The 114,043-nt window shown below is 64.8% G+C and carries 101 protein-coding genes and 1 tRNA gene (2 of these 102 running past the window's edge); 37 read left to right on the plus strand and 65 right to left on the minus strand.

What is annotated here, in order from left to right:
• Positions 1 to 2,696 carry the 3' portion of a glycoside hydrolase family 2 protein gene (locus AB4097_RS00520; protein WP_442036170.1) on the plus strand. 55 nt of this gene lie to the left of the window's left edge, so 2,696 of the gene's 2,751 nt are visible here — the last part of the coding sequence; its start codon lies beyond the left edge, outside the window; the stop codon is at positions 2,694 to 2,696.
• Between the two features lie 78 nt (positions 2,697 to 2,774).
• Here AB4097_RS00520 and AB4097_RS00525 read toward each other — a convergent pair whose 3' ends face one another.
• The 7 genes from AB4097_RS00525 to AB4097_RS00555 form a co-directional block, all read right to left on the minus strand.
• The gene (locus AB4097_RS00525) at positions 2,775 to 4,946 is read right to left on the minus strand and encodes a family 1 glycosylhydrolase (protein ID WP_442036172.1); all 2,172 of its coding nucleotides are present in this window, start codon (positions 4,944 to 4,946) and stop codon (positions 2,775 to 2,777) included.
• A gap of 72 nt (positions 4,947 to 5,018) precedes the next feature.
• Positions 5,019 to 6,173: a UDP-galactopyranose mutase gene (gene glf, locus AB4097_RS00530; protein ID WP_442036174.1), complete on the minus strand. Its 1,155-nt coding sequence runs from the start codon at positions 6,171 to 6,173 to the stop codon at positions 5,019 to 5,021.
• Between the two features lie 6 nt (positions 6,174 to 6,179).
• Positions 6,180 to 7,382, minus strand: coding sequence for a glycosyltransferase (locus AB4097_RS00535; protein WP_442036176.1), 1,203 nt, complete (start codon positions 7,380 to 7,382; stop codon positions 6,180 to 6,182).
• A gap of 209 nt (positions 7,383 to 7,591) precedes the next feature.
• Entirely contained in the window at positions 7,592 to 7,903 is a 312-nt protein-coding gene (locus tag AB4097_RS00540; protein ID WP_442036178.1) for a polyhydroxyalkanoic acid system family protein, read from the minus strand.
• Positions 7,904 to 7,957: 54 nt separating this feature from the next.
• A complete protein-coding gene (locus AB4097_RS00545) occupies positions 7,958 to 8,263 on the minus strand; it encodes a hypothetical protein (RefSeq protein ID WP_442036180.1) in 306 nt (101 codons plus the stop codon).
• Between the two features lie 68 nt (positions 8,264 to 8,331).
• Complete coding sequence (locus AB4097_RS00550; RefSeq protein WP_442036182.1) at positions 8,332 to 8,688, minus strand: hypothetical protein; 357 nt, start codon at positions 8,686 to 8,688, stop codon at positions 8,332 to 8,334.
• A 58-nt stretch (positions 8,689 to 8,746) separates the two neighbouring features.
• A complete protein-coding gene (locus tag AB4097_RS00555; protein ID WP_442036184.1) occupies positions 8,747 to 9,166 on the minus strand; it encodes a septal ring lytic transglycosylase RlpA family protein in 420 nt (139 codons plus the stop codon).
• A gap of 289 nt (positions 9,167 to 9,455) precedes the next feature.
• Here AB4097_RS00555 and crtI point away from each other — a divergent pair, with 289 nt between their 5' ends.
• From crtI to ispH, 9 genes are all read left to right on the plus strand, one after another.
• A complete protein-coding gene (gene crtI, locus AB4097_RS00560; protein WP_442036186.1) occupies positions 9,456 to 11,006 on the plus strand; it encodes a phytoene desaturase family protein in 1,551 nt (516 codons plus the stop codon).
• A gap of 26 nt (positions 11,007 to 11,032) precedes the next feature.
• Positions 11,033 to 11,422, plus strand: a complete 390-nt coding sequence (locus AB4097_RS00565; protein WP_442036188.1) for a DUF2141 domain-containing protein — start codon at positions 11,033 to 11,035, stop codon at positions 11,420 to 11,422.
• A gap of 10 nt (positions 11,423 to 11,432) precedes the next feature.
• A complete protein-coding gene (locus AB4097_RS00570) occupies positions 11,433 to 12,527 on the plus strand; it encodes an SAM-dependent methyltransferase (RefSeq protein WP_442036190.1) in 1,095 nt (364 codons plus the stop codon).
• 81 nt (positions 12,528 to 12,608) lie between these two features.
• Positions 12,609 to 14,144 carry a phytoene desaturase family protein gene (locus AB4097_RS00575; protein ID WP_442036192.1) on the plus strand — a complete coding sequence of 512 codons (1,536 nt, stop codon included), beginning with the start codon at positions 12,609 to 12,611 and terminating at the stop codon, positions 14,142 to 14,144.
• A 95-nt stretch (positions 14,145 to 14,239) separates the two neighbouring features.
• Positions 14,240 to 14,980: a lysophospholipid acyltransferase family protein gene (locus AB4097_RS00580; protein WP_442036386.1), complete on the plus strand. Its 741-nt coding sequence runs from the start codon at positions 14,240 to 14,242 to the stop codon at positions 14,978 to 14,980.
• Entirely contained in the window at positions 14,977 to 16,089 is a 1,113-nt protein-coding gene (locus tag AB4097_RS00585; protein ID WP_442036194.1) for a glycosyltransferase, read from the plus strand. Before AB4097_RS00580 ends, AB4097_RS00585 begins: the two co-directional genes overlap by 4 nt.
• Positions 16,086 to 17,744 carry a squalene/phytoene synthase family protein gene (locus AB4097_RS00590; RefSeq protein WP_442036196.1) on the plus strand — a complete coding sequence of 553 codons (1,659 nt, stop codon included), beginning with the start codon at positions 16,086 to 16,088 and terminating at the stop codon, positions 17,742 to 17,744. The genes AB4097_RS00585 and AB4097_RS00590 overlap by 4 nt, the downstream gene beginning before the upstream one ends.
• Positions 17,741 to 19,027 (plus strand): hydroxysqualene dehydroxylase, encoded by a 1,287-nt coding sequence (locus AB4097_RS00595; RefSeq protein WP_442036198.1) that lies wholly within the window; start codon positions 17,741 to 17,743, stop codon positions 19,025 to 19,027. The genes AB4097_RS00590 and AB4097_RS00595 overlap by 4 nt, the downstream gene beginning before the upstream one ends.
• Positions 19,024 to 19,992: a 4-hydroxy-3-methylbut-2-enyl diphosphate reductase gene (gene ispH, locus AB4097_RS00600; protein WP_442036200.1), complete on the plus strand. Its 969-nt coding sequence runs from the start codon at positions 19,024 to 19,026 to the stop codon at positions 19,990 to 19,992. Before AB4097_RS00595 ends, ispH begins: the two co-directional genes overlap by 4 nt.
• Here ispH and AB4097_RS00605 read toward each other — a convergent pair.
• Positions 19,971 to 21,392, minus strand: a complete 1,422-nt coding sequence (locus AB4097_RS00605; protein ID WP_442036202.1) for an MATE family efflux transporter — start codon at positions 21,390 to 21,392, stop codon at positions 19,971 to 19,973. The two genes, ispH and AB4097_RS00605, sit on opposite strands and share 22 nt — an antisense overlap.
• Before the next feature lie 154 nt (positions 21,393 to 21,546).
• On the opposite strand from AB4097_RS00605, the gene AB4097_RS00610 reads away from it, so the two are divergent.
• A complete protein-coding gene (locus tag AB4097_RS00610; protein WP_442036204.1) occupies positions 21,547 to 22,524 on the plus strand; it encodes an amidoligase family protein in 978 nt (325 codons plus the stop codon).
• Positions 22,521 to 23,222, plus strand: a complete 702-nt coding sequence (locus tag AB4097_RS00615) for a gamma-glutamyl-gamma-aminobutyrate hydrolase family protein (protein WP_442036206.1) — start codon at positions 22,521 to 22,523, stop codon at positions 23,220 to 23,222. The genes AB4097_RS00610 and AB4097_RS00615 overlap by 4 nt, the downstream gene beginning before the upstream one ends.
• Before the next feature lies 1 nt (position 23,223).
• Here AB4097_RS00615 and AB4097_RS00620 read toward each other — a convergent pair whose 3' ends face one another.
• Positions 23,224 to 24,741 carry a response regulator gene (locus AB4097_RS00620; protein WP_442036208.1) on the minus strand — a complete coding sequence of 506 codons (1,518 nt, stop codon included), beginning with the start codon at positions 24,739 to 24,741 and terminating at the stop codon, positions 23,224 to 23,226.
• Positions 24,742 to 24,875: 134 nt separating this feature from the next.
• Here AB4097_RS00620 and AB4097_RS00625 point away from each other — a divergent pair, with 134 nt between their 5' ends.
• From AB4097_RS00625 to AB4097_RS00655, 7 genes are all read left to right on the plus strand, one after another.
• Positions 24,876 to 27,131, plus strand: a complete 2,256-nt coding sequence (locus tag AB4097_RS00625) for a glycoside hydrolase family 3 N-terminal domain-containing protein (RefSeq protein ID WP_442036210.1) — start codon at positions 24,876 to 24,878, stop codon at positions 27,129 to 27,131.
• 89 nt (positions 27,132 to 27,220) lie between these two features.
• Entirely contained in the window at positions 27,221 to 28,012 is a 792-nt protein-coding gene (locus AB4097_RS00630) for a YoaK family protein (RefSeq protein ID WP_442036212.1), read from the plus strand.
• 41 nt (positions 28,013 to 28,053) lie between these two features.
• On the plus strand, positions 28,054 to 29,157 hold the full coding sequence (locus AB4097_RS00635) for an AI-2E family transporter (protein ID WP_442036214.1): 1,104 nt from the start codon (positions 28,054 to 28,056) through the stop codon (positions 29,155 to 29,157).
• 54 nt (positions 29,158 to 29,211) lie between these two features.
• Positions 29,212 to 30,051, plus strand: coding sequence for a DUF1206 domain-containing protein (locus tag AB4097_RS00640; protein ID WP_442036216.1), 840 nt, complete (start codon positions 29,212 to 29,214; stop codon positions 30,049 to 30,051).
• 147 nt (positions 30,052 to 30,198) lie between these two features.
• Positions 30,199 to 31,038 carry an MASE4 domain-containing protein gene (locus AB4097_RS00645; RefSeq protein ID WP_442036218.1) on the plus strand — a complete coding sequence of 280 codons (840 nt, stop codon included), beginning with the start codon at positions 30,199 to 30,201 and terminating at the stop codon, positions 31,036 to 31,038.
• Positions 31,035 to 32,669: an MFS transporter gene (locus AB4097_RS00650; RefSeq protein ID WP_442036220.1), complete on the plus strand. Its 1,635-nt coding sequence runs from the start codon at positions 31,035 to 31,037 to the stop codon at positions 32,667 to 32,669. The genes AB4097_RS00645 and AB4097_RS00650 overlap by 4 nt, the downstream gene beginning before the upstream one ends.
• A gap of 111 nt (positions 32,670 to 32,780) precedes the next feature.
• Positions 32,781 to 33,617 carry an alpha/beta fold hydrolase gene (locus AB4097_RS00655; RefSeq protein WP_442036222.1) on the plus strand — a complete coding sequence of 279 codons (837 nt, stop codon included), beginning with the start codon at positions 32,781 to 32,783 and terminating at the stop codon, positions 33,615 to 33,617.
• Between the two features lie 374 nt (positions 33,618 to 33,991).
• On the opposite strand, the gene AB4097_RS00660 is transcribed toward AB4097_RS00655, so the two are convergent.
• The 3 genes from AB4097_RS00660 to AB4097_RS00670 all read right to left on the minus strand — a co-directional run bounded on the left by AB4097_RS00660 (position 33,992) and on the right by AB4097_RS00670 (position 36,838).
• Positions 33,992 to 34,468, minus strand: coding sequence for a cyclophilin-like fold protein (locus AB4097_RS00660; RefSeq protein WP_442036224.1), 477 nt, complete (start codon positions 34,466 to 34,468; stop codon positions 33,992 to 33,994).
• Positions 34,465 to 35,694, minus strand: a complete 1,230-nt coding sequence (locus tag AB4097_RS00665; protein ID WP_442036226.1) for an MFS transporter — start codon at positions 35,692 to 35,694, stop codon at positions 34,465 to 34,467. Before AB4097_RS00665 ends, AB4097_RS00660 begins: the two co-directional genes overlap by 4 nt.
• Positions 35,695 to 35,782: 88 nt before the next feature.
• Positions 35,783 to 36,838, minus strand: coding sequence for an alpha/beta hydrolase (locus AB4097_RS00670; protein ID WP_442036228.1), 1,056 nt, complete (start codon positions 36,836 to 36,838; stop codon positions 35,783 to 35,785).
• Positions 36,839 to 37,015: 177 nt separating this feature from the next.
• On the opposite strand from AB4097_RS00670, the gene AB4097_RS00675 reads away from it, so the two are divergent.
• Positions 37,016 to 37,909, plus strand: a complete 894-nt coding sequence (locus AB4097_RS00675) for a LysR family transcriptional regulator (RefSeq protein WP_442036230.1) — start codon at positions 37,016 to 37,018, stop codon at positions 37,907 to 37,909.
• A gap of 186 nt (positions 37,910 to 38,095) precedes the next feature.
• Positions 38,096 to 38,491: a (R)-mandelonitrile lyase gene (locus AB4097_RS00680; RefSeq protein WP_442036232.1), complete on the plus strand. Its 396-nt coding sequence runs from the start codon at positions 38,096 to 38,098 to the stop codon at positions 38,489 to 38,491.
• Between the two features lie 19 nt (positions 38,492 to 38,510).
• Here AB4097_RS00680 and AB4097_RS00685 read toward each other — a convergent pair.
• A tRNA-Arg gene (locus tag AB4097_RS00685) sits at positions 38,511 to 38,587 on the minus strand.
• Positions 38,588 to 38,729: 142 nt separating this feature from the next.
• Positions 38,730 to 39,326, minus strand: coding sequence for a hypothetical protein (locus AB4097_RS00690; RefSeq protein WP_442036234.1), 597 nt, complete (start codon positions 39,324 to 39,326; stop codon positions 38,730 to 38,732).
• A gap of 146 nt (positions 39,327 to 39,472) precedes the next feature.
• On the opposite strand from AB4097_RS00690, the gene AB4097_RS00695 reads away from it, so the two are divergent.
• From AB4097_RS00695 to AB4097_RS00705, 3 genes are read left to right on the plus strand one after another with little or no spacing between them, the layout of a single operon-like run.
• On the plus strand, positions 39,473 to 39,685 hold the full coding sequence (locus AB4097_RS00695; RefSeq protein ID WP_442036236.1) for a sugar phosphorylase: 213 nt from the start codon (positions 39,473 to 39,475) through the stop codon (positions 39,683 to 39,685).
• 44 nt (positions 39,686 to 39,729) lie between these two features.
• A complete protein-coding gene (locus tag AB4097_RS00700; protein ID WP_442036238.1) occupies positions 39,730 to 40,554 on the plus strand; it encodes a thermonuclease family protein in 825 nt (274 codons plus the stop codon).
• A 6-nt stretch (positions 40,555 to 40,560) separates the two neighbouring features.
• Positions 40,561 to 41,985, plus strand: coding sequence for a M48 family metalloprotease (locus AB4097_RS00705; RefSeq protein ID WP_442036240.1), 1,425 nt, complete (start codon positions 40,561 to 40,563; stop codon positions 41,983 to 41,985).
• 127 nt (positions 41,986 to 42,112) lie between these two features.
• Here the strand turns inward: AB4097_RS00705 and AB4097_RS00710 are convergent, their stop codons facing one another.
• From AB4097_RS00710 to AB4097_RS00735, 6 genes are all read right to left on the minus strand, one after another.
• Positions 42,113 to 42,985: an RNA polymerase factor sigma-32 gene (locus AB4097_RS00710; RefSeq protein WP_442036241.1), complete on the minus strand. Its 873-nt coding sequence runs from the start codon at positions 42,983 to 42,985 to the stop codon at positions 42,113 to 42,115.
• Positions 42,986 to 43,151: 166 nt separating this feature from the next.
• The gene (locus AB4097_RS00715) at positions 43,152 to 43,730 is read right to left on the minus strand and encodes a CarD family transcriptional regulator (RefSeq protein WP_442036243.1); all 579 of its coding nucleotides are present in this window, start codon (positions 43,728 to 43,730) and stop codon (positions 43,152 to 43,154) included.
• Positions 43,731 to 44,197: 467 nt separating this feature from the next.
• On the minus strand, positions 44,198 to 44,536 hold the full coding sequence (gene fdxA, locus AB4097_RS00720; RefSeq protein ID WP_442036245.1) for a ferredoxin FdxA: 339 nt from the start codon (positions 44,534 to 44,536) through the stop codon (positions 44,198 to 44,200).
• 56 nt (positions 44,537 to 44,592) lie between these two features.
• Positions 44,593 to 44,895 carry an RNA-binding S4 domain-containing protein gene (locus tag AB4097_RS00725; protein ID WP_442036247.1) on the minus strand — a complete coding sequence of 101 codons (303 nt, stop codon included), beginning with the start codon at positions 44,893 to 44,895 and terminating at the stop codon, positions 44,593 to 44,595.
• Positions 44,896 to 44,908: 13 nt separating this feature from the next.
• Complete coding sequence (locus tag AB4097_RS00730; RefSeq protein ID WP_442036249.1) at positions 44,909 to 48,064, minus strand: helicase-related protein; 3,156 nt, start codon at positions 48,062 to 48,064, stop codon at positions 44,909 to 44,911.
• 192 nt (positions 48,065 to 48,256) lie between these two features.
• A complete protein-coding gene (locus AB4097_RS00735) occupies positions 48,257 to 49,132 on the minus strand; it encodes a DUF3108 domain-containing protein (protein WP_442036251.1) in 876 nt (291 codons plus the stop codon).
• Positions 49,133 to 49,368: 236 nt separating this feature from the next.
• On the opposite strand from AB4097_RS00735, the gene rpmB reads away from it, so the two are divergent.
• Both rpmB and AB4097_RS00745 read left to right on the plus strand, forming a co-directional pair.
• Positions 49,369 to 49,659, plus strand: a complete 291-nt coding sequence (gene rpmB, locus AB4097_RS00740) for a 50S ribosomal protein L28 (RefSeq protein WP_009493402.1) — start codon at positions 49,369 to 49,371, stop codon at positions 49,657 to 49,659.
• 93 nt (positions 49,660 to 49,752) lie between these two features.
• Entirely contained in the window at positions 49,753 to 50,388 is a 636-nt protein-coding gene (locus AB4097_RS00745; RefSeq protein WP_442036254.1) for a queuosine precursor transporter, read from the plus strand.
• A gap of 47 nt (positions 50,389 to 50,435) precedes the next feature.
• On the opposite strand, the gene AB4097_RS00750 is transcribed toward AB4097_RS00745, so the two are convergent.
• The 8 genes from AB4097_RS00750 to AB4097_RS00785 form a co-directional block, all read right to left on the minus strand.
• A complete protein-coding gene (locus AB4097_RS00750; protein WP_442036256.1) occupies positions 50,436 to 51,185 on the minus strand; it encodes a peptidase in 750 nt (249 codons plus the stop codon).
• A gap of 53 nt (positions 51,186 to 51,238) precedes the next feature.
• Positions 51,239 to 52,057, minus strand: a complete 819-nt coding sequence (locus AB4097_RS00755) for a transglutaminase family protein (protein WP_442036258.1) — start codon at positions 52,055 to 52,057, stop codon at positions 51,239 to 51,241.
• A 3-nt stretch (positions 52,058 to 52,060) separates the two neighbouring features.
• Positions 52,061 to 53,005: an alpha-E domain-containing protein gene (locus AB4097_RS00760; RefSeq protein ID WP_442036260.1), complete on the minus strand. Its 945-nt coding sequence runs from the start codon at positions 53,003 to 53,005 to the stop codon at positions 52,061 to 52,063.
• 15 nt (positions 53,006 to 53,020) lie between these two features.
• The gene (locus AB4097_RS00765) at positions 53,021 to 54,418 is read right to left on the minus strand and encodes a circularly permuted type 2 ATP-grasp protein (protein WP_442036388.1); all 1,398 of its coding nucleotides are present in this window, start codon (positions 54,416 to 54,418) and stop codon (positions 53,021 to 53,023) included.
• Positions 54,419 to 54,610: 192 nt separating this feature from the next.
• Complete coding sequence (locus AB4097_RS00770; protein ID WP_442036262.1) at positions 54,611 to 55,615, minus strand: esterase-like activity of phytase family protein; 1,005 nt, start codon at positions 55,613 to 55,615, stop codon at positions 54,611 to 54,613.
• Positions 55,612 to 57,510, minus strand: coding sequence for a cobaltochelatase subunit CobT (cobT, locus tag AB4097_RS00775; protein WP_442036264.1), 1,899 nt, complete (start codon positions 57,508 to 57,510; stop codon positions 55,612 to 55,614). The genes AB4097_RS00770 and cobT overlap by 4 nt, the downstream gene beginning before the upstream one ends.
• Positions 57,511 to 57,656: 146 nt before the next feature.
• Positions 57,657 to 58,646, minus strand: a complete 990-nt coding sequence (cobS, locus tag AB4097_RS00780; protein WP_262272503.1) for a cobaltochelatase subunit CobS — start codon at positions 58,644 to 58,646, stop codon at positions 57,657 to 57,659.
• A gap of 117 nt (positions 58,647 to 58,763) precedes the next feature.
• The gene (locus AB4097_RS00785; RefSeq protein ID WP_442036267.1) at positions 58,764 to 59,387 is read right to left on the minus strand and encodes a J domain-containing protein; all 624 of its coding nucleotides are present in this window, start codon (positions 59,385 to 59,387) and stop codon (positions 58,764 to 58,766) included.
• A 90-nt stretch (positions 59,388 to 59,477) separates the two neighbouring features.
• On the opposite strand from AB4097_RS00785, the gene AB4097_RS00790 reads away from it, so the two are divergent.
• On the plus strand, positions 59,478 to 59,744 hold the full coding sequence (locus AB4097_RS00790; RefSeq protein WP_442036269.1) for a BolA family protein: 267 nt from the start codon (positions 59,478 to 59,480) through the stop codon (positions 59,742 to 59,744).
• Between the two features lie 158 nt (positions 59,745 to 59,902).
• Here the strand turns inward: AB4097_RS00790 and AB4097_RS00795 are convergent, their stop codons facing one another.
• A complete protein-coding gene (locus tag AB4097_RS00795) occupies positions 59,903 to 61,069 on the minus strand; it encodes an acetyl-CoA acetyltransferase (RefSeq protein ID WP_442036271.1) in 1,167 nt (388 codons plus the stop codon).
• Between the two features lie 159 nt (positions 61,070 to 61,228).
• Here AB4097_RS00795 and AB4097_RS00800 point away from each other — a divergent pair, with 159 nt between their 5' ends.
• Complete coding sequence (locus tag AB4097_RS00800; protein WP_442036273.1) at positions 61,229 to 61,807, plus strand: TIGR00730 family Rossman fold protein; 579 nt, start codon at positions 61,229 to 61,231, stop codon at positions 61,805 to 61,807.
• A gap of 7 nt (positions 61,808 to 61,814) precedes the next feature.
• Here AB4097_RS00800 and AB4097_RS00805 read toward each other — a convergent pair whose 3' ends face one another.
• Together AB4097_RS00805 and AB4097_RS00810 are read right to left on the minus strand one after the other, a co-directional pair.
• A complete protein-coding gene (locus AB4097_RS00805; RefSeq protein ID WP_442036275.1) occupies positions 61,815 to 62,969 on the minus strand; it encodes a redoxin domain-containing protein in 1,155 nt (384 codons plus the stop codon).
• Between the two features lie 186 nt (positions 62,970 to 63,155).
• On the minus strand, positions 63,156 to 64,058 hold the full coding sequence (locus tag AB4097_RS00810) for an EamA family transporter (RefSeq protein WP_442036277.1): 903 nt from the start codon (positions 64,056 to 64,058) through the stop codon (positions 63,156 to 63,158).
• A 191-nt stretch (positions 64,059 to 64,249) separates the two neighbouring features.
• On the opposite strand from AB4097_RS00810, the gene AB4097_RS00815 reads away from it, so the two are divergent.
• The 4 genes from AB4097_RS00815 (at position 64,250) to AB4097_RS00830 (ending at position 68,955) form a co-directional block, all read left to right on the plus strand.
• Positions 64,250 to 65,617 carry a D-alanyl-D-alanine carboxypeptidase family protein gene (locus tag AB4097_RS00815; protein WP_442036279.1) on the plus strand — a complete coding sequence of 456 codons (1,368 nt, stop codon included), beginning with the start codon at positions 64,250 to 64,252 and terminating at the stop codon, positions 65,615 to 65,617.
• A gap of 119 nt (positions 65,618 to 65,736) precedes the next feature.
• A complete protein-coding gene (locus AB4097_RS00820; RefSeq protein WP_442036281.1) occupies positions 65,737 to 66,687 on the plus strand; it encodes a DMT family transporter in 951 nt (316 codons plus the stop codon).
• Positions 66,688 to 66,748: 61 nt separating this feature from the next.
• Positions 66,749 to 67,885, plus strand: coding sequence for a CobW family GTP-binding protein (locus AB4097_RS00825; RefSeq protein WP_442036283.1), 1,137 nt, complete (start codon positions 66,749 to 66,751; stop codon positions 67,883 to 67,885).
• Between the two features lie 74 nt (positions 67,886 to 67,959).
• A complete protein-coding gene (locus AB4097_RS00830; protein ID WP_442036285.1) occupies positions 67,960 to 68,955 on the plus strand; it encodes a hypothetical protein in 996 nt (331 codons plus the stop codon).
• 20 nt (positions 68,956 to 68,975) lie between these two features.
• On the opposite strand, the gene AB4097_RS00835 is transcribed toward AB4097_RS00830, so the two are convergent.
• The 3 genes from AB4097_RS00835 to AB4097_RS00845 are packed head-to-tail and all read right to left on the minus strand — an operon-like array spanning position 68,976 to position 71,629.
• Positions 68,976 to 69,743, minus strand: coding sequence for an ABC transporter permease (locus AB4097_RS00835; RefSeq protein ID WP_442036287.1), 768 nt, complete (start codon positions 69,741 to 69,743; stop codon positions 68,976 to 68,978).
• A gap of 5 nt (positions 69,744 to 69,748) precedes the next feature.
• Positions 69,749 to 70,540: an ABC transporter ATP-binding protein gene (locus AB4097_RS00840; protein WP_442036289.1), complete on the minus strand. Its 792-nt coding sequence runs from the start codon at positions 70,538 to 70,540 to the stop codon at positions 69,749 to 69,751.
• A 51-nt stretch (positions 70,541 to 70,591) separates the two neighbouring features.
• Positions 70,592 to 71,629 carry an ABC transporter substrate-binding protein gene (locus AB4097_RS00845; protein ID WP_442036291.1) on the minus strand — a complete coding sequence of 346 codons (1,038 nt, stop codon included), beginning with the start codon at positions 71,627 to 71,629 and terminating at the stop codon, positions 70,592 to 70,594.
• A 303-nt stretch (positions 71,630 to 71,932) separates the two neighbouring features.
• On the opposite strand from AB4097_RS00845, the gene AB4097_RS00850 reads away from it, so the two are divergent.
• Positions 71,933 to 72,940 (plus strand): TerC family protein, encoded by a 1,008-nt coding sequence (locus tag AB4097_RS00850; protein ID WP_442036293.1) that lies wholly within the window; start codon positions 71,933 to 71,935, stop codon positions 72,938 to 72,940.
• A 160-nt stretch (positions 72,941 to 73,100) separates the two neighbouring features.
• Here AB4097_RS00850 and AB4097_RS00855 read toward each other — a convergent pair whose 3' ends face one another.
• Positions 73,101 to 73,562: an Lrp/AsnC ligand binding domain-containing protein gene (locus AB4097_RS00855; protein ID WP_442036295.1), complete on the minus strand. Its 462-nt coding sequence runs from the start codon at positions 73,560 to 73,562 to the stop codon at positions 73,101 to 73,103.
• A 113-nt stretch (positions 73,563 to 73,675) separates the two neighbouring features.
• Between AB4097_RS00855 and putA the strand changes: the two genes are divergently transcribed.
• Positions 73,676 to 76,774 carry a bifunctional proline dehydrogenase/L-glutamate gamma-semialdehyde dehydrogenase PutA gene (putA, locus tag AB4097_RS00860; RefSeq protein WP_442036297.1) on the plus strand — a complete coding sequence of 1,033 codons (3,099 nt, stop codon included), beginning with the start codon at positions 73,676 to 73,678 and terminating at the stop codon, positions 76,772 to 76,774.
• Positions 76,775 to 77,068: 294 nt separating this feature from the next.
• Here the strand turns inward: putA and AB4097_RS00865 are convergent, their stop codons facing one another.
• From AB4097_RS00865 to AB4097_RS00905, 9 genes are all read right to left on the minus strand, one after another.
• A complete protein-coding gene (locus tag AB4097_RS00865) occupies positions 77,069 to 77,581 on the minus strand; it encodes a 2'-5' RNA ligase family protein (protein ID WP_442036299.1) in 513 nt (170 codons plus the stop codon).
• Positions 77,582 to 77,619: 38 nt separating this feature from the next.
• Positions 77,620 to 78,021: a F0F1 ATP synthase subunit epsilon gene (locus AB4097_RS00870; protein WP_442036301.1), complete on the minus strand. Its 402-nt coding sequence runs from the start codon at positions 78,019 to 78,021 to the stop codon at positions 77,620 to 77,622.
• A gap of 116 nt (positions 78,022 to 78,137) precedes the next feature.
• Positions 78,138 to 79,592: a F0F1 ATP synthase subunit beta gene (gene atpD / locus AB4097_RS00875; RefSeq protein WP_442036303.1), complete on the minus strand. Its 1,455-nt coding sequence runs from the start codon at positions 79,590 to 79,592 to the stop codon at positions 78,138 to 78,140.
• A 21-nt stretch (positions 79,593 to 79,613) separates the two neighbouring features.
• The gene (locus AB4097_RS00880) at positions 79,614 to 80,489 is read right to left on the minus strand and encodes a F0F1 ATP synthase subunit gamma (protein ID WP_442036305.1); all 876 of its coding nucleotides are present in this window, start codon (positions 80,487 to 80,489) and stop codon (positions 79,614 to 79,616) included.
• Between the two features lie 55 nt (positions 80,490 to 80,544).
• Positions 80,545 to 82,074: a F0F1 ATP synthase subunit alpha gene (atpA, locus tag AB4097_RS00885; RefSeq protein WP_442036307.1), complete on the minus strand. Its 1,530-nt coding sequence runs from the start codon at positions 82,072 to 82,074 to the stop codon at positions 80,545 to 80,547.
• The gene (locus AB4097_RS00890; RefSeq protein WP_442036309.1) at positions 82,074 to 82,646 is read right to left on the minus strand and encodes a F0F1 ATP synthase subunit delta; all 573 of its coding nucleotides are present in this window, start codon (positions 82,644 to 82,646) and stop codon (positions 82,074 to 82,076) included. Before AB4097_RS00890 ends, atpA begins: the two co-directional genes overlap by 1 nt.
• 301 nt (positions 82,647 to 82,947) lie before the next feature.
• Positions 82,948 to 83,508 carry a histidine phosphatase family protein gene (locus AB4097_RS00895; RefSeq protein ID WP_442036311.1) on the minus strand — a complete coding sequence of 187 codons (561 nt, stop codon included), beginning with the start codon at positions 83,506 to 83,508 and terminating at the stop codon, positions 82,948 to 82,950.
• Positions 83,509 to 83,566: 58 nt separating this feature from the next.
• Complete coding sequence (locus AB4097_RS00900; protein ID WP_442036313.1) at positions 83,567 to 84,109, minus strand: hypothetical protein; 543 nt, start codon at positions 84,107 to 84,109, stop codon at positions 83,567 to 83,569.
• A gap of 11 nt (positions 84,110 to 84,120) precedes the next feature.
• Positions 84,121 to 86,283, minus strand: coding sequence for a primosomal protein N' (locus AB4097_RS00905; protein WP_442036315.1), 2,163 nt, complete (start codon positions 86,281 to 86,283; stop codon positions 84,121 to 84,123).
• Between the two features lie 46 nt (positions 86,284 to 86,329).
• Here AB4097_RS00905 and AB4097_RS00910 point away from each other — a divergent pair, with 46 nt between their 5' ends.
• On the plus strand, positions 86,330 to 87,316 hold the full coding sequence (locus AB4097_RS00910) for a tyrosine recombinase XerC (RefSeq protein WP_442036317.1): 987 nt from the start codon (positions 86,330 to 86,332) through the stop codon (positions 87,314 to 87,316).
• A 231-nt stretch (positions 87,317 to 87,547) separates the two neighbouring features.
• Here the strand turns inward: AB4097_RS00910 and AB4097_RS00915 are convergent, their stop codons facing one another.
• The 15 genes from AB4097_RS00915 to sdhC all read right to left on the minus strand — a co-directional run bounded on the left by AB4097_RS00915 (position 87,548) and on the right by sdhC (position 104,787).
• Complete coding sequence (locus AB4097_RS00915; protein ID WP_114943432.1) at positions 87,548 to 88,171, minus strand: thymidine kinase; 624 nt, start codon at positions 88,169 to 88,171, stop codon at positions 87,548 to 87,550.
• A gap of 9 nt (positions 88,172 to 88,180) precedes the next feature.
• Entirely contained in the window at positions 88,181 to 89,581 is a 1,401-nt protein-coding gene (gene lpdA / locus AB4097_RS00920) for a dihydrolipoyl dehydrogenase (RefSeq protein WP_442036320.1), read from the minus strand.
• A 183-nt stretch (positions 89,582 to 89,764) separates the two neighbouring features.
• Positions 89,765 to 91,006 (minus strand): 2-oxoglutarate dehydrogenase complex dihydrolipoyllysine-residue succinyltransferase, encoded by a 1,242-nt coding sequence (gene odhB, locus AB4097_RS00925; protein ID WP_442036322.1) that lies wholly within the window; start codon positions 91,004 to 91,006, stop codon positions 89,765 to 89,767.
• Between the two features lie 68 nt (positions 91,007 to 91,074).
• Entirely contained in the window at positions 91,075 to 94,035 is a 2,961-nt protein-coding gene (locus AB4097_RS00930; RefSeq protein WP_442036324.1) for a 2-oxoglutarate dehydrogenase E1 component, read from the minus strand.
• 57 nt (positions 94,036 to 94,092) lie between these two features.
• A complete protein-coding gene (sucD, locus tag AB4097_RS00935; protein WP_442036326.1) occupies positions 94,093 to 94,980 on the minus strand; it encodes a succinate--CoA ligase subunit alpha in 888 nt (295 codons plus the stop codon).
• 4 nt (positions 94,981 to 94,984) lie between these two features.
• Positions 94,985 to 95,566 (minus strand): hypothetical protein, encoded by a 582-nt coding sequence (locus AB4097_RS00940; RefSeq protein ID WP_442036328.1) that lies wholly within the window; start codon positions 95,564 to 95,566, stop codon positions 94,985 to 94,987.
• A 2-nt stretch (positions 95,567 to 95,568) separates the two neighbouring features.
• A complete protein-coding gene (sucC, locus tag AB4097_RS00945) occupies positions 95,569 to 96,765 on the minus strand; it encodes an ADP-forming succinate--CoA ligase subunit beta (protein ID WP_442036330.1) in 1,197 nt (398 codons plus the stop codon).
• A gap of 69 nt (positions 96,766 to 96,834) precedes the next feature.
• Entirely contained in the window at positions 96,835 to 97,797 is a 963-nt protein-coding gene (gene mdh, locus AB4097_RS00950) for a malate dehydrogenase (RefSeq protein WP_442036332.1), read from the minus strand.
• A gap of 222 nt (positions 97,798 to 98,019) precedes the next feature.
• Complete coding sequence (locus tag AB4097_RS00955) at positions 98,020 to 98,649, minus strand: TetR/AcrR family transcriptional regulator (RefSeq protein ID WP_442036334.1); 630 nt, start codon at positions 98,647 to 98,649, stop codon at positions 98,020 to 98,022.
• Positions 98,646 to 99,839, minus strand: a complete 1,194-nt coding sequence (zapE, locus tag AB4097_RS00960) for a cell division protein ZapE (RefSeq protein ID WP_442036335.1) — start codon at positions 99,837 to 99,839, stop codon at positions 98,646 to 98,648. The genes AB4097_RS00955 and zapE overlap by 4 nt, the downstream gene beginning before the upstream one ends.
• Before the next feature lie 238 nt (positions 99,840 to 100,077).
• On the minus strand, positions 100,078 to 100,671 hold the full coding sequence (locus AB4097_RS00965) for an AprI/Inh family metalloprotease inhibitor (protein WP_442036336.1): 594 nt from the start codon (positions 100,669 to 100,671) through the stop codon (positions 100,078 to 100,080).
• Between the two features lie 183 nt (positions 100,672 to 100,854).
• Entirely contained in the window at positions 100,855 to 101,637 is a 783-nt protein-coding gene (locus AB4097_RS00970) for a succinate dehydrogenase iron-sulfur subunit (protein ID WP_442036338.1), read from the minus strand.
• Between the two features lie 487 nt (positions 101,638 to 102,124).
• Positions 102,125 to 103,948: a succinate dehydrogenase flavoprotein subunit gene (gene sdhA / locus AB4097_RS00975; RefSeq protein WP_442036340.1), complete on the minus strand. Its 1,824-nt coding sequence runs from the start codon at positions 103,946 to 103,948 to the stop codon at positions 102,125 to 102,127.
• An 11-nt stretch (positions 103,949 to 103,959) separates the two neighbouring features.
• Positions 103,960 to 104,379, minus strand: a complete 420-nt coding sequence (gene sdhD, locus AB4097_RS00980; RefSeq protein ID WP_442036342.1) for a succinate dehydrogenase, hydrophobic membrane anchor protein — start codon at positions 104,377 to 104,379, stop codon at positions 103,960 to 103,962.
• Between the two features lie 12 nt (positions 104,380 to 104,391).
• Positions 104,392 to 104,787, minus strand: a complete 396-nt coding sequence (sdhC, locus tag AB4097_RS00985) for a succinate dehydrogenase, cytochrome b556 subunit (protein ID WP_442036344.1) — start codon at positions 104,785 to 104,787, stop codon at positions 104,392 to 104,394.
• A gap of 200 nt (positions 104,788 to 104,987) precedes the next feature.
• Between sdhC and AB4097_RS00990 the strand changes: the two genes are divergently transcribed.
• A complete protein-coding gene (locus AB4097_RS00990) occupies positions 104,988 to 105,875 on the plus strand; it encodes a LysR substrate-binding domain-containing protein (RefSeq protein WP_442036346.1) in 888 nt (295 codons plus the stop codon).
• A 140-nt stretch (positions 105,876 to 106,015) separates the two neighbouring features.
• Entirely contained in the window at positions 106,016 to 106,690 is a 675-nt protein-coding gene (locus AB4097_RS00995) for a hypothetical protein (RefSeq protein ID WP_442036348.1), read from the plus strand.
• A 108-nt stretch (positions 106,691 to 106,798) separates the two neighbouring features.
• Here the strand turns inward: AB4097_RS00995 and purH are convergent, their stop codons facing one another.
• The 6 genes from purH to htpX form a co-directional block, all read right to left on the minus strand.
• Positions 106,799 to 108,391 carry a bifunctional phosphoribosylaminoimidazolecarboxamide formyltransferase/IMP cyclohydrolase gene (purH, locus tag AB4097_RS01000; RefSeq protein ID WP_442036350.1) on the minus strand — a complete coding sequence of 531 codons (1,593 nt, stop codon included), beginning with the start codon at positions 108,389 to 108,391 and terminating at the stop codon, positions 106,799 to 106,801.
• Between the two features lie 86 nt (positions 108,392 to 108,477).
• Complete coding sequence (locus AB4097_RS01005) at positions 108,478 to 109,296, minus strand: class I SAM-dependent methyltransferase (RefSeq protein ID WP_442036352.1); 819 nt, start codon at positions 109,294 to 109,296, stop codon at positions 108,478 to 108,480.
• 116 nt (positions 109,297 to 109,412) lie between these two features.
• Positions 109,413 to 109,880, minus strand: coding sequence for a GNAT family N-acetyltransferase (locus AB4097_RS01010; RefSeq protein WP_442036354.1), 468 nt, complete (start codon positions 109,878 to 109,880; stop codon positions 109,413 to 109,415).
• Between the two features lie 256 nt (positions 109,881 to 110,136).
• On the minus strand, positions 110,137 to 111,894 hold the full coding sequence (locus AB4097_RS01015) for a heparinase II/III family protein (protein WP_442036356.1): 1,758 nt from the start codon (positions 111,892 to 111,894) through the stop codon (positions 110,137 to 110,139).
• 86 nt (positions 111,895 to 111,980) lie between these two features.
• Positions 111,981 to 113,294, minus strand: a complete 1,314-nt coding sequence (gene rsmB, locus AB4097_RS01020) for a 16S rRNA (cytosine(967)-C(5))-methyltransferase RsmB (protein ID WP_442036358.1) — start codon at positions 113,292 to 113,294, stop codon at positions 111,981 to 111,983.
• Positions 113,295 to 113,307: 13 nt separating this feature from the next.
• Positions 113,308 to 114,043, minus strand: partial view of a zinc metalloprotease HtpX gene (htpX, locus tag AB4097_RS01025; protein WP_442036360.1) — the 3' portion only. It continues 215 nt past the right edge of the window; only the last 736 of its 951 coding nucleotides appear in the window; its start codon lies beyond the right edge, outside the window; it ends in the stop codon at positions 113,308 to 113,310.

Below are 114,043 nucleotides of genomic sequence, written 5' to 3' on the forward strand. Positions count from 1 at the left end.
ACGACCGTCTGTCGGGCCCGGCCGAGGTTCGCCAGATCACCGTGCCCAGTCCGTGGCAGGCGCAGTTCTCAGACCTGCGCATGCGTGCCGGCATCGGCATCTATCGCAGGACGATCGAGATCGACGAAGCTTGGCTGCACGACAGCGTCTGGATTCGCTTCGGCGCCGTCTTCCACAACACCAAGGTCTTCATCAACGGCGAGGTGGTCGGCCATAACGAGGGTGGATTCCTGCCCTTCTCGTTCGATGTGACGGCTTATCTCAAGCCCGGCGCAAACGAGATCAAGGTCCGCGTCGACAGCCCGACCGACAACCCGGCCGAGTTCCCGGATTCGCCCTTCGCCGAAATCCCGTTCGGCAAGCAGAGCTGGTACGGGCCTCTCTCGGGCATCTGGCAATCGGTTTATTTCGAGCGCCGCATTCCCGACCATATGAACCGCGTCCGCCTCGTTCCCAACCTGACAACGGGACGGGTGAGCTCCGGCGTGTTCTTCGCGCGCCCCCTCACGGACGCAACCCAGATCCGCATCGAAGTCACGGACCCCTCGGGCGATGTCGTGCTCAACGAGATGCACGAGACGCAGGTGGGCGTCACCTCCATGCCGTTCGAGTTCACCCTCGATGACGTGCGCGCCTGGTCGCCCGACCATCCCAACCTCTACCGCATCCGCCTCGCATTCATCCGCAACGGCGAGGTGAAGGACGAGATCGCGGACAATTTCGGCTTCCGTTCCATCGAGACGCGCAACGGCAAATTCTATCTCAACGGCGAGCCGCTCTACCTGCGCTCCGCCCTCGACCAGGACTACTATCCGGACACGATCTGCACCGTGCCGTCGGTGGAGTTCCTGGAAGATCAGTTCCGCAAGGCCAAGGAACTCGGCCTCAACTGCCTGCGCTGCCACATCAAGGCGGCCGACCCGCGCTACTATGAAGTGGCGGACCGGATGGGAATGCTCATCTGGACCGAGCTGCCGAACGGCGGCATGGCCACGGACCGCTCCCGCGGCCGCAAGGAGAAGCTCCTGAAGGGCATCGTCGATCGCGACGGCAACCATCCTTCCATCGTGATCTGGACGATCATCAACGAGAACTGGGGCGTCGACCTCGTCAACGACGCGGATCACCGCGACTGGCTCAAGCGCACCTTCGCCTGGCTGAAGGCCTACGATCCGACGCGCCTCGTGGTCGACAACTCGCCGCTCGCCCCGAGCTTCCACGTGGAATCCGACATCGCGGATTATCACTTCTACGCCGCCTATCCCGATCATCGCGGGGCATGGGACCAGTTCGTCGACGAACTCTCGAGCCGCGCCTCATGGCTCTACTCGCCTCACGGCGACGCGGTCATCACCGGACGCGAGCCGCTGATGTGCTCCGAGTTCGGCAATTGGGGCCTGCCCTATCCGAAGGACCTGCGCGACACCAAGGGCGAAGAGCCCTGGTGGTTCGAGACCGGGCACGACTGGGGCGAGGGCGTGATGTATGCCCACGGCGTCGAGAACCGGTTCTCGGACTGGAGCCTCGACCGTGTCTTCGGCGATCTGCGCCGATTCGTCATCGCGGCCCAATGGCAGCAGTTCCGAGCCTTGAAATACGAGATCGAGGCCATGCGCCGGAAGCCGAACCTCGCCGGCTACGTCATCACCGAATTGCACGACTGCCATTGGGAATCCAACGGTCTGCTCGACATGCGCCGGAACCCGCGCGTGTTCCACGAGCTGTTTCACATCGTCAATTCGGACACGGTGATCGTGCCAAAATGGGAGCGCGCATCCTACTGGGCGGGCGAGACGGTTGCCCTGGGCCTCGCCATCGCTCACGGGGCCGGCCCGGTTCTAGAGGATTGCAAGCTGGAGATCTCCCTCTGCGGCGAGACCCAGGTGATCGACCTGCCGCGCCTTGAGGCGCCGGACGTGCTCGATCTCGGCAACATCGAGATCCGCTTGCCGGAAATGGACGAACCGTCCCTGCGGCGCATCAGCCTCGACCTGCGCACGTCCGATGGACGCGTCGTCGCGCATAACCACCACGACATCGCCATCCATCCCAAGCGGACGCGGCCGGTTCATGCCCGCGAGCTGGTGTGGTCGCCGGACGAGGATATCCGCGAGCGCTTCCGAGCCCTTGGCTACAGCATCGCCCGCGCCTTCGAGGAATCGACATTGATCGTGTCGCGCACCCACAACAAGGCGATTGCCGATCACGTACGGGCGGGTGCCAAGCTCCTGCTCCTGCCGGAAGAGGACATGACCCTCTATCCGTTCTTCCCGCACTGGCAGGCCGTGAAGGTGCAGGCCCGCGCCGGCACCCTCTGGTCCGGCGACTGGGCGTCGTCGTTCGGCTGGCTGCGGCGCGCGGGCCATTTCGCCCGCTTCCCGTCGGGCCCGCTGCTCGATGAAACGATGGATCGGGTGCTGCCGGACTTCGTGATCGCGAACTGCAACCTGCTCGACTTCCAGGCTCGTGTGTTCTCAGGCCTCGTGGTCGGCTGGATCCACAAGCCGGTCGCTCTCGGCGTCGAACGCTCCTACGGCCGCGGCCGCCTGGTGGCATCGACCCTGCGGCTGCTCCGGGACGAGCCGCTGGCCGATCCGACCGCGACGGTGCTGACGGATGCTCTCGTGGAGCTGGCCGTGGAGTCCCGGGCCGCGCGCCTGGAGGAAGCCGTCCGGGCAGCGGAGGCTGCGGCGTAGCGTGTCTCATATCAGGACACATGAAAAAGGCGGCCAGATCGCTCTGGCCGCCTTTCGCTTGTTGCCTGTGCGGAGAGCCTATTCGGCAGCCACCTTCATCGCATCGTCGGACCATTCCACTTCACTGTCGAAGAAGAACCGGTCGAGGGCACTGTCGAGGCGCGGCATGAGGACGCCACGTTCCGTGTACAGGGCCGTGTTGAGGGCCGGGAGATCGCCCGCATCCGTCACGAGTTCCGGATCGAAGCCCGCGCGCTCCGCCGCCATGGCGGCGAGATCACGCCAGGAGGTCTCGCCGATATTGGCCATGTGCCAGATGCCCGTGCCGCCATCGATCAGCAGATCGAGCGATGTGTTCACGAGGTCGGGGACATAAGTAGGTGACACCATGTCGACGCTTGCCTTCACGCCCTCGCCCTTGCTGAGAGCATTCAGGATCGACCAGACGAAGTTGTAGCGATCCCATGGGCCGAAGAAGGCACTGGTGCGCAGGACGAGCGCTTTGTCGTGCGCCACCAGAACCCGGCGTTCCGCCTCGGCTTTGCTCTCGCCATAGACGGTCGTGGGATTGACCTCGTCGCTCTCCACGTGAGGTCGATCCAACGCCCCGTCGAACACGAGGTCGGACGAGAAGGTGACGAGGGGAATGTCGAGATCGGCACAGGCCTTGGCCAGCACCTCCGCTCCGGTGGCGTTCTCCCGGAAGCAGGCCTGCCTGTCGTTTTCCGCCTCCACCACGCGCACGTAGCCGGCCGTGTTGATCACCGCCCAGGGACGATGGCACGCGAGAGCCTCGGCGACGCTCTTCGGATCGGCGATGTCCATGTCCTGGCGCGAGAGCAGCACGTGATTGAGCCCGCGGAAATCGCACAGGCGGGAATAGGCGCGACCAAGCGTTCCCGTGGCGCCCGTGATCAGGAGCTGCCTTGGAGCATCGGCGAGCCAGCAGGATCTCGATTGCCTCGCCGGACGCTTGTAGAAACGGATGTCGCGCTTCCACCAGCCGGCACGGTCGAGCACCGGATGATCGAAGGTGCCGGTCTTGGCAAGCGCCTCCGCCGCGTGTGCAAGCGCCGTCCGGCGCGGCTCGGGAGCGCGCACGTCGAAGGGGCCCGGCTCGTAGAAGTCGTTGCGACGGGTCAGCAGGCTGTTCCAATCGACGGCGCCGTAAAGAGACCAGACGGTCACGGCCCGTATATCCGCGCCTTCATCGCGCAACGCATTGACGTCATTCCAGACTTCCATGAGCCAGCGCAGCTGATCGTCACGGGAGCTGCCGTGATGCGCTTCTGTCACGGCGATGGGGCGCTTGTAGCGTTCCCACACCTCCCGCAGGCGGGCAGCCGGCCCAAGATCAACGGACGGGAGAGGCATGCGGACAGCCTCCGCATCCGCATATCGATGCCGTCCGTTGCCGCCCCAATGATGCTCGGGATAGCGGGCCATGCGCTCGTCGAGGTAGCGCTCGCTGGTCAGGTAATGATTGATGCCGATGATGTCGGGCGCGGCATCCGCCTCGAGAAGGAGTTCAAGATCGGCCTGAGCGACGCCGTGATCCAGGAGGATGTTCCACCAGGGATGATCCCGATCGACCATGCCGCAAAGAAGGTCGAAGCTCAGGAAGCGACGCTGGTTCTCGTGCTCAGCCTGATAGGCGAGCGCCGGCGTCGAGAAGGTCTTGCCCATGTCGTCCGTCTGCACGAGCTGCGCATCGGGCCGAACCCTGCGGATGGCTCGCATGGACAGGACGGTCGCCTTGCACTCGTTGACGAGGATCTTGAGAAAGGACTCGTAGGTCGTGCCGTGCGGATACCAATGCCCGTAAAGGCCCGAGAACCGCGCCGTCGTGAGCGGCTCGTTGACGGGGGTGTAGAGATCGAGATGCGGATAGCGCTCCGCCACGTTGGCGGCATGGCGCGCCAGAAGCTCCGGCCAGGCCGGATCGAGCATGTGGGTGTAGTGCGGGCCGCTGCCATGATGGCACAGGCCGGCAATGGCACGGATGCCGAGCTTCCGAAGATGCCTCAGACGCTCATCGTGCCAGGAGAAGTCCGCACGGTCCGGGCTCTCGGGAGAAATCTTCTCCCAGAGCACCGGGTAGCGCAGCGTGCGGATCCCGAGTTCGGCAATGCGGTCGAGATCCGCGATTCGATCGTGATGACCGGTCTCCAGGCTTTGGTCGCGATAATCGTCACCAACTCTCGCGATGGTGCATTCCATGCCTCCCCAGAGTTCCAGCGGTCGTTTCATCATACGCTCCGAGCTATTACTATAGGCAGTCAACAACTATGCTTAGCGCGGATTGTTCGACGCATTTTCCGACTATGAGACCATGGCGGCTGAATTCGGCACGACTTTCACTGAACTGGTATCGGCACCGACCGGCAGGGACTCGTTGATGCGCCGGAAGGTGGCAAGCGCCTGACCGACGATCTGATCCATGTTGTAGTAGCGGTATGTCGCCAACCGGCCGACGAACCAGACGTCAGGCGTCGACAGGGCGAGGCGCTCGTATTTCTTGAAGAGCTCCTGGTTCTCCGCCTTCGGGATCGGGTAGTAGGGGTCGCCTTCGGCGGACGGATACTCGTATGTGAGCGCTGTCTTGGCATGGTCCTGACCGGTGAGGTGCTTGTACTCCGTGACGCGGGTGTAATCGTGCGTCTGCGGGAAGTTCACCACGCCCACGGGCTGATGCCAGGTCTTCTCAAGAGTGACATGCTCGAAGCGCAGCGAGCGATAAGGCAGCTTGCCGAACTGGAAATTGAAGTACTCGTCGATCGGGCCCGTATAAATGACGCGGCGGTGGGGAACGACATGCTTGACGTCGTCGTAATCGGTCTGCGTCATCACATGGATGTTGGGATGGCTCACCATCTTCTCGAACATCCGGGTGTAGCCGTGCTTGGGCATGAACTGGAATTCGTCCGAGAAGTAGCGATCGTCACGGTTTGTGCGCGTCGGCACCCGCGAGGTCACCGACTTGTCGAGTTCCGACGGGTCGAGGCCCCATTGCTTGCGCGTATAGCCGCGGAAGAACTTCTCGTAGAGCTCGCGGCCGACGGCGGAGACCACCACGTCTTCCGAGGTCTTGATCTCGCCGATCTTCTCCGCCCGCTCGGCGAACCAGTCCTGCAGCTGCTCGGACGTGAGATTCAGCCCGTAAAGCTTATTGACCGTATCGAGGTTGATCGGAATCGGCACCAGCATCCCGTCGACTTCCGCCAGCACCCGATGCTCGTAGAAACGCCATTCGGTGAAGCGGGAAAGGTGGTCGAAGATCTGCTTTGAGTTGGTGTGGAAGATATGAGGCCCATACTGGTGGATGAGCAGGCCGTCATCGTCGTATCGATCATAGGCGTTGCCACCGATGTGACTGCGACGATCGATCAGAAGGACGCGCTCGTTGCGCTCTGTGGCAAGACGTTCCGCCAGAACGCTGCCCGCAAAGCCGGCGCCGACAATCAACCAATCATACATTCCAAATCACTCCGCAGGCGTGGTGGCATAAACGGGAAGGGACGAGGCGGGCCGGTCGCTCGCGGTGTCGCCGGTGACATCCAGCATCAGCTTGTGCATGGAAGACCAGGTCTTGTCCCAGGATCCGGCCGCCAGGTGACGATCGACCTTCGCGAGCCACGCGTCCTTGGGACGCGCGAGAATCGTCTCGACCTTGGCGACCACGTCCTTGGCGTCCCTGGCGATCTCGACAAGACCCTTCTCGCCATAAGGCCGCACCACATCGGTGATCGGCGTCGAGACGACCGGCACGCCGGCCGCCAGGAATTCCGGCGTTTTCGTCGGGCTGATGAATTTGGTCGCCTCGTTCAAGGCGAAGTTCATGAAGCCCACATCCCAGCCTGACAGGTAATGCGGCAGCTCATTGTAGGATTTTCCGCCGAGCCAGTGGATATTGGACCGCTGCGGCAGCGTCGATGGATCGATCTTCACGACCGGACCGATCATCACGAACTGCCAGTCGGGACGCAGATCCGCAACCTCGGCCAGGAGATCGATGTCCATGCGCTCGTCGACGACGCCGAAGAAGCCGAGACGGACATGCGGAATCTGCGCCTGGTCGTCGGGATCCTTGTCGATGGAACGCGCCTGGGAGAAGTGGTTGAAATCGATGGATGATGGGAAGCCGTGAATGCTGCGATGGCGATGGCGCTTGGCCTCGTAGAGGCTCATGCCGCCTGTGAAGACCAGATCGCAGCGGGCGAAGAGAGCATTCTCCAGATCGAGCAGTTCCTGCGAAGCGCCCCGGAAGAGCGAAAGCTCGTCCATATTGTCGTAGACGCACAGGTCGCATTCGAGATCGCTGGTAAAGGCCATGGCCATCGGCGTGTAGTACCAGAATACCCTTGGGCTCGTGGCCTCGCGGCCGATCAGTTCCTCGATCAGGTCGTGCTGCTCGGCAAGAATATCTTCATGAGACAGACCTTCAGGAAGGATCGGCACGGCAATGGTGACGCCCTGTGGCCGATCGCTCACATCCATGTGAGGCGTCGCGCCCGCCTTGAAGATGGGCTCCTCGATGATCAGCACGTCATAATGCTTGACGGCCCGGCTGAGGAGGTGCTGCGGCCGTTGCCAGACGAAATCCCAGCGAAGATGGGAGAAACAGACGAGGAGAGGTTTTTCTGAAGCGGACTTGGCAGGCGAACGAAGGGCATAGGAGTGCGTCATCAAACGCTCATGCATAGCGCCATCCTCAAATACAGGTGTGTTGTCGCGATCGGACGGAAGAACACGGCCCGTGGTGAATAAATGCGATGTCTTAAGTGAAGCGCACCAGCGTTGGGTCGTGGTCGCAATCGATTGTAGAACGCGGAAGGAGCCTTTTGGTTCCCTCTGTGTTCATCTTTGTGAACGGCTATTCATGGATATAGCCAGAATCATTTCTTCTCGAGCAGCAAAGTGCCTTGCTTTTGGATGAAGGTCTTCGCCTTCTCTGCAATCATGGCAAGGATCCACGGCAACTGCACTTCGACACGCACTTGGTCCTGCATCACCTCCAGATGGCCGCTGACGTTCTGGCCCATGGCTCCGACGCGAAAATCCATGCGGTTGCCATTCCAGCTCTCGTCGATGGACGCGACCTTGTCGCCGAACTGGGATTTCAGTCCCGACATGCCGCCGTGAAGGCGCCGCATCGCTTCGGCTTGGCCGAGATTGTGGGGAATCGAAACAATGAGGGGCTTGGCCATGCGAGTGCTCCACTTTTCAACGACAAGCGAAGCAGTGCGGGTCGGGTTCCCTCGTTACAGCATTTCCACCTTGATCGCCCGCATCACGATGGTCTCCTGCTCGAATCGCCGTTCCAGGTCGGCGCGGTAGCGCTCCCACCAGGCATGATCGAGTTCGCGGGCCATGACTTCGAACACGACGATGTCGTCGTGAGACGTATGGCCGCCCTCCTTCCAGACACCCTCAGCCGGCGCGCGCGTGAAGCTCGTGATCCCGCCGAACCGCTCGGCCAATTCCTTGCGGACCCGCGCATAAACCGCCCCGTCGAGACGGCGGCCCTTGTTGTCGGCGAGCGGCAGCAGAATCTGAACCAGATGCATCGGCATCCCCTGAGAAGCGCCATCGGTGGCGCAGGAAAATAGTTCAGGGGATGGAAAAGGCGAGACCTTCAGGCTTGCAGGGCAGCGAACAATTCCTGATCCGCTTCGGGCCAATCCTCGGCGAGCCGGTAACGGCCCGACGGTTTCGACACGCGCCACGGGCACGCCGTGGACGCATGAAACGCCTCGGAAGGGCGCAGGCGACGCACGCTGCCGTCCGCCTGGATTTCATCGATCACGACGAAGCCGAAGATGGTGAGTCGCGTCGCCATGACCTTCGTGGCGCGATCGCCTGCTGCAATCGGCAGCGATCCTGCGGAATAAACCGCATCCATCAGGCTTCGCTGGTCCCGATGGGGATTGGCCGACGAGCGCGCGCCCGGAAAGCGTATGACATTCGTCGGCTGAGACGATCTCGATTCCATGTAAGCAACCCTTGGTCCCGAATCGGGGCCAGAATCGCCGGAAGGAATTAAGAAGCGCCTAATCGAGGCGATGGAGCGATACGTAAGCCGTGCCCTCGGAGGTCAGGCCGAGCGCCTGAGCGGGACCTTTCGCGAGATCGATGATCCGCCGATGAGCGAAGGGCCCGCGATCGTTCACCCGGACGACGACCGAGCGGCCATTGGTTTCATTCACGACCTTGAGCCTCGTGCCGAACGGCAGGGAGCGGTGGGCGGCCGTCATGTCGGAAGAATTGAACCGCTCACCGCTGGCGGTTTTGCGGCCATGGAATCCCGGGCCGTACCAGGAGGCAGTGCCGCGCTGAATGGCCGGGCCTGCATCGATATTGGCTTGTGAGATGGACCCTGTGGTGAGCGGGTCGTTCGAGGCGGTTGTATTGCAGGCTGCTACGAGAAGAATAGGCACAATTGCAGATGCCCGGGTGAGGATGTTCTTCAACGACAGTCTCCCCTTCCGTTTCGGTTGGAAGTGAAACTGAGCCTTAAAAAGGCGAGAATAAGGCGCTTCGATTTTTTATACGTTCATTCACTCTTCAGAGATGCAAAACTATACCAAGAAATAGCCTAGACAAACTCATTAGAAGCCCTAGATAGCCTACGACAACGTTACTGTATTTCAAGTCATATTTTCACCTTCTCGTGAATTTTGGATCATTGCCTCTGGTCGAGGGCTGTGCCCGGTCTAGTTCAGATGACCGATGTTCCACGCCAGTCAGGGCTAAGGGCTCATGCGCGAACCCGCTCGATCACCGCAGGTCGCCATCGTTGGCGCGGGCCCCGGAGGCTTGGCCTCGGCCATGCTGCTGGCGCGCGAGGGGGTGCCCGTCACCGTGTTCGAACGGGAACCCGCCGTCGGCGGCCGCACCCGGACCATCCATGCGCCCGGCGGCTACAAGTTCGACATCGGCCCGACCTTCTTCCTGTATCCTCGCGTCTTGAAGGACATCTTCGAGGCCTGCGGCGAACGGCTGGAAGACCATGTCGAACTCAAGCGCCTCGACCCGCAATATCACGTCGTCTTCGAGGGTGGCGGCTCCATTCGCGCCACTTACGATCTTGATCGACTCGAACAGGAAATTGCTCGTCTCGCCCCCGCCGATGCGCGCAATGTGCGCCGGTTTCTCGACGACAACCGCGACAAGCTCGAAGCCTTCCGGCCGGTGCTGGAGCAGGCTTTTTCGAGCCCCGCCGATCTCTTCTCGCCGGCGATGCTGGCCGCCTTGCCGAAGCTGCGTCCCTTCTCCAGCGTCGACAGCGATCTCAAGCGCTACTTCGCCGATCCGCGCGTGCGTCTCGCCTTTTCGTTCCAGACGAAATATCTCGGGATGTCGCCGTTCCAGTGCCCGAGCCTGTTCACCATTCTGTCGTTTCTAGAATACGAGCACGGCGTCTTTCATCCCATGGGCGGTTGCGGAGCGGTCTCGGAAGCGATGGCGAAGGTCGCGCGCAAGATGGGCGTCGACATTCGCCTCAACACCCCGGTCGAGCGCGTCGTTTACGAGAATGGCGAAGCCGTCGGTCTCGAGGCGGGCGGCCAGCGCTTCGCGGCGGGCTCCGTGGTGATCAACGGCGATTTCGGCCATGCCATGCGCCACCTCGTGCCGGAATCCATGCGCCCGCGCTGGAAGAACAAGAAGCTCGATCGCGCGAAGATTTCCTGCTCCACCTTCATGCTTTATCTCGGCATCGAAGGCGATGTCGGCGATCTCGCCCATCACACGATCCTGCTGTCGCGGGACTACGAGCGCAACATTCACGAGATCACCAACGGCATCCTGCCCGAAGAACCATCCGTTTACGTGCAACACGCGGGCGCGACCGATGAGTCGCTGGCGCCGAAGGGCCACACGAGCCTTTACGTGCTCGTGCCCGTGCCGAACCTGCGCTGCGGGATCGACTGGGCGCGCGAGGCACCGCGTTATCGCAAGCTCGCGCTCGAGCGGCTGAAGGTGCTCGGATTGGACGACATCGAGAGCCGCATCCGCTTCGAGCGCGTGGTGACGCCGCGAGGCTGGCAGGATGAGTTCTCCGTGTTCGAGGGCGCCACATTCAACCTCGCGCACAACCTGACGCAGATGCTCTATTTCCGTCCGCACAACCGCTTTGGCCGCAACGTCTATCTGGTCGGCGGCGGCACGCATCCGGGCAGCGGGCTTCCGGTGATCTATGAAGGAGCGCGCATCACGACGCGGCTGCTGCTGGAGGATCGAGAGCGTCAAAAGGCAGGCGACTTTGAGGCGAAGCCCGCCGTCGCGCCGCTCGGCGAAGCGGCTCTGTAGAGGGGTGCCGGATGAGACGCATTGGATTGACCGCCTTTGTTGTACTCTCCGTCTCCTCCGCTCACGCGGCAACCCTGACGATCCGCGCCCAAGGCGTTCAGCCGGACAGCAACATGGTTTATGCCGGAATCTGCGACACCAGCTTCGAGGAGGCCACCTGCCCGTACAAGGATCGCGGTCCTGCCACGACGGGAACCGTGGAGTTGCGCATCAGGAACGTGAAGCCGGGGACATACGCCATCGCGGTCTTTCACGACGTGAACGGCAACGGCAAGCTCGACCGCAGCTTCATCGGCCTGCCGAGCGAGCCCTACGGCTTCTCGAACGACGTGGGCCGCCGCGGGCCTCCGAATTTCGATGCCGCCCGGATCGTCGTCAGAGAGCCTGCGACGACGGTCGTGATCCCGATCAGATAAGGATCTCTCCATGCTGTGGCGCGCCTATGCTCTTCTGTCCCACGGGGGAGACCGCATAGGCCTCGGTTCCATCGGACTGCCGTCCTGGCACGGTCCAGCGGCCCCATCGTTCCAGCGAACGGGCGACGTGCTGAAGGTGCTCGAGGAAGCCGACACGGCCATCTGGTCGGCCAGCGCCCTCTCGGCCTGCGCCGAGACCGGCCTTCTCGCCCATCTCGGCAAGCCGGCGACGACCGGCGAACTGGCGCAAGCCCTCTCGCTGTCGCCGGCCCTCGTCCGGACGCTGATCGACGTGCTGGCAAGCCACCGATTCGTGGCGTGGGACCAGGACCGGGTTCAGGCCGGCCCCGCCCTCATGCCCTTCACGACGCCCGAGGGCGTGGCAACCTTCCGTGCCTCCCTTCGGGCCCCTCTCCTTCAGGCCGACAGCTTCCGGCACAGGCTTGCCGACGGCACCCTGACCCTCGATGGCTGGACCCATACGGATGAGGCCATCATCGAGTCCCAAGGCACCCTGACCCGGCTCTGGACCACCCGGGCCCTGCCGAAACTGAAATTCCTGCCGGGCCTCGTCCCGCGCCTCGAGGCCCCCGGCGCGGCCCTCCTCGATGTCGGCGCAGGCGCCGCGGGCCTTTCGATGGTGCTCTGCAGGCATTTCCCACATCTGACGGCCGTAGCCCTGGAGCCCGCACCTCATCCGGCCTCGATCGGCGAGCGGCATGTGCGGGAGGCCGGACTGGACAGCCGCATCGTCATTCGCCGGCAACGCGCCGAGGATCTGGAAGACGAGCGGGCCTTCGACCTCGCCTTCCTGCCGCAGATGTTCCTGCCGGATGCGATCATCCAGGAAGCGATCGAGCGGATCTTTCATTCGCTGCGCCCTGGAGGATGGCTTCTCGTGGCCGTCCTGTCCCAGGAAGGAAGCGGAACGGTCTCCGCCGTCAACCGGCTGAAGAACCTGCTCTGGGGTGGCAACACGCGCGCCGTGAACCATCTGATGTCCCTCCTGGCCGCCGCCGGATTCGGTCCGGTGATCCGCGCGCCGGGCCGTCACTCGCTTCGCATGATCTGCGCCCGCCGCCCAAACCTTCGTGATCCGTCTTGAACTGGACCAGGCGCTTCCTAGAACCATCACGATTGGACATGGGCGAATGACGGACAGGCTCGTGCCTCGCGGGAGGAATGCGTGAACGCTCAAGGGACTTCGGTTGCGGTCATCGGCGGAGGACTGGGCGGATTGGCGGCGGCCTGCGTCTCAGCGGCCCGCGGGCACAAGGTCACCCTCTACGACAAGAATCCCTGGATCGGCGGCAAGGCGGCGGTTCTGCACGAGGACGGCTTCCGCTTCGACATGGGACCGACGATCCTGACCGTGCCGCGTGTTCTGGAACGCATCTTCGCGGAAGCCGGCCGCAACCTCTCCGATTATCTCGACCTCGTGCGGCTCGACCCGCAATGGCGCTGTTTTTTCGACGACGGCACCCGGATCGACCTGCAGGAGAACATCGACGCCATGGCCGAGACCATGGATCGCTTCGCGCCCGGAAAGAACGCCGGCGACGGCTACAAGCGCTTCCAGGAAATCTCCGCGCATCTTCACGACATCTCGAACCGGTTCTTCTTCTGGAAGCCGGTGGAGGATCTCTTCGACACCATCAACATCCGCGCCAACATGAATCCCGCGACCTTGCGGGATGTTTTGTCTCTGCGCATGGGCTCGTCGGTGGCCGGCACCATCCGGGCGAAGGTGAAGGACGAACGCCTGGCGCAGATGCTCGATCATTTCACGCAGTATGTCGGCTCATCGCCCTACGGCTCGCCCGCCGTGCTCTGCGCCATCGCCCACATGCAGGCGGCGGACGGGGTGTGGTATCCCATGGGCGGCACCCGCGCGGTCGCCGAGGCCCTGGCGAAACTGGCCACCGAACTCGGCGCCACGTTCAGGACCGACAGCGACGTGTCTTCGCTCAGGATCGAGAACGGCGCGGTTACGGGGTTGATTCTCGCGAGCGGCGAAGTCGTGCCTTACGACAACGTCATCTCCAACATGGATTCGATCCGCACCTATCGCGAACTCGTCGGCGGCGAGGTCGGCGAACACTACGCGCGCAAGGACTTCGAGCCCGCCTGCTCCGGCGTGGTGCTCTATCTCGGCCTGAACAAGCGCTACGATCACATTCTCCATCACGACTTCGTGTTCTCCCGCGATCCGGAAGAGGAGTTCGACTTCATCTACCGGCGCGGTGAGCCGGCACCCGACCCCACCTGCTATCTCGCAGCGCCATCCGCGACCGATCCGAGCGTCGCGCCGGAGGGCGGAGAGGCGCTCTATGTGCTCGTCCATACGCCCTATCTTCGCCCGCACCACGACTGGTCGCAGATGTTTCCGGCCTATCGGCAGGTGATCATCGACAAGCTGAAACGCACGGCCGGCATGGGCGATATCGAGGAGCGCATCGTCGTCGAACGCCACCTGACGCCGCAGGATATTCACGACCGCTACAAGGTGCTCAACGGCGCCATCTACGGTCTGGCGAGCCATGGCAAGTTCATGGGCGCGTTCAAGCCGGGTAACCGCAGCCGGCAGGTGCGCGGCCTTTATCTGGCCGGTGGCGCAGCCCATCCGGGTCCGGGCATGCCGATGGTCATGATGTCGGGCTGGATCGCCGCCGATGCACTCGATGCGGACGGCAAGGTCGAGAATTTACGGAACGTGTCTTGAGGCAGGAAACGGGCAAGGCAGGAACGGAGCACTCTTCATCCGGTCGCCCGGGAGATTCTCCCGTCGCGCGCCGCTCCGCCCTGCTGCACCGCTTCATGGTCTCGACCTTCCGGCGCTACTTCACGCGGCACATGAATGCCCTGCGGATCGCCCCCTGGGGCCTGCCGAGTGTGCCGCAGCAGGGCCCGGTCATCGTCTATTCCAATCACCCAGCCTGGTGGGACGCGGCAATCTACATCCTGGCGGCGGACCGGTTCTTTCCATCCTACGAAAGCTATGCGCCCATCGACGCCGCGATGCTGAAGCAGTACGGTATCTTCGGTCGCATCGGCGCCTTCGGCGTCGATCTCGAAAGCCCGCGCGGCGCGGCTGACTTTCTCAAGGCCGGCGCGGAGATCCTCTCCGTTCCCGATCGTGCGCTCTGGATCACCGCACAGGGACGCTTCGGCGACGTGCGCGAGCGGCCTCTCGGCCTCAAGCCAGGCGTGGCGCACCTCGTCGAGCGTGCGCCCGGCTGTATCGTCCTTCCACTCGCCATCGAGTACGGCTTCTGGCTGGAACGCGGAGCGGAAGCCTTCATCGCCTTCGGCCAGCCGATGCCCGGACAGGACCTTCTGAACCTTTCGCGTTCCAACCGCCTGAAGCGGCTTGAAAGTGAACTGACCACGACACTCACGCATCTGAGCGCCGATGTGCAGAGCCGCGACCCAGCCCGCTTCCGGACGGTGCTCGAAGGTCGCGCCGGTATCGGCGGGCTCTATGACGGGTGGCGGCGGATGGCGGCGGCCCTGCGCGGGCGCGCCTTCGATCCGTCGCACGAGGGGCGGCCCTCATGACGGTGCTTGCACTCGTCCTGCTCGCATTGGCCGCAATCCCGTTCGTGCTCGCGCTTATGAACCTGAGTGTATTGCGCACGACGCCTCGCCTATCTCCACAAGGAGACGTTCTCGTCTCGATCCTCATCCCGGCCCGCAACGAAGCGAAGAACATCGGACCCGCCCTCGATGCGGCCCTCGGCAGCATGGGTGTTCCGGTCGAGGTCCTGGTCATGGACGATGGCTCGACGGATGCGACCGCCGACATCGTCCGCGCCTATGCGACCCGCGACGCCCGCGTCCACCTCCTCACCGCCCCACCTCTGGACGACGGCTGGACCGGCAAGGTCCATGCCTGCCACCATCTCTCCGAGGCCGCACGGGGCACGCATTTTCTGTTCGTGGATGCGGACGTCCGTCTTGGCCCTCACGCGGCGGCTTGGCTCGCAGGCCATGCGCAGGCCAGCGATGCGGGCCTCGTCAGTGCCGTGCCGCGCCAGGTCATGATCATGCTCGGCGAGCTGCTGACGGTGCCGACGATCAATCTGCTCCTGCTCGGCTATCTTCCCATGGGGTTCATGCGCCTCTCCCGCGATCCGGGACTGGGCGCGGCCTGCGGCCAGCTCATGCTCGTCGAGCGCGAAGCCTATCGGGCGAGCGGCGGACACGCGGCGATCCGCACGCGCATCCACGACGGCATCCAGCTGGCACGGCTGTTCCGCCGCAAGGGCCATATGACGGATCTCGTGCCGGGCGAGCGTCTCGCCACCTGCCGCATGTATGCGCGTTTCGACGAGGCCTGGGCCGGCTTTGCCAAGAACGCTCACGAGGGCATGGCGACGCCCGTGGCGCTGCCGATCTGGACCGTTCTCCTGCTCGGCGGCCATGTTCTGCCGTTCCTGCTCCTGCCGTTTGCACCGAGTGTCCTGCTCGCATGCGCGGCGCTCCTCTCCCTTAGTGCACGCACCCTCGTGACCCTCGCGACGCGGGAGAATCCCTGGTCCATCCTTCTCCATCCCATTACCATCCTGGTCGGGCTGGCGATTCAGTGGAGCGTGCTCCTGCGGATCGGGCAGGCACGCCGCGCGGGATGGAAGGGCAGGCTTTATCCTCTGGAGGAAAAGCCATGAGCGCGGACCTTCCAAGAGCGGCCAAGCGACCGCGCGACGAGAACTTCCCGGTTGCGTCCCTCGTGCTTTCACGTGAGCACCGGGATGCCGTTCTCGCCTTCTATGCTTTCGCCCGCACGGCCGATGACATCGCCGATGCGCCCGATCTCGGAGCCGCCGAGAAACTGGCGCGCCTCGACGCGCTCGAACAGGCGCTCATATCCGGCGATGCGGCCATCCCGCAGGCCGCGCGCCTTCATGCCGTCGACGGAAAGCACAAGGCTGGGCTGGTCCAGGCCCGCGAGCTGCTGCGTGCCTTCCGTCAGGACGTGGTCAAGGCGCGCTACAACGATTGGGCGGAACTGATCGATTATTGCCGCTCTTCCGCCAACCCTGTCGGCCGTTTCCTGCTGATCGTTCACGGCGAGCGCAGTTCGGCCCATGGGCCGACCGATGCTCTTTGCACGGCGTTGCAGATCCTCAATCACCTGCAGGATTGCGGCCGGGATCGTGAGCGGATGGGCCGCATCTACATCCCGATCCGGTGGCTGCTGACGGCGGGCTCCGAGGCGGCATTCTTCGATCCGTCGCGTATGGCGCTCCGCCGCGAGGTCCTCGACGCCATGCTCGACCGGGTCGACGCGCTGATCGATCAGGCGCAATCCCTGCCGGAGCATCTGCAGAATGCCCGCCTGCGGGCGCAGAGCATCGCGACCATCGCTCTCGCCCGGCGCCTGAGCCGGCGCCTGCGACAGGCCGATCCGGTTCTGGAGCGCGTTCAGGTGAGCCGGATCGATGCGTGTATCGCGTTCCTGCGCGGCCTTCGCGGCACCGTCCATAAACCTTCTTCCGGCGACCACCGAGTGACGGCGGCGGCGGTGCGGCGTTCAGGCTCATCCTTCCGCCTCGGCATGCAGAGCCTTTCACCCGAGCGCCGCCGCGCCATTCATGCGGTCTATGCCTTCTGCCGCACGGTGGACGATATCGCGGACAGTGCAGCGCCTGCTTCCGAGAAACGAGCGTTCCTGCGCGAGTGGCGGCGCGAGATCGACCGGCTGCATCGCGCACCGGAAACGCCGATAGGCCGGGAACTCGCCCGTGCCTCGAGCCTCTTCAAGCTGCCTTTGGAAGAATGCCATGCCCTGCTCGACGGCATGGAAACCGACGGTGCCGAACGGGTGCGGTTGGCCAACGACTATGAGCTCGGCCTCTACGGTCGCCGCGTCGCGGGCTCCGTCGGGGCGCTCTCGATCCGCATTTTCGGAGTTCCTTCCGCTCACGATTTCGCTCTCGATCTCGGACGCACCCTGCAGCTCGTGAACATCCTGCGCGATGTGGACGAGGACGCTGCCCGCGAGCGGGTCTATGTTCCGCTCGCGCGGCTTGCGCAGCTCGGATTGGGCGATGCTCCCGCAGCCATGCTCGTGGCCGATCCGCGCTTCGCGCGCGTCTGCGAAACCCTTGCGGAAGAGGCCCGCGCCGGATTTGCGGCGGCGGATGCCGCCCTCATGCGTCTCGATCGCCGGGCTCTGAAACCGGCGATCCTGATGATGGAGAATTATCGCCGCGTGCTCGACCGACTGCAGGCACGCGGCTGGGGCCTGCGCCAGGGCAGGCTGCGCCTGAGCACCGCCGACCGGCTGCATCTCATCACCCGCGCCATGAGGCCCGCATGACGTCACGGCGCACACATATCGTCGGAGCAGGCATCGCAGGATTGAGCGCCGCGCTCGCTGTCACGGCCGATGGCGGCGAAGCCGTCGTCTACGAGGCCGCACCGCAGCCGGGCGGGCGCTGCCGGACTCTTCAGCCCGCCGACGGCTTCATCCATGACAACGGCACCCATGTGCTCTTCACGGCCAATGGACGTGTGCTCGATCTCCTCAAGACCGTCGGCGCCCGCGACCGCTGGATCGAGCCCGAACCGAAGGGGCTCCCGCTCTATGACGGGCGAACGGGAGAGATGCGGCGGGTGGGTCTCTCGCCCTGGTCGTGGCTGTTCCCCTCGCGCCGGCCGCACGGCCTGACCATGCCCGACCTCGGGCGGATCCTGCGCCTCGTCTTCACGGCGAAGGATTGTCCGGTCGCGTCCATCATCGGCGATCGTCCGATCATGGGCAGCCTGATCGAGCCTCTGACGGTGGCTGTGCTCAATACGCCGCCCGCGCAAGCCTCCTCGCAGCGTCTCGCGTGCGCGCTGCGGCAGCTCATCCGGCCCGGTGCCGGGCGCCTCCTGGTGGCGCGAAACGGCTTGAGCGAAGACCTGATCGAGCCCGCCATAGCCACGCTCGCGGCAAGAGGCGCAGTTATTCGCACCGGGCAGCGCCTCCGCATGCTTCTGACGAGCCAGGAGCGTGTCATCGGATTGGCATTGCCGGACCGCACCGTGATGCTCGGTCCCGACGACCGCGTGATCCTCGCGCTCCCGCCCTACGAGGTAGGGCGGCTTCTTCCCGCGCTCCCCGTGCCGACGTCCTTCGAACCCATCCTCAACGTCCATTACCGGATGAAGGGTTTGGCGCGCCCGCGCTTCATCGGCTTCACTGGCACGCTGGCACAATGGGCGCTGATCCGCCCCTCCCATGTAAGCGTCACGGTCTCGGCCGCCGATGCGGTGGTGGATCTCGATGCCAACGACGTGGCGGCGAGGATCTGGCGCGACATCGCGCCGGCCCTGTGCGGCCTGGGGCTCGATGCGGCAAGCGACCGTCAACCCGAGAGCCGAGTGGTGAAGGAGAAGCGCGCGACCATCCGCCAAGCCGCTGAGGAACTCCCGCAGCCTCCCCTGCGGCCTCTTGCAAACCTCGCTCTGGCGGGCGACTGGATCGGGTCCCTTCCCGCCACCATCGAGAGCGCGGTCATGGCCGGCGAGCACGCTGCCTCCCTGTTGCGGCATGCCCGATGCACGCGCCCCACCGCTCCACGCGACCGCCCCTTGAAGACGGAGGATGCGGCATGATTCAGGACCATTCGCCCTTGACCGTGCTGCTTGCGTCGCCGCGCAGTTTCTGTGCCGGGGTCGAGCGCGCCATCCGGGCCGTCGAGGACGCCATTGAGCGGACGGGCAGGCCCGTCTATGTGCGCCACGAGATCGTGCATAACGGCCGCGTGGTCGAAGACTTGAAGCGCAAGGGCGCGATCTTCGTCGAGGATCTGGCCGAGATCCCGGACGGCGCCGTCGCCATCTTCAGCGCCCACGGCGTTTCGCGCGCGGTGGAGCGGGAGGCGGCAGGGCGAGGCCTCTCGGTGCTCGATGCCACCTGCCCGCTCGTGCGTCGCGTCCATCTCGAAGGACAGCGCCATTCGAAGGCCGGACGCGAGGTCATCGTCATCGGCCATCGTGGCCATGTGGAGATCGAGGGGACAACCGGACAGATCGACGGCACGGTCCATGTGATCGAGAGCGTCGCGGACGCGCTGACCGTTCCGGTCCTGAACCCGGAGCGCATCGCCTACATCACCCAGACGACGCTCTCGGTCGACGATACCCGCGAAATCATCGCAGCCCTGAAGAAGCGCTTTCCCGCGATCCAGGGGCCGGACATCAAGACGATCTGCTATGCCACGCAGAACCGGCAGATGGCCGTGCGCGTGATCGCCAGGCGCGCGGAGCGGATCATCGTATGCGGCGCGCGCAATTCGTCGAACACGAACCGCCTGTGCGAGGTGGCCGTCAACGAGGGGCGCCAGGCCCTACTCATGCAGGATCCGAAGGACCTGACGCTCTCCTTCATCGACGGTGCGGCCGTGATCGGCCTGACGGCAGGCGCCTCCGCTCCCCAGGACCTGGTGCAGGAGGCCCTGGCCCAGCTCGCGCAATGGCGTCGGCTCACGGTGGAGGAGGTGCGCGTCACCCGTGAGGACGCGCAGTTCGCCCCCGTGGATCTCTCGCACCTCGTCTCTCAGCTCGCGAACGCCTCCTGAACGTCTCGCGGCGTCGCCGTGACCAGGCCCAGCCGGTCGCGGCGCAGCCAGCGCCACAGCATCAGGCAGGCCACCACAGCGAGCCCGCTGGCAAGCCCGATCCAGATGCCGACGCCCCGCAGGGACGTGCCGAAGGCCAGGGTGGCGCCGAGCGGCAGGCCCACGCCCCAATAGCCGAGCGCCGCATAGATCATCGGCACGCGGGTGTCCTGCAGCCCGCGCAGCATTCCGGCACCGACGGCCTGTGCGCCGTCCACCAGCTGGAAGATGGCGGCCACCACCAGGAAGGTGCGTGCCAGATCGATGACGAGCGCGTTCTTGGGATCGCTCACGTCGAGGAAGACGCCGAGCAACAGGTGCGGGGCGAACAGCATGAGCGATGCGGTGACAGTCATGAAGCCGGTGCCCAGCACGAAGGACGTCCAGCCGGCCCGGGTGACGCCTGCCGCGTCCTGGGCACCGTAGGCCCGGCCCACGCGCACCGTCACGGCCTGTCCAATGCCGAGCGGGACGGAGAAGCAGAAGGACGCGATCTGCAGGGCGATCGCATGAGCCGCCAGCTCGCTCTCGCCGATCCGGCCCATCAGCATGGCGGCCGCATTGAAGATCGTCACCTCGAACATCAGCGTCAGGCCGATGGGCAGGCCGATCTGCCAGAGGGTGCGATATCGTGGCCAATCGGCCCGCCAGAAGCGCCCGAAGACGTGATAGCGCTTGAGCCTGGGATGCAGGATGATCACCACGGCGAGCGCCGCGAACATGAAGGTGCTCGAGATCACCGTGCCGAGCCCTGCCCCGACCAGGCCAAAGGCCGGCAGGCCGAGGGCGCCGAACATGAGGGCATAGGCCGCGCCGAAATTCACCGGAATGGCGAGCAGTCCAATGAACAGGGCCCAGCCGGGGCGCTCCAGGGCCGCCAGGAACGAGCGCAGCACCAGGAAGAGCAGGAACGGCAGAAGGCTCCATTGCAGGGCGCGGATATACTGGCCGGCATTGTGCGCGAGGACGGGCGCCTGCCCGATGGCGAGCAGGATCGTCTCTCCGTTCCAGGCCACGATCCAGATCGGGACGGCGACGGTGACCGAGGCCCAGAGGCCCTGGCGCACCGTGCGGCGCACCTCGCGCACGGAATGGCGCTTTCGGCCGAGCTCCTCGGCGATCATGGGCGAGGTCGCGTTGACGAGGCCGATCCCGAAGATCAGGAAGGCGAAGTAGAGGTTGGTGCCTAGCGCACCCGCCGCCAGCGCGTCCGATCCCATCCAGCCCATCAGGATGACGTCGGACGTGATCAGGGCGTTCTGCGCGATGGTCGCAAGAACCAGGGGCCAGCCCAGGGACAAGGTCGCACGCAGCTCCGTCACCCAGGCCGCGCGCTCGAAGGTCGATTCTCTCGAAAGCATGATGGCGCGCTTGTAGCCAACGCGAAGCCGGAAAGCCACACCTCCGGTGGGAGGAAGTGCGATGTGAGGAAGTGCTCATGGATCAAGGAACCTGAGCCGAAGCGCGCCCGTTCATCCCATTGCTCACGTTTCCGTGTTTTTTTCGGAGTCCTCGATGGCGCAGCCGGCGCTTACAACCGAGATCGATTTCGCCCTGCCGCCGATCCTGCGCAACGAGCAGGGGCAGATGCGCACGGTCGGGGTCGAGATCGAGTTCGTGGGTCCCTCCGCCGAAAGGACCGTGCAGGCCCTGCAGGAAGCGCTCGGCGGCCGGCTCATCGAGGTTGATCCGCATGCCTTCGCCCTGAAGGAATCGTCCATCGGCGACCTGTCGGTGGAACTCGACAGCCGAATCCTGCATCCGGGCAAGCAGGCAGGAACGCAGAAGGGCGTCCTGCCCAAGATTGCTGCCCTGTTCGGCTTCGCGGCCCGTTATCTCGTTCCCTGCGAACTCGTCACGGCACCGATCCCGGTCGACCGGCTGCAGGAACTCAACCGGATCCTGGCAATCCTGCGCCGGGTCGGCGCAAGAGGCACGCAGGATGCGCCCTTTTACGCCTTCGGGCTGCACTTCAACCCGGAGATCCCGCGCCGGGATGCGGCGACCCTCACGGCCTTCATGAAGAGCTTCGCCCTGCTCAATCCATGGCTCCGGCGCGAGGCTTCGCCGGACGCCACGCGCAACCTACTGGGCTTTGCCGATCCGTTTCCGGCCGAGTATGTCCGCAGGATCGCCGCTCCGGATTACTGGCCGGACATTCCCGCCTTCATCGACGATTATCTCGGTTACAACGCGACCCGGAACCGGGACCTCGATCTCCTGCCGCTCCTGCATCATTTCGATGCTGGGCGGGTGCGTGCCGTCCTGCCGAACGAGAAGATCAACGGGCGTCCTACCTTCCATTACCGCCTGCCCGACGCCCGGGTGAGCGACCCCGGCTGGAGCATCGCGCCGGACTGGAACCGGTGGGTCTGCGTCGAGCGGCTGGCCGCGGACCGCGAGAAACTCGATGCGGTCGGCGCGGCGTACCTGTCGTTCGAGGGGGAGGACAAGAGCTGGGCCAACGTGGTGGAGCAGATCGTACGGTCATGACGAGCCCCCTGATCGGCGTCACCACGTCAAGACATGGCGGGTGGCGCAGCTACCTCATGCATCGGCTAGCGCTTTATCGTGCGGGGGCCCGCTCCGTCCGCCTGATGCCCGGCCATCTATTGCCGGCGGAGCCCCTGCAGGGGCTCGTGATCGGCGGCGGCGACGACATCGGCGCCGAGATCTACGGCGGGCAGGTTCTGCCCGACGTGCGCATCGACCCCGAACGCGACAAGCTGGAACTCGGCCTGCTCAAGGCGGCGCTGCCGGCGGGGCTGCCGATCCTCGGCATTTGCCGCGGATCGCAGATGATCAACGTGGCGCTCGGCGGCACCCTGCACACGGACATCTATGAGGTCTATGTCCAGGCGCCGAAGATGCGCACGATCCTGCCGCGCAAGACCGTGACCATCGAGCGCGGCTCCCAGCTGGACCGGATCCTGAGCTGCAATCCCTGTCAGGTGAACGCACTGCACCACCAATCGGTCGACCGCCTCGGGCAGGGGTTGAAGATCGCCGCTCGGGACGAGAGCGGCATCGTACAGGCCATCGAGAGCGAAAGCGCGCCGTTCCTGCTCGGCGTTCAATGGCATCCGGAACTTCTGGTCTGGAAAAAGCCGCAGCAGCGATTGTTCGCGGCTCTGGCCGAAGCCGCGCGGGAGGCTTCGGCTTCACTCTCCGCAACGGCGCTTGCCGAATGATTCAGCGCGCCCGCCTCGAGGTGCGCGGGAACAACGGAATGACCTTGTTGTCGCTGTGCACGTTCAGGTGCCGTTGGATCGCCCCATGAAGGTCGCGGCTGACGATCGGCTTCTGGAGCAGCGGAAATTCGCTGTCCCCGCCCGCAACGTCGGGATTGCCGGTGATCAGCAGCACGGGCAGGCTCGGGAAGACCTGCCGCACTTCACGCGCCAGCATGACGCCGTTCATCGTTCCGGGCATGGCCACATCGGCGAGCACGAGGGCGGGCCTGCGCACGCTCAAGGATTTCACGGCCTGCGCCGCATCGGTGGCGATGCTGGTGACGTAGCCGAATTCCTCCAGGGTCGATTGCAGCGCGAGCGCGACTTCGAGCTCGTCATCCACGACCAGGATTTCCGTGTGGGTCTGCACGCTCTCGTCCGGCCCGTCATCCTCGCTCAAGGAGCCTGACGGCAGCAGGGTCGCCGCATCGGTCCGAGGGATGTAGAGGATGATCGAGGTTTCGCCCTCGTCCCGCCGCACTTCCGATGTGCCGCCAAGATCCTGCAGGAAGTGCAGGCTCTGGCGCAGGGACAGCCAGGAGGACAGGTCGAGATCCCGCACGGAGAAGGATTGTTCCAGATCGGTTTCCGGAGCATGGCGCACCTCCTCAGGGCCAGTGCTGCGGATCGCGAGCTGCACGAAGTCGCCCTCGCGCGTCAGGTCCGGCAACGAGCCTCTGTCAACCTGCACGTTCCGGGCTTCGAGCGTGATGGTGCCTCCCTGAGGCAGGGCATCCCGGACATGGGCGCTCAAGGTCACGATGGCGGTCTGGATGTCGTCCGGGTTGGCTTCGATGGACCAGAGATCGTCCTCAAGGGAGACCCGCAGCTCGACCGTGTCGCGCAGCAGGGAATGGCTCATGAGATTGGCCACCGAGCTCACCTGCTCGGCAATGTTCACGTATTGCACCTTGGCCTCGCCCTGCCTGGCGAAGGCCGTCGATTGGGCGATGAGCTTGGCGGCCTGGTCGGAGGCCACGAGGGCGGAGAGCAGCTTGCGCTGCAGGATCGGCTGATCCTTCAGCTGGCGGGCCGCCGCATCGATGTTGGCGCTGATCACCATGAGCCGGTTGTTGAGGTCGTGAGCGATGCCGTCCCGCAGCCGGTCGACGGCCTCTGCCTTCTGCATGCGGCGCAAGGCGTCGTCCTCGTCGGCGGCAGGCGTCTCCTCAAAGGCGGAGAACTCGGCGAAGGACAGGAGAGGCTCGGCGGGCGGCTCGAAGGGAGCGGCCGTCACGTCCTCGAACACGGTGAGTTCGTCGGATGCACCGTCATCTCTGTGGCGGAGGGCCTGCTTGATCTGCCGTCCGATCAGCAGGGGAGCCCCGGCGGCAAGCAGCAGGAAAAGCCCGGCCGCCGCGGCAACGAGGGCCGAACTCTTGACATAGGCCGCAGCCGCCAGCGCGAAGCCCGACATGATCAGGGCACCGGACAGGCTCAGCAGAGACAGCTTCAATGAGACTGGCAGCAGATGCATAAGGCTTTTCTAAAATATGATTTGACCTGACGGCCCTCAGACGCCACTTGCAGACCTATCTTATGTAGCACGAACAGGCGGCAAGCGAGGGCGACCTCGCGATTAAGTGTTATCGTTCCAAAAAGGAGATAATTGTGCGGCTTTCTGATGTCCCCGGCTTGACGCAACTGGCGCTTGCATTGGTCCTCACGGTCTCGTTTCTCCCGATGGCAGGCGCCCAGGAACTCCAAGATCAGGCCATCGAGCGCCGCGTGAACGAGCTTCTCGGCCAGATGACCCTGGAGGAGAAGGTCGGCCAGCTGAATCTTGTCTCCCATGGCCCGCCGCTGCGCTGGGAGGACATCTCCGAGGGGAAGGCCGGCGCCGTCCTGAACTTCAACAGCGCCCAGGATGTGGCGCGCGCTCAGGCGCTGGTCCGTCAGAGCCGCCTCAAGATCCCGCTGCTTTTCGGGCTCGATGTCCTGCACGGATTCCGCACCCAGTTTCCCTTGCCATTGGGTGAGGCCGCAGCCTTCAGCCCGCGCGTCTCCCGGTTCGCCTCCGAACGGGCCGCCAGGGAAGCGTCCTATGTCGGCGTGAACTGGACCTTCGCGCCCATGGCCGACCTGTCGCGCGACAGCCGCTGGGGCCGCATCGTCGAAGGCTTCGGCGAGGATCCCACCCTCGGCGCCGCCCTCACGGCGGCCCGCGTGGAGGGCTTCCGCAAGGGCGGTCTCGCCGCGGCGGCCAAGCATTTCGCGGGCTACGGTGCTCCACAGGGCGGGCGTGACTACGACACGACCTACATCCCGCGCGCGGAGATGTACGACACTTATCTGCCGCCGTTCCGCGCGGCGGTGGAAGCGGGCACGGCGAGCTTCATGGCCGCCTTCAACGCCCTGAACGGCGAGCCCTCGACGGCGAATCCGTGGCTGCTGACGGACGTGTTGCGCACCCAGTGGGGCTTCGACGGCTTCGTGACCTCCGACTGGGTCGGAATCGGCGAGCTTATCAATCACGGCATCGCGGCCGATGGCGCGGAGGCCGCCCGCAAGGCGATCCTCGCCGGCGTCGACATGGACATGATGGGACAGCTCTACATCAAGCATCTTCCCGACGAGGTGCGCGCCGGCCGGGTGCCGGAGAGCGTGATCGACGAATCCGTGCGGCGCGTGCTGCGCACCAAGTTCCGCCTGGGCCTGTTCGATCGTCCCGATATTGATTCCTCCCGTGTGGATTCGGAATTCCCATCGCGGGAAGCGCGTCAGGCCGCCCGCGAGGTTGCCCGCGAAACCTTCGTGCTGCTGCAGAACCGGGACGATGTGCTTCCGATCCCGTCGAAGGTCCGCTCCATCGCGGTCGTCGGGCCGCTCGCCGATGCGGCGCAGGACCAGATGGGCCCTCACGCAGCACGTGGCCACAAGGAGGACAGCGTCACGATCCTCGAAGGTATCCGCCATCACGCGCAGAACGCGGGAATTGCCGTACGGCATGCGCCGGCCTGCGACCTGTTCTGCCGCAATACGGACGCGCTGCCCGCCGCGCTCGAGGCCGCAAGGCAGTCGGATTTCGTGATCGCCGTCTTCGGCGAGCCGCAGGAACTGTCCGGCGAAGCGGCCTCCCGGGCTCATCTGGAGCTCAACGGCAAGCAGATCGAGGTGCTGGAGGAACTCGCCAAGACCGGCAAGCCTGTCGCCCTCGTCATCATGGGCGGACGTCCGCAGGTGCTGGGCCCGGTGGCGGACCGCATTCCGTCGATCCTGATGGTCTGGTATCCGGGCACGGAAGCGGGCCCCGCCGTGGCCGACGTGCTGTTCGGCGACGTGAACCCGAGCGGCAAGTTGCCGCTCACTTGGCCGCGCGCCACGGGGCAGCTTCCGTTCTATTACAATCGTCTCCCCAGTAGCCGCCCTACTCTGCCGAACAACCGCTTCACCCTGAATTATATCGACGAGGCGATCACGCCGCTCTACCCCTTCGGCTGGGGCCTGAGCTACACGCACTTCGCCTATTCCGATGCAAAGATTGCAACGCAACAGCTCGACGAGGGCCAAGCTCTGGAGGTCTCCGTCACCGTGAAGAACACGGGCGCGCGCGACGGCCAGGAAGTCGTGCAGCTCTACACGCGCGATCCGGTGGCAAGCCGCAGCCGACCCTTGCGCGAGCTGAAGGCCTTCGAGAAGATCGCCCTCAAGGCCGGCGAGACGAAGCAGGTAACCCTGCGCGTCCCCGTCGAATCCCTCGGCTTTCATCTCGATGACGGCACCTATACCGTCGAGGCCGGCACCATTCAGGTCTTCGTGGGCGGCTCGTCGCTCGCGGAGTCCGTGGGCGAGGCGGAAATCACCAAAACCTTCCGTATCCCGCCCATGGAGCGGCGCGCTTCCGTTTCGACCGGCGTTGCACAGTAACGCACGCAGGCCATCCATACGCAGCCCGCTCAGCGCGTCGCGACGAAAGCCGGATCCCTTTTTTCGCGCGATGCACTAAGCTGGCTGCGATGAGCGCCCAATCGACAAAGCCGGAAACGCGCGACTTCACCATCCGGGCGGTGAAGACCATCGCGGCATTCGAGCGCACGACCGTGACGGATACGCTGTTGGGGATGTCCCTCACCTTCGTGGCCGGCGCGATCAATGCCGGCGGGTTCCTCGCCGTCGGCCAGTATACGTCGCACATGTCCGGCATCTTCTCCTCCATGGCCGACAATCTCGCCCTGGGCTCGCTCGGGCTGGCGAGCCTGGGCCTCCTTGGCTTCGTGCCCTTCGTCATGGGAGCGGCCTGTTCGGCCATGCTGATCAACTGGGGGCGGCGTCATCACCTGGGCAGCCGCTACGCCATGCCACTAATGGTCGAGTCCGTCCTGCTTCTCGGCTTCGGGATCCTGGGCTGGCTCGCCCCTCCGTCGCCGGGTTTCGTCGCCGTCTCGATCCCCCTGCTCTGCTTCATCATGGGCCTGCAGAACGCCACCGTCACGAAGATCTCGGGCGCGCGCATGCGCACCACCCACGTGACGGGCATCGTCACCGATATCGGCATCGAACTCGGCAAGCTTCTCTACTGGAACCGGAACGCTCACAATCCGGATCGAATCGAGGCGGACCGCGATAAGCTGCGCCTGCTCGTCCTGCTGCTCGCCTCGTTCTTCATCGGAGGCGTCGTCGGCGCCATCGGATTCAGCCATATCGGCTTCCTGTTCGCGCTTCCCTTCGCTCTCCTGCTGCTCCTGCTGGCCGGTCCGCCCCTCGCAGAGGATGCCGTAACCCTGGCCCGCCGGATGGCAAAGCGCTGACGCGCCATTGGCCTGCGGCCGAGGAAGCCTAGATTCCCTTTATGCAAGAGAAAGCCGCGGCTCCTTTTTCCCAGCCGTTCGACGGCGATGCTCCCGATGCCCGCGCCCGGCGGGTCACGCGCCTTGTCGGTGCGGTGGCGCTCGTCGGGCTCGCTCTCTGGATGATCGGCTCCTATCTCACCACCATCGGCTGGGCGGCGATCATCGCCATCAGCGTCTGGCCGCTCTATCGCCGGTTCCAAGCCCGCCTGGGAGGCTCGCACCTCGCCGCCCCTCTGCTGATCACCATCGCGCTGGCCGTTCTCCTCCTCGTGCCGGTCGCCCTCGTGCTGACCGAAATCGGACGGGAAAGCCAGTTCGTCATGGAATGGCTCGCGCGGCTGCAGCAGAACGGCATGCCGGTGCCGGACTGGGTCCATCGCCTTCCGCTCTTCGGGCAGCATCTGGACACGTGGTGGCAGGCGCATCTGGGACGGCCGGAATCCGCCGGGCAGCTCCTGAGCGGCCTCGACAGCCAAACCCTGACCGAGTGGTCGAGAACTCTCGGCGGGGCGCTGGTGACGCGCCTTCTGCACACCTTCCTGACATTCCTGGTCCTGTTCATGCTTCTGCGCCATGGCCGTGAGATCGGCCAGCACGTGCTGGCCGCCATCGACCGCTGGTTCGGCGCACCGGGCGAGCGCCTGGCGGAAACCATGGCGTCCGCCGTGCGCGGGACAGTGAACGGGACGATCCTCGTCGCCGTGGGCGAAGCCGTCCTGATCGGCATCGGCTTCGTGGTTGCGGGCGTGCCGCATGCCGTCCTGTTCGCATTTCTGACCGCCGCCTTCGCGATGTTGCCGATGGGGGCCTGGTTTGCGTTCGTGACCGCCGCGATCGTGCTGGTTCTCGGTGGCGGATCCATTCTCGCGGCCGCGGGCGTCGTCGCATGGGGCGCTGCCGTCATGCTGATCGGCGACAATCTCGTCCAGCCGGCCCTGATCGGCGGAACAGCGCATATTCCCTTTTTATGGACCCTCTTCGGTATTCTCGGCGGCCTCGAAACCTTCGGCCTGATCGGCCTCTTCCTCGGCCCGGTCCTCATGGCCGCTGTCCTGACGATCTGGCGCCGGCAGAGCAGCCCGGTTCCGGATCATCCACGTTGAGGAACATTGACGAAGGCTGGACGGTTCACCCCTGACACAAAGGAGCCGCCCGCCATGCCCCGGATCAGTCCCAACCCCGTCGAGGCCCTGGCCCGTTTCGGCTATGGAGCACGGGGAGTGGTCTATGGGCTTGTCGGCGGTCTCGCGCTTCTCGCCGCCATCGGCTCGGGCGGACAGACGGGTGGCAGCCGTAGCGCCCTGCAGACATTGCTCTCGCAACCCTTCGGCAAATTCTGGCTGATCCTGATCGCACTCGGCCTCTTCGGCTTCTGCGCCTGGCGGGTGCTGGAGGCGCTGACCGATGCCGATCGCCGTGGTTCCGACGCGAAGGGCTGGGGCACCAGGGGAGCCCATCTGATCAGCGGCATCATCTATGCGGGACTTGCCGTGTCGGCCCTCAATCTCGCCCTCGGACGCAGTTCGGGGGGCGGCGAAGACAAGGCGGCCCAGGATTGGACGGCCTGGCTCATGAGCCAGCCCTTCGGCCAATGGCTGGTCGGCTTCGTGGGCCTCGCGGTGGCGGGAACGGGCCTCGCCTTCCTCTGGAAAGCCTGGCGGGGGAAAGTCGCAGAGCGCCTCTCGCTGCCCAGCGACAAGCGTGACTGGTTCGTCACGCTCGGCCGCATGGGATTCGCCGCCCGCGGCGTCGTGTTCCTGATGATCGGCGGCTTCCTGATCCTGGCGGCCCTCCACGCCTCGTCCTCGGACGTGCATGGTCTCGGCGGCGCGCTGCAGGCCCTGCAACGGCAGCCCTACGGCTGGGTGCTCCTGGGCCTCACGGCCCTGGGCCTCTTCGCCTTCGGCCTGTTCGGCCTCATCCAGGCCTGCTACCGCCACATCGACGCCCCCGATCTCGACGACGCCAAAGCGGCCGTTGCGCGGGTGGCGCGATGAGAGACGACAGGCGCTGAAAAACTGGCGCCCCGGCTTCCGCATCTCCCTTGGACGTCGAGTTCCTGCTTCGTGGTATGTCCCGCGTATCCTTCCATCTGATCAGCAAATCCCGTATCACCTCGCGACGATGACAGTCGCGATGCATCCATGGCAGAAGCGCAGAGCAGACACCCGTTCCTGCTGTCGACCGCAATCCCCAACCGCCGGCAGCGGCGATTGGCCGTGGGGATCCTGGCCGCTCTGATTGCCGCGATGCTTCTCGTTGCTCCCTTTGCCCATGTCGGCTTCCCCGGAACCGAGATCCTGATCCCGGCCTATGCAGCCGCGGCTTTTCTCATCGAGCTGCTCACGGCGGCTTTTCTCTTCGCGTTGTTCTCGGTCGACCGCTCGCGAGCCGTGCTTCTCCTGGGCACCGGCTACCTGTTCTCCGGCCTTTTGGTCATCCCATGGTCCCTCACCTTTCCCGGCGTCTTCACCGCGCTCGGGTTGGACCCGGATATCCAGGTCACGGCCGTGATCGCCGCCAGCAGGCGCCTCGGCTTTGCCGTCTTCATCCTCGCCTATGCTCTCACGAAGGACCGGAAGCCTCGGGACCGTATCAGCGGCTCACTCGGCAGGGCCATCATGGGTCGGGCGGCCGGCGTTGCCGGCGTGGTGTTGCTCCTGGTCCTCGCTGCGGTCCTCCGAGCGGACGACCTTCCGGCCTTCATGCGCGATGCGAGAGAGGTCACCCCGCTCTGGCACTATGTCCCGGTCGCATCGGTGCTTCTCTATCTGGCCAGCCTCGTGACACTCGGGACCCGGCTTCGCTCAACGCTCGATCTCTGGCTGATGGTGGTGCTCGCCACGCTCCTGGCGCATCCGTTCTGGACCTTCGACGGACCGGATCGCGGACACCAGACCGCCACCTTCTTCGAGCATGTTGCCATCGTCGGCGGGCTGGCTGCTTCAGCCCTGTTCGTCAATAGCGCGAGGCAGCGCCGATGATCGAAGCCCAAACCAGCATGGCAAAGGGTGCCGCCCCGTCGCCCAGCACCTTCGCGCCCCTGCATCACCGGCTGTTCGCGGTCATCTGGGCCGCCACCGTGCTCGGCAACATCGGCACCTTCATGCGCGATGTGTCTTCATCCTGGCTCGTCACGGACCTCTCGGCCTCGCCGGCGGCGGTTGCGATGATCCAGGCCGCCGGAACCCTGCCCGTCTTTCTGTTCGCAATCCCGGCCGGCGTCCTGTCCGACATCCTCGACCGCCGCCGTTTCCTGATCATGGTCCAGATCGGCCTCGGTCTCGTCAGCTCCTCCCTCGCCTTCCTGGCCTGGACAGGCAACGCCACGGTGGAGGGTCTGATCCTGCTGACGTTCCTGGGAGGCACAGGGGCCGCGCTGGCAACCCCGGCCTGGCAGGCGATCACACCGGAGCTCGTGCCCAGGGCCGATATCAAAGGCGCGGTGGCGCTCAACTCTCTCGGCATCAACATTGCCCGCTCCATCGGTCCGGCTCTCGGCGGCTTCATTCTGGCGGGCCTCGGCGCAGCCGCCGTCTATGGAATCGACGTCCTGACCTACGTGGTCGTGAGCGCCGCCCTCCTGTGGTGGAAGCGTGATGCCGGCGCCGAGGATGGCTTGCGGGAGCATTTCAGCGGAGCCCTGCGGGCTGGCGTCCGCTACGCCCGTGCCAGCCGCAGCCTTCATCGAATCCTCTGGCGCGCAATCCTGTTCTTCGGCTCTGCCAGCGCGGTCTGGGCCCTCCTGCCTCTCGTGGCTCGCCAGGAGATCGGCGGTGGTCCGGGCTTCTACGGTCTTATGCTCGGCAGCGTCGGTGCCGGTGCGATCTGCGGCGCCCTGATGATGCCTCAGGCCCGTGCCCGCCTGGGTCAGGATGGTCTGGTGCTCGCCGCGACCCTGATCACCGCTGCAGCGACCATCCTCCTCGCGCTGACGGATTTCGAAGCCGTGGGCCTGATCGCGACCTTCGTGCTCGGGATCGCGTGGATCACGATTCTGACCACCCTCAACGGGACGATGCAGGCCATCCTGCCGAACTGGATCCGGGGCCGGGGACTGGCGATCTATCTCACGGCCTTCAACGGCGCCATGGCGGCTGGAAGCCTGGGATGGGGCCTCGTGGCCCAGGAGATCGGCACCGATACCACTCTTCTCGTCGCCGGAGCCGTTCTGGCCTTGAGCGGGATCCTGGCCCATCGGGCGCCGCTGCCCTCGGGGGAAGGCGACCTCACGCCCTCCCTGCATTGGCCAGAGCCTGCCATGGCCGAGCCCGTGGCGCACGACCGGGGGCCGGTGCTGATCATGATCACCTATCGGATCCTGCAAGACGACCGTCTCGCCTTCCTGACGGCCTTGTATCGGCTCTCGGAGGAACGGCGCCGGGACGGAGCCTATGCCTGGGGCATCTCCGAGAGCGCAGCCGATCCGGAACACATCGTCGAGTGGTTCTTCGTCGAGTCCTGGGCAGAGCACATGCGCCAGCACAGGCGCATCTCCAAGACCGACGCGGACATTCAGACAGAGGCTCGCCGCTTCCACCAGGGACCGGGCGCACCGCTGGTTCAGCACTTCCTCGGCATCGACAGGCCGGACGGAAAACCCACCGCAACCTGATCAAGGAGAGATCCCGACGTCCGCATCACTCCGTTCTCCAATCCCCTGACCCGCCGCGACACCCTGGCGGCAGCGGCGGCACTTCCCACCCAAGCGAAAGGAACGACTCCCATGGCGACGATCACCACCAAGGACGGCACGGAAATCTTCTACAAGGACTGGGGCCCGAAGGATGCCCAGCCGATCATGTTCCACCACGGCTGGCCCCTCTCCGCCGATGACTGGGACACGCAGATGCTGTTCTTCCTGCAGCACGGCTACCGCGTCGTCGCCCATGACCGGCGTGGACACGGCCGCTCGGCCCAGGTCAGCGAAGGCCACGACATGGACCACTACGCCGCCGACGCCTTCGCGGTGGTGGAAGCTCTCGATCTGAGGAACGCCGTCCATATCGGCCACTCGACGGGCGGCGGCGAGGTTGCCCGCTATGTGGCAAAGCACGGCGAGCCCGCAGGCCGCGTCGCCAAGGCGGTTCTGGTGAGCGCGGTTCCGCCGCTCATGCTCAAGACCGAGAGCAACCCGGAAGGCCTGCCGATCGAGGTGTTCGACGGCTTCCGCAAAGGCGTCTCCGACAATCGGGCCCAGCTCTATCTGGACGTGGCATCAGGTCCTTTCTACGGCTTCAACCGCGAAGGCGCGAAGGTCTATCAGGGCGTGATCCAGAACTGGTGGCGCCAGGGCATGATCGGCTCGGCCAAGGCGCATTACGAAGGCATCAAGGCCTTTTCGGAAACCGACCAGACGGCGGACTTACAGGCGATCTCGGTGCCGACGCTCGTGATGCACGGCGACGACGATCAGATCGTCCCGATAGCGGACGCCGCGTTGAAGTCGATCAAGCTGCTGAAGAACGGCACGCTCAAGGTCTACGAGGGCTACCCGCACGGAATGCTCACGACCCATGCCGACGTCATCAATCCGGATCTGCTCGCTTTCGTGAAAGGCTGAGGGAGCCTGGAGCATCGGACCCACTTTTGGGTCCGATGCTCCACTCCTGGAAGAGCGCATCGTTGTGAGCGGAAAACCGGATCCACTTTTCCGCACGATGCGCTAGAGCTGTTTCCAATGGCGTGGAATCAGCTCTCCTTTTCTGTGCCGCATTTTTCGACGGTGAAGCGGATCCCCTCCACCGAGAAATGTTTTAGCGCGTCATGCGGGCCCTGAGGGGCATGCCGCACGATGCGCCGGCGCCGATGACGGCTTTGTCCTTGATCATGGCGCCTCTCCTATTGCCGGTCTGCCTTCCGGTCTCGGAGTTCAGTCGGGCGTTGGATGAGTCGGAGACGCCCACACGCGGATTTTGAGGCGCCGCCAACCTTCATTCAGGGAATGCGTTGGATCCTGAGCGGAAACTTCCCGCGGGTGAGCAAGGGCTCGAAACTGCCCTTGAAGCGGCCGAGGCGGATCACCCCTTCCGAATAGCGGTAGCTCCCATGATACATCGCGAGATTGCCCCATGGAGCGAAATATCCGAAGTCACCGGGCGCCGCGTCGTCAAATGCCCGGCTGCCCTGCTCCGTTAGCTTGCGCGGCAGATAGGCGATCTTTTCGTTGTTGCCGTAGTCATCGATCGTCAAATCGAGCGGCAGCAGGGATAGAAAATCTCGCGCTGACGGATTGTCGTGGAGGATGACGATCAGAGCCTGATCGTTAAAGGTCAATCTGATCTTCATGTGAGTTGATTCCTGACGTGTTGGATCGTTCCTTTGCTGCGAGAAGGATCGCCTCGGCAGGGCAACGCTCGCAGCCATCGCACCGAGGAGAGCACGGCGTAGCGGCGAGAACGACTGAGCTGTCATGGCAAGCACTCCTCCAATGATTGGTTCCGTCCGGAGATATCCGATCGGACCCGGTGGGCACAAAGCCCCGCAACGGCTGCCCCCATCACGAGAACGAGCGCACTGAACGCAAAGGTCGCTTGATATCCCTCATGGTCGAACAGCAGGCCACCGGACGATGCGCCAAGCGCGATCGCAAGCTGGACCACGGCAACCATGAGCCCACCGCCGGCTTCCGCATCATCGGGAAGCGCTTTGCTGAGCCACGTCCACCAGCCGACCGGCGCTGCCGTACCGACGAAACCCCACATGGCGAGCAGCGAGGTCGTCGCGAAGGGCGAATGGCCGAGCAGCATCAACGCGCCAGCGATCGCGGCCATGACCAGCGGCAGGATGACGAGCAGGCTGTAGAGCCGCGCCTTGAGCAAGAACCCGATCAGAGAGGTGCCGACGATGCCGGCGGCGCCGATGACGAGGAGAATCAACGAGAGCACGGACGTGTTCACGCCGGTGACCGTCTCGAGAAATGGGCGCAGATAAGTCTGAAGGACGAACTGGCCCATGAAGAACAGCGACACGGCGGCCATGCCGAGCGGCACGTTCTGGCGGCGCAGGACGCGGAAGACGGTTCCGGTTCGCACTTTCGTCACCGGCATCGACGGCAGGCTGACGAACAGCCAGACGAGTGTAACGGCCGCGAGAGGCACGACGGCGAAAAAAGCGCCGCGCCAGCCGATATACTGGCCGAGGAAGCTCCCCAACGGCGCCGCGACCGTGACGGCGAGCGCATTGCCGCCATTGAGGAGGCCGAGAGCCCGCGGCACCTGAGCCTCAGGTACTAGGCGCATGACGGTCGCCGCCGACATCGACCAGAACCCGCCGATGACGATTCCGACGAGCGCCCTGCCCGCCATGAAGATGGCGGGGTTCGGCGCGAAGCCGACCATGGCGCCGGAGATCATCATCAGCAGCGTGAGGCCCAGCAGCACCGAGCGGCGGTCGATGCCACGCGTGAGCCACGAAATCGACAGGCTGGTGAGAACGGCGAACAACCCGGAGATGGCAATCGCCTGTCCGGCACCTCCCTCGCTCACCCCGAGGTCGGACGCGATGGGGGTCAGGAGGCTGACCGGCATGAACTCGGAGGCGATCAAGGTCGCGACACAGAGCGTCAGCGCGAAGACGGCGCTCCAAGCGGCTCTATCCGGGGCAGATAGGCTCGTTGCCATGGTGTCTGTGTGCGTCATGATGGATCCTTGCTGGGAAGCACGTCCGGAGATCCTCGCCGGCTTCCGGACGTGCTGGGTTGGAAGTGGTCGTCAGGCCCTGAGCGGCTTACGAGTTCAGGTTGCCGCGGAAGAAGTCGGTCAGCTTGCCGAACGGGATCAGGTCGACGCGATCGTAAAGGTCCACATGGCCGGCGTTCGGGACGATGAAGAGCTCCTTCGGCTCTCCGGCCCGCTTGTAGGCGTCCTCGCTGAATTCCTTCGAGTGCGCCTTGTCGCCGGTGATGAAGAGCATCGGCCGCGGGGAAATCGCCTCGATGTCGTTGAACGGGTAGAAGTTCATGAACCTGACGGCGCTGCTCAGGGTCGGCTTCGTCGTCAGCTCGGCCTTCTCGCCCTTGGGCGTATAGGCACCGCGCGAGGTGCGATAGAAGTCGAAGAACTCGCGCTGGACGGGGTCGGTATCCGCCGTCAGCTCGTTGACGGTGCCGGGAATGTAAACGGTCTCGCCGCCGGCGAACTCGACCAAGCGCTGAGCCGTCGCTTTCCGGATGAACTCCTTGCGCTGTTCGAGCGTGATCGAATGCTTCAGCCCGTTCCGGAAGGCCGCACCCATGTCATACATGCTGACCGTCGCGATCGCCTTGAGACGTGGGTCGATCTTGGCCGCGCTGATGACGAAGCTGCCACTCCCGCAAATGCCGAGTGCGCCGATGCGCCCCTGATCGACAAAGGACTGCGTGCTCAGAAAATCCACCGCGGCGCTGAAGTCGTCCGTATAGATGTCCGGCGCCACCAGGTGACCCGGTGAACCCTCGCTCTCACCCCAGAACGAGAGGTCGATCGAGAGGGTCGCGAAGCCCTGCTCAGCCATCTTCGTGGCGTAGAGATCTGCGCTCTGCTCCTTCACCGCGCCCATGGGATGCCCGACGACGATCGCGGCCAGCTTCGCGTTCGGCTGCATGCCTTTGGGCGTGAAGAGATGGCCCGCAACATTCATGTCGTACTGGTTCTGGAAAGTGACGCTCTTCACGTCGACCCTGTCGCTTCTGTAGAAGTTGTCGGCGCTGTTCGACAGATCCTGAGCGCGCACCGGAGAGGCGCCGACGGCAAAGCCGGAAACCGAACCCAGCATGATTGCGAGGCTTAAGGCGACTTCCTTCATCTCATTGTCCTTTCCTGATGTGCCTGGCCGCTTCCCCGCGCCGTGACCGTGACCGACGAACACCTGCACGGCGGCTTTTCGAGCCAAGCCTCTCTGTTCTCGTAAATCAATTTAGCGGGTGCCAACTCATAGGATTAGGTGCTATATTGAACATGCGCCTATAAGTAGGATTTATGAATGTTGCGCGAGACCGTGGGCGATCTGGTTGCCTTCACCGCTGTTGCACAGGAAGGCAATTTCACACGCGCCGCCGTGCGACTGGGTGTGTCCCAGCCGGCCCTGAGCCAGGCCATGAGAGTGCTTGAGGAGCGGCTGGGCGTGCGGCTCCTGAACCGCACCACCCGTAGCGTTGCGCTCACAGAAGCCGGCGAGCGCCTTCTGCGCAGCATCGCGCCGCAATTCGACCAGATCGAGGGAAGCCTGCTGGCGCTGACGGAGCTGAGGGACAAACCGTCAGGCATCGTCCGCATCACCTCGACCCAGCATGCGGCGGAGACGCTGCTCTGGCCGAAGCTGTCGAAGCTGATGCGCCAATATCCCGACATCGCGGTCGAGCTCGTGACCGACGAAGGCCTGACCAACATCGTGAGCGAGCGTTTCGATGCCGGCGTTCGGGTGGGTGAGTTCGTCGAGAAGGATATGATCGCGGTGCGCATCGGGCCGGAAATGCGGCAGGCGATCGTCGGCACCCCGGGCTACTTCAAGTCGCGACCGGTGCCGAAACGGCCCGAAGATCTCACCGGCCACCGCTGCATCAATCTGCGGCGCGTCACGCGGGGCGGATTTTTTCCATGGGAATTCGAGAGGCGAGGCCGCGAAATCAACGTTCGGGTCGAGGGCCAGCTTGCGGTCAACAGCCTGGAGCTTGCACGCAGTGCGGCGCTGGAGGGGCTCGGGCTTGCCTACCTGCCGGAGGACCTGGTCGAAGAGCCTGTCAGGAAGAAACAGCTCGTGCGGGTATTGGAAGACTGGTGCGAACCCTACCCCGGCTACCACCTCTATTACCCAAGCAGCCGGCAGCATGCCCCAGCCTTTGCCGTCGTGCTGGAAGCGCTTCGCTTTCGCGGCTGACGGACGCGGTGACGCTTCGCTCTCTGGCGACCACAAGGAATGCGAAGAGATCGTTCAGGTTCTCGGTCGGCATTCATAAGCGCACCTGATAAGCCCATGCAGATCCTGACGTCTTATCGTCTGGACCTGCTGCACCTAAATTCATGATCGACAGCAGCCATTCCGAGCACGACGAGGATTGAAACCATGGATATCAAGAGAGCTGGCTCTCAAGCTTCCGGCAAAGGACCGGCGGAGTATTTCACGGGGACCGTTCGCATCGATCCCCTGTTCAGCCCGCCGGACCCGGCTCGCGTCGCCGGAGCCCTCGTGACCTTCGAACCCGGCGCCCGAACGGCCTGGCACACGCACCCTCTCGGCCAGACTCTCATCGTCATGACGGGCCTCGGCCTCGTTCAGCGCGAGGGCGGTCCGATCGAGGAAATCCATCCCGGCGACGTGGTCTGGTTCCCGCCGGGCGAGAAGCACTGGCATGGCGCATCGCCGAATACGGCCATGAGCCACATCGCCATCCAGGAGAAGCTCAACGGCTCGCCCGTCGACTGGCTGGAGCATGTCACCGACGAGCAGTACCGAGGCTGATCTGGTGCTTCGAAAAGACTGGCGATCCCGGGAAGACTCGAACTTCCGACCTTCGGTTTAGGAAACCGCTGCTCTGTCCTGCTGAGCTACGGGACCGCGTAAGGACAGGGGATTTAGCACGGTCGGCAGGGTCATTCCAGGGGGATGTGGCCGTTCATTCGCAACGAGCATCGGCCAAAGCACAGTGGACCGGGGCCGTCGTGTCGCCGGTCAGGGGCACGGCGGCCCGGGCGAAGGGCTACCGGGTCATGGGCTCCGGCGCCCGAACCGGGAGCATCAGGTGCTCGTAGGGCGTATCCGGCCACATCACGTAGGGCTGGGTGGTGTCGGGCTTCGGGGCGCGGGGATAGCCCTCCATCATGCCCTTGGCCCCGACCACCATCACGTGAGGCCCGGTCTCGATCCAGTTGTTGTTGGGATCGGGCTTCTGGGCATAGGGATCGGTGTTGCTGGCATCCGTGCCACCGGAGAGCATGTACAAGAAACCGACCTTGTTGTGCGGCGGCTCCTTCTTCTCAAGCCAGGCCTGAGCCCATTCCATGGCGTTCTGATCGCCGCACATGGGATCCGGCCCGGGCGTGTTCGGATTGTCCGCCAGACAGGTGAAGCCGTTCGTCCCCTTGCGGACGACACGGGTTTTTCCGTCCGGCGAGACATCCACGATGGTCGCGTCCTTGGCGACGGCGGGCGGTGCCGCCGCCATGGCGCTCTTGATGATGTCCTCATCGCTCATGGAGCCCGCCATGCCCTGATGCTGGGCGGATGCCGGGACGATGAAGCCGAATGTCGAGATGACGCTGCACGCGAACCAGGCGAGAGTGCGATGCCCATTCATGGCTCACCTCCTGTTGCTGCGCGACCGGCGCCCCCCATTCTACGCCTGCAAGCCCCTTCAGGGGAGAGTTCATCGCGTCCACGCCTGCGAGGCTGCAAGGAACCCAGCTTGGCCTGACCCGGTTGAGAAGGAACCGGAGGCATATCATGGCGCAGACGCTTCGCGATTTCCTGAAACAGGTCGAGAATCTTCCCCCCGACACCCTTCTCTGTGTCGCCGAGGTGGATGAGGCCTTTGCGGCCCACGTGGCCGAAATCGAAATCATCGAGGACGCGAAGGCGCAGAACCGCAAGGCGGAGGGCACGGAAGCGGTGGAACTGGGCAACGGACGCCAGAGGGTCGTGGTCATCCGGTGGTAGAACAAGCGTAGCCGTTTCGCTCCGAATGGGTATGATCCCGTCTCATGACGGGATCGGCCCTGCGGACATCGCTGACCATCGGCCTCGGGGCCGGACTCGCGCTCGCCTGTCTTGTCGGATCGGCCCGGTCCGCCCCCGGCGAGCGGCCGGGAGCCGTCTGCTCCGCCGAGGCTCGGCCGGACCACCTGCAGGGTCTCTCTCCGGAAGGCGATCTCGTTCTGGTCTCCCTCGGTCCAGCCCGGCTCGCCGGGATCCGGATTCCGGATGCGCCGCCCTATCGCGATCAGGCCCTCGGCTGGCTCCGGGAGCGCGCAGGCGAGCCCACCCTTGTTCAAGCGACAGGGCATTCCGACCGCTGGGGCAGGAAATCCGTCCGAATCCGATCAGGCGGCACGGTCCCTCCCCTCGATTGGAGTCACGGACTAGTCGAAGCGGGCCTTGCGATCACGGATGCCAGCCTGGACGATACCTTCTGCCAGCCCGAATTGCTCGCCCTGGAGGCGACCGCCCGCGAACGACGCCTTGGTCTTTGGGCCGATGACCGCTATAAGCCCATGGACGTCGGCCAACCCGAGCGTCTGCGGGACCGAATCGGCACCTTCATCCTGGTCGAGGGTCGCGTCAGAAGCATCGGCGAGCGCAAGCAGCGGACCTATTTGAATTTCGGGGGGCAATGGGCAGAAGACTTCACGATCATCATTCCTAGGAAGACCTGGAGGCAGATGTCCGACCGCGGCATGGGCGCCGAAGCGCTCAAGGGCCAACGGATCAGGGCCCGGGGCGTTTTGCAGCCTTGGCAGGGGACAGCCTTCTCCATCGTCATCCCGGACATGATCGAACGCCTTGAAGGCGAGCGCCTGCCACGATGAACGAGCATGAGCAGAACAGGTCGAAAAGGTAGTCTCCCGATCCTCGGCAGCGTGATGCTTGCAGTCTTTCTTGCAGGCTGCTCGGGATTCGGCGGCGATGTCTCGCTGCCGGCCAACGCGCCGCGGGTGATCGGCCCGGACCGCGACCGGGACCATCTCCGGCTCGTGCGGGCATTCGGTGGCGAAGGCAGGGCTCCGCAGCTCCAACAGATGCTGACCGACGTCACGAACCGCCTCGTCATGGCCACCGACAGGCCCGACGAAGCCTTCCAGGTGACGATCCTCAACTCGCCCGTGGTCAATGCCTTCGCCTTGCCGAACGGGCGCCTTTACGTGACACGCGGGCTCCTGGCCCTCGCCAATGACACCTCCGAGGTCGCCGCCGTGCTCTCGCACGAGATCGCGCACGTCACACTGCGCCACGCGTCCCAGCGCAGCGAGCTGCAGGCCCGCTCAGACCTGATCGAACGCGTGGCCGAGAACGTGCTGAACGATGCCGAGGAAGCCGCCATGGCGCAGAACCAGGCTCGCTCGGCCCTGGCCAGCTTCTCGCGCGCGCAGGAGCTCGAGGCGGACCAGACAGGGGTCAAGGTCCTGGCCCGGGCCGGCTTCGATCCTTACGGGGCTTCGCGTTTCCTGACGGCCCTCGGACGCTCGAGCGCCAGTTCGGATTCCTCCACCGCCGAGCGGAACGCCTCCCACCCGCGCACCGACGACCGGGTGGCGCGCTCGCTCCAGGCGGCGCGCCGCACGGGCATGCAGGGAACGGGCGAAACCGGGCGCCTCGCCTACCTGACGGCACTCGACGGCCTCTCCTATGGGGACGATCCAGCCGACGGTGTCGTGAAGGGCCGCCGGTTCATCCATTCGAGGCTCGGCGTCGCCTTCGAGGCACCAGAGGGCTTCACTCTCGAGAATACCTCCCAGGCGGTGCTGGGCTCTTCGGGCGACGGAGAACGCCGCCTCCTGTTCGATGCCGCCGATACGCCGATCGGACAGAGCCTCGAGGATGTGCTGCGCTCCACCTGGACGGATACGATCGAGCCCGGCACCCTGACCACGGGCATGGTGAACGGCCTGCCTGTCGTCACCGCCCTGTCCAACGGCAAGGAATGGACCTTCCGTCTTTCGGCCGTCCGGATCGGCAATACCACCTTCCGGCTCATCATGGCGACCCGCGGGAACAGGGGAGACCTGGAGGGGATCTTCCAGCAGACCCTCAACAGCGTCCGGCAAGTGCAGCCCGACGAAGCCCGTCGGATCAGGCCGCTGAAGCTGCAGGTCGTCACCGCCCAGCGGGGCGACACGGTGCAGACCCTGGCGGCCCGGATGCCCGTCGACCGGGCGCTCGACAAGTTCCTGCTGCTCAACGGCCTCAACAGGAACGATACGCTCAAGGTGGGCGAGCGCTACAAGATCGTCGTCGAGTAAGTCTTCTCGTTTCTAAAGCATCTTTTCAGGCAAAAACCGGCACCCGCTTTTGCGTTCGATGCTCCAAAATGAAATCGGCGAAGCGGTTGCCCGCTTCGCCGATGGGAATGCTCGCCTTGCCGGGTGGTTAAACGAAGGCCCCTGAAGCCTGGGGATACCTTTCGACCAAGGCGCGCTTGAGCTTTTCAAGCGCCCGATTCTCGATCTGGCGCACACGCTCCTTCGAGATCCCGAGCCGGTCGCCCAGGAATTCCAGGGTCACCTGCTCATCGTCGAGGCGGCGAGCGCGCAGGATCCGCAATTCACGCTCGTTGAGCACTTCCAGCGCCTGCTGGAGCCAGCGCACGCGACGCTCGGTGTCGATCACGTCGGTGACGCTCTCGTCCGGCAACGGGCTGTTGTCGACCAGGAACTCCACGCGCTCTGCGGAATTGCCCGCATCGGCATCGAGAACCGGCGCATTGAGGGATGTGTCGGGGGCCGAGAGGCGGGCGTCCATGAGAGCCACGTCGGCTTTGGACACGCCGATTGCCTCGGCGATCTTCGCATGCACGTCGGAAGAAATGCGCTCCTCGCCGCCACGGGTCAGGCGGGCACGCAGACGGCGCAGGTTGAAGAAAAGTGCTTTCTGGGCGGAACTCGTTCCGCCGCGAACGATTGACCAATTGCGAAGGATGTAATCTTGCACGGAGGCACGGATCCACCAGGTCGCATAGGTCGAAAAACGAACTTCGCGTTCAGGCTCGAATCGGGCAGCGGCTTCGAGAAGCCCCACATGGCCTTCCTGAACGAGATCGGCCATCGGCAGGCCATAGTGACGAAAACGGGCTGCCAGTGCGATCACGAGGCGCATGTGAGCAGCAGTCAGTTGATGAAGTGCCGCTTCATCGCGGTTCTCTTTCCAGCGCACGGCAAGAAGGTGCTCCTCTTCCCTTTCGAGAAAAGGTGCATTCATGGCAGCGCGGACGAACCGGCGGCGAACCCCTGAGATTTCTCCCATTGTGTGCTCTCCCTTGGCAGAGACACAACGAGCGAGGCCGCAAAAAGTTCACTTCTAACAGCCGAGTTCTGCAAAATAGATTCCGTCCCTTGGAAAACAAGGGGTTCAGACACGAAAAAGCCCGGCTTCAAGCCGGGCTTTTTAAGTGACGGAAGGCGCCTTCGGATCAGGCGGCTTCTTCCTGAAGGTCGTCGCCCTCGGCATCCGCCTCAGCGCCCTTCACCCGGCGCGGAGACTTGGCGAGGCTCTGCTCGATGAGCTTGAGGGCTTCCGTATCGGTGATCTTGTTGACGGCGGAGATTTCGCGAACCACGCGGTCGAGGGCGGATTCGTAGAGCTGACGCTCGCTGTAGGATTGCTCGGGCTGAGCCTCGGAGCGGTAAAGGTCGCGCACGACTTCCGTAACGGCAATCAGGTCGCCGGAATTGATCTTGGCCTCGTATTCCTGCGCGCGGCGCGACCACATGGTGCGCTTCACGCGGGCACGACCCGTCAGCACGTCCAGAGCCTTCTGCACCAGGGCCGGCTCGGCAAGCTTGCGCATGCCCACGCTGGAAGCCTTACCGGTCGGAACGCGAAGGACCATCTTGTCCTTGTCGAAGGAGACCACGTAGAGCTCCAGCTTGAAGCCTGCGATTTCCTGCTCTTCGATGGCCGTGATGCGGCCGACACCGTGAGCGGGATACACGATCGCTTCACCGGACTTGAACCCAAGGCGCTGGGCGGACTTCTTGGCGGTTGTCATGCGAGAGAGGCCTCCTTGCATGGCCCTCGCTTGCAGCGAGGGAGCTTTGGCTCCACTGGGCAGGGACCCAGGGGAACGAGGATCGAGATTGAGCGTCACGGAACTTGACTATTCCGCTCGTCTCCCTGATGTAAGCCAGCGGCTAAATACGCTCATACCCTTGACCAGGGCAGCAACGCTCCCTTAAGTCAAAGGACGCGAATCTTTGCTTCAATGATGTGAACCGCCGGTCTGCAGGGACGGTGCACGGCTTGAGCGCAAGCGACGGCATTTGCGGACCCTATCACAGTCCGGCCGAAAAAGCAAAAATATTTCAAAGGACAGCGTTAAGCAGGTCCGTTTATGGCCGCGCTTTCAAAGCTAACGCATCGTGAGGAAACTGGTTCCCGTTTCCGATCCAGGCAAGGCCATGAACGTGAAAGACGATGGACAGCGGCCCGATAGGCGGACCTCTCTCCTGTCCGGCGTCAGTCGCCCTCGCCCGGATTAGCCGAGAAATAGGTCTCGAACTTGGCCGCAACGCCGTCGAACTCCTTGGCGTCGGCGGGCGCATCTTTCTTGATGGTGATGTTGGGCCAGCTCTTCGCCATGTCGGCATTCAGCTTCAGCCATTGCTCAAGGCCCGGCTCCGCATCGGGCTTGATCGCCTCGGCGGGGCATTCCGGTTCGCAGACGCCGCAATCGATGCACTCGTCGGGGTGGATGACGAGCATGTTCTCGCCCTCGTAGAAACAATCGACCGGGCACACTTCGACGCAGTCCATGTATTTGCACTTGATGCAATTTTCAGTGACGACGTAGGTCATGAACGGTCCTTCGAGGGTCTGTTCGTAAGTCAACAAAACGGCGTTATGCCGCCGCTCTAGCCCTTGTCGCCGTCGCTGACAAGCGCCGCGTTGTCATGGCTGAGATCTATGTAGAGCTGCCTTGCTTCCGGCGCAGGGCCGCGCCGCTCGCCGAGGCTCTCGACCCGGACCACCAGGGTAGTCCGAGCGAGCGCGAGGGTGATCACGTCGCCGACCGCCACCGCCTTGGCGGCATTGTCGGTGCGCAGGCCGTTGAGCCGGACGAAGCCGCCGGTGACCAGCTTGGCCGCCAGCGTCCTGGTCTTCGCGAAGCGTGCGAACCACAGCCACTTGTCGAGCCGCTGCCGGTCCTCACGCATGCGCGTCACATCCTCACTTCTTGTTGTCCTCGAGCTGCGCCTTGAGGGCCATCAGCTTGGCGAAGGGCGAGTTCGGGTCCGGCTGCTTCTCGCGGCGCTCATGGCCACCTTCGCGCCGGTTGTCGGGGCGCTTGTCGGGACGGGGCCCCCGGCGGTCCTCGCCGCGACGATCCTCTCCACGGCCGGGCCCGCGCGGCGGACGGTTCTGCGGGCGCCCGCCCTCCCCTTGCGCCTCGCGGCGCTCGGGACGCGGACGCCGCTCACCGGCCTCGCCCTGGGCCTCGCCGCCCTGACGCTGGCGACGCTCGCCGCGTTCCTGGTTGCGTCCACCACGGGCCTCGCGGCCATGCCGGGCCTGCCCGCCCTCGTGATGGCGGCGGCCCTGGCGCCACACCTCGATCATCTCGGGCTCAGTGGGGGCTTCAGCCGCTGCAGCCTCGGCCAAAGCGTCGGCGGGAGCTAAAAGCTGGCCTTCCGGCGAAGCCACGGCCTCGGCGGCGCTCGCTTCCACCTCCGGCTGGGACACGGTCGCCTCGGGAGCCTCGACGGCGAAGAAGCCGACCTCCTCCGAGCCGACAGCGGCTTCGGATGTCTCGGTCGCAGTCTGCTCCACCGGAGCGGGAGCTTCTGCTTCAGTGGCAGCGGCCGGGGGCGTGATGGCCTGGGGCTCGACAGCCTTCGGAGCCTCGACCAGCGGCACGGTGATGGCCGGGCCGGGACGACGCTCCATCACATAGCCGAGGGACTTGAGGATCGTGGCGAAGTCCTCACCCGCGCAGCCCACGAGCGAGGTCATGGACACGGTCGGGACGAAACTCTCCCCATCGGCTGCACCGGCCGGCGGCTCGCCCGGGGTAATGCCGGGACGGTAGGCGATGGCGGGGCGGATCAGGTCGGCCAAGCGCTCCAGGATGTCGACGCGCACGGCACGGCCGCCGAGCACACGGAAGCCCGCCGCCCGATAGAGACCATGGCCGATCTCGGGATCGACCGGGATCGACGTCCGGCCGGACTGGGCGAGATGGGCGATCTCGTCGATGCCCTTCTGCTCGAGGCCGCCGTTCTGCAGGGCCCAGAGCTGGGTCGCCAGAACGCGGGGCGCCGGCTTCAGGAGAGCCGGCAGATAGAGGTGATAGGCGCCGAACCGGACGCCGGCCTTGCGCAGGGCGCCGCGGGCATCCTGGTCGAGGCTGCGTACGTCGTTGAGAACCTTCGCGCGCTCCAGGACACCCAGGGCCTCGCCGATCTGGAACCCGATGCCGCGGGCAAGGCCCGTCAGCTCGGCGCTGTCCTCGAGCTGCAGCAGGGGCCCGAGCAGACGCACGACATAGGCTTTCAGCCACGCGCGAAGGCGGGTGTCCACCTTCTCGCGGGCCGGGCCCGTGAGATGCTCGTCCGAGAGGATGCGCACACGGGGCTCGAACAGCTTGTCGCCGGCCTCCAGCTTGGCGACCGGGTCGCCCATCCAGCGGATCGTGCCGTCGTTCGACAGCACGAGCATGGCATCGGGAGCCTCGGCGAACCGGTCCGCCCGCGCGTCGATCTCCCCGGCGAGCGCCTTGCTGGCCGCGTTGCGCAGGGTCTTGGCCTCCGTGGTGTCGGCCTGGGGATCGGGCACGAAATGAAAGCCGTGCAGGTGACCGATATGCTGACCCTCGACGGTGACGTCGCCGGTGGTCGTAATTTCCGCTTCGAGCATCGTTTTCTCTCTCAAGCGCCGCATGAGAACGCTCGTCCGCCGGTCGATGAACCGTTGGGCGAGGCGTTCATGGAGCGCATCCGATAGCTTGTCCTCTACCTGACGCGCAACATCCTGCCAATGCTCTGGATCCTTCAACCAATCGGGACGGTTAGCGACGAAGGACCAGGTGCGGACCTGGGCGATGCGGTTGGAGAGGGTGTCGATATCCCCATCGGTCCGGTCCATGGCGGACAGATGGCGGGCGAACCAGTCGGCCGGGATGGCCCCATCCTTCATGAGGAAACGATAGAGCTGGCCGACGAGATCCGCATGGGTCTGTGGGGAAACCTTCCGATAATCCGGCACCTGGCAGATCTGCCAGAGCCGTTCCACGGCATATTGGGAGCGGGTCATCCCCCGGATGTCGTCCTCCCGCGCCAGGACCTCGAGGGCCGTCACGTCCTCGCCCGTGGGCGCCCGCACGAGGCCGTGCTCCCGCGGCTGCGCCCCAAGGGAATCGCGCAGACGGGCCAACGAGGAGAAATCCAGGTCGGGATTGCGCCATTGCAGGATGCGCACCGGGTCGAAGGTGTGATTCTCGAGCGCCTCGACGGTTTCCGCATCGAAAGGCGGGCAGCGGCCCGTGGTGCCGAAGGTGCCGTCGCGCATGTAGCGGCCGGCCCGGCCGGCGATCTGGGCGAGTTCGGGATTGTTGAGCTTGCGGAATTGGAACCCGTCGAACTTCTTGTCGGACGCGAACGCCACATGGTCCACGTCGAGATTGAGCCCCATGCCGATGGCATCGGTGGCAATGAGGTAATCCACGTCCCCGTTCTGGTAGAGCTCGACCTGGGCGTTGCGGGTCCGGGGCGAGAGGGCGCCCAGCACCACCGCGGCGCCGCCGCTCTGGCGGCGGATCAGCTCGGCGATGCCGTAGACCTCCTCGGCCGAGAAGGCCACGATGGCCGAGCGCCGGGGCAGGCGCGACACCTTCTTCTCACCTGCGAAGGAGAGCTTCGACAGGCGCGGCCGCGTGACCACGTGCACGCCCGGGATCAGCGCCTCGATCAGGGGCCGCATGGTGGCCGAGCCGATGAGAAGCGTCTCCTCGCGCCCGCGCTGGTTCAACAGGCGGTCGGTGAACACGTGGCCCCGGTCCAGGTCGCTGGCGAGCTGAATCTCGTCCACGGCCACGAAGGCGAGATCGAGATCGCGCGGCATGGCCTCCACGGTAGAGATCCAGTAGCGCGGCCGGTCCGGCTTGATCTTCTCCTCGCCCGTGACCAGGGCGACGTTGTGATGTCCTGCCTTCTCCACCACGCGGTTGTAGACCTCGCGCGCCAACAGGCGCAGGGGCAGGCCGATCATGCCGCTGTCGTGGCCGAGCATGCGCTCGATGGCCAGGTGGGTCTTGCCGGTATTGGTGGGGCCGAGCACGGCGGTCACGCCGCGCGCGCGCACTTGCGGAGGAAGGGAACGACGGGACATGCCTGGATGACGGGTAATGCTGAAACGGTCCCGGAGTGAGAGCCGAGAGGCTTTAGAGCCGGAGACCGGCGCCAGGAGCCTTCCCTACGGAGCAGCCTCGCGCGCATGGGCAGACTGCGGTTGCCCCTTATATGGTGCCGCAGCGCGCTTTCGCTACCAGGAACAGTACGAATCGCGAGGGATTTTCAAGACTTACTGAATGGCCTCGGCCTTCACGGTCTCGTCGGCCTTCATGGCCTTGCGGGCCGGGGCAGGCGATTTGCCGTCCTCCAGGGACCAGAGGGAGGCCTGCATCTCGCCCATGCCGATCATGGTGCGCACGGAGACCTTGACCGGAAACAGCACGCGCGGCCCCTCGACGGGCGCCAGCCAGACGGACATGTCCTTGTTGTCCTGCATGAACTTGGTGCCCGGACGCTCGCTCCTGTGGCCGGAGATCGGCACGTAGCGGGCGTTGCAGACGAGGACAGGGCCGGAATAGCCCGGCACCTCCACCTTCTTCGTCTCTGCATAGGAGAGGACCACGTTCATGCGGGAGGCGCCGTCGAAAACCGGAAGGGTCCGGTCGCAATTGGCCGGGTCGGTGAGGCTCTTCGACGCCATGGCCGGCATGAGCAGGGCGCTCATGGGGTCGACCACGCCGTTCTTGTCGGCCGCCTTGACGGGAACCCGGTCGGGCTTCGGCTCCAGGGGTGGATCGATCTCGACCTGGGCCACCCGGCCGCTCTTGATTCCCATGCGGACGACGCGCTGGCTGTCGGAGGTCTTCGACACCACGGAAAAGTTGTTCGAGCGGGGCGGGGCGTCGCCGTCCAGGGTGCCGGACGCATTGGCCTCGCCCCGGCCCCCGGTCAGGATCATGGCGAGCCCGGTCAGCTTCGCCCGGCCTTCCAGTTCGTACTTCGTTCCCTTGAAGGACGACGACAGGTCCGCCTTACCCAGGGGCAGGCCGGCCAGAGTGATGTCGTAGCTCACTTTCAGGGTCTGGCCCGGCGCGGTCTGGGCTTGCGCGAGCGAGCCCGATCCGGCAAAGGCCACGGTCACGAGAGCTGAGGCGATGAGGCGCATGAAGGCTATCCTGATAGTCTATTCCGTTGCATCGCACGTGATTCGGAATAAATCATGACCACGTCGCTTCAAAAAAACGAGATGCGATGTCTCACCTTTCTTGACGTCCTCCCCTTTTTTGGCCTATAGGCTCGCACCTTCCAAGGACTTCTGGTGTCCGGCCGCGTGGGATCTGCGATCAGGCAAACCCGCGAATTCGAGGTCGCGACCCTTCATAGACGAATAGGATTGAACCCATGTCGCGCCGTTGCGAACTGACCGGCAAGGCCGTGCTGAGTGGCCACCTGGTGAGCCACTCGAACCGCAAGACGAAGCGGAAGTTCCTGCCGAACCTCTGCAACGTCACGCTCCAGTCTGACACCCTGCAGCGCTCCGTGCGCCTGCGCGTCTCCGCCAATGCGCTCCGCTCGGTCGAGCATCGCGGCGGCCTCGACGCCTTCCTGGCCAAGGCCAAGGCTGGAGAGCTCTCCACCACCGCCCTCGCTGTGAAGCGCGAGATCGAGAAGAAGCTCGCCGCTGCGAGCTGATCTCCGATCGCCAGTGAATCGGCTTTGCGGGCGGCCTCGGTGCCGCCCGTTTTGCATTGGATCAAGCCTTAGCTGTTGGCTCAAGAGAGGCCGATGATGACAAAGCTCGACCGCCGCGACTTTCTCATTGCCCTTGCGGCGATGACCCTCGTCGTCCTCTCGTCGAACATCCTGGTCCAATATCCCTTCCAGCACCTCGGCCTGGACAACTACCTGACCTGGGGTGCCTTCAGCTATCCGTTCTCGTTCCTGGTCACCGACCTGTCGAACCGGCGCTTCGGCCCCAAAGGCGCCCGCCGGGTGGTCTATGCCGGCTTCGCGCTGGCGGTGGTTCTGTCGGTCATTCTCGCGTCGCCCCGCATCGCGATCGCCTCGGGCGCGGCCTTCCTGGTAGCCCAGCTTCTCGACATCCAGATCTTCTTCCGCCTGCGCGGCCATGCCTGGTGGATGCCGCCCTTCGTGTCCTCCGTCATCTCGTCGGGCCTCGACACGGCGATCTTCTTCTCCTTCGCCTTCTATTGCGGCGTGGTCCCGGGCCTCGGCCTCACCATCAGCGACGCGCTCGGACATGCCGGCATCGCGGATCAGTGCATCGCCCTGCCCTGGACCAATCTGGCGGTGGCCGACTATCTGGTGAAGCTCGCGCTCGCGGCGATCGCGATTGCCCCCTATGGGGCGGTCCTGAAGCTCATGCGCTCCGAGGCGAAGCATCATCACCGGACCGCTTGAGCCGTCGTCGTTCGAATTGGGGCGGCTGTCTTGCCGATGATCTTCGGTCAGAGAACCTCTTCCGCATAAGGCGGATGAGGAATGGCCTGATGGGCCGCGCGCAAAGCGGCGGACCAGCGCTCGCGCAGATCCCGAAAATACGGCTCGTCCTCTTGAATCCGATAGATGACCTGCGCCTTCAGGGCATCGCGCTTGGCGACCACAATATCGATCGGCAGGCCGACCCCGAGATTGGACTTGAGAGTCGAATCCATGGAGATGAGGCCGAGCTTCAGGGCCTCGACGAGGCTGGTGCCGTGGGAGATCGCCCGGTCGAGGATCGGCTTGCCGTATTTCGGCTCGCCGATCTGGAGGAAGGGCGTATCGACGGTGGCTTCAATGGCATTGCCGGCGGAATAGATCTGATAGAGCCGCATGGGGCTCGATCCGATCTGCCCGCCGAGCAGCATGGTCACGTCGAAGGTCATCTGGCGCTTTTCGATCTCGACCCCGTCCACCTCGTAAACCTGGCGGATGGCGCGGCCGACGAGTTGGGCCGCCTTGAACATGCTGGGCACCGTCAGGAGCGTCTCGACCACGCCTGTCTCAGGATTCTCCAGGCCTTCGGTCAGCAGCGACATGACGGATTGGCTGGCCGACAGGTTGCCGGCTGTCGCCAGCGTGATGACGCGCTCGCCGGGCTTTTCGAACAGGTGCAGCTTGCGGAAGGTCGCGATGTTGTCGACGCCCGCATTGGTGCGCGTGTCAGCGATCATGACGAAGCCATCCCGCACCAGGATGCCGACACAATACGTCATGGGGGTTCCTCCTGGGGCCTTCTGGTCGAGTTGCTCTGTTGTCGAGGCCATTCTTACGCCTGTGACTGACGGGCGCTTTCGATCCTCAAACGAACGTCGAGCGCTTCACGGGTCATACCGTAATAGCTTCCTCGAACCGGGGCCGCATCAAGATAATCGAGTCCGATGGCCAATCGGATGTAGTGTTCCGTTGCGGAAACAGCATTGGCCGGGTCGAAACTCACCCAGCCGAGATCCGGGATATAGGCTTCGACCCAGGCATGGCCCGCCTCCTGTTCGACCTCTCCGGGCTTGTGCAGATAGCCCGAGACGTAGCGGGCCGGGATCTTCAAGATCCGCGCCGCGCTCAGGAAAACATGGGTGAAATCCTGGCAGACCCCATGACCGGCCGCGAAAGCGTCCGCGCCCGTGGTCGTGGCGCTGGTGGCCTGCGTGTCGAAGCGCAGGCGCTCGGGGATGGCGCTCAGGAGCGCGTGGGCCTGGTCGAGCGGATTGGTGAAGCGGCCTGCCGTGAGCTCCGCGAATTCGCGAATGGCGGCATCGGCCCGGGAAAGGGCGGTCTCCCGCAGGTAGAAGACCTCCGGAAAGCGCTCGACCCCTCCCCTGATGATCCCAGCCGTATCCGTGGTCTCGATTTCCCCGGACACATGCAGGGTGATCTGGCTCACCGGACCTGACACGGACAGGCTGTGGATGATGTTGCCGTACCAGTCCTCCCGGCGCATCAGCCTGGCATCGCCGTCCATGTCGATGTTCCAGGACAGGACCGTCTGGCTGTCGCAGCCGCGCGGCGTCAGACGCAGGAGCTGGATCGCCGACTTGGCTGGCTCGCTGTAGTGGTAGACCGTCTCGTGGGTGATGCGGATGCGCATGGGTCAGCCGAGATACTGGTTCGTGATGGCCTGCCCGAGCCGGTTGTTCTCGGCAAGAAAGTCCTGCAGGAACTCGTGCAGCCCGTGCTGGAAGATATCCTCGATGTTCTGGTTCGCAAGGCGGGCATGGGTCGCCCGCGCCTGCCGTTGCGCTGCGCCTGACGTTCCGTAACGATGAGAGATGTCGTCGAGGTGGCGGGACAGGAACGCGTAGCAGGCGGCGAGCGAGCGCGGCATCTCCTCGCGCAGGATCAGGAGATCCGCCACGAGCCAGGGCCGCAGGTTCTGGTGATAGACCCATTGATAGCTCACCAGCGCCGAGACCGAGCGCAGGATGGCGGCCCATTGATAGTAATCGATGCCGCCGCCCACCGCCGCGTCCTGCGGCAGGAGCACGTGATATTTCACGTCCAGCACCCGCGCGGTGTTGTCGGCGCGCTCGATATAGACGCCGAGCCGCGAGAACCAATAGGCGTCGTTGCGCAGCATGGTGCGCATGGCGGATCCATCGTAACGAAGCGAGGCTTCCTTCACGAGGTTCAGGAAACGGGGAAGATCCTCGACATTAATCTTCTTCGAGCGGAAACGGCGCAGGTCCAGCCAAGCGGAGTTGATCGCCTCCCACATCTCGGAGGTCAGCGCGGACCGGACGGAGCGGGCATTCTGCCGCGCCGTGTCGAAGCTGCTCTGGATGCTCGACGGATTGGCCTCGGAGAAGGCCAGGAACTCGATCACGTTCTCCGGAGTCGCATCCCCATAAACGGCGCGAAACTGATCGATCCCGCCGGCCGTGATGAGGGCGGATTCCCATTCATTGGTCTCGACGCCGTTATAGGAGATCGGCATCGACGCCATGCGATAGGCGACATCGAGGATGCGCGCCGTGTTCTCGGCCCGCTCCACGTAGCGGGAGAGCCAATAGAGGCTGTCGGCATCACGACTCAGCACGCGAAACGCTCCCGCTCATTCACTCAGCACCCAGGTATCCTTGGTTCCGCCGCCCTGGCTCGAATTGACTACCAGCGACCCCTCCGTCAGCGCCACCCGGGTCAGACCGCCGGGCACGAGCCTGACCCCGTCGCGGCCCGTCAGCACGAAGGGGCGCAGATCCACGTGGCGCGGCGCCAGCCCCTTCTCGGTGAAGATCGGGCTCGTCGAGAGGGCGAGTGTCGGCTGGGCGATGTAATTGTCCGGATTGGCGAGGATCCGGGCCTTGAAATGCTCACGCGCCTGCGCGCTCGCATGCGGCCCCACCAGCATGCCGTAGCCGCCCGAGCCGTTGACTTCCTTCACGACGAGTTCGTGCAGGTTGTCGAGCACGTAGGACAAAGCCTCCTGCTCGCGGCAGCGCCAGGTCGGCACGTTCTTCAGGATCGGCTCCTCGCCCATGTAGAAGCGCACGATGTCGGGCACGTAGGAGTACATGGCCTTGTCGTCGGCAACGCCCGTTCCGGGCGCATTCGCGATGGCGACGTTGCCCGCCCGGTAAGCGGCGATCAGACCCGGCACGCCGAGAGCGGAATCGGGACGGAAGACGAGCGGGTCGAGGAAGTCATCGTCGATGCGGCTGTAGATCACGTCGACGCGCTTCGGCCCCTCGGTCGTACGCATGTAGACCATCTCGTCGCGCACGAAGAGATCGCGCCCTTCGACCAGCTCGACGCCCATGCGGTCGGCCAGGAAGCTGTGCTCGTAATAGGCGGAATTCAGCGAACCGGGCGTGAGGAGAACCACGGTCGGTTCCCACGGGCTCGACGCCGGCGCGACGGATTTGAGGGTGCCAAGAAGCTCGTCCACATAGTTCTCGATGGGCCGGATGCGCTGCATGCCCACGAGTTCGGGGAAGAGGCGCATCATCACCTCCCGGTTCTCCAGCATGTAGGAGACGCCGGACGGCGTGCGCAGGTTATCCTCGAGTACGTAGAAATCCTGGTCGTCGACCCGGACGATGTCGATCCCCGCCACCTGCACGTAGATGTCGCTGTTCAGGGACAGCCCGTGCATCTGCGGGCGGTAATAGGGATTGAGATAGACGAGTTCCGGCGGAATGATTCCGGCGCGCAGGATCTCCCGCGGTCCGTAGATGTCCTTAAGGAACAGGTTGAGCGCCTTCACGCGCTGTTCGAGGCCCTGAGAGAGCCGCTTCCATTCCTTGCCCGACAGGATGCGCGGGATGATGTCGAAGGGAATCAGCCGCTCTTCGGCTTCCGTGTTGCCGTAGACCGCGAAGGTGATGCCGACCCTGCGGAAGAAGAGTTCCGCTTCCTCGCGGCGATGTTCCAGCAGTTGTGGCGGGGCGGATTTCAGCCAGTCCTGGAGAACCCGGTAGGCATCCCTGCTCTGGCCGTCATGGCCGCTCATCTCGTCGAAGACCGCCCGTGCCGCCACCGGATCTCCTCAAGCCTCGAAGGCGGACACCCGGCGCAAAGATTGGCAGCGGGCCCGCATGAAGGGAGCTTAGTAGCGCGAAACCTGAGGCTTCAAGCACGACGAAGGGATAGAAGCGGCAAAGAACGATGAGAAAAAAGGCGAATGCCCATTCGTAAGGCAGGCTCAGCCGAGAAGGGAGAATTCGAGCAGTACGGTTTTCTGCAGCGAGCTGAAATTGTCGTCCGAGATCAGGGAAAGAACGGTATCGCGACCTTCCTTATGGATCGCCAACCCCTCCATGTTGTCGACCTGATGCGAGGCTTCGCTCTCGTAGAGAACAGCACCGTCTACGCTGGCCCCAGCCTTCAGCGCCGCCGCCTCGATGCGGCGAAGGCGGCAGCCGAAAAAGCCGAAAAGCGAGAACCGGCGCTCCAGGAGCACGGCGTCGCCTTCGGGCAGGAAGGCAAGATCGGTCACCGCATAGCCGCCGGAGAGAACGATCTCGAAGGTGCCCTGGCGCGGACCCGTCAGGATGAAGCCGCTGCCGCCTTCCGCGATCCCCACGAGCGCCCCGTTCAAGGGCGAGCGCCGGGGCGCGACGCCGAGAGCCTCCAGGCCGCCGTTGCTCGGCAGATCCTTCACCGCCTCCGGCACGGGAATGGGGACGCCGCGGATGATGCTGCCGGAATCCGTGCGCTCGAACTTGATCACCGCATGGTTGCGCTCGACGCCGACATAGGCGGCATTGCCTGCAAGCGCGAAGCTCTCCGTGTCGTAATAACGCGAACGCCGCAACGGCACCCCGTTGCTCAGGATCAGGGGAGACAGCACCGGGTTCGACAGGCCCGAGAGCCGACCGTCGGATGTCTCGACCCGGGCTTTCAGCACCTGGGCGTTGTCGGCCAGCGCGATGAGGTCCTGCCCGTCGGGCGAGCGCCACAGACCGGAGAAGCCTCCGAAGGCCGAGACCCGCGAGCGCAGATCGACCCCGGAGCGGAACATCAGGGCGCCGAAGCGGGAGCGATCGGGATCGGTGGTGGAGAGGCGGCTGATCGGTCGCGCCTCCACGTCGATGGAGGTTGCGCCCCTGAAGGCTTGCGGTCGCTGCGCCAGAGCAACGCCCGTGCAGGCCATGGTCGCGGCGGCCGCACCGCCGCCGATCAGGAAGTTGCGCCGGGTCAGCCTCAAGCGACGGCCCTGCGGCGGGGTGCACCGCGGGACGGGGGCGCGGCATTCTCCTCGAACAGCTCCGCGAGCTTTTCGGTCATGACGCCACCGAGTTCCTCCGCATCGACGATGGTCACCGCGCGGCGGTAATAGCGCGTCACGTCGTGGCCGATGCCGATGGCGATGAGCTCCACGGGAGAGCGGGTCTCAATCTCCTCAATGATGAAGCGCAGATGCCGCTCGAGATAGTTGCCGGGATTGACCGACAGGGTCGAGTCGTCCACCGGCGCACCATCCGAGATCACCATCAGGATGCGGCGCTGCTCGGGGCGGCCGAGAAGTCGCTTATGCGCCCAATCGAGCGCTTCGCCGTCGATGTTCTCCTTCAGCAGGCCCTCGCGCATCATCAGGCCGAGGTTCTTGCGCGCGCGGCGCCAGGGCGCATCCGCCGACTTGTAGATGATATGGCGCAGGTCGTTCAGGCGGCCGGGATTGGCCGGCTTGCCGTTCTGCAGCCACATCTCGCGGGACTGTCCGCCCTTCCAGGCGCGGGTGGTGAAGCCGAGAATCTCGACCTTCACGCCGCAGCGCTCCAGCGTGCGCGCGAGAATGTCCGCGCAGGTAGCCGCGACGGTGATCGGGCGCCCGCGCATGGAGCCGGAATTGTCGAGAAGCAGCGTCACCACCGTGTCGCGGAAGTTCGTGTCCTGCTCCTGCTTGAAGCTCAGGGGCTGGAACGGGTCCATAACGATGCGCGGCAGGCGTGCGGGATCGAGGGTGCCCTCCTCGAGGTCGAACTCCCAGGACCGGTTCTGCTGCGCCATCAGGCGGCGCTGCAGACGGTTCGCCAGACGCCCGACCACGCCCTGCAGATGGGCGAGCTGCTTGTCGAGATAGGCGCGAAGGCGCGTGAGTTCGTCCGCGTCGCAGAGATCCTCCGCGTGGATGATCTCGTCGAACTTGCTGGTATAAGCCTTGTAGTCGGGCCCGCGGGCCTCGTTGGAGCGCGAGGGTGGACGCCAGGATTCGCCGGCATCCTCCGAATCCGCTTCCTCGGATTCCTCGGGCATCTCGCCGGAAGGACCATCGGACTCTTCCGTCGCGCCGTCCTCCATCTCGTCGCTCGAATCCTCGCTGGTTTCCACCTCGGCCCGGTCGCCTTGGCTCTCCTGCTCGGACTCGCCCTCGCCCTGCTGCTCCTGCTCCTCGGATTCGTTCTCGTCCTCGTCCTCCTCGTCCTCGGAATCGAGAGCCGCCTCGTCGGCCATGTCGAGGGAGGAGAGCATGTCGCGGATGTTGCGGGCGAAGCTGCGCTGGTTCTCGATGTTCTTGAGCAGGCCGTCGAGATCGTGCCCGGCGCGGTCCTCGATGAAATCACGCCAGAGATCGACGATCTTGGCGGCCGATGCGGGCGGCTTCTCACCGGTCAGGCGCTCGCGTACCATGAGGGCGAGAGCATCCTCGAGCGGCGCATCGGCCCGGTCGGTGATCTCCTCGTACTTGCCGCCGCGGTGGTAGCGATCCTCCAGCATGGCCGAGATGTTGGACGAGATGCCGGCCATGCGCCGCGAGCCGAGGGATTCCACGCGCGCCTGCTCGACCGCGTCGAACACCGCGCGGGCGGCCTGGCCCTCGGGGGCGAGCTTCCGGTGAAGGGTGGTATCGTGGCAGGCCAGCCGCAGCGCCATGGCATCGGCATTGCCGCGCAGGATCGCCACGTCCTGCGAGGTCAGCCGCCGGGGCGGCTCCGGCAGGCGCGCCTTGTCCTGCCCCATGAGCACCGGACGGTCGGACGCGTAGGCGACCTCGAGGTCGGGCTTGCGGGCGATCGCCTTCATGGTGCCGGCGATCGAGCGCTTCAGCGGCTCCGCCGGCGCTTCCTTCTTCTCACCCGGCTTGCGGTTCGAGATGGACATTTTTGCCTGTCGCTTCCGATAAGCCCTCATCCTGAGGAGGCCATAGGCCGTCTCGAAGGATGAGGGTGTTTCCAGAGAACTCTGGACCCGGCATCCTCGTCCTTCGAGACGCTACGCTCCTCAGGATGAGGATGCCTGATCGTTGATTAGCTCAGCACCATATTCACGGCGCTCTCCGGCAGTTCCTTGCCGAAGGAGCGCTGATAGAACTCGGCCACGAGGGCGCGCTCGAGCTCGTCGCACTTGTTGAGGAACGTCACGCGGAAGGCGAAGCCCGTATCGCCGAAGATCTCGGCGTTCTCGGCCCAGGTGATCACCGTACGCGGGCTCATGACGGTCGAGAGATCGCCGTTCATGAAGGCCGAGCGGGTGAGGTCGGCCACGCGCACCATCTTGTTGACGATGTCCCGGCCGGACGCATCCTCCTGGTAGTGCTTCGCCTTGGAGAGGACGATGTCCACCTCCTTGTCGTGCGGCAGGTAGTTGAGCGTCGTGACGATGGACCAGCGGTCCATCTGGCCCTGGTTGATCTGCTGCGTGCCGTGATAGAGGCCAGAGGTGTCGCCGAGGCCCACCGTGTTGGCGGTAGCGAAGAGGCGGAAGGCCGGGTGAGGCCGGATCACGCGCTTCTGATCCAGCAGAGTGAGCTTGCCCGACTGCTCCAGCACGCGCTGGATCACGAACATTACGTCAGGGCGGCCCGCGTCGTATTCGTCGAACACGAGCGCCACGTTGTTCTGGAGGGCCCAGGGCAGGATGCCGTCCTGGAAGGCGGTGACCTGCTTGCCTTCCTGCAGCACGATGGCGTCCTTGCCGACGAGATCGATACGCGACACGTGACTGTCCAGGTTCACGCGCACGCAGGGCCAGTTGAGGCGGGCCGCCACCTGCTCGATATGGGTCGACTTGCCGGTGCCGTGATAGCCCGTGATCATGACGCGGCGGTTGCGCGCGAAGCCTGCCAGGATCGCGAGCGTCGTATCCCGGTCGAAGAGATAGTCCGGGTCGAGATCGGGCACATGCCCCTCGGCCTGCGAGAAGGCTGGAACCTCCAGATCCGAGTCGATCCCGAAGACCTGTCGCACGGACACCTTCATATCAGGCAGAAGGGTCGCTGTCTCGGTTTGTGCCGTCATAGGGGCCTCTCGGTCTTTGAAGTGTGTCTCGAAAACGTCACGGGCTTCTTAACCCCCATGACGGAATGGCGCAATTTCCTAATGCGCTTGGCTGCCTTGCCTAAAAGGATACCGTTCTCAGCAAAGGCCGGCGCTCTTGAGGGCATCGTGCGCCTTGATGATGTCGCGCAGACGCTCCTCGAAGGATCGGTCGCCCCCGTTGGCATCCGGATGGAAGCGCTTCACCAGCGACTTGTACTGGGCCTTGATCGCGGGTCCGTCGGCGGTCTCGTCGAGCCCGAGGATGTCGAGCGCGCGGCGCACCGCCCCGCTGTAGCGCGGACGCTTCGGCTCGGGCCGGGCCCGACTGGTCCGGGCCTGGGTGAAATCCTCGCCCTTGAGGATCCCGAGGGGATCGACATAGCCCCAGTCCCGCGGTTCGGCTTTCGCCTCGCGCTCCTCGCCGGACGCGTTCATGCCCATGGTCCAGGTCGGGCGGTGGCCGATGATGGAATCCTTCTGGAAGGCCGCAACGGCCGAATCCGACATGCCGGCGAAATAATTGTACGAGGCGTTGTATTCGCGCACATGCTGGAGGCAGAAGCGCCAGTACTGGCCTTCCCGGTCCCGCCCCTTGGGCGCGCGGAATTCTCCCGCCGCCTTGCAGGTTGGATGTTCGCAGACGGGTCCCTTGGTCTCCTGCGGCTCTTCGCAGGAAGGCTTGATCCGGATACGGTCGAAAAGAGGCGAGTTGAGATCCATGATTCAGTGATTATGAGTGGCTTGGGGCCTTGAGCCAAGGCCTGAACGCTTTTCGCCGCAGACCCGTTCAAAAAGGTTTTACAAATCAGCATGACCCTTCAGCATTGGATCACACAAACTTTGCAGGAGAGCCTGCAGCCGACCGACCTGAACGTCATCGACGAATCAGAAAAGCATCACGGCCATGCCGGGTGGCGGGAAGGCGGGGCAACTCATTTCCAGGTTTATATCGTGTCGGAATCCTTCTCCGGCAAGAGCCGGGTGGAGCGCCACAGGCTCGTGAACGAGGTCTTGAAAGGTGCCTTCGACAGGGGGCTGCACGCCTTGGCGATTCAGGCCAAGGCGCCGGGGGAGTGACACTCTCCCCGGCGCCTTGGCCGGCCTTGTGCCGGCCATCCCGATACTGAAGGGCTCGATGCCTAATAGAATCGAGATCACCGGCACAAGGCCGGTGATGACGTAGAGGGTATTACTACCGGTCGACGACTCCGAAGCGACGCAGCCCTACGGCTTCGCTACTTGATCCGCTCAAGCACGCTCACGTAATTGGCCACGGCCGCGCCGCCCATGTTGAAGATACCGCCGAGTGTCGGATTCTTCACCTGGATGCCGCCGGCTTCCTCGCAGAGCTGCATGGCCGAGAGCGCATGCATGGACACGCCCGTGGCGCCGATGGGATGGCCCTTCGCTTTCAGGCCGCCGGAGGGGTTCACAGGCAGCCTGCCGTCGCGGTTCGTCCAGCCTTCCTTGACGGCGATCGCGCCCTGCCCAGGCGCCGTCAGGCCCATGGCCTCGTACTCGATGAGTTCCGCGATGGTGAAGCAGTCGTGGGTCTCGACGAAGGAGAGATCCGTCAGCTGAATCCCCGCCTGATCCAAGGCCCGCCGCCAGGCTTCCGCGCAGCCCTCGAACTGGACGATGTCGCGCTTCGACATGGGCAGGAAATCCTGCGCATGGGCCGTGGCCCGGAAGGCCACCGCGCGCTTCATCCGAAGCGCCGTCTCGGTATCGGCCAGGACCAGGGCGGCAGCACCGTCGGAGACGAGCGAGCAATCGGTGCGCTTAAGGGGACCGGCGACGTAAGGGTTCTTCTCGCTCTCCGCTCGGCAGAAATCGAAGCCCAGATCCTTGCGCATCTGCGCATAAGGATTGTCGACGCCGTTCTTGTGGTTCTTGGCCGCGATCAGGGCAAGCGCATCGGACTGGTCGCCATGGCGCTGGAAATAGGCCCCGGCGATCTTGCCGAACACGCCGGCGAACCCACCGGGCGTGCCGCCGTCCTCCGGCAGGTAGGAGGCCTTGAGCAGGATATTGCCGATCTCCGGCCCCGGCGTCTTCGTCATCTGCTCCACGCCGACTACCAGTACGGTCTTGGCCCGCCTTGCCTCGATGGTCTTGATCGCCTGGTGCACGGCGGCCGAACCGGTCGCGCAGGCATTCTCGACCCGGGTCGCCGGCTTGAACCGGAATCTGTCGCTGGCCTGGAACACCAGGGAGGCGGTGAAGTCCTGGGCCGAGAAGCCGCCATTGAAATGGCCGAGCACCACCTCGTCCACATCCTCGGGGCCGAGGCCCGCATGATCCAGCGCCTCGTTGGCGACGCGGACGATCAGGCTTTCGACCGACTCGGTGTCGAGCTTGCCGAAGGGGGTATGGGCCCAGCCGACGATGCAGGCAGTCATGGATGTCTCCTCGGGGATCGTGTTGTTGGACAACAAGGTGGCCCTCTTTGCGGCCTTCAGCAAGTCGGACTTCGGATGCTCAGTTCTGCTTGAAGGTCTTGAGCCCGGCCCATTCCTGTCGTTCATCGGTGGCTTAAGCGAATCACGAAGGAAAGTCCCATGCGCCTGTGTGTCTTCTGTGGCTCCAGCAGCGGCCAGGATCCGATTTATTTCGCGGTGGCCCGGTCGCTCGGCGAGACCTTGGCAGTCCAGGGAATCGAGTTGGTCTATGGCGGCGCCTCGGTCGGCCTTATGGGCGCGGTCGCCGATGCGGCCCTTGAAAAGGGCGGCCACGTGATCGGCGTAATGCCGCAGGCGCTGGTGGACAAGGAGATCGCCCATCGGTCCCTGGGCGACCTGCGGGTGGTGGGCTCGATGCACGAGCGCAAAGCCCTGATGGCGGAGCTCTCCGACGGCTTCATCGCCCTGCCGGGCGGTCTCGGCACCTTCGAGGAATTGTTCGAGGTCTGGACCTGGGCGCAGCTCGGCTACCACCGCAAGCCCTGCGCGCTACTGAATGCCGGCGGCTTCTACGACAAGCTGACCGATTTCCTGGACGACGTGGTCGAGCGCGGCTTCGTGAAGCCGATCCACCGGGCGATGCTGATCGTCGAGGAGGAGCCTGCCGCGCTGATCGCGGCGGTCCGCGCCTACGAGCCGCCGAAGGTCGACAAGTGGATCAAGGCGGGCGAGCGATAATCCGAGATCAAGCCTTGTAGGCGCTCACGCCCTCGCCGAGACGGGCGTTGTTGGCCTCCCGAATCTTGGCGGCTTCCTCGTCATAGAGGAAGGGCAGGAAGGCGAAGCGGCGCCCTTCGGTCACACGCGATACCGCATGGAGAAGCGGGCACGAGAACACCACGGCGCCGCCCGGGGGAGCCTTGTAGCTGCGCGACCCGTATTCCGGGAAGCTGACCTCGCCGCCCTCGAAGTCGCCATTGAGGTTGATGGAGACCGCGAAGCGACGGTGGGCGGTGCCGCTCGTCGTGTTATCGCGATGCGCGCGGAAATGGCCGCCATCCTCCGCCGCGTAGCAGGAGACGATGTAGCGCTCCATCCTGGTCGGCTTGAAGAAGTGCACCCGCTCGATCTCCGGATTGATGCGGCGGACGATGCGGTGCTGCACCTGCCGCATCAGGTTCTCGTCCTCGATGGTGTAGTCCCTGCGCTTTTTGTGGCTCGCATCATGGATAGCGACGGTCTTGCCGTTGACCTCGCGCATGAAGCCCGATTCCTCACCGCCATGCCGTTCGTAGAGGCCGATCAGGTGCCTGCAGAACTCGGGCTCGAACACATCCGGAATGACGAGCACGGGAGCGGGGATCTCGAACCCGGCGAATTGGTCCACCGGCGGAAGCGCCCGCAGGTAAGCCATGACTGTCTCCCGGTCGCTGCCATCCTGTTCGAACGGGAAGACGGCACGCACGCGCAAGGTCGGATTGAGCACCATCCAGAAGCGGCGGATCGGAATTCCCGACTGGCCCGGCGTCGTATTGCGCGGAAGCGCTCCATAGAGGCGCCCGACGGCGCCGTCGTAGTCCCAGAAATGACGAATGCCGGGGACGATCTGCCTGGCCCGGGCCTCCGTGTCGTCCAACGGATCGACGCTCACGCCGAAGATCGCCACCTTGTCGTCGTCGAACAGGTCGCGGTGCTCGTCCTGGAACGAAGCCAGGGTCGCCCGGCCGACGTCGTCCGAGCCCGTCCCATAGAAACACAGGACGATGTAGCGCCCGGCGATCGTATCGAAGCTGAACTGCGGATTGCTGGACGAGTTCTGCTTGAACCAGGGAGCCGGATCGCCGACCTGGAGAATGCGATAGGCTGGCTGGACGGTCTCGGATACGGCGGCATTGGTCATGGAAAGCGGGTCCGAACGGGATTGAACATCATGTAATGTTGTTCGTTAACATGCTGTTGCCGCAGCGACAAGCTAGAGCATCGGACCCAAAAGTGGATTTGCACTTTTGGGATCCATCCGATGCTCCACTCCTTGAAGAGCGCATCGTTGATGCGGAAAACCGGGTCCACTTTTCCACACGATGCGCTAACGTTGCGCAAGGAGCAGCAAACCCACGCCCACGAGGATCAGCGCCATTCCCCCCAGCTCCCGCCGGGTCGTCGCCTGCGCCAGGAAGCGATGGGACACAGCCTGCGCCATCAGGACTTCGACGAGGGCGAGCGTCCGCACGTTGGCTGCGGTCGTGAGCGCGAAGCCGATGAACCAGAACTGGGACGCCAGCGCCCCCAGGAACCCCGCTCCCAGGGAGGGCCGCCAGGCGGCAAAGCTCGCCATCAGGGCCTTGCGGTCGAAAATCCCGAGCCAGATCAGGAGAATGGCCGTCTGCAGGCCCAGGCCCCAGACCAGGGTCGTGGAGGCCCGGATCAGCGGGGAGCCGTGGTCGAGCGACAGGATGGCGCCGCGAAAGCCGATGGCCGCCAGGGCGAAGAAGGCGCCCGAGGCGAGGCCGAAGAGAACCGGCTTCGCGCCCGAGGAGGTGAGGCTCGTGCCCGGCTTCACGGACATGAGCACAACCCCCGAGGTCGCGACCGCGATGGCGAGCCCCATGGCCGGCGTCAGATGATCTCCCAGGAGCACCAGCCCGAACAGGGCCACCTGGACCGGCTCGGTCTTGGTATAGGCCGTGACCACCGAGAAAGCACGCTCCCGCATGGCCGCCAGCATGAGGGCCGTGGCGAGGATCTGGGTGACCGCCCCGGTCAGGGCGTAAACCAGGAAGGTCGCATTGGGGCCTGGAACAACCTCTCCGGTCCCGAGGTTCACCACCGCCAGCGCCAGGAGGGCGAAAGGGAAGCCGTAGAGGAAGCGGACCTGGGTCGCGCCCACGGTTCCGATGGTTTCGGTCAGGCGCCGCTGCGTGGCGTTGCGGCCGGTCTGGGCCGCTGCCGCCGCCAGGGTTACCGGGATCCAGAGGAGGGATGTTGTCATATCGATCTTCAAACCGCGCCGCTCTTGCCACTGTCTTGACACGAATTTCGTTAAGAAGGGCGGTATAAACTGTCAAAAATCCGGCCAGCCTAGCCAAGGCTCGGGATTGGCCCTACAAATGGCCCAGCCGACAGGCGGGGCTTGATCGAGATCCTCCCCTTTCGTTGGACGAAGCCAAGGAGTCGTTCCGCATGAACGTTAGCCGAGCCCTCCGCGCGACAGCCTTTGCCCTTGCCGCCCTGTTCGGCGGTTCGGCGCTGGCGGCCGGCGGCCCTGCTCTTGTCGTTGAACTCGAATCCGGCCGCGTCCTGCACGCGGAACGGGCGACCGACCCCTGGTTTCCGGCTTCGATCACCAAGCTGATGACGGCCTATGTGGCCCTCGACAAGGTGCGCTCCGGCCAGATGAGCATGGAGACGCTGCTCACCGTCACCGACGGCGCGGCCGCCCTGCCCCCGTCCAAGATGGGCTTCAAGCCCGGCACGCAGATCCGCCTCGACAACGCCCTCAAGATCCTGATGGTGAAGTCCGCGAACGACATCGCCGCGACCATCGCGGAGAATATCGGCGGCTCGATCGACGGCTTCGCGGATCTGATGAACGCCCATGCCCAGCGCCTCGGCATGGTCAGCAGTCATTTCGTCAATCCCCACGGCCTGCCCGACGAGCGCAACCAGACCTCGGCCCGCGACATGGCGATCCTGGCCCGCGCGCTGCTGCTCGAGTTCCCGGAGGACAGGGATCTGTTCGACATCGGGGCGGTTCAGTTCGGCCGGCGCATCATGCGCAACACGAATGGTCTCATCGGCCGCTATGCCGGCGCCGACGGCATGAAGACCGGCTTCATCTGCTCGGCCGGCTTCAACGTGGTGGCGAGCGCCACGCGCAACGGCCGTCATCTCATCACCGTCGTGCTCGGCGCCCAATCGGCCAACGAGCGCACGATCAAGGCGGCCGAACTGTTCGACCGCGGCTTCAGCAGCAAGGTGAACTTCACCAATCCGGAGCTCGCGGCCCTCCCGGTTTCCAGCAACACCACGCCGCCGGACATGCGCCCGGTCATCTGCGACCGTCGCGGGCCGATGCCGCAGGAAGAAGACGCCCCGGCCGTCGCCGAGACGGACAGCAACATTCCGAACCTGTTCTCTTCCGAGGTCATGGCCTTCGCCGGAGACACGGCCGAGAAGCCGGTGCGCACCGTGCTCGGCCCGCGTGCGGCGGTTCAGCCGGAGCGCGTCTGGATCGGGCTCAATCCTCCGTCCGAGGCCGAGCTCGCCGCTCAGGCCGCCGCGGAAGACGCCGCCGAGCAGGCCCGCAAGGCGAAGAAGGCCACCGCGTCCAAGAAGGCGCCGGCCAAGAAGATCGATGCCAAGGCATCGGACGATAAGGAAGCGGACGACAAGGAGCCCGTGAAGGCCACGGCGAAGGGCAAGGACCATGCGCGGGCCAGTGTCGCCGTCAAGCCGGTGTCCGGCAGCGCCAAGCCCGCTTCCAAGCCTGCCGCGAAGGCTCCGCAAAAGGCCGATGCCAATGGGAAGCCCAAATCCGTCGCGAATTGATCCGTGAGACGGCACTCTCTTTGAAACGCCCGGCCATCGACCGGGCGTTTTTCTTGCGCCCTTGCTTTCGCGATCGATCCGCGCGAACGGTGCGGTGTCCTGAATAGTCCGCGTGCCCGATGACCCGCTCCTCCTCCCCCGCCGCCGGCCTCCTCTTCGCCCTCGCCTCGGCCAGCCTCTACGGCTTCAACATCGTCTATGCCCGTATGGCATCCTTTGCCGGCGCCAGCGGCTCGGCGATCGTGGTCTATCGGGTCTTCCTGATGCTCGTGCTGGTGGGCATCGTAGCGGCTGCCGCGAGAAGCTCGCTCGCCATGGCGCGGGAAGAGAGAGGCAAGCTGCTCCTCCTCGGGATTTCCAGCGCCCTGCAGGGCATCTGCTATCTGTCGTCCGTCGCCTTCATTCCGGTGACGGTCGCAGCGGTCGTCTTCTACACCTATCCCATCATCATCGTCCTCGCGAGCCCGTTCGTGGAGAAGACGCCGCTGACGCCGGCCCTGGTCGGGATCGTCGCCGTCGCGACCCTCGGCGTCTGCCTGGTGGTGGGACCTGCCTTTTCGGATCTCGACTGGCGCGGCCTCGCCCTCGCCTTCGGGGCCAGCGTCATCACGGCCATCCAGTTCTTCACCGCGGCGCGCTGCCCTAAGACGGGCGTGGTGGCGAAGGTGTTCTGGGTTCAGCTGATCATCCTGCCGACCGCGATCGTCATCAGCCTGGCCGCGGGACAATTGGCGCCGCCATCGATCCTGGCCCTGGCGCCCTTCGCGGTCGCGATGACGATCGCCGGCTACATCGGTGGGTTCGTCCTGCAGTTCCTGGCGCTCGGGCGCATCACGGCGGTGGCGGCCGGAATCATCTTCTGCGCCGAGCCGGTGGTGGCGGCCCTGTCCTCGGCCATCATCCTGAACGAAACCCTGGCGCCGCTGCAAATCGCCGGCGGGGCTCTTGTGCTGGCCGCCATCATGGCCAACGTTCTCTTGGAGCAACGACGTCCGAAGGGCGCACTGGCGCATCGAACGCAAAAGCGGGCACCGGTTTTGCGTGAAAAGATGCGGGAAACAGAAACTTGAAGCATCGGACGTGAATCCGAATCCATGCCCGATGCTTCAGTGCCGATTGTGGATTGATAGAATGACGACCATGCCCCCTCCCGCGCCGATCCCGCTCACCATCCTCACTGGGTTCCTGGGGTCCGGGAAAACGACGCTGCTCAACCGGCTCCTGAAGGATCCGGCTCTGCAGGACACGGTGGTCATCATGAACGAGTTCGGCGAGATCGGACTCGATCACCTGCTGGTGGAGACCGTCGACGAAGGCATGGTGCTGCTCTCTGCCGGATGCCTCTGCTGCACCGTGCGCGGCGATCTCATCGCGACGCTCGAGGATCTCCTGCGCAAGCGCGACAACAACCGCATCCTGCCGTTCAAGCGCGTGATCATCGAGACCACGGGCCTCGCCGACCCGGCGCCGATCCTCCATGCGGTGCTCTACCATCCCTATCTGTCCATGCGCTACGCGGTGGACGGCGTGGTGACGGTGGTCGATGCCGTTAACGCAGACACCACTCTGGACATGCATCGGGAGGCCGTGAAGCAGGCCGCCGTTGCCGAGCGGATCGTCATCGCCAAGACCGATCTCGTCGAGGATCGGCGGAGCCTCGAGCGGCTGCGCGAGCGGCTGCACCAGCTCAATCCGGGTGCCGCTCTCCTGGAGGCGGATGCGCCGGCCGAAGCGGTCATCTCAGGCGGCCTCTTCGGCCTCGACGGCAAGATCGCCGATGTGGCCCAATGGCTGAAGACGGAGGCCGTGGAGGAGGCGGAGCGCGAGAGCCACGCCCATCAGCACAGCCATCACCATCACGGCCACGATCATCACCATCATCATCACGACGTGAATCGGCACGACGAAAAGATCCGCGCCTTCTGCCTCACCAGCAACGAGCCGATCCGGCAGGGCACGCTCGACATGTTCCTTGATCTCCTGCGCTCGTCCCAGGGCGCGAAACTGCTGCGTGTGAAAGGACTCGTGGCCCTGGCCGAGGATCCCGAGCACCCGGTGGTCATTCACGGCGTGCAGCACGTGATCCACGTTCCCGCCGTGTTGCCGCGCTGGCCGAGCGATGATCGTCGCAGCCGCATCGTCTTCATCGTGGACGATCTGGAACGCGAGATAGTGGAGAAGCTCTGGAACGCCTTTCTCGGGCGCCCGGCTGTTGACGCCCCCGACGCGGCGGCGCTCTCGGACAATCCCTTGTCTCTCAGGCGCTGATCAAGCTTCCGTAACGGCCATTGATCGGATAGGTTATAGCGATGCTATGACGTGATTCTGTAAGGTCGGTTGCGATGCAGGTTTCAAGATTCGTCCAAGCCGCTTTCCTATGCGGCGCCGCTCTCGCCATGCCGGCTCAGGCAAAGCAGCCCCCGGGACCGCGCATCCTGAAGATCGACCTGCGCGTGGAAGGCTCGGAAAGCTGGCAGACCAAGGTCAGTTCCGAGAAGGGAACGATCGCGGAGCGCTTCTTCCTGGCAACCGTCCTGGAACCGAGCGACAGCCTGGATGCCATGAATCCGCTCGATCCGGATTCCATGCGCAAGGCGCAGGACACCAGCGCCCGGCAGATCGCCGACATGCAAAAGATCCAAGAGCGCAACAAGGCCCTGGCGCCCGCAGCAGCTCCGAATGCCGCCATGCAGCAGCAGGTCAACCAGGCGATCATGCAGGCTTATGCCAAGTGCAAGGGCGACGAGGCCTGCATCAAGGCCGCCGTGATGCAGGCGAATCCCGGCCTGATGACCCCGCCTCCCGGCGCCACTATGAGGCCCGGCGTGCCTGATGCCTCAATGGCCTCTCAGGAGGAGAAAGAGATTTACCGGCAATGGTTCGGCCTCGAAGGCTGTCCCGGCAAGTTCAGGGCCACCCGCAACGACGTCAGCCAGGGCTCAGTATCCGACGTGGGCGCGTCCAAGCCGTGGAACCATGAGGCCAGGTTCGACATCGCGCAGGCCAAGCCGTCCCTGTGCCTGTCCTACCCGATGTCCGTCGTGAACGAGGATGCCAATACGCTCTTCCTCCCGGGCTTCCTGTTTCCGGAAATTCCCGCCGTGCAGAAAAACATCGGAAATGTCACCACAGCCGTTCCCGAGGAGATCGCCGCATGGGCGGCCAAAACTCTTAAAGGGGCGCCGCTGTCCGGCACGAAGAGCGAGACGATCAATCTGACCAGGCCCATCCTGGTTCTCCCGCTGGGCAACGCCTCCTACAAGGGCAGCGTCAAGGTCACCATGACGTGGAGCCTGACAGACGGCTACAAGGCGGGCGCAGCCTTGCCGGATCAGTGAGAGCGGAAACCAATCCGATCTCACGCGGCCATCTGCGAGCGCTGCGCCCAGCCGGTCATGGAGCGTTCCACGTAAGCGGTGATCGCATACATGACGACGCCGAGGACCGCGAGCACCACGAGGGCGGCCCAGACCAGCGGCACCTCGAAGGCTGCGGACGCGCGGGTGAGCAGGTTGCCGATGCCCACATTCGACGCGTTCTGCTCGCCGATGACGGAGCCCACATAGGCGAGCGTGATCGCCACTTTGAGCGAGCCGAAGAAATACGGCATGGCGCGGGGCACGCCGACCTTGAGCACGATGTCCCGCTTCGAGGCGCCGAGCGCCCGCAGCACATCCTCCATTTCCGGCTCCACCGTGGCGATGCCGGTGGCGACGTTCACCACGATGGGAAAGAACGAGATCAGGAAGGCGGTCAGCACTGGCGGCACCCAGCCGACCCCGAACCAGAACACGAGGATCGGCACCACGGCCACCTTCGGGATCGAGTTGAAGCCCACGAGCAGCGGATAGGATCCCGCATTGATGAGCCGCGAGGAGCCGAGCACCATGCCGAGGAGCAGGCCGAACCCTACCGCGAGACCAAAGCCGGCCAGCGTCATCCAGAGGGTATGCATGGCGTGGTAGGCGAGCTGCGTCCGGTATTCCCACACGGCGAGAAGGATCGTAGAGGGTGCCGGAAGGATGAAGCTCGACACCTTCAGGACACGGCAGACGATCTCCCACAGCACGAAGAAGCCGATGGTGAAGATCCAGGGAGCAAGCGCGAGCTGGTTCTTGGTTTTCATGAGACTCAAGCCGCCTTGCGCGCCTGCGCGATATGCCCGCGCAGTTCATGGACGAGCGCGGAGAATTCCGGCGTGTAGGTAATTTCGAGATCGCGCGGTCGCGGGAACTCCACCTCCCGCTCGGCAACGATCCGGCCCGGCCGCGCGCTCATGCAGAAGATCCGGTCCGACAGGAACGCGGCCTCGCGCAGATCGTGGGTGACGAGAATGATCGTGACCTTCTGGGCCGCATGAAGATCGCGCATCACGCACCACAATTCCTCGCGGGTGAAGCTGTCGAGCGCACCGAAGGGCTCATCGAGCATCAGGAGCTTCGGCTCATGGATCAGCGCCCGGCAGAGGGAGGCGCGCTGCTGCATGCCTCCGGAGAGCTGCCAGGGGAACTTATGTCCCTGCCCCTTGAGGCCGACCTGCTCCAGGAGGCTCTCGGCTTTCGCCACATACTCGGCCTTGTGGCGGCGCAGCCGCGCGCGGTGCGGTTCCACGATCTCGAGCGGCAGGAGGATGTTGTCGAGAGTGGTGCGCCAGGGCAGCATGGTCGGGTTCTGGAAGGCCATGCCGGCGAGCTTGACAGGAGCTCCCACCTGCTTGCCATCGACGATGACGGTCCCCTCGCGGGGGAACTGCAAACCGGTGGCGAGCTTCATGAGGGTGGACTTGCCGCAACCCGAAGGACCGACGATGGCGGCGAACTCGCCCTCATTCACCTTGAGATTGAGGTTCCTGACCGCAGGCAGGCCGTCCTCGGTTCGCGCATAGACGTGAGTGACGTCGTGGATATCGACGAAAGTCGGCACAGGGCGCTCCGCTTGTTCACCCTCCCCTTGAGGGGGAGGGTAAGAGAAGACTCAGTTCACCTTGCGCTGGTCGGCCGCGGGGAGGAACTCCTCCGTGAACACGGCACCGACCTCAGGTTTGGTCTTGTAAGTGAAGGTCAGGCCGATCTCGTCGAGGGCCTTGGCGAAACGCTCCTTGTCGATGCCGCCGAAGCCGTTCTCCTTCACCCAGGGGGTGATCATGTTCTGCTCCAGCACCATCTTGAGGCGCTCGAGCTCCACGTCCTTCTTGGCCACGTCGTTGCGCCTGATAACGGAATCGACCGCGCTCGACGGATCCTTCACGGTGTCCTGCACACCTTTCATGATCGCCCGCAGCAGGCCCTTCACGGCCTCCGGCTTCTCCTGGGCGAATTTCTGCGAGACGATGATCGTGTTGCCGTAAAGATCGACGCCGTAATCGCTCATGAGCAGCACGACGATGTCGTCCGCCGGCACGCCGCGGGATTTCAGGTTGATGTAGGACGACATGGAGAAGCCGAACACCGCATCGACCTCTCCTTGCGCCAGCATGGGCTCGCGGACTGGAAAGCCCACATTCTCGAACTTCATGCTGGAATCGTCGATCTTGTTGACCTCCTTGAAGATCGGCCATTGCGCGTAGGCGCTGTCGGCCGCCGGAGCGCCGAACTTCTTGCCCTGCAGGCTCGACACCTCCTTGGTGACGCCGCGGCTCTTGCGTCCGATGATGGCGAAGGGCGGCCGGTCGTAGATCACCATCACGGCCTTGATGTCCGTGCCGGGATTCTCGTCGCGGAACCGCACGAGGGAGTTCACGTCGCCGAAGCCGACATCGTAGGTGCCCGACGCCACGCGGGAGATCGGCTCGCGGGAGCCCGCCGCCGGGTCGATGGTCACGTCGAGCCCTTCGGCCTTGAAGTAGCCCTTGTCGATCGCCACGGCGAAGGGGGCGGCCGGCCCTTCCCAGCGCCAGTCCAGGGAGAACCGCACCGGGGTCTGAGCCTGGCCCGCGGCGGACCCGAGAAGCACGGCCGCTCCGGCCAGCATCCCCCTGATCCACGCCGCCTTCGTCGCACGATCCGCAAGCATCACCGTCACCTCTGTTTTTATGGTCGGGACTTTTGTGGCGCTCTTCCTGGACGCCCGCCCGGTTCTCGACCATGCAACCAGATCGGCCCTCGGGGTCAAGTCTCTTGCCCGGGCATCTCTGCCCTTGGGGCATGCATCTGACGGAAAATTGAGCAGAGGAGCCGGGGTCCGAGGCTCTTGACGGTCGCGGGCGGGCTTCCCACGTGACACCCATCGGCGACCGGGCCCCTCTGGCAGGACGTGCGCACACGACTGTGATGTCGGAGCCGATGCTTGTACGAAAAAGCAATCATAGGTCCGGTTATGCCAGAATTCCTTCTCGTGGAATGGCTGGGAAAGCCCGTCTGGATGTGGACGGCTTTCCTGAGCCTTGTCGTGTTTCTTCTCGCCTTCGATCTCGGTGTCCTGAACAGGAAGGACCGGGAGCTCGGCGTGAAGGAGAGTCTTCTCCTGTCCGCCTTCTATATCGGCATCGCGGCGCTCTTCGGCGCCTATATCTGGTGGTCGTTCGAGACCGGCCTCCTGGTGACCCAGGACGGCAGCCATGCGGGCGTCGCCTACTTCACGGGCTTCTTCATCGAGAAGTCCCTGTCCATCGACAACGTCTTCGTAATCTCGCTGATCTTCAGCTATTTCGCCATCCCCCGGAAATACCAGTACCGGGCCCTCGTGTGGGGCATCATCGGCGTCATCGTCCTGCGCGGCATCATGATCGCCGTGGGCGCGGCGCTGGTGCAGGAATATGCCTGGATGCTCTACCTCTTCGGTGCGTTCCTCATCGTGACCGGCGTCAAGATGCTGCTCGTGCCCGAAAGCGAGCCGGACATCGACAACAACGCCATGGTGCGCTTCCTGCGCCGGCACATGCGGGTCTCGGACCGCCTGCACGAGCAGCACTTCTTCGTGCGGGAGCCCGACCCGAAGACGGGCCGGATCGTCACCTGGGCGACGCCGCTCTTCCTCGCCCTCGTGGTGATCAACGTGGCCGACCTGATCTTCGCGGTCGATTCGGTGCCGGCGATCTTCGCCATCACGACGGACACCTTCGTGGTCTACACGGCGAACATCATGGCGATCCTGGGCCTCAGGGCGCTCTACTTCGCCCTCGCCGCCATGGTGCATCGCTTCCACTACCTGAAATATGCCTTGGCGCTCGTGCTCGTCTTCATCGGCGGCAAGATCTTCTGGAACCAGCTCGTCGGCAAACTCGACCCCACGATCTCGCTCGGCGTCACCTTCGCCCTGATCGCCGGTGGTGTCGTCTTCTCCCTCTGGAAGACGAAGAACGAGCCGGAGACGATTTCCGGGTAAGGCATTTCCATCGTCGTCGCCGGCCTCGTGTCGGTAACGATACCCACCACGTCATGGCCGGCCTTGTGCCAGCCATCTCGATACGGTGAGGCACGGTGCGTCAATCAATCGAGATCACCGGCACAAGGCCGGTGATGACGTGAGGATAAACCCCGGCCCATCACACCGGCAGCATCCCGTCGCTCTTCACCTCCTCCATCACCGCATAGGTGCGCGTTTCCTTCACGCCCGGGAGCGCCAGGAGGATCTCGCCGAGGAAGTGGCGATAGGCGGCCATGTCGGCCACACGGGTCTTGACCAGATAATCGAAGCCGCCCGCCACCATGTGGCATTCGAGAACCTCGGGCGCCCGCTTCACAGCGGCGGCGAATTTTTCGAAAACGTCGGGCGTCGTCTTGTCGAGGGAGACCTCCACGAAGACCAGCAGTTCAAGCCCGAGCCGGTGCGGATCGAGCCTCGCGCCGTAGCCGGCGATGACCCCTTCGCGCTGGAGACGCTTCACGCGTTCCCCTGTTGAGGTCGGCGACAGCCCCACCTTCTCGGCCAGTTCCACGGTAGCGATGCGGCCGTCTGCCTGGAGGTGTTTGAGGATCTTGCGATCGATCCGGTCCAAATCCGTCATTCTCACGGCTCTTTGAGTTTTCCGGCGTTATATCTAAGGCAAGCTTGCCAATTTCGCCATCGAAACACGGCTCACGGCCTCATATATTCCGGAAAACATCCAGAGGATTGTCCATGAGCCCTGCCCCCGGCGCCCCCCTGCCCTTCGACCCGCCCTTCGCCGAAGACGACAAGGCCCTTGCGGCCCGTCTTCTCGCCACCTCGCAGCTGACGTCGGAACGCGAGAAGCGCGTGGACGAGCAGGCGACCCGCCTGATCGAGGCGATCCGCGCCAAGGGCGGCGGGCTCGGCGGCGTCGAGGAGATGCTTCGGGAATACGCGCTGTCCACCAAGGAGGGGCTTGCCCTCATGGTTCTCGCCGAGGCCCTGCTGCGCGTGCCGGATGCCGCCACCTCCGACCGGCTGATCGAGGACAAGCTGGGCCAGGCCGATTTCGCCGGCCATGAGGCGAAGTCTGACGCCTTCCTGGTCTCGGCATCGGCCTGGGCGCTCGGCATCACGGCGCGCATCATTCAGCCCGGTGAGACGCCGGAGAGCATCCTGGGCCAGCTCACGAAGCGCCTCGGCCTCCCGGCGGTTCGCACCGCCACCCGCCAGGCCATGCGGGTCATGGGCAACCACTTCGTGCTCGGCCAGACCATCGACGAGGCGCTCAAGCGCGCCACCTCGTCCAAGGGCCGGATCTACCGCTATTCCTTCGACATGCTCGGCGAAGGCGCCCGCACGGCCGAGGATGCACGCCGCTATTTCGATTCTTATGCCTCCGCCATCGACGCCATCGGCCGCTCGGCCGGCAACGAGCCGCTGCCGAACCGCCCCGGCATCTCGGTGAAGCTCTCGGCCCTCCACCCGCGCTATGAGGCCACGAGCCGCGAGCGGGTCATGCGCGAGCTGGTGCCGCTCGTGATCGAGCTGGCGCAAAAAGCGAAATCCTTCGATCTCAATTTCACGGTCGACGCGGAAGAAGCCGACCGGCTCGAATTGTCCCTTGAGGTGATCGAGGCCGTGATCGCCGATCCGTCCCTGGCCAGCTGGAAAGGCTTCGGCCTCGCGATTCAGGCTTACCAGAAGCGGGCCGGCTCGGTGGTCGACGCCGTCGCGGCCATGGCGGAGAAATACGACCGCCAGCTCATGGTGCGCCTGGTGAAGGGCGCCTATTGGGACACGGAGGTGAAGCGGGCCCAGGAACGCGGCCTCGACGATTATCCGGTCTTCACCCGCAAGGCGATGACGGACCTGCACTACATGGCCTGCGCCGAGAAGATGCTGGCCTTGCGGCCGCGTATCTATCCGCAGTTCGCCACGCACAACGCCCTGACGGTGGCATCCATCATCGAGCGCGCCGGCGGCACGGAGGGCTACGAGTTCCAGCGCCTGCACGGCATGGGCGAGGCGCTCTATGCGCGCCTGCTCGAAGACAATCCGGGCCTCGCGTGCCGCGCCTATGCGCCGGTGGGCGGCCATCGCGACCTGCTGGCCTATCTCGTGCGCCGTCTTCTGGAGAACGGCGCGAATTCATCCTTCGTGTCGGTGGCGGCCGATCCGAACGTGCCGGTCGAGGCGCTGCTGAAGCGCCCCGCCGACATCATCGTGTCCGCCGACAAGGCGCGCCACCCCAAACTGCCTCTGCCGCGCGATCTCTATGGCCCTGAGCGGGCGAATTCGAGAGGCGTCGAGTTCGGCCATCAGGCGTCGCTCGATGCGCTTCTCGCCGAGATCGAGAAGGGCAAACAGCAGAGCTTCAAGGCCCTGCCGCTGATCGACGGCAAGGCGGCCTCGGGCGCAACGCGCCCGGTCGTCAGCCCCATCGACGGCTCGACTGTGGTCGGCCAGGTGACGGAAGCCACGCCGGAGGTGGCCGACCGCGCCATGGCGGCGGCGCAGGCCGGTTTCGCCCCTTGGAGCCGCACGGACGCGAAGACCCGCGCCATGGCGCTCCAGCGCGCGGCCGATCTCCTGGAGGAGCGGCGCGGCGCCCTGCTTCACCTCCTACAGGTGGAAGCAGGCAAGACCCTCGACGATGCCCTCTCCGAGGTGCGCGAGGCCGTCGATTTCCTGCGCTATTACGCCGTTCAGGGCCGCGCGCTGTTCGGCACTGGAGACACGATGCCGGGCCCGACGGGCGAGAGCAATGTGCTGCGCCTGCGCGGGCGCGGCGTGTTCGTGGCGATTTCGCCCTGGAACTTCCCGCTCGCCATCTTCCTCGGCCAGGTCAGTGCCGCGCTGATGGCGGGCAATGCCGTGGTGGCGAAGCCCGCCGAGCAGACGCCGCTGATCGCCGATCTCGCCGTGCGCATCCTGCATGAGGCCGGCGTGCCGAAGACGGCACTTCATCTCATGCCTGGCGACGGACGTGTCGGCGCGCGTCTCGTGGAGCACAAGGACGTGGCGGGCGTCGTGTTCACAGGCTCCACGGAAGTGGCCCGCCTCATCAACCGCACGCTTGCCAACAAGGACGCGGCCATCGTGCCGCTGATCGCCGAGACCGGCGGCATCAATGCCATGATCGTCGATGCGACCGCTCTGCCCGAGCAGGTAGCCGACGATGTGGTGATGTCGGCCTTCCGCTCCGCCGGCCAGCGCTGCTCGGCCCTGCGCCTGCTCTGCGTGCAGGACGATGTCGCCGACCGCATGATCGAGATGATCGCCGGCAATGCCCGCGAGCTGAAGATTGCCGATCCGCGTGAGGTCTCGACCCATGTGGGTCCGGTGATCGACCGCGAGGCGAAGGACAAGCTCGACGCGCATATTGAGGCGATGAAGCGCTCGGCGAAAGTGCACTATGCCGGTGAGGCGCCTACGACCGGAACCTATGTGGCGCCGCATATCTTCGAGCTCAACAGGCCCCATGATCTGGCCCAGGAAGTATTCGGCCCCGTGCTGCACGTCGTGCGCTACAGGGCGGACCGTCTGGAGGACGTGCTGCGCGCCATCGAGGGCACCGGCTACGGGCTGACGCTCGGCGTCCATTCGCGCATTGACGCGACGGTCGCGCGGGTCGTGCAGGCCCTGTCGGTCGGCAACGTCTACGTGAACCGCAACATGATCGGCGCGGTGGTCGGCGTGCAGCCCTTCGGCGGACACGGCCTTTCCGGCACCGGCCCGAAAGCCGGCGGCCCGCACTACCTCCTGCGCTTCGCCACGGAGCAGACGGTGACGATCAACACGGCCGCCGCTGGCGGCAACGCTAACCTGATCGCCATGGGGGAGTAAGGCACCCTCGATCTCACGTCATCAACGGCCTCGTGCCGGTGATCTCGCTTCTGTAAGGCACCCCGGTGTCATTCCCGGCCGGAGCTGCAGCGGAGGGGAAGGGAATCGATAGCGCCGCGCGTGATCGTGGATCCCCTTCCCGCACTGCGTGCGCCGGGGATGACACCCACCACGTCATCACCGTCCCCGGACTTGATCCGGGGATCAGTTCCGGTGATCCCGCTTGCATGGAACGCCGAGCCTCACCGTATCGGGATGGCCGGCACAAGGCCGGCCATGACGTGGAATGTCATATCACGCGGAAAAGCCAAAGCTCCGCACCTTCTCCCACGGCCCGCCGCGATACCACCACAGCTCCAGCCCGACGGCCTCTGCCTGAAACGGCTGGAAGCTGTCGCTCAGTTCCTCCAGAAGAGCCCGCGCGGCGGATGGATGGACCTTGTTCTGCACCGTCACATGCGGCTGGTGGTTTTGCCGATCCTGCGGTTTGAGCCAGTCGTTCCAATGCAGGGCTAGGTCGCGACGCAGCTGCGCCAGCTCGGTGGATGCAAGCGCGTAGGCGACGCCGCGGCCTAAGGGGCGCAGACCCGTGACGTCGAGCGTGAAAGGTCGGTAGGGCGATGAGATGGCTTCGATGTCCTGCTCGATCTGCGGCAGGTGCTCGCCCGGAAGAGCGTGGAACAGCGTCAGGTGAGCCGGGATGAGATTGCGGTCAGGGGGAAAGTAGCGTCGTCTTTGCGTATCGAAGAAGGCGAAGGAGCGCTCGTCGAACTGGAGCGTGAGGATGAGCGGTGCGGCGGTGTCCATCAAAGAAAAGCCCGGCTCGGGGCCGGGTTGTTTCAGACTTAGAAGTTCAGCGCCGCCTTGGCTTCGCGCAGCTGCGCGATGGCCGCTTCGGCTGCTTGCCTCGTGGCCGGTTCGTTGGTGGCATCGTAATGCATTTCAGCGGTCAGGATTTCCTGATCGAGGATGTCCTGGGTCAGCTCTTCCTCCGGGAGCGCGCGCTCGGCCAGAACCGTGAGTCCGTTCTGGTTGATGTCGGCGAAGCCGCCACGGATGAGAACCCGCCGTCCATTGCCGGGCGTGCTGGTGACGACGAGAAACCCGGTCTTCAGGGTCGTCATCACGGGCGAATGGCCGGCCAGAACCGTCATGTCGCCTTCGGTCGCGGGCAGCACCACGGCGTCGACCTCGCCAGAGAACAGCACGCGCTCGGGAGAGACGAGTTCGAAAGTGAAGGTAGCCATCTGAGCTCCTCGTCATCCCGCAGTCGGTGAACGGTCGGGAATCGTTTGGGAGATACGTTTAAACAAGAACATCCCGGAGCGTGCGGGCACGGCTCCGGGATGACGATTGGTGGCGATTAAGCCGCTTCTGCAGCGAGACGCTGGGCCTTCTCGACGGCTTCGTCGATGGTGCCGACCATGTAGAAGGCAGCCTCGGGAAGGTGGTCGTACTGGCCTTCGACCAGCCCCTTGAAGCCCTTGATGGTTTCTTCAAGCGACACGAGCTTGCCGGGCGAGCCGGTGAACACTTCGGCCACGTGGAAGGGCTGGCTGAGGAAGCGCTCGATCTTGCGGGCGCGGGCGACGGTGAGCTTGTCCTCTTCGGACAGCTCGTCCATGCCCAGGATCGCGATGATGTCCTGGAGCGCCTTGTAGCGCTGCAGCACCTGCTGGACCTGACGGGCGACGTTGTAGTGCTCCTCGCCCACGATGGCGGCCGAGAGCATGCGCGAGGTCGAGTCGAGCGGGTCCACCGCCGGGTAGATGCCCTTCTCGGCGATCGAACGCGACAGCACGGTCGTGGCGTCGAGGTGGGCGAAGGAGGTCGCCGGGGCCGGGTCGGTCAGGTCGTCGGCGGGCACGTAGATGGCCTGCACCGAGGTGATCGAGCCCTTGGTGGTGGTGGTGATGCGCTCCTGCAGGGCGCCCATGTCGGTGGACAGGGTCGGCTGATAGCCCACGGCCGAAGGAATACGGCCGAGAAGCGCCGACACCTCGGAGCCTGCCTGGGTGAAGCGGAAGATGTTGTCCACGAAGAACAGCACGTCCTGACCCTGGTCGCGGAAGTTCTCGGCGACGGTCAGACCGGTGAGCGCGACGCGGGCGCGGGCGCCCGGGGGCTCGTTCATCTGGCCGTACACGAGGGCGCACTTGGAACCGGCGGCCGAGCCGTTCTCACGGGGATCCACGTTCACCTTCGACTCGATCATCTCGTGATAGAGGTCGTTGCCCTCGCGGGTACGCTCGCCGACGCCGGCGAACACGGAGTAGCCGCCGTGCGCCTTCGCGACGTTGTTGATGAGCTCCATGATCAGCACGGTCTTGCCGACGCCGGCGCCGCCGAAGAGGCCGATCTTGCCGCCCTTGGCGTAAGGAGCGAGGAGGTCGACGACCTTGATGCCCGTCACGAGAATCTGGCCCTCGGTGGACTGCTCGGCATAGGACGGTGCGGGCTGGTGGATGGCGCGGATGCCTTCACCGACGATCGGGCCGGCTTCGTCCACCGGCTCGCCGATGACGTTCATGATGCGGCCGAGGGTGGCGGTGCCGACGGGCACGGAGATCGGCGCGCCGGTGTCGGTGACTTCCTGGCCGCGGACGAGACCTTCGGAGGTGTCCATGGCGATGCAGCGCACGGTGCTCTCGCCGAGCTGCTGCGAGACTTCGAGCACGAGGCGGTTGCCGCCGTTCGTGGTCTCGAGAGCGTTCAGGATCTCCGGCAGGTGGCCTTCGAACTGCACGTCGACGACGGCGCCGATGACCTGGGTGATGCGGCCGGTCGCCTTGCCGGCAGTAGTAGCGGTTTTAGCCATGTGAGGCTCCTCTCGGATTCGTCAGAGCGCCTCGGCGCCCGAAATGATTTCGATCAGTTCCTTGGTGATCATCGCCTGACGCGACCGGTTGTAGGTCATCGTCTGCTTCTTGATCATCTCGCCCGCGTTGCGGGTCGCATTGTCCATGGCGCTCATGCGGGCGCCCTGTTCGGAAGCGGCGTTCTCGAGCAGCGCCCGGAAGATCTGCACGGTGAGGTTCCGCGGCAGGAGCGTTGTCAGGATCTCGCCTTCGTCGGGCTCGTATTCATAGACAGCATCGGTGGAGCCACCGGCGCTGGTCTCGATCTGGGCAGGGATGATCTGCTGCGCAGTCGGGATCTGGGTGATCACCGAGCGGAAGCGCGAGTAGAACAGCGTCGCCACGTCGAACTCGCCGGCGTCGAAGCGGGCGAGCACCTTCTGGGCGATCATGTCGCCCTGCTCGAAGCCGATCTGGTGCACGGAGCGAAGGTCGACGAGCTCGATGATCTGCTCGGCGAACTGGCGACGCAGGATGTCGTAGCCCTTCTTGCCGACGCAGATGATCTTGACTGTCTTGCCTTCGGCGAGCAACCGGTTGGCGTGCTCACGGGCGAGGCGGGCGATCGACGAGTTGAAGGCACCGCAGAGACCACGCTCCGCGGTGCAGACGATGAGCAGATGAACACGGTCGGAGCCGGTGCCGGCCAGGAGACGCGGCGTTTCCGGCCCGACGGTGATGCCGGACGCGATGTTGCCGAGCACGACCGCCATGCGCTCCGCATAGGGGCGCGCGGCTTCCGCCGCTGTCTGCGCGCGGCGCAGCTTCGCGGCGGCCACCATCTGCATGGCCTTGGTGATCTTCTGCGTCGCCTTGACCGAGGCGATGCGGTTACGAAGGTCTTTCAAGCTCGGCATCGAGCAGCCCTACCTCTCCGGTATCCCGGTTCGATCTTTAAGAGAACCCAAGCTTTTACGAGAAAGACTTGGCGTAGTTCTGGACGATGTCCTTGAGCTTCGCTTCCGAGTCGCTCGACAGGTCCTTCGAAGTGCGGATGGCCTCGAGGATGTCGGCGTGCTTGCCGCGCAGGAGCGAGAGCAGGCCGTCTTCGAACGCGCGCACCCGGTTGAGCGGCAGGTTGTCGAGGTAGCCGTTCACGCCGGCATAGATCACGGCGACCTGCTCTTCCATCTTCAGCGGCGAGAACTGCGGCTGCTTCAGGAGCTCGGTCAGGCGCGAGCCGCGGTTCAGCAGGCGCTGCGTGGTGGCGTCGAGGTCGGAGCCGAACTGGGCGAAGGCCGCCATTTCGCGGTACTGGGCCAGTTCGCCCTTGATCTTGCCCGCGACCTTCTTCATCGCCTTCGTCTGGGCCGAGGAGCCCACGCGCGACACCGAGAGGCCGACGTTCACGGCCGGGCGGATGCCCTGGTAGAACAAGTCCGTCTCTAGGAAGATCTGACCGTCGGTGATCGAGATCACGTTGGTCGGGATGTAGGCCGACACGTCGTTGGCCTGCGTCTCGATGACCGGCAGAGCGGTGAGCGAGCCCGCGCCCTGGCTGTCGTTGAGCTTCGCGGCGCGCTCGAGCAGGCGGGAGTGCAGGTAGAACACGTCGCCCGGATAGGCCTCGCGGCCCGGCGGACGGCGGAGCAGCAGCGACATCTGGCGGTAGGCGACGGCCTGCTTGGACAGGTCGTCGTACACGATCACGGCATGCATGCCGTTGTCGCGGAAGAACTCGCCCATGGCGCAGCCGGCGAAGGGAGCCAGGTACTGCATCGGGGCCGGATCGGACGCGGTCGCGGCGACGATGATGGAGTATTCCAGCGCGCCGTTCTCTTCCAGCACCTTCACGAACTGTGCAACCGTGGAGCGCTTCTGGCCGATGGCAACATAGACACAGTAAAGCTTCTGCGACTCGTCGTTGCCCTGGTTGAGCGGCTTCTGGTTGAGGATCGTGTCAAGGGCGATCGCAGTCTTGCCGGTCTGGCGGTCGCCGATGATCAGCTCGCGCTGGCCGCGGCCGACCGGGATCAGGGCGTCGATGGCCTTGAGGCCCGTCGCCATCGGCTCATGCACGGACTTGCGCGGAATGATGCCGGGGGCCTTCACGTCCACGCGACGGCGCTCGGTGGCCTGGATCGGCCCCTTGCCGTCGATGGGATTGCCGAGCGCGTCGACCACGCGACCGAGCAGGCCCTTGCCGACCGGCACGTCCACGATGGCGCCGGTGCGCTTCACAGTCTGGCCTTCGGCGATCTCGCGGTCGGAGCCGAATACCACGACGCCGACATTGTCGGTCTCGAGGTTGAGGGCCATGCCGCGCACGCCACTCTCGAATTCGACCAGCTCGCCGGCCTGAACCTTGTCGAGGCCGTAGCAACGGGCAATGCCGTCACCGACGGACAGAACCTGTCCGACTTCGGTGACTTCAGCCTCGGTACCGAAGTTCTTGATCTGCTCTTTGAGGATCGCGGAGATCTCAGCGGCTCGAATGTCCATCAGCGGACCTCTTTCATCGCTAGACGAATGGAATTGAGTTTGGTGCGCACCGAGGCATCCACCATGCGGGACCCCATCTTCACGATGAGACCGCCGATGAGGCTCGGGTCGATTTTGACGTCGACGGAGACGTCAGCCTTGGCGACGTCGCGCAGCGCCGCCTTGATTTCGTTGAGAACGGTATCGGACGGCGCCTCCGCCAGGATGACCTGCGCCCGGACGATGCCCTTCGCGTCGGACGCCAGGTTCTGGAAGGCCCGGATCATGTCGGGAAGCGCGAAGAGCCGGCGCTTGGATGCGACGAGGCGGATGAAATTGCCCGCGAGGCCCGAAATGCCGGCCTTGTCGAGGATGGCGCCGATCGCGCCCGACTGCTCTTCAGCCGTGAAGACGGGGTTCTGGATCAGGCGCTGCAGGTCGTCGCTGCCGCGGATCATCTGGCCGAAGCGATCAAGATCGCCGGCAACGGCATCCACGGAATTCGCTTCCCGGGCGAGTTCGAACAGCGCCGAAGCATAGCGCAATGCTACGCCCGACAGGAGGGGTCCTTCTTGGGAACCGCTTTGCGCCACGTAACCGTCTCTCTCGTGTCTTAACGGGCCTCGGACCGGGACGGCCTGCGAAAGAGGCGCTCGGGAAACCCGTCAGGTGTGGAAATGAGCCCGGGGCGGAAGCCTTATCCACCTGCCGGGCGAGGGTGCACTAGCATGGGTTTTTCCGAGGCGCAAGGCGAGCTAGGCCCTGTCTTGCCTGGAAAAAACCGGGTTTCCGATCAAGGTAAAGGTCGAGAGCCGCCTCCCGTTGGGTAAAAGCGACCTCCCTGCCCTCAAGGCATTTTGGACGGCGGAGCGGAACCGTTCCGCCGGAAAGGCCCTAAAGCTCCAGGGCGGCGACCTCGCAATTGGCGAGGAACCGGCCGGTGAGCCTGCTGAAGAAGGTGCCGTGGCCCACCACGGCGATCATCGTCTCCGGCCGTTGCGCGAGCCAGCCCCGGAACCGTTCCACCCGCTCCTCGAACACATGGGCCGGCTCGGTGACGAAGCCCCTCTCGTTGATCTCTCCCTCGTTGTGCCACCAGACCTCGTCCAGATGCCCGAAGGATAGGTGTGGGAACTCCCGCGACAGATCGGAGACGGCGCTGCCGACATCGCAGCTGCTCTCAAGATGCTCGCGGTGGAGGCATTCCACCAGGATCGTCGGCCGGGCCGGATGATCGCCGAACAGGCCCAGGGTGGTCTGGATGGCCCGGGTCAGCGGCGAGGTCACGATAAGTTCATAAGGGTTGGAGCGCAGTTCGGGCGCTCGCTCGGCCACCTGACTCAGGCCGAGCTCGGTCAGGCGCGCATCGAAATGCCCGGGATCCTCGCCATGTTCGGCGTAATGGGCGTTGAAGGTCGATTGGCCGTGGCGGATGCAGTGGACGATCTTGGTCATGTTAGGGACTGATCACAATACTAAGTTAAGCTTAGGTTGATGATTACGGATCTTAGACTTATGTAGCTGCCGAACTTACATTGGCTAATCGGTCCAAGATCCGAGCAAGTGCGCGAACCTTCTTTTGCACCAGATAGCCATGACTAGTCTCAACACGTACACGCGTCATATTCTTGCGGAGATTTAGCAGAGTTCCTCTTTCGCTGAAGAAGCTTGCACTCTGTCGACTCTCTAACCTGTATGGCATTTCTCCTTCCGGAATGCGGATTCCTCCCGCTGTTAAAACTCCTCTTCTTCTGTCGCTGAAAAATCCCGACATGAACGCGATTTCATCAACATAGATAGGAAAAGGACTTAGATTGATTACCTCAACCTTGAGGCGCGCATTTTGTGCGAGCTCCAGATTGTCAAACTCGCTGAGTTCGACAGATTCCAGATTTTTAGATAAAAATCCGCTACGAACATCAAAAGCCAATTTTATTCCAATTTTGATTTTGCACCTTTTATCAAAGTAAAAAATCTTCAAGGTGTTTAGCGTTCCCAATAATAAACCAGCTATTGCGACGCCGAGCGTAACAGAATCTTTTAAAGCTTCATCCATTACCTACCTCTTCACAAAAAGCTCTGGGGATCCACGTCGATGGACACGCGGGTGTTGCCGCGGATCTTCGGGCAGCGGGCCATCCAGCCCCTCAGGTAGGCCTGGAGATCCACCTCCCGCTCGGTCTTCACCAGGAGCCGGAAGCGATAGCGGCCGCGGATCAGGGCCAGCGGCGCCTCGGCCGGGCCGAGCACCGTCACGCCGGGCGGCGGTTCCGCCACGAGGGCCATGGCGCGGGCATGGGCTTCCGCCGCCTCCCGCTCCTCCGCTGAGACGATGAGGGAGGCAAGGCGTCCGAAGGGAGGCAGTCCCGCCATCTCGCGGACGCGGGTCTCTTCCTCGTAGAACCGCTCGGCATCGCCGGAGATGAGAGCCGCGATCACCGGATGATCGGGCTGCCATGTCTGGACCAGGGCCCGGCCCGGCTTCTCGCCGCGCCCGGCCCGGCCCGTGACCTGCTGGAGCATCTGGAAGGTGCGTTCGGCGGCGCGGGGATCTCCGGAGGTGAGGCCGATATCGGCATCGAGCACGCCGACCAGGGTCATGAGAGGGAAATTGTGCCCCTTGGCCACGAGCTGGGTGCCGATGACGATGTCGAACTCGCCCGCCGCGATGGCCGCCAGCTCCGCCCGCAGCCGCTCCGTGCCGCCGGGGAAGTCGCTGGAGAGCACGATGCAGCGTTTGTCCGGGAACAGCTCGGTGGCCTCCTCGGCGATTCGCTCCACGCCGGGCCCACAGGGTACCAGCGAATCGACGCTGCCGCATTCCACGCAGGCGTGAGGGGTCCGTTCCACATGACCGCAATGGTGGCAGACCAGGGACCGCCGGAAGCGGTGCTCGACCAGCCAGGACGAGCAGTTGGGGCATTCGTAGCGATGGGCGCAGGCCCGGCAGAGAGTGAGCGGCGCATAGCCCCGTCGGTTGAGGAAGAGCAGCGCCTGCTCGCCGCGGGCGACCGTGTCCTCCACGGCCGCCACGAGGGTCGGCGAGAGCCACCGGCCCTTCGGGATGGCTTCCTTGCGCAAATCCACGGCCCGGATCTGCGGCATGGAGCGCCCGCCGAATCGCTCCGGCAACTTCACGTGGCGGTAGCGCCCGCGCTCCACGTTGACCCGGCTCTCGATGGAAGGCGTCGCGGAGGCCAGCACCACCGGCGCATTCTCGATCTTGCCGCGCACCACGGCCATGTCGCGGGCATGGTAGTGGACACCGTCATCCTGCTTGTAGGCGGTCTCGTGCTCCTCATCGACGATGACGAGGCCGAGATCCGCATAAGGCAGGAACAGGGCCGAGCGGGCTCCGGCCACCACCTTCACCTCGTTCGCCGCGATGGCCGCATAGAGCCGCTCCCGCTTCCGGCCCGTGACGCCGGAATGCCAGGTCGCCGGCTTCACGCCGAATCGGGCGGCGAAGCGGTCGAGGAACTGGGCGGTCAGCGCAATTTCCGGCATGAGGATCAGCGCCTGCCGGCCTTTCCGCACGGCCTCGGCCACGGCCTCGAAATAGACCTCCGTCTTGCCCGAACCCGTGACGCCTTCGAGCAGGATCACGGGGGCATGCTCCTCGCCCATGGCGGCGACGAGTTCATCGGCCGCCTCGCGCTGGCCGTCGGAGAGCGCGGTGTGGCCGAAGGCGGGATCGGGCATCTCGGCGACCGGCTCCGCCAGGAGCGCCACGGTTTCCAGGACACCCTCGTCGATGAGGCCGTTGACCACGCCGGCGCTGACCCCGGCCGCGTTGGCCAGTTCGCTTTTGAGCCGCACGGCTCCGTCCTGGGCGACCTCCATGACCTTCTGCCGCGCGGGCGTCATGCGCTTCGGCAGAGCCCCCGCCAGCTTCACGCCGACACGGACGACCTCCTGCCGGTCCGGATCCGGGATCTTGAGCCCCATGGCGAGGGCCGAGCCCTTGGGCGCCAGGGTGTACCAGGCGATCCAGTCCAGGAACTTCCGCATTCTCGGCGACAGGTTCGGCGCCTCGATCACGCCGGTCACCTTCTTGAGGTTTCCCCCCTGCCCGTCCCGCATCCCCCAGACGACCCCCGCCACCTCGCGGTTGGCGAGCGGCACCTGCACGACATCGCCCTCCTCGACGGCGAGGCCATCCGGCACGGCATAGGAATAGGCCGTGTCCAGCGCCAGCGGGATGAGGACATCGGCAATGCGGCTTGTCATCGATAAGGAGTTAACCTGTGACTGTTAGGGTTCTGCCCTTGCATAAATGGGACTCATGTCAAGCAGCGCCACACAAAATGTTCTCGATCTGGTCCTGCCCGGCGCGGATGATACCCGCCGCGAGGCGATGGCCTGGCTGTCTTCGCTTGCCAAGGAGCGGCGGCTCTCGGCGAAGACCGTCGAAGCCTATGGGCGGGATTTGCGCCAGTTCCTGGCCTTTCTCACGAACCACCTCGGCGAGCCGCCGACGGTGAAGGGCATCCTTGGCCTGAAGCCGATGGACATCCGGTCGTTCCTAGCGGCCCGGCGGATGGATTCGGTCGGGAGCCGCTCGCTCATGCGCCAGCTTGCGGCCCTGCGCTCCTTCGCCCGCCATCTGGAGCGGGAGGGCCACGGCACGGCCTCGGCTTTTGCGGCGATTCGCACCCCGAAGGTGGACAAGAACCTGCCGCGCCCACTCTCCGCCTCCTCGGCGGTCGCGGTGACGAACGCGGAGACACGGGCGTCCGAGGACCGCAAGCCCTGGATCCTGGCCCGCGACGCCGCCGTGCTCTCGCTGCTCTACGGGGCGGGCCTGCGCATCTCCGAGGCGCTCGGCCTGCAGCGACGCGATGCCCCCGTGAACGGCGTCGATACGATCACGGTGACCGGCAAGGGGGCTAAGATGCGCAGCGTGCCGGTGATTCCGCCGATCCAGCGCGCCGTGGAAGAGTATCTGCAGCTCTGCCCCTATGCGGTTCCGCCGGAAGGCCCGCTCTTCGTCGGCGCGCGGGGTGGTCCGCTCTCGCCGCGCATCATCCAGCTTGCCGTCGAGGAGCTGCGCGGAGCGCTCGGCCTGCCGGACAGCGCCACGCCCCATGCCCTGCGCCATTCCTTCGCAACGCATCTTCTCGCCAGGGGCGGCGACCTGCGCGGCATCCAGGAACTTCTCGGCCACGCCTCGCTCTCGACGACGCAGCTCTACACGAAGGTGGATGCGGCGAGATTGATGGACGCCTTCAACGCGGCGCATCCGAGGGCGCGGGTGAAGTAACGTCCCTCGACGTCATCACCGGCTTTGTGACGGTAATCTCGATGGGAAAAGCGCCACCTGTGTCATTCCCGGCCGGAGATGGCGAAGCCATCGGAGGGGAAGGGAATCCATAGCGGCTCACTTGATCATGGATCCCTTCCCGGCCTTTCAGCCGCCGGGGATGACAGAGCGGCGTGCTCGTCCAACCAAGATGGCCGGAACAAACCCGGCCATGACGAAAAGAGTCGTGAGCTACTCCGCCGCGATCGGATGCGCGAGCAGCTGGCGCGCGGCGGGGCCGATGTCGCCTTGGGTCCAGTGCGGGCGGCAGACGGACACGTAGCGGCCTTCGCCGCCGATCTCCACCACCTCGCCCGAGCGCACGGCCTCGCCGTTGCGGTCGTATTTCAGGATCATCGTGGCCTTGCGGCCGCAATGGCAGAGCTGCTTGATTTCCTGGAAATCCTCGGCCAGCGCCATGATCGTCGCAATGGCGTCGCTGAACAGCGTGCCGTACACGTTGTTCTTCAGCCCGTAGGCCATGACGGGAATTTTGAGTTCGTCGACGATCCAGGCGAGCTGACGGACCTGATCGGCCGTCATGAACTGCACCTCGTCGATCAGAACGACCGTCACCTTCTTCCTGGCGTGCTCCGCCGCGACGATGGCCGCGATATCCTCGTCCTTGCGCAGCGGAATCGCATCGGCCTCAAGGCCGATGCGCGACTTCACCTTGCCGACACCGAAACGGTCGTCGATCAAGCTCGTGAACAGCAGCACATGGCCGCCGTTCTCGATGTAGTTGTAACGAACCTGCAGGAGATGGGTCGTCTTGCCTGCGTTCATCACCGAATGGATGAAGTGAAGCTTTGCCATGAATCCATATTACATATGGATGGCGCGCTTCTCCACCGCCAAAGCGGCTTCCTTCACAGCTTCCGCAAGCGTCGGATGCGCGTGGCAGGTGCGGGCCATGTCCTCGGACGAACCGCCGAACTCCATGGTGATCGCCGCCTCGTGGATGAGGTTGCCGGCTTCCGGGCCGATGATGTGGACGCCGAGCACCTTGTCGGTGGTCGCGTCGGCCAGGATCTTCACGAAGCCGTCCGTGGTGCGGTTGACCTTGGCGCGGCCGTTGGCCGTGAAGGGGAACTTGCCGACATTGTAGGCGACGCCCGCGGCCTTCAACTCCTCCTCGGTCTTGCCGATGGAGGCGACCTCGGGGAACGTGTAGACCACGCTCGGGATCACGTCGTAGTTCACGTGGCCCGCCTTGCCGGCAATGATCTCGGCTACGGCAACACCCTCGTCCTCGGCCTTGTGGGCGAGCATGGGGCCGGCGATCACGTCGCCGATGGCGTAGATGCCGGTGACATTGGTGGAGAAATGCGCGTCCGTCTGGATGCGGCCGCGGCTGTCGAGCTGGACGCCCACGCGGTCGAGGCCGAGGCCCTGCGTATAGGGAACGCGGCCGATGGCGACGAGCACCACGTCGGCCTCGATGGTCTCAGCCGCGCCGCCGGCAGCCGGCTCGAAGGTGAGCTTTGCACCCTTGCCCGTATTCTCCACCTTGGTGACCTTGGAGCCGAGCTTGAACTGGAAGCCCTGCTTGCTGAGGATTCGCTGGAAGTTCTTGGCGACCTCGCCGTCCATGCCGGGCAGGATGCGGTCGAGATATTCCACCACCGTCACCTCGGAGCCGAGGCGGCGCCATACGGAGCCGAGCTCCAGACCGATCACGCCGGCGCCGATCACCACGAGGCGCTTCGGCACGCTCTCGAGTTCGAGCGCGCCCGTGGACGAGACCACGATCTTTTCGTCGATCTCGATGCCCGGCAGGCGCGTCACGTCGGAGCCGGTGGCGATGATGATGTTCTTCGTCTCGAGCACCTGGTTCGAGCCGTCCTCGCCCGTCACCTCGACCTGGCCGGGAGCCGCGATGCGCGCGGTGCCGATGAACGCCTCGATCTTGTTCTTCTTGAGCAGGAACTCGACGCCCTTGGTGTTGCCGTCGACGCCCTCCTGCTTGAAGGCCTGCATGGTCTTCAGATCGAGCGTCGGCGCGGACACGCCGATGCCGAGGCCGGCGAAATGATCGCGCGCTTCCTCGAACATGTGCGAGGCGTGCAGGAGCGCCTTGGACGGAATGCAGCCCACGTTGAGGCAGGTGCCGCCATGGGTCTTGCGCTTCTCGACGACGGCGGTCTTCAGGCCGAGCTGCGCGGCCCGGATGGCGGCCACGTAGCCGCCGGGGCCGGTGCCGATGACGATAACATCGTAGGACATTGGATTGCTCAACGTTTCTTGAGGAACAGAATGCACTCGCGCACCAGAAAGAAAGCGAGAGAAGCAAACGCCACGAGGAGTAGTATGAAAACGATAAGGCCAGCTGCCATGGCGTCCTCGCCTCCCGCAGCATGAGCAGGGAAGCTCAATAAAAGCAGCGAAGCGAGGGCACTTACTGGCATCTTAGAGATCGAGAACCAGACGGGCCGGATCTTCCAGCGCGTCCTTGACCCGCACGAGGAAGGTCACGGCTTCCTTGCCGTCGACGATCCGGTGATCGTAGGAGAGCGCGAGATACATCATCGGGCGCACCACGACCTGACCGTTGCGGACCACGGGACGCTCCTCGATGCGGTGCATGCCGAGAATGCCCGATTGCGGCGCGTTGAGGATCGGCGTCGACATGAGCGAGCCATAGATGCCGCCGTTGGTGATCGTGAAGGTGCCGCCCTGCATCTCGTCGATGGAGAGCTTGCCGTCACGGGCGCGGCGGCCGAAATCGGCGATCTTCTTCTCGATGCCGGCGACCGAGAGGTCGTCCGCGTCGCGCACCACGGGAACCACGAGGCCCTTCTCGGTGCCGACCGCGATGCCGATGTGGTAGTAGTTCTTGTAGACGAGATCCTGGCCGTCGATCTCGGCATTCACCGCCGGGACGTCCTTGAGCGCCTGGATCACCGCCTTGGTGAAGAAGCCCATGAAACCGAGCTTGGTGCCGTGCTTCTTCTCGAACACGTCCTTGTACTGGCTGCGCAGGTTCATGACCGCGCTCATGTCCACGTCGTTGAACGTGGTGAGCATGGCGGCGGTATTCTGCGCGTCCTTCAGGCGGCGCGCGATGGTCTGACGAAGCTTCGTCATCTTCACGCGCTCTTCACGCTCGGCATCGACCGGAGCCGAGGGAGCGCGGACCTGAACGGGAGCCGCAGGCGCGGCAGCCGTGGCGCCGCCCGTGGCGATGGCGGCGAGCATGTCGCCCTTGGTCACGCGGCCGTCCTTGCCGGAGCCGGCGACGCCCGCCGGGCTCACGCCGCTCTCAGCCGCCAGGCGGGCGACCGCCGGGCCGTGGTCCTTGGCAGCGCCGGGAGCCGCCGTGGGGGCAGGAGCGGGAGCAGCGGCTACGGGTGCCGGAGCAGCCGCCTTGGGCGCTTCGGCCTTCGGTGCGGCGGCGGGAGCAGCCGCTGCGCCGCCTTCGACGATGGAGCCGAGCACCGCGCCGGGGCTCACCGTCTCACCGTCCTTGGCCACGATGTCGCCGAGCGTGCCGCTCGCGGGAGCGTTGACCTCGAGCGTCACCTTGTCGGTCTCGAGCTCGAGCACGGGCTCGTCGGCCTTCACGGGATCGCCGGGCTTCTTGAACCAGCGGCCGATGGTGGCCTCTGACACGGATTCGCCAAGGGTGGGTACGCGGATTTCGGTTGCCATGGTCGTCTTTGGGTCTTGCGGGGCTTGAGGTTAAGCCCCTCGGAATGGGGTGAGAACTTTCGCGGCTTTTAGGCCGCGAAAGCCTCGTCGAGGAAGGCCTGCAATTGAGCCGTATGCTTGGACATGAGGCCGGTCGCGGTGGCCGCGGAGGCGGGGCGGCCCACATAGCGCGGGCGATCCACCTTGGAGCCGGCCGTCTTGAGCACCCATTCGAGATAGGGCTCGACGAACATCCAGGAGCCCATGTTCTTGGGCTCTTCCTGGCACCACACCACGTCGGCTTTCTTGAAGCGGGACAGCTCGGCGGCCACGGACTTGGCCGGGAACGGGTAGAGCTGCTCGACGCGCAGCAGGTAGACATCGTCGATGCCCCGCTTCTCGCGCTCTTCGAGCAGGTCGTAATAGACCTTGCCCGTGCAGATCACCACGCGCCGGATCTTGTCGTCCTTCACCAGCTTGAAGCCCTCGCGTCCGGCTTGCGCATCGTCCTGCAGCACGCGGTGGAAATGCGTTCCCTCCGCGATGTCCGCGAGGCTCGACGTGCAGCGCTTGTGGCGCAGCAGGGACTTCGGCGTCATCAGGATCAGCGGCTTGCGGAAGTCGCGTTTCAGCTGACGGCGCAGGATGTGGAAGTAGTTCGACGGCGTCGAGCAGTAACCGACCTGCATGTTGTCCTCGGCGCACATCTGCAGCCAGCGCTCGAGGCGGGCGGAGGAGTGCTCCGGACCCTGGCCCTCGTAGCCGTGCGGCAGCAGGCACACGAGGCCCGACATGCGCAGCCACTTGCGCTCGCCGCTGGAGATGAACTGGTCGAACACCACCTGGGCGCCGTTGGCGAAGTCGCCGAACTGCGCTTCCCACAGGGTCAGGGCGTTGGGCTCGGACAGGGTGTAGCCGTATTCGAAGCCGAGCACCGCCTCTTCCGACAGCATCGAGTTGATGACCTCGTAGCGGGCCTGGTTCTCGCTGATGTGGTTGAGGTTGGTGTAGCGCTCCTCGTTTTCCTGGTCGGTAAGAACCGAGTGGCGTTGCGAGAAGGTGCCGCGCTCCACGTCCTGGCCGGAGAGGCGCACGCGGTGGCCTTCGAGCAGGAGCGAACCGAAGGCGAGCGCCTCGGCCATGGCCCAATCGAGTCCCTCGCCCGTCTCCAGCATCTTCTTGCGGTTGTCGAGGAAGCGCTGGATCGTGCGGTGGAGGTGGAAGCCTTCCGGAATCGTCGTGAGGGCCTTGCCGATCTGCCGCAGGGTCTCGACCGACACGCCGGTCTGGCCGCGACGCGGATCGTCCTGATCCTCGCGCACCGCCTTGAGGCCCGACCAGCGCCCGTCGAGCCAATCGGCCTTGTTGGGCTTGTAGTTGGACGCGATGTCGAACTCCGCATCGAGCTTGGAGCGCCAGCTCGACTTCATCTCCTCGACCTCGGCCTCGGTGATGATGCCCTCGTCCATGAGCTTCTTGGAGTAGAGCTCGACGATCGCCGGATGCGACCGGATCTTGCGGTACATGAGCGGCTGGGTGAAGGCCGGCTCGTCGCCCTCGTTGTGGCCGAAGCGGCGGTAGCAGAACATGTCGATGACGACGGGCTTCTGGAAGCGCTGGCGATACTCGGCCGCCACCTTGGCGGCGAACACGACGGCTTCCGGGTCATCGCCGTTCACGTGGAAGATCGGCGCCTCGACCATCTTCGCCACGTCGGACGGATAGGGCGAGGAGCGCGAGAAGCGCGGATCGGTGGTGAAGCCGATCTGGTTGTTGATGATGAAGTGGATCGAGCCGCCGGTGCGGTGACCGCGCAGCCCCGAGAGCCCGAGGCATTCCGCCACCACGCCCTGACCGGCGAAGGCCGCGTCGCCGTGGATGAGGAGCGGCATCACGGCCGTGCGATTGTCGGGCGAGCAGCCATGTTGGTCCTGCTTGGCGCGAACCTTGCCGAGCACCACGGGGTCGACGATCTCAAGGTGCGAGGGATTGGCGGTCAGCGACAGGTGGACGTTGTTGCCGTCGAAGGTGCGGTCCGAGGAAGCGCCGAGGTGGTACTTCACGTCGCCTGAGCCTTCCACGTCGTCGGGCGCGAAGGAGCCGCCCTTGAACTCGTGGAACAGCGCCCGGTGCGGCTTGCCCATCACCTGGGTGAGCACGTTGAGACGGCCGCGATGGGCCATGCCGAACACGATCTCCTGCACGCCGAGATTGCCGCCGCGCTTGATGATCTGCTCGAGCGCCGGGATGAGCGACTCGCCCCCGTCGAGACCGAAGCGCTTGGTGCCGGTATAGCGGACGTCCAGGAACTTCTCGAAGCCTTCCGCCTCGACGAGCTTGTTGAGGATGGCGCGCTTGCCTTCCGTGGTGAAGGTGATTTCCTTATCGGGACCTTCGATGCGCTCCTGGATCCAGGCCTTCTCGACCGGGTCGGAGATGTGCATGAACTCGACGCCGAGCGTCTGGCAATAGGTGCGCTCCAGGATCGCGACGATCTCGCGGATCGTACCGAATTCCAGGCCGAGCACGTTATCGAGGAAGATCTTGCGGTCCCAGTCGGCTTCCGTGAAGCCGTAATGGGACGGGTGCAGTTCCTGGTCGTTCGGCCGCGGATTGATGCCGAGCGGATCGAGCTTCGCATGCAGGTGGCCGCGCACGCGATAGGCGCGGATCAGCATGATGGCGCGAATGGAATCGCGGGTCGCCTGCTGCACGTCGATCTGGCTGATCTCGACGCCCTTGTCTTGAGCCTTCGCCTTGATCTTGTCGCCGACCGCCTTCTCGACCTGGACCCAATTGCCGTCGAGGGCGGAGATCAGCTCGCCGTTGGCGTGGATCGGCCAGTTCTGCTTTTCCCAGGAGGGACCGTTGGCCGCCTTCTCGACAGCCTGCTTGTCATCCCTCAAGGCGCCGAAGAAGGCCTGCCACTCGGCATCGACCGAGCCGGGATCCTTCTCGTAGCGGGCCTGGAGCTCCTCGATATAGGATGCGTTGGCCCCATAGAGGAAAGCGGTGTTCAGGAAGTTTTCGTTGGCGTCTTGGCGTGCCATGGCAACCTACAATCCAAAAAGCTGTTTGGCCGCCCCATCGTCGGGGCGGCCTGTTCGTTATCGACCCTTGAGAACCTCGACCAGGGTCTTGCCGAGGCGCGCCGGCGACGGCGACACGCGGATGCCCGCGGCCTCCATGGCGGCAATCTTGTCCTCGGCGCCGCCCTTGCCGCCGGAGATGATCGCACCGGCGTGGCCCATGCGGCGTCCGGGAGGAGCCGTGCGGCCGGCGATGAAGCCGACCATCGGCTTCTTGCGGCCCTTCTTGGCCTCGCGGGCGATGAACTCGGCCGCCTCTTCCTCGGCCGAGCCGCCGATCTCGCCGATCATGACGATCGACTCGGTCTTGGGATCGGACAGGAACATGTCGAGCATCTCGATGAACTCGGTGCCCTTCACCGGATCGCCGCCGATGCCGACCGCCGTCGTCTGGCCGAGGCCTTCATTGGTGGTCTGGAACACGGCCTCGTAGGTGAGCGTGCCGGAGCGCGACACGATGCCGACGGAGCCCGGCTTGAAGATGTTGGCCGGCATGATGCCGATCTTCGACTCGCCCGCCGTGACGATGCCGGGGCAGTTCGGGCCGATGAGGCGCGACTTGGAGCCTTCGAGCGCCCGCTTCACGCGCACCATGTCGAGCACCGGAATGCCTTCCGTGATGCAGACGATGAGCGGGATCTCGGCCTGGATCGCCTCGCAGATGGCGTCCGCCGCACCCGGCGGCGGAACGTACACGACCGAGGCATCGGCGCCGGTCGCTTCGCGCGCTTCCATGACCGTGTCGAACACGGGCAGGTTCAGGTGCGTGGAGCCGCCTTTGCCGGGCGAGGTGCCGCCGACCATCTTGGTGCCGTAGGCGATGGCCTGCTCGGAATGGAAGGTCCCGTTCTTGCCGGTGAAGCCCTGGCAGATGACCTTGGTGTTCTTGTCGATGAGGATGGACATGGGTTTAGGGCGTCTTTCTTATAGAGGGTCTCAGGCGGACGAGATAAGTGTTCTCACTCATATGCTGTGACTCATCGAGTACGATGTAATCCCACGGCTGTTGATCGAGCGACCATTCGAGGGAGCCCTGCCCAGGACCCTCTTTTCCAAAAGAGTATCTGACATTTTCAGATACTGGACGGATAGGCTGGGGCAAACTCCGCATAGCGCGAAGCCGTGCCTCAGATTTCGCTCTCTTCATGCCTGGTTCGCTGACCCAGCACTTTTCGACAGGATGACCTTGGATCAGACTTGATAAATGGGATGTGTCTGCCTTGAACCACGTGATGTGGAAGGCCGAAGCCCGATGCAACGGCGGCTGAAGTCCTGTCTTAACCTCTGCTTTCGAGAAAACTGAACTTATCTCGCCAGTAGATGTCGTGACGATCTTCCAACCCTTCGCTTCGGCAAAATTGCGCATCGACTCCGAGAACGAACCGGATGTCATACACACGGCTTGGAAAACGCTCACGAGGTCATCCTTCTCAGCCGCGTGAGCGGCTGAGAGTCCGGCGATCATGCCAGCGATGACCAGGAGCGTCTTCATCGTCAGGCCTTGCGAACCGCGTTCACGATCTTCTGGGCGGCGTCGTCGAGGTCGTCCGCCGGGATCACGTTGAGGCCGGATTGGCGGATGATCTGCTTGCCCTCTTCCACGTTGGTGCCCTCGAGGCGCACCACCAGTGGAACCTGGAGGCCGACCGTCTTCACGGCCGCGATCACGCCGCGGGCGATGACGTCGCACTTCATGATGCCGCCGAAGATGTTGACGAGGATGCCCTTCACGTTGGGATCGGCCGTGATGATCTTGAACGCCGCCGTCACCTTCTCTTCCGACGCGCCGCCGCCGACATCGAGGAAGTTTGCCGGCTCTTCGCCGTAGAGCTTGATGATGTCGAGCGTCGCCATGGCGAGGCCGGCGCCGTTGACCATGCAGCCGATGGTGCCGTCGAGCGCGATATAGGCGAGGTCGTACTTGGAGGCCTCGATTTCCTTCTCGTCCTCTTCCGTGATGTCGCGCAGCGCGACGATATCGGGGTGACGGTAGAGGGCGTTACCGTCGAAGGAGATCTTGGCGTCGAGGCACTTGAGGTGACCGTCCTTGGTGACGATCAGCGGGTTGATCTCCAGCATCTCCATGTCCTTCGCGATGAAGGCCGTGTAGAGCTTGGTCACCAGATCCTCGGCTTCCTTGGCGAGCGGACCCTTCAGGCCCAGCGCCTTGGCGACCGTGCGGCCATGGTGAGGCATCACGCCGGTGGCCGGATCGACCGAGAAGGTCAGGATCTTCTCAGGGGTGTCGTGCGCGACCTGCTCGATATCCATGCCGCCTTCCGTCGACACGACGAAAGCGACCTGGCCCGTGGCGCGGTCGACGAGCATGGAGAGGTAGAGCTCGGTGTCGATGTCGGAGCCGTCCTCGATGTAAAGGCGGTTGACCTGCTTGCCGGCCTCGCCCGTCTGGATCGTCACCAGGGTGTTGCCGAGCATCTGCTTGGCAAATTCCTTGACCTCTTCGACGGATTTGGCGAGGCGCACGCCGCCCTTCTCCCCGGCGGCCGCTTCCTTGAACTTGCCCTTGCCGCGGCCGCCCGCGTGGATCTGGGACTTCACGACCCAGAGCGGACCGCCGAGTTCCTTGGCGGCGGCTTCCGCCTCGTCGGCGGAGAAGATGGCCTTGCCGCGGGAGACAGGCAGGCCGAATTCCTTCAGGACCGCTTTGCCTTGATATTCATGGATGTTCATTCGTTTCTCTCCGCGTCAGCGGTTGAAGACGTGCATGGCCGGAGCAAGTCCGGCCATGACGTTCGAGGATTAAGCGAGGGTCGAGTTGATCTGCTTGCAGGCGTCCACGAGACCTTGCACCGAGGCGACGGACTTCTCGAACATGGCCTTCTCGTCGGCCGAGAACTCGACCTCGACGATACGCTCGACGCCGTTCTCGCCGATCACGATCGGAACGCCCACGAACATGTCCTTCACACCGTACTGGCCGTTGAGATAGGCCGCGCAGGGCAGGACGCGCTTCTTGTCCTTCAGGTAGCTCTCGGCCATGGCGATGGCGGAAGCAGCCGGGGCGTAGAAGGCGGAGCCGGTCTTGAGCAGGTTGACGATCTCGCCGCCGCCTTTACGGGTGCGCTCGACCATGGCGTCGAGCTTGCCTTGAGAGGTCCAGCCCATCTTCACGAGGTCGGGCAGCGGAACGCCGGCAACCGTGGAATAGCGCACGAGCGGCACCATGTCGTCGCCGTGGCCGCCGAGCACGAAGGCGGTCACGTCCTCGACCGACACGTTGAACTCTTCGGCCAGGAAATGGCGGAAGCGGGCCGAGTCCAGCACGCCGGCCATGCCGACGATCTTGTTCTGCGGCAAACCGGAGAATTTCTGGAGCGCCCACACCATGGCGTCGAGCGGGTTGGTGATGCAGATGACGAAGGCGTTCGGGGCGTATTGCTTGATGCCGCCTCCGACCGCTTCCATGACCTTCAGGTTGATGCCGATCAGGTCGTCCCGGCTCATGCCGGGCTTGCGCGGCACGCCGGCGGTCACGATGATCACGTCGGCGCCCTCGATGGCCGCGTAGTCGTTCGCGCCCTTGTACTTGGCGTCGAACCCGTCGACCGGCGCGGATTCGGCAATGTCGAGACCTTTGCCCTGGGGGATGCCTTCCGCGATGTCGAAGAGAACGACGTCGCCGAGTTCCTTCAAGCCGACGAGATGGGCGAGGGTTCCGCCGATCTGGCCTGCACCGATGAGCGCGATCTTTTTCCGAGCCATGGTCTGTCCTTGGGTTTGGCACGAGCCTTTTTGAGGTGGCGCTGTTTGCCATGAGAGATGGGCCGCCATCAAGCGACCAAAAGGTTAACAGGCGGGCCTTTCCGTCGCGGGGAAAGTCTCGACAAGCTTAACGGTTCTAAAATACTTTGCTTTTACAGCGGCTTGAAACGTCAGAAGGGCGCTGCATTTTTCTGTTACAAATTCAATATTTTGTAACTGACGTTACACACTACCGTTCGCCAGGGCCCTCAAAATGACCCGGATCATGGTGGCGAGACGCTGGTCGAGGATATCCTGAGGCACCTCCGCGTCGAGCCGAACGGTCAGGGGATTGATGAAGCGATAGACGGAATCCGTCACGAAGGCGTGGGCTTTCTCCCGGTCACGGGGGTCGAACTTGGCGGTCGCGATCCCTTCGTCCAGCACCCGGTCGATCAGCAGGCGCATCCGGGACCGGTGCTTGCGGATGAGGGGGCGGGAGGTTTCCGTCGCCGAACAATAGACATCGAAGAGATGCTTGTCTTCCTTCAGGAGATCCCGGTGGATCCGGGCCCAGGCTTGGATCAGGCGCTCCAGCTTGTCGTCGGCGGGATCGGGGGAATCCGCGATGTCCGCGATGGTCGCCTCCATCCGCCGCAGCCATTGCCCGGCGACCGCATCGATGAGGGCCGCCTTGTTGGCGAAGTAGCGGTAGACATTGGCATGGGTCATCCCGGCCGCATCGGCGATGCCGACCACGGTGATGTGCTTGGGCCCGAATTCCTTGAGCTGATCGGCCGCGATCGTGAGAAGCCGGGTGTCGGCCGGAGCGGCCTCCGCGATCCTCAGCGATCCCCCGAGCGGCCGCTTCATGTCTCGGCAAGCCCCGTCGTGCTGCCCGAAGCTTCAGAATCCGAGCGCCCATGCGGGAGGGACAGGTATTCCTCGGACCGCATCTCGATCAGGCGCGACACCGTACGGTCGAACTCGAACGCTTCGCGGCCGCTGTCGGCGCGATAGAGCTCGTGCACCTCGGCCTCGGCGGAGGCGAGCAGCTTTACATGGGCGTCGTAGAGGGCGTCGATGAGCAGGATGAAGCGCTTCGCCTCGTTGCGCCGCTCGAAGGACATAATGGGAATGTTTTCGAGAACAACCGTGTGGAATTCTTCGGCCACAGCCAGATAATCGGCGGCGCCCAGGGGTTTGGAACAGAGATCCTCGAAGGAAAAGCGCGCCACGCCGCCGGCCGCCTGGGGCACCTCGACGGGATGCCCCTTGACCGTCAGGGTCACGGGCTTGCCGCCCTCGCGGCCCGTCAGGCTCTTGAAGGCGCGGGTCAGCGCAAGGTGGGCATGGTGGTCGGCCGGCGTATAGAAGACCGGGCTGCCGGCAAGCTTTTCCAACCGGAAATCCGTGCGGGAGTCGAGCTTCACCACCGCCATCCGCTCCTGCAGCAGCCCGAGGAAGGGCAGGAAGAGCGAACGGTTGAGGCCGCCCTCGTAGAGCCGGTCCGGTTCCACGTTGGAGGTGGCGACCACCACCACTCCATGGGCGAAGAGCGCCGTGAACAGGCGCCCCAGGATCATGGCATCGGCGATGTCCGTGACGGTGAACTCGTCGAAGCACAGCACCCAGGCCTCGTGGGCCAAAGCCTCCGCCACGGGCGCGATGGGATCGTCACCCGTGACCTCGCCGCTTTTCAGCTTCTGCCGATACTCGTGGATGCGCCCATGCACATCGGCCATGAAGGCGTGAAAGTGGACCCGGCGCTTGCGCCGCACGGGCAGCGCCTCGAAGAACAGATCCATCAGCATGGTCTTGCCGCGGCCGACCGAGCCCCAGACGTAAAGGCCTTTGGGCGTCTCCGTGCTCTTCTTGCCGAACAGCCATCCGAGGGCGCTGGGCTTGCGGGCGAGGCGTTGGTTGGCAAGGCTCCCGGCAAGGGCATCGAGCCGCTTGAGCAGGGCGACCTGCGCCGGATCGCGCTCGATGGCGCCCGAAGTGACCAGGGCTTGATAGCGGGCCGTGATGGATTGAGGCGAGGAGAAGGACGTGTCGTTCACGGGATGACCGATACCCCTCCCCGCCTTGGAGCGCAAACGTCTTGAGGGTGGAGACGTTGAAAAAACGGCCAGCCCTCGAAGTTTGGCCGACCATTCGCCTGCACCGTCATCACCGGCCTTGTGCCGGTGATCCCGATTGATTCATGGGCCGCGCCTCTCCTTATCGAGATGGCCGGGACAAGCCCGGCCATGACGGGGAGGTTCGTTTACTAAAATCAGGCGTGTCCCGTCGCTGGCCTCACCGCGTCAGGCTGAGCGGCGCGCCGGACTTGGCGAGAACGCCGCTGAGCGACGAGGAGGAGCCGCGCAGGCGCGCCGTCACCGAACCGCCGGTCTGGTAGAGGTAGACCTCGCCGTCGCGGTAATCCCAGGCATTGACCTTGGACAGGTCCTGGTTGGAGCAGCCGGACGCGGAAGCGCGGTAGAGGTCGAGAGCCGGGGTGCTCGAGAGCTGGACCCGGCAGGAGCCGCCGGAGATCTGGACGCTCCAGTTGCCCACCATGGCGGTGCGGTTCGTCGGCGCCGGGGCGGGAGCGGGCGCAGCGGCCGGGCCGCCGATGGTCGGCGGCGGAGGCGCGGGCGGCAGGCCGGCGATCTCGGTCCCGCCGGCCGGGGGAGCGGTCATCTCGGGAGCGATGGGCGCGCCGGCGATGGGCGGGAGCGGAGATGCCTCGACCGGTCCGGACGGGACGGCTTCGACGGGCGGAGCCTCCGTGATCGGTGCGGCCGTAGCGCCGCGAATCGGCGGTCCGCCGAGGCGGGTCGAGGAGCACGCGCCGAGCGCCAGGGCGGAGCAGATTACAGCAGTGGTCAGCCACAGCGGCTTCGTCATCTTGGTCCTCGCATGCATGGACGTCCGTTCAGACGGGTTTTCTCGTGGACTAGGCTACAAGGAGGAATATGAACCCAGGCCAACATTGTTCCGGCTTCGACATATGGGATAGCGCGCAACAAAAAAAGGCGCCTGAGGCGCCTTTTCGTGAAGTTGTTGCAAGGATGCGTCATCGACGTGACGTCAGACGACCCGCGCGACCATCATCTTCTTGACCTCGGCGATGGCTTTGGCCGGGTTGAGGCCCTTGGGGCAGGTGTTGGCGCAGTTCATGATCGTGTGGCAGCGATAGAGCCGGAACGGATCATGCAGGTTGTTGAGGCGCTCGCCGGTGTTCTCGTCGCGGCTGTCGATCAGCCAGCGATAGGCCTGGAGCAGGGCTGCCGGACCGAGGAACCGGTCGCCGTTCCACCAATAGCTCGGGCAGGAGGTGGTGCAGCAGGCGCAGAGAATGCACTCGTAGAGGCCATCGAGCTTGGAGCGCTCCTCCGGCGTCTGCCGCCACTCGGTCTCCGGCGCGGGCGTCTCCGTCTGGAGCCATGGCTCGACGGAGGCGTGCTGGGCGAAGAAGCTCGTCAGGTCCGGCACCAGGTCCTTCAGCACCGGCATGTGCGGCAGCGGATAGATCTTGATGGAATCCGACGCGCAATCGTCGATACCGAGCGTACAGGCGAGCGTGTTGCCGCCCATGATGTTCATGGCACAGGAGCCGCAGATGCCTTCGCGGCAGGAGCGGCGGAAGACCAGTGTCGAGTCGACGTTGTTCTTGATCCACAACAGCGCGTCGAGCACCATCGGGCCGCAATCGTCCCGATCGACGTAATAGGTGTCGATGCGCGGGTTCTGCCCGTCGTCCGGGTTCCAGCGGTAGATGCGGAATTCCTGGACGTTGGTGGCCCCGGCCGGCTTCGGCCAGGACTTGCCTTCGGTGTACTTGGAGTTTTTCGGGAGGGTGAATTGGGCCATCTCAGAGTCTCATCAAGTGAGGCATTGGTTGGTTTCTGGCGTGTGTGAACTCATTGGGGACACTCCAGAACGTCGGAATTTTTTGAGACCTGTGGGTTTTGGCATTGCTGCTCATATGTCCCACTGGCTGAGCAATTTGAGAGAACGAGGCGATCAGGTTGCGCTTCGATATCAAAGGTGCAGACTTCTACATCTTTACCAATCCAAGCCTCTCCCCGCTGACCACGCATAGTCAGAACATTGCGTCGCACAGAGTAGCGACCGTCCGTACTAAAACCTTCCGGATAGCGCCCGAGCCAGTATTGCGTACTGCTCATAAGGGGCCTCTTTCCGAAGCAGAGTATATAGACGGTTCTACTACTCTCCTTTTTTTTGTCTCTCGTCCAACACCCTGCGAGATCAAGCTTAGAGGAGCTAGGAGCAGCCATGAGTGGCATGGTTGTTCCTAGCATGATTGCTAAACTCACTCTCAGGATGCGCGCGATCATCAATACACGCGAGCCTTCGGCTCGATATACTGGATGTCGTTCGACATGGTGTAGGTGTGCACCGGACGGTAATCGAGGGTCACCTTGTGGGAGGTGTCGTCGAGCCACGCCAGCGTGTGCTTCATCCAGTTCTTGTCGTCGCGCTCGGTGAAGTCCTCGCGGGCATGGGCGCCGCGGGATTCCTGGCGGTTCGCCGCGCCTTCCATGGTGACCACGGCTTGTCCGATCAGGTTGTCGAACTCCAGCGTCTCGAGGAGATCGGTGTTCCAGATCAGCGAACGGTCCGTGACCTTGATGTCGGCGGAGGCGCTCCACACGTCGTGGATCAGCTTCCTGCCTTCTTCCAGAACCTCGCCGGTGCGGAACACCGCGCAGTTGTTCTGCATGGTCTTCTGCATCTGGAGACGCAGCTCCGCGGTCGAGGTCGAGCCGTTGGCATAGCGGAACTTGTCGAGACGCGAGAGCGCGAGCTCGTCGGCGTTCTTCGGCAGGTCCGCGTGGCGGGCGTTCGGCTCCAGGATTTCGGCGCAGCGCAGGCCCGCCGCGCGGCCGAACACCACGAGGTCGATGAGCGAGTTCGAGCCGAGGCGGTTCGCGCCGTGCACGGACACGCAGGCCGCTTCGCCGAGCGCCATCAGGCCCGGCACCACCGTGTCGGGGTTGCCGTTCTTCAGGGTCAGCACTTCGCCGTGATAGTTCGTCGGGATGCCGCCCATGTTGTAGTGGACGGTCGGCAGGACCGGGATCGGCTCCTTGGTCACGTCCACGCCCGCGAAGATCTTCGCGCTTTCCGAGATGCCGGGCAGGCGCTCGTGCAGAATCTTCGGGTCGAGGTGGTCGAGGTGGAGATAGATGTGGTCCTTGTTCTTGCCGACGCCGCGTCCGGCGCGGATCTCCATGGTCATCGCGCGCGAGACCACGTCACGGGAGGCAAGGTCCTTGGCGGACGGGGCATAGCGCTCCATGAAGCGCTCGCCTTCCGAGTTGGTGAGGTAACCGCCCTCGCCGCGCGCTCCCTCGGTGATGAGGCAGCCCGAGCCGTAGATTCCGGTCGGGTGGAACTGCACGAATTCCATGTCCTGCAGCGGCAGGCCGGCGCGCAGCACCATGGCGTTGCCGTCGCCCGTGCAGGTATGCGCAGAGGTCGCCGAGAAGTACGCGCGTCCGTAGCCGCCGGTGGCGAGGATCGTCATGTGGGCACGGAAGCGGTGGATCTCGCCGGTGGACTGGTTGAGGGCCACGACGCCGACGCAGCGGCCGTCGGAATCCATCATCAGGTCGAGGGCGAAATACTCGATGAAGAAGTTGGTCTGGTTCTTCACCGCCTGGCCGTAGAGCGTGTGCAGGATCGCGTGGCCTGTGCGGTCGGCGGCAGCACACGTGCGCTGCGCGGTGCCCTTGCCGAAATCGGTCGTCATGCCGCCGAAGGGACGCTGGTAGATCTTGCCCTCGGCCGTGCGGGAGAAGGGAACGCCCCAGTGCTCCAGCTCGTAGACGGCGGCGGGCGCGTTGCGCACGAGATACTCGATGGCGTCCTGGTCGCCGAGCCAGTCCGACCCCTTCACGGTGTCGTACATGTGCCAGCGCCAATCGTCCGGCCCCATGTTGCCGAGCGAGGCGGAGATGCCGCCCTGGGCCGCCACCGTGTGCGAGCGGGTCGGGAACACCTTGGTGATGCAGGCGGTGCGAAGCCCCGCCTGCGAGCAGCCGACGGTGGCGCGAAGACCCGCGCCGCCCGCGCCCACGATCACCACGTCGAAGGTGTGGTCGATGATGGTGTAGGCCTTGCCGTTGACGGCGGCGCCGTTCGTTGCTTGAGCCATGTGTGAATTCCTTAAAGCAAGATGCGGCCGAGGCTGACCTTGAGGATGGCGTAGAGGCAAGCCACCCCGACGATCACGGCGTAGAAGTTGTTCGCGATGACGGCCGCGATCTTCGGGCCCTTGTCGTGGACGTAATCCTCGATGACGATCTGCATGCCGAGCCGCATGTGGTTCATGACCGAGACCACCGCGAGGATCAGGATGATCGCCACCAGCGGGTGCGAGATGACTGCGATGGCCTCCTGGTAGGACGGGGATTGTGCCAGCGCCGCGACGATGATCACGAAGGAGATGATGAGGGGAACGTTCGACACCGCCGTGAGGCGGTGGAGCCACCAATGCTCGACCCCATGCCCGGAAGCGCCGAGGCCCTTCACGCGGGCGAGCGGGGTGCGCATGGAAACGCGGGTATCAGCCCTGTTGTCGGCCATGGATCCTGCTCCTTAGAAGGCGATGAAGGCGACGACCCAGATCGCCAGCGTGAGCGCGACCGAGCCGACGAGGGTGAAGCGGGCCATGTTGATGCGCTGCTCCGGCTCCATGCCGTAGCCGAAATCCCACACCAGGTGGCGCACGCCGCCCAGCATGTGGTGCATCAGGATCCAGGTATAGGCGAACAGGATCAGGTACCCGAGGGGCGAGCCGAAGAACCATTGCACGGCGTCGAAAGCCGACGGCCCGGAGGCCAGGGCCACGAGCCAGATGGCGAACAGCGCGATGCCGCCATAGAGGGCGATGCCCGTGATGCGGTGGGCGACGGACATCGCCATCGTCCAGCTCCACCGGTAAATCTGAAGATGCGGGGACAGGGGCCGCGGGGCCACTTTCGCCTCAGCCATGGTGTTCACTCCTGATCGGCGACGTCGGCCGCCCGTAGTTTGGAACGGTTCGTAATGGAAGCGCGGCAACACCGCAATGCGCCTTCCGCCTGATGCGCGGCAGGAGACACACTTCGTCGGCCGCGAAGTTTGCTATAGGGTCGCTTATCGCACAATTTTTAATTATTCTTATCTCCCTTCGCGGTTGACGAAGGAAACCTATGCAATTCGATCTGACGGACCTGAGCCTCTTCCGCCATGTGGTCGAGGCGGGCAGCATCACCCACGGGGCCGAGCGGGCCCATCTGGCGCTGGCGGCGGCAAGCACCCGCATCCGCAACATGGAAAAGTCCCTCGGTGCCCCCCTGCTCCTGCGAACCCGCGTGGGGGTGACCCCGACGCCTGCCGGCCGGACCCTGCTCCAGCATGCCCGCGCTCTCCTAGCGGGGGCCGAGCGCCTGCGCGAGGACCTGGGCACCTATACGGGCGGGCTGACGGGCCAGATCCGGATCCTCTCCAACACCAATGCCCTCACGGAGTTCCTGCCCGAGGCCCTCGGCGCCTTCCTGGCCGAGCATCCGCACGTCTCCATCGACCTGGAGGAGCGGCTGAGCGACGAGATCGTCGGCCTGATCGCCGAAGGGGTCGGCGATCTCGGCATCGTGGCCGGCACCGTCGATACGGGCCGCCTGGAGACCTATCCGTTCCGCAGCGACCGCTTCGTGCTCGTGGTGCCCAAGGGTCACCCCCTCGCGGCCCGCGCCAGTATCCCGTTCGCCGAGGTGCTGGAGCACGATTTCGTCGGCCTCGACCGGGCGAGCGCCCTGCAGCGCTTCCTCGCCGGCAAGGCGACCCGCACCGGCAAGCCCATTCGCCTGCGGGTGCAGCTGCGCAGTTTCGATGCGGTCTGCCGCATGGTGGAGTCCGGCGTGGGCTTGGGCATCGTGCCCGAAACCACCGCCCGCCGCGCCGCCCGCACCACGGCCATCGTGCCGGTCGAGCTGGAAGATCCATGGGCTGCCCGCGACCTCACCCTCTGCATCCGCTCCCTGAAGGACCTCCCGCCCTCTGCACGGCAACTGGTGGAGCATTTGCGCAAGGAAGCGTGACCGATCACACAATTGGGAATTCACACCCTCCCGCCTGCCTTCAAAACGCCGTGAGCAGGGAATGATTCTCCTGTCAGGATTGTCTCTGGAACCGTCCGTCGCGAACAAGGACGGTCTCGATCCACCAAGGAGGAAAAACAATGCACACCATGAATGGCGGCTGGCTCGTTGCCGCAATCGGGCTGCTTGCCCTCGCTCCCACGGGTGCCGCTCAGGCACAGAGCGCCCAGGACACCACGTTCTTCGTCACTAGCGTCGGCTCCGGCAAGGGCGCGGATCTGGGCGGGCTCGAAGGAGCGGACCGGCATTGCCAGTCCTTGGCCGAAGCCGCCGGCATTCGCGGGAAGATCTGGCGGGCTTATCTCTCGACTCAAGGCTCGGGCGGCGGCACGGCCGTCAACGCCAAGGACCGGATCGGGCGCGGGCCCTGGCAGAACGCCAAGGGCGTGGTGATCGCCAAGGACGTGGCGGACCTGCATGGCGCCAGCAACAATCTCACCAAGCAGACGGCCCTGACCGAGAAGGGAGATCCGGTGAAGGGCCGGGGCGACCAGCCGAATGAGCACGACATGCTGACCGGCTCTCAACCAGACGGTACGGCCTTCGCGGGCAACCAGGACATGACCTGCGGCAACTGGACGAAGAGCGGCGCGGAAGGAACCGCCATGCTCGGACATCACGACCGCACGGGCCTGGACGAGTCGCCGCCGGCCAAGTCCTGGAACTCGTCCCACGCCTCGCGCGGCGGCTGCAGCCAGGACGCCCTGAAGAGCACCGGCGGCGCGGGGCTCTTCTACTGCTTCGCGGCGAACTGATCTAAGCGGTGGCGCAGCGTGCGGGCCCGAGGGTCCGCACAATGCTTCACGTCTCTCGCTTTTCGCATCTTTTCACGCAGAACCGGTTCCCACTTCTGCGTCCGATGCTTAGTGCCTGAAATGCCGGTAGCCGGTGAACACCATGGCGAGGCCGGCCTCGTCGGCGGCCTTGATGACCTCGTCGTCGCGCATGGAGCCGCCGGGCTGGATCACCGCGGTGGCGCCGGCCTCGGCCGCAGCGAGAAGGCCGTCCGCGAAGGGGAAGAAGGCGTCGGAGGCGACGACCGAACCCTTCGCGAGGGTCTCAGGGATGCCCGCGGCCCTGGCCGCCTCGGCGGCCTTCCAGGCGGCGATGCGGGAGGAATCGACCCGGCTCATCTGGCCGGCACCGACGCCGACCGTCGCGAGATCCCTGGCATAGACGATGGCGTTCGACTTCACGTGCTTGGCGACCCGGAAGGCGAAGCGCAGGTCTTCCAGCTCCCGATCGGTGGGGGCACGCTTCGTCACCACCTTGAGGTCCATGGCGTCGACCACCGCGTTGTCCCGGTTCTGGGCCAGGAAGCCGCCCGCGACCGTGCGCAGGGTCAGGCCCTCAGTACGCGGATCGGGCAGGCTGCCGGCCAGCAGCAGGCGCAGGTTCTTCTTGGCCGCCACGATACTGAGCGCCTCCTCGGTCGCGTCGGGCGCGATGATCACCTCGGTGAAGATCTCGGTGATGGCCTTCGCGGCCTCCGCGTCGAGCGGCCGGTTCATGGCCACGATGCCGCCGAAGGCCGAGACCGGATCGCAGCGCAGGGCCTTCTCGTAGGCTTCGCGCAGGGAAGCACCTTCCGCGACGCCGCAGGGATTGGCGTGCTTGACGATCACGATGGCGGCGGAGCGCTCAGGCGCAAATTCCGCGACCGCTTCGTAAGCGGCATCGGTATCGTTGATGTTGTTGTAGGAGAGCTGCTTGCCCTGCACCTGGCGGGCGGTGGCGACGCCCGGGCGCTGTTCCGGCGTGCGGTAGAAGGCGGCGCTCTGGTGCGGGTTCTCGCCGTAGCGCAGGACTTCCGCGATGGAGCCGCCGAGCGCCCGGAAGGGCGGCGTCTCCTCGCCGATCTCGGCGGCGAACCAGTTGGAGATCGCCGCATCGTAGGCGGCCGTGCGGGCATAGGCCTTCTGAGCGAGGCGGCGGCGCAGGGTCAGGGTGACGGAGCCTTCATGCTGGGCGAGATCATCCAGCACGGAGGCGTAATCGGCGCCGTCCACCACCACGGCCACGTCGCCGTGGTTCTTGGCCGCCGCGCGGATCATGGCCGGGCCGCCGATATCGATGTTCTCGATGCAATCATCATAGGGCTTGCCGGCCGCGACCGTCGCCTCGAACGGATAGAGGTTCACCACCAGGAGGTCGATGGGCTGAATGCCGTGCGCGAGCATGGACGCCTGATGCTCGGGGTTCGCCCGGATGCCGAGCAGGCCACCGTGAACCGACGGATGCAGCGTCTTCACGCGTCCGTCCATCATCTCGGGAAAGCCCGTGAGCTCGCTCACGTCCTTCACGGGCAGGCCCGCCTCGCTCAAGGCCTTGTGCGTGCCGCCGGTGGACACCAGCTCGATGCCGCGCTCGGAGAGCGCACGGGCGAAGTCCACGAGACCCGTCTTGTCGGATACGGAAAGCAGAGCACGGGACACGCGCTTGAGGTCGCTCGGCATGGCGGCCGCTCCATTCAAGGAAAAAGATGCGGGCGCGATACCACGGCTGCCTAAGGATGGGAACCTGCCGCGCCCGCATGGCCGCCTTACCGCCGATGCCGCGCCTCCGGCACGGTGCCGCGACAGGCCAAGGCCACGGCCGCGAAGGATCGTGGCCCATCAGGCTCGCCTGCCTCGTAGGCTGCGCGCAGCCCGCGCTCGAAGGCCGTGCGCCTCTCGGCGTCGAGCCGGGTCACATATTGTCCGAGCGGTCCTTCGCCATCCGCGATGGGGCGCCAGAAATCCTCGAAGGCCTGAAAGTCCATACGGATTATCAGCGGGGTCTCGGTGACATCGGCAAGGCCGACCCTGGTCCAGAGTTCTTTCATCTGGCCGGGTCGCGTCAGCGGCTTGAAATAGTTTTCGCCGCGGATCTTCGCCGCCGAAGGATCCAGAGCCGCTGCGGTATCCCAGAACATGCGCTGGACCGGCATGCCGCCGAAGCTGTCCCAGACGGCGGCCGCCACGGTTCCGCCAGCCTTCGTCACCCGGCGCATCTCGCGCAGGGCCTGCTCCGATTCCGGAACGAAATGGAGAACCAGGAGAGCGAGCGTCCGGTCGAATCCGCCGTCATCGAAGGCAAGGTCGCAGACATCCCCCTGGGCGATGGCGATCCGCGGGTCGGAGTTCCGCTGCCGGGCGGCTTCCACATAGACTTCGGAAAAATCGATCGCATCGATGCGGCCCACATCGGCGACACGGGACATCGTGAAGGTCAGGCTCCCCGTCCCACACCCGACATCGAGCACCCGCTCGCCCGCTTCCAGCCCCGCGAATTCGAGGAACGGCCGGGCCAGCCTCCGGCTCCAGCGCCCCATGAGCTGTTCGTAGGCATCGGCACTCTTCGCATGGAACTTGGAGGACATGATCGGCTCCAATCGCAACGAGGGATCGGAACGCAACACCGCCGGATCATACCAGATCCACGGTGTGCCGTTCAGTCATCTTTGGAGCGGCGCGGAGGGCGAGAATCCGAAACCGGCTATCGGCCGAGCGTCTTGTTCATATAGACCGTCGTCCCGCCCATGAAGGGCTCGCGGTGGACAATGCGGTATCCGGTCTTCTTGTAGAGAGCCACATTGGCCTCGAAAGCCGCATTGGTCAGGAGCCGGATCTCATCCCGTCCCGCTTCGACGGCTCGGTGCTCGGCATGGGCCAGCAGGAGCCGTCCCAGACCCTGGCCCTGCGCGTCGGGCCGAACCGCGATGTTCTCAATCCAGAGATGGTCTTCGCGCAGCATTGTCTCGATCAGCCCCACCACTTGGGCATCGATCGACATCAGGTCGATTTGGTGCTCCCGCACGGCCTGCTCGTAGTCGGCGTTCATGGGCCTTGGTTCCCGACCGATCACGGGAATCCAGCGAGCGTAAGCGGCGCATACGACATCGCGGATGGTGTCGGCATCTTCGGTCAGCGCGGGGCGAAATTCCACCGGATGATGGGATGACATGGGGATCTCCCGGATATCACAAAAGAAAACCCGCCGACCGGACAGGTGGGCGGGGTGGTGGAGCATCGAGAAAGGTGGAGAAGTTCAGGTTCTCACGGCTCTCGCTTTCTCGGATGCGACGCGTCATCCCGCACGGCTAGCCGAGGCTGACGTCGTTCTGCTGCGGTCGAGAAGCGTGAGTTCATGACACGATAATCGCCAAGATATATCATAGCTGTCAATCGGGAATTTCCATGCCCTCTTCAAAGGGACACTCTCAGATCAGCTCCGGCCCCTGCTCGGTCGGCTGCTCCGCGCTGTAGCTTCGCGCCAGGCGTTCGAAGCGCCAGCGCACGGAGGGCATTTCGCCGGGGCGGACGGTGAGCACGATCTGCTCCGTGCGGCGCATGCCCTCGGCGGTGGCGAGGAACACGCTGTCCTCCAGTTCCGCTTCGACCGGAGCGGCCGAGAACTGCCAGGCCTCGCGGTTCGGCAGCACCAGCATCACCACGCGGCCGTTCTGCGCGCGGCTTGCCCTGACGCCGGGAGCGAGATGGAAGCGGATCACGGCCTGCGCCGTCCCGGCCTGACCTCCCTCGCTCCAGAAATTGTCCTCGCCCTCCAGCACGTTGCCCTTGGGCGCGAGCTGCCAGCGCCGCTCGTGGGTGATGCCGAAGCGGGCCTTGTAGCCGTCGTGGCTGGCGCCGAGAATCTGGACGTGCTCGCGCTCGCTGCGCTCCGCATTCACCCGCTCGGGCCCGCCGAGGACCACGGGGCCGATGCGGCGCAGGATCCAGGCGGACATCCGGCGCTGCAGCCAGTTCCCCTTCTTGTCGACGATCTGGCACGACGAGATGTCGTCGATGGACGCGGTTGAATGCGCCACCGTCGAGCGCGAGGCCTGGATGATCGGGTCGCCCGCGATATAGGGCGTCCCGCAATTGACCACGATGCGCTGCGCGGCGCTCGAGAACTCGAAGGACAGGCAGCCGGCGCCCGCATCCTGCGAGAGCGGGCGCGGCGGCGGTGCGCCCACATCGGCCACGACCAGGGTGCGCCCGGCCTCCAGCCGCTCGTAGCCGGAATGGGGCGCGTGGTGGATCGGCTGGCTGCGCATGTCGTCATAGGTGAGCAAGGTCGCCAGATGGTCGGCGGCCGTCACGCCCATGCCGTTGAAATGGGAGAGCGTACCGTCCCCGTGCCGGAACAGGCGCACCATCGGGAGCATCCGGTCGACCGCATGGAGCAGGGCGTCGGGCGTATCGACCTCGCGGCTGGCGAACATCTGGCGCAGGGGCAGGAGATCGAACAGGAGATCGACCATGATGCGCGGGTTGCGGCTCACATGTCCGCCATCGGCCAGGATCTGCCGTTCGAGCTCGCGGGCGAGCAGTCGGCTTGCGCGGCGCAGGTTCCGGTCGAGGCCCTCGCAGCACAGGCCCGCATAGCAGAGCGCGATGGCCGCCATGAGCTGCTGGAAAGGCAGGGCGCCCGCGCGGACCTGGCGCTCCAGGGTACGGACATGCTGGCCGATGAGCTTCAGGAAACGCTGGTAGAAGGCGTGATCGGCGCCTTCCAGGATCAGCGGCGACTGGCTGATGAAGGACATGAGCCGGCGCGCGGTAATTTCCGTGCTGCAGGCGATGCGCCTGTCCCCGAGCTTGGAGGTGACGAACTCGTCCACCAGGGAGCGGGCATTGGCCTGGGCGAGCGCCGTGCCGGCGGCCCGCAGGTGGCGCAGCCAGCCGAAGCCGTAGAGCGCCTGGCCCCAGGCGCGGCTCGGCGGCGCGAACGCAAAGGGCGAGCGCCCGCCGGTGGTGATGGCGCGGCCGGAAAAGGCGAAGAACCCGGAATAGATGTCCGTCGCGATGGTGGGATCGGCCGTGCGCAGGTCCTGGGGGGCAAAGAGCAGGCGCGTGGGCACGGGCGCGCTGGAGAGCCGGGACAGGCTCCAGACCGCGCTTTCGCGCATGGCACGGCCCGCCTCGCGAAGGCCAAGCCTGTACAATCGCCAGCCATCCGGCCCGAAATCCACCCGTGGCGCTCCCCGTGTTCGCTCAAATCTCAGCCAACTTAGGTGAGGAGTTCCTGCTGACCGGTTAACAACAGGTAAGGGATCGTTCACCCTGTCGACGAACCCTTGTGCACAAACCGTGCGACAAAGAAGCCGTCGAGGCCGCTGCGGTCATGGTCCGCAAGCGCCAGCTGGCTCGGCAGGGTGCGAAGATCGCCCTGCGGCGTGATGCACTCCGACAGGCCGCCGATCTCGTCCGGCGTGACGGGCTTGCGGGTGAATTCGGGTTGGCGGGCGAGGAAGGCCTCCGCCTGACGCTCGCCTTCCTCGGCTTCGAGCGAACAGGTGCAATAGACCAGCCGTCCGCCGGGTTTCAGCAGGTTCGCCGCCTTGTCGAGCAGGCGGGACTGAAGCCCCGAGAGCTTGCGGATATCCTCCTCGGACTTCGTCCAGGCCACGTCCGGATGGCGCCGGATGGTGCCGGTGGCCGAGCACGGGGCATCGAGCAGAATGGCGTCGAAGGGCTCTGCGTCGAGCTTTTCCGCATCGAGCGCGCGGGTCTCGGCCTTGAGATGCAGGCGGGCGAGGTTCTCCTCCAGCCGCTGCAGCCGCTTCGCCGAGCGGTCGACGGCGAGCACCTCGGCGCCGGCGGCGGCCAGTTGCGCGGTCTTGCCCCCGGGCGCGGCGCAGAGATCGGCGATGCGCTCGCCGGGCTTCGCCTGGAGCAGGCGGGCCGGGAGGGCCGCGGCCGCATCCTGCACCCACCATTCGCCATCCTCGAAGCCGGGCAGGTCGCGGATGGCGGTGCGCTCCTTGAGGCGGATGCTGCCGGTGGGCAGGAGAACGCCGCCGAGCCGCTCGGCCCAGGCCTCCGGCTCGCTCTTCACCGTCAGGTCCACGGAAGCGAGCGACCGGTGCGCTTCGGCGATCTTCGTCGCCAGCGTCTCGCCGTATTGCGCGATCCAGCGCTCCTCCAGCCAGGTGGGCGTATCGAGCCAGGGATCGTTCTCATCGAGGATCTGCTCGCGCTCGCGGGCGACCCGGCGCAGGACGGCGTTGATGAACCCGCCAGCGTGATGGAGCTTGGGATCACCCTGGGCGAGTTCGACGGCGCTGTCGACGGCTGCATGGTCCGGAACGTCGAGGAACAGGATCTGCGCCGCCCCGATGGCGAGGAGGTGCATCAGGCGCTCGTCCTTGGGCGGCTTGTTGAGCCGCTCGCTCAAGGCACGCCCGAGGGTGCCGAGGCGCCGGAAGGTCACGATGGCGATGGCGCGGGCGAGCGCCTCGTCACGGGCGGAGAGGTTTTCCGCCCGTGACAGTTCCTCCATGACGTCGTCGAGCGGCACGCGCCGCTTCAGGGTCTCCGTTACGGCCATCCAGGCCAGGCGGCGGGGCCCGAGGCCCGCCTGTTCGCTCAATTGATCCAAAATCTTAACCCCAAGGCCCGCGGCGTGTGCCGGCCGGGCCGCCGCTCGGGCCCCTGACGGAACCCCACGGACTCGATGAACTTTGCGCGAAGAAGCCGGGCGGCTGCGCCGACGCGCCCATCTCCTGCGCCAAAGCGTGCAGGGCCGCAATCCGGTTTTCCGTCGCGGGATGGGTCGAGAACAGGTTGTCCACCCCTTGGCCCGAGAGCGGGTTGATGATGAAGAGCGAGGCGGTGGCGGGACGGCGCTCCGCGTCCGGGTTCGGAATATGCGCCACGCCGCCTGCGATGCGGGCCAGCGCCGAGGCGAGCGACAGGGGCTGGCCGCAGATCTCAGCGCCCATCCGGTCGGCGTCGTATTCCCGCGAGCGGCTGATTGCCATCTGGATGATCATGGCGGCGAGCGGCGCCAGGAGGGCGGTGCCGATCATCACGATCGGGTTCGGCCGGTTCTCGCCCCGGCCGCCGAAGAGAAAGCCGAACTGCGCCAGGGTCGCGATGGCGCCGGCGATGGTCGCGCTCACGGTCATGATGAGCGTGTCGCGGTTCTTGATATGGGCAAGCTCGTGCGCCATCACGCCCGCCACCTCGTCGTGGGAGAGCATGTGGAGGAGGCCCGTGGTGGCGGCGACCGCCGCGTTCTCCGGGTTGCGCCCGGTGGCGAAGGCGTTGGGCTGCGGATTGTCGATGAGATAGACCCGCGGCATGGGCAGGCCCGCGCGCCGGCTGAGATCGCGCACC

Origin of the sequence: Microvirga sp. 2MCAF35, assembly GCF_052115545.1 — a bacterium.
Lineage (GTDB): Bacteria > Pseudomonadota > Alphaproteobacteria > Rhizobiales > Beijerinckiaceae > Microvirga.

What these genes read in the sequence shown, in the direction of transcription:
- AB4097_RS00525 (WP_442036172.1), bottom strand. Translation starts at nt 4,946, where the DNA reads ATGAAACGACCGCTGGAACTCTGGGGAGGCATGGAATGCACCATCGCG.
- glf (WP_442036174.1), bottom strand. Translation starts at nt 6,173, where the DNA reads ATGTATGATTGGTTGATTGTCGGCGCCGGCTTTGCGGGCAGCGTTCTG.
- AB4097_RS00535 (WP_442036176.1), bottom strand. Translation starts at nt 7,382, where the DNA reads ATGACGCACTCCTATGCCCTTCGTTCGCCTGCCAAGTCCGCTTCAGAA.
- AB4097_RS00540 (WP_442036178.1), bottom strand. Translation starts at nt 7,903, where the DNA reads ATGGCCAAGCCCCTCATTGTTTCGATTCCCCACAATCTCGGCCAAGCC.
- AB4097_RS00545 (WP_442036180.1), bottom strand. Translation starts at nt 8,263, where the DNA reads ATGCATCTGGTTCAGATTCTGCTGCCGCTCGCCGACAACAAGGGCCGC.
- AB4097_RS00550 (WP_442036182.1), bottom strand. Translation starts at nt 8,688, where the DNA reads ATGGAATCGAGATCGTCTCAGCCGACGAATGTCATACGCTTTCCGGGC.
- crtI (WP_442036186.1), top strand. Translation starts at nt 9,456, where the DNA reads ATGCGCGAACCCGCTCGATCACCGCAGGTCGCCATCGTTGGCGCGGGC.
- AB4097_RS00570 (WP_442036190.1), top strand. Translation starts at nt 11,433, where the DNA reads ATGCTGTGGCGCGCCTATGCTCTTCTGTCCCACGGGGGAGACCGCATA.
- AB4097_RS00580 (WP_442036386.1), top strand. Translation starts at nt 14,240, where the DNA reads ATGGTCTCGACCTTCCGGCGCTACTTCACGCGGCACATGAATGCCCTG.
- AB4097_RS00585 (WP_442036194.1), top strand. Translation starts at nt 14,977, where the DNA reads ATGACGGTGCTTGCACTCGTCCTGCTCGCATTGGCCGCAATCCCGTTC.
- AB4097_RS00590 (WP_442036196.1), top strand. Translation starts at nt 16,086, where the DNA reads ATGAGCGCGGACCTTCCAAGAGCGGCCAAGCGACCGCGCGACGAGAAC.
- AB4097_RS00595 (WP_442036198.1), top strand. Translation starts at nt 17,741, where the DNA reads ATGACGTCACGGCGCACACATATCGTCGGAGCAGGCATCGCAGGATTG.
- ispH (WP_442036200.1), top strand. Translation starts at nt 19,024, where the DNA reads ATGATTCAGGACCATTCGCCCTTGACCGTGCTGCTTGCGTCGCCGCGC.
- AB4097_RS00605 (WP_442036202.1), bottom strand. Translation starts at nt 21,392, where the DNA reads ATGCTTTCGAGAGAATCGACCTTCGAGCGCGCGGCCTGGGTGACGGAG.
- AB4097_RS00610 (WP_442036204.1), top strand. Translation starts at nt 21,547, where the DNA reads ATGGCGCAGCCGGCGCTTACAACCGAGATCGATTTCGCCCTGCCGCCG.
- AB4097_RS00615 (WP_442036206.1), top strand. Translation starts at nt 22,521, where the DNA reads ATGACGAGCCCCCTGATCGGCGTCACCACGTCAAGACATGGCGGGTGG.
- AB4097_RS00620 (WP_442036208.1), bottom strand. Translation starts at nt 24,741, where the DNA reads ATGCATCTGCTGCCAGTCTCATTGAAGCTGTCTCTGCTGAGCCTGTCC.
- AB4097_RS00630 (WP_442036212.1), top strand. Translation starts at nt 27,221, where the DNA reads ATGAGCGCCCAATCGACAAAGCCGGAAACGCGCGACTTCACCATCCGG.
- AB4097_RS00635 (WP_442036214.1), top strand. Translation starts at nt 28,054, where the DNA reads ATGCAAGAGAAAGCCGCGGCTCCTTTTTCCCAGCCGTTCGACGGCGAT.
- AB4097_RS00640 (WP_442036216.1), top strand. Translation starts at nt 29,212, where the DNA reads ATGCCCCGGATCAGTCCCAACCCCGTCGAGGCCCTGGCCCGTTTCGGC.
- AB4097_RS00645 (WP_442036218.1), top strand. Translation starts at nt 30,199, where the DNA reads ATGGCAGAAGCGCAGAGCAGACACCCGTTCCTGCTGTCGACCGCAATC.
- AB4097_RS00650 (WP_442036220.1), top strand. Translation starts at nt 31,035, where the DNA reads ATGATCGAAGCCCAAACCAGCATGGCAAAGGGTGCCGCCCCGTCGCCC.
- AB4097_RS00655 (WP_442036222.1), top strand. Translation starts at nt 32,781, where the DNA reads ATGGCGACGATCACCACCAAGGACGGCACGGAAATCTTCTACAAGGAC.
- AB4097_RS00660 (WP_442036224.1), bottom strand. Translation starts at nt 34,468, where the DNA reads ATGACAGCTCAGTCGTTCTCGCCGCTACGCCGTGCTCTCCTCGGTGCG.
- AB4097_RS00665 (WP_442036226.1), bottom strand. Translation starts at nt 35,694, where the DNA reads ATGACGCACACAGACACCATGGCAACGAGCCTATCTGCCCCGGATAGA.
- AB4097_RS00670 (WP_442036228.1), bottom strand. Translation starts at nt 36,838, where the DNA reads ATGAAGGAAGTCGCCTTAAGCCTCGCAATCATGCTGGGTTCGGTTTCC.
- AB4097_RS00675 (WP_442036230.1), top strand. Translation starts at nt 37,016, where the DNA reads ATGTTGCGCGAGACCGTGGGCGATCTGGTTGCCTTCACCGCTGTTGCA.
- AB4097_RS00680 (WP_442036232.1), top strand. Translation starts at nt 38,096, where the DNA reads ATGGATATCAAGAGAGCTGGCTCTCAAGCTTCCGGCAAAGGACCGGCG.
- AB4097_RS00690 (WP_442036234.1), bottom strand. Translation starts at nt 39,326, where the DNA reads ATGAATGGGCATCGCACTCTCGCCTGGTTCGCGTGCAGCGTCATCTCG.
- AB4097_RS00695 (WP_442036236.1), top strand. Translation starts at nt 39,473, where the DNA reads ATGGCGCAGACGCTTCGCGATTTCCTGAAACAGGTCGAGAATCTTCCC.
- AB4097_RS00700 (WP_442036238.1), top strand. Translation starts at nt 39,730, where the DNA reads ATGACGGGATCGGCCCTGCGGACATCGCTGACCATCGGCCTCGGGGCC.
- AB4097_RS00705 (WP_442036240.1), top strand. Translation starts at nt 40,561, where the DNA reads ATGAGCAGAACAGGTCGAAAAGGTAGTCTCCCGATCCTCGGCAGCGTG.
- AB4097_RS00710 (WP_442036241.1), bottom strand. Translation starts at nt 42,985, where the DNA reads ATGGGAGAAATCTCAGGGGTTCGCCGCCGGTTCGTCCGCGCTGCCATG.
- AB4097_RS00715 (WP_442036243.1), bottom strand. Translation starts at nt 43,730, where the DNA reads ATGACAACCGCCAAGAAGTCCGCCCAGCGCCTTGGGTTCAAGTCCGGT.
- fdxA (WP_442036245.1), bottom strand. Translation starts at nt 44,536, where the DNA reads ATGACCTACGTCGTCACTGAAAATTGCATCAAGTGCAAATACATGGAC.
- AB4097_RS00725 (WP_442036247.1), bottom strand. Translation starts at nt 44,895, where the DNA reads ATGCGTGAGGACCGGCAGCGGCTCGACAAGTGGCTGTGGTTCGCACGC.
- AB4097_RS00730 (WP_442036249.1), bottom strand. Translation starts at nt 48,064, where the DNA reads ATGTCCCGTCGTTCCCTTCCTCCGCAAGTGCGCGCGCGCGGCGTGACC.
- AB4097_RS00735 (WP_442036251.1), bottom strand. Translation starts at nt 49,132, where the DNA reads ATGCGCCTCATCGCCTCAGCTCTCGTGACCGTGGCCTTTGCCGGATCG.
- rpmB (WP_009493402.1), top strand. Translation starts at nt 49,369, where the DNA reads ATGTCGCGCCGTTGCGAACTGACCGGCAAGGCCGTGCTGAGTGGCCAC.
- AB4097_RS00745 (WP_442036254.1), top strand. Translation starts at nt 49,753, where the DNA reads ATGATGACAAAGCTCGACCGCCGCGACTTTCTCATTGCCCTTGCGGCG.
- AB4097_RS00750 (WP_442036256.1), bottom strand. Translation starts at nt 51,185, where the DNA reads ATGACGTATTGTGTCGGCATCCTGGTGCGGGATGGCTTCGTCATGATC.
- AB4097_RS00755 (WP_442036258.1), bottom strand. Translation starts at nt 52,057, where the DNA reads ATGCGCATCCGCATCACCCACGAGACGGTCTACCACTACAGCGAGCCA.
- AB4097_RS00765 (WP_442036388.1), bottom strand. Translation starts at nt 54,418, where the DNA reads ATGAGCGGCCATGACGGCCAGAGCAGGGATGCCTACCGGGTTCTCCAG.
- cobT (WP_442036264.1), bottom strand. Translation starts at nt 57,510, where the DNA reads ATGTCCATCTCGAACCGCAAGCCGGGTGAGAAGAAGGAAGCGCCGGCG.
- cobS (WP_262272503.1), bottom strand. Translation starts at nt 58,646, where the DNA reads ATGACGGCACAAACCGAGACAGCGACCCTTCTGCCTGATATGAAGGTG.
- AB4097_RS00785 (WP_442036267.1), bottom strand. Translation starts at nt 59,387, where the DNA reads ATGGATCTCAACTCGCCTCTTTTCGACCGTATCCGGATCAAGCCTTCC.
- AB4097_RS00790 (WP_442036269.1), top strand. Translation starts at nt 59,478, where the DNA reads ATGACCCTTCAGCATTGGATCACACAAACTTTGCAGGAGAGCCTGCAG.
- AB4097_RS00795 (WP_442036271.1), bottom strand. Translation starts at nt 61,069, where the DNA reads ATGACTGCCTGCATCGTCGGCTGGGCCCATACCCCCTTCGGCAAGCTC.
- AB4097_RS00800 (WP_442036273.1), top strand. Translation starts at nt 61,229, where the DNA reads ATGCGCCTGTGTGTCTTCTGTGGCTCCAGCAGCGGCCAGGATCCGATT.
- AB4097_RS00805 (WP_442036275.1), bottom strand. Translation starts at nt 62,969, where the DNA reads ATGACCAATGCCGCCGTATCCGAGACCGTCCAGCCAGCCTATCGCATT.
- AB4097_RS00810 (WP_442036277.1), bottom strand. Translation starts at nt 64,058, where the DNA reads ATGACAACATCCCTCCTCTGGATCCCGGTAACCCTGGCGGCGGCAGCG.
- AB4097_RS00815 (WP_442036279.1), top strand. Translation starts at nt 64,250, where the DNA reads ATGAACGTTAGCCGAGCCCTCCGCGCGACAGCCTTTGCCCTTGCCGCC.
- AB4097_RS00820 (WP_442036281.1), top strand. Translation starts at nt 65,737, where the DNA reads ATGACCCGCTCCTCCTCCCCCGCCGCCGGCCTCCTCTTCGCCCTCGCC.
- AB4097_RS00825 (WP_442036283.1), top strand. Translation starts at nt 66,749, where the DNA reads ATGACGACCATGCCCCCTCCCGCGCCGATCCCGCTCACCATCCTCACT.
- AB4097_RS00830 (WP_442036285.1), top strand. Translation starts at nt 67,960, where the DNA reads ATGCAGGTTTCAAGATTCGTCCAAGCCGCTTTCCTATGCGGCGCCGCT.
- AB4097_RS00835 (WP_442036287.1), bottom strand. Translation starts at nt 69,743, where the DNA reads ATGAAAACCAAGAACCAGCTCGCGCTTGCTCCCTGGATCTTCACCATC.
- AB4097_RS00845 (WP_442036291.1), bottom strand. Translation starts at nt 71,629, where the DNA reads ATGCTTGCGGATCGTGCGACGAAGGCGGCGTGGATCAGGGGGATGCTG.
- AB4097_RS00850 (WP_442036293.1), top strand. Translation starts at nt 71,933, where the DNA reads ATGCCAGAATTCCTTCTCGTGGAATGGCTGGGAAAGCCCGTCTGGATG.
- AB4097_RS00855 (WP_442036295.1), bottom strand. Translation starts at nt 73,562, where the DNA reads ATGACGGATTTGGACCGGATCGATCGCAAGATCCTCAAACACCTCCAG.
- putA (WP_442036297.1), top strand. Translation starts at nt 73,676, where the DNA reads ATGAGCCCTGCCCCCGGCGCCCCCCTGCCCTTCGACCCGCCCTTCGCC.
- AB4097_RS00865 (WP_442036299.1), bottom strand. Translation starts at nt 77,581, where the DNA reads ATGGACACCGCCGCACCGCTCATCCTCACGCTCCAGTTCGACGAGCGC.
- AB4097_RS00870 (WP_442036301.1), bottom strand. Translation starts at nt 78,021, where the DNA reads ATGGCTACCTTCACTTTCGAACTCGTCTCTCCCGAGCGCGTGCTGTTC.
- atpD (WP_442036303.1), bottom strand. Translation starts at nt 79,592, where the DNA reads ATGGCTAAAACCGCTACTACTGCCGGCAAGGCGACCGGCCGCATCACC.
- AB4097_RS00880 (WP_442036305.1), bottom strand. Translation starts at nt 80,489, where the DNA reads ATGCCGAGCTTGAAAGACCTTCGTAACCGCATCGCCTCGGTCAAGGCG.
- atpA (WP_442036307.1), bottom strand. Translation starts at nt 82,074, where the DNA reads ATGGACATTCGAGCCGCTGAGATCTCCGCGATCCTCAAAGAGCAGATC.
- AB4097_RS00895 (WP_442036311.1), bottom strand. Translation starts at nt 83,508, where the DNA reads ATGACCAAGATCGTCCACTGCATCCGCCACGGCCAATCGACCTTCAAC.
- AB4097_RS00900 (WP_442036313.1), bottom strand. Translation starts at nt 84,109, where the DNA reads ATGGATGAAGCTTTAAAAGATTCTGTTACGCTCGGCGTCGCAATAGCT.
- AB4097_RS00905 (WP_442036315.1), bottom strand. Translation starts at nt 86,283, where the DNA reads ATGACAAGCCGCATTGCCGATGTCCTCATCCCGCTGGCGCTGGACACG.
- AB4097_RS00910 (WP_442036317.1), top strand. Translation starts at nt 86,330, where the DNA reads ATGGGACTCATGTCAAGCAGCGCCACACAAAATGTTCTCGATCTGGTC.
- AB4097_RS00915 (WP_114943432.1), bottom strand. Translation starts at nt 88,171, where the DNA reads ATGGCAAAGCTTCACTTCATCCATTCGGTGATGAACGCAGGCAAGACG.
- lpdA (WP_442036320.1), bottom strand. Translation starts at nt 89,581, where the DNA reads ATGTCCTACGATGTTATCGTCATCGGCACCGGCCCCGGCGGCTACGTG.
- odhB (WP_442036322.1), bottom strand. Translation starts at nt 91,006, where the DNA reads ATGGCAACCGAAATCCGCGTACCCACCCTTGGCGAATCCGTGTCAGAG.
- AB4097_RS00930 (WP_442036324.1), bottom strand. Translation starts at nt 94,035, where the DNA reads ATGGCACGCCAAGACGCCAACGAAAACTTCCTGAACACCGCTTTCCTC.
- sucD (WP_442036326.1), bottom strand. Translation starts at nt 94,980, where the DNA reads ATGTCCATCCTCATCGACAAGAACACCAAGGTCATCTGCCAGGGCTTC.
- AB4097_RS00940 (WP_442036328.1), bottom strand. Translation starts at nt 95,566, where the DNA reads ATGAAGACGCTCCTGGTCATCGCTGGCATGATCGCCGGACTCTCAGCC.
- sucC (WP_442036330.1), bottom strand. Translation starts at nt 96,765, where the DNA reads ATGAACATCCATGAATATCAAGGCAAAGCGGTCCTGAAGGAATTCGGC.
- mdh (WP_442036332.1), bottom strand. Translation starts at nt 97,797, where the DNA reads ATGGCTCGGAAAAAGATCGCGCTCATCGGTGCAGGCCAGATCGGCGGA.
- AB4097_RS00955 (WP_442036334.1), bottom strand. Translation starts at nt 98,649, where the DNA reads ATGAAGCGGCCGCTCGGGGGATCGCTGAGGATCGCGGAGGCCGCTCCG.
- AB4097_RS00965 (WP_442036336.1), bottom strand. Translation starts at nt 100,671, where the DNA reads ATGACGAAGCCGCTGTGGCTGACCACTGCTGTAATCTGCTCCGCCCTG.
- AB4097_RS00970 (WP_442036338.1), bottom strand. Translation starts at nt 101,637, where the DNA reads ATGGCCCAATTCACCCTCCCGAAAAACTCCAAGTACACCGAAGGCAAG.
- sdhA (WP_442036340.1), bottom strand. Translation starts at nt 103,948, where the DNA reads ATGGCTCAAGCAACGAACGGCGCCGCCGTCAACGGCAAGGCCTACACC.
- sdhD (WP_442036342.1), bottom strand. Translation starts at nt 104,379, where the DNA reads ATGGCCGACAACAGGGCTGATACCCGCGTTTCCATGCGCACCCCGCTC.
- sdhC (WP_442036344.1), bottom strand. Translation starts at nt 104,787, where the DNA reads ATGGCTGAGGCGAAAGTGGCCCCGCGGCCCCTGTCCCCGCATCTTCAG.
- AB4097_RS00990 (WP_442036346.1), top strand. Translation starts at nt 104,988, where the DNA reads ATGCAATTCGATCTGACGGACCTGAGCCTCTTCCGCCATGTGGTCGAG.
- AB4097_RS00995 (WP_442036348.1), top strand. Translation starts at nt 106,016, where the DNA reads ATGCACACCATGAATGGCGGCTGGCTCGTTGCCGCAATCGGGCTGCTT.
- purH (WP_442036350.1), bottom strand. Translation starts at nt 108,391, where the DNA reads ATGCCGAGCGACCTCAAGCGCGTGTCCCGTGCTCTGCTTTCCGTATCC.
- AB4097_RS01005 (WP_442036352.1), bottom strand. Translation starts at nt 109,296, where the DNA reads ATGTCCTCCAAGTTCCATGCGAAGAGTGCCGATGCCTACGAACAGCTC.
- AB4097_RS01010 (WP_442036354.1), bottom strand. Translation starts at nt 109,880, where the DNA reads ATGTCATCCCATCATCCGGTGGAATTTCGCCCCGCGCTGACCGAAGAT.